Annotated in this window: 105 protein-coding genes, 2 tRNA genes, 2 pseudogenes and 1 riboswitch (1 of these 110 cut by a window edge); of the genes and pseudogenes, 54 read left to right on the top strand and 55 right to left on the bottom strand. The window is 55.3% G+C overall.

Annotated features, from left to right (window positions below; all coding sequences use genetic code 11):
* The first annotated feature begins 26 nt into the window (after nucleotides 1–26).
* The 4 genes from hemL (at nucleotide 27) to ACTVJH_RS01270 (ending at nucleotide 4,452) form a co-directional block, all read left to right on the top strand.
* Nucleotides 27–1,295: a glutamate-1-semialdehyde 2,1-aminomutase gene (gene hemL, locus ACTVJH_RS01285; RefSeq protein ID WP_455986660.1), complete on the top strand. Its 1,269-nt coding sequence runs from the start codon at nucleotides 27–29 to the stop codon at nucleotides 1,293–1,295.
* A 202-nt stretch (nucleotides 1,296–1,497) separates the two neighbouring features.
* Nucleotides 1,498–3,273 (top strand): hypothetical protein, encoded by a 1,776-nt coding sequence (locus tag ACTVJH_RS01280; protein ID WP_455986658.1) that lies wholly within the window; start codon nucleotides 1,498–1,500, stop codon nucleotides 3,271–3,273.
* A 269-nt stretch (nucleotides 3,274–3,542) separates the two neighbouring features.
* On the top strand, nucleotides 3,543–3,737 hold the full coding sequence (locus tag ACTVJH_RS01275) for a hypothetical protein (RefSeq protein ID WP_455986656.1): 195 nt from the start codon (nucleotides 3,543–3,545) through the stop codon (nucleotides 3,735–3,737).
* Between the two features lies 1 nt (nucleotide 3,738).
* On the top strand, nucleotides 3,739–4,452 hold the full coding sequence (locus tag ACTVJH_RS01270; protein ID WP_455986654.1) for a ubiquinone/menaquinone biosynthesis methyltransferase: 714 nt from the start codon (nucleotides 3,739–3,741) through the stop codon (nucleotides 4,450–4,452).
* A gap of 20 nt (nucleotides 4,453–4,472) precedes the next feature.
* On the opposite strand, the gene ACTVJH_RS01265 is transcribed toward ACTVJH_RS01270, so the two are convergent.
* Nucleotides 4,473–4,670: a DUF2065 domain-containing protein gene (locus ACTVJH_RS01265; RefSeq protein ID WP_455986652.1), complete on the bottom strand. Its 198-nt coding sequence runs from the start codon at nucleotides 4,668–4,670 to the stop codon at nucleotides 4,473–4,475.
* 209 nt (nucleotides 4,671–4,879) lie between these two features.
* On the opposite strand from ACTVJH_RS01265, the gene mqnB reads away from it, so the two are divergent.
* The 9 genes and pseudogenes from mqnB to ACTVJH_RS01220 all read left to right on the top strand — a co-directional run bounded on the left by mqnB (nucleotide 4,880) and on the right by ACTVJH_RS01220 (nucleotide 16,262).
* Complete coding sequence (mqnB, locus tag ACTVJH_RS01260) at nucleotides 4,880–5,593, top strand: futalosine hydrolase (RefSeq protein WP_455986651.1); 714 nt, start codon at nucleotides 4,880–4,882, stop codon at nucleotides 5,591–5,593.
* The gene (locus ACTVJH_RS01255; protein WP_455986649.1) at nucleotides 5,590–6,387 is read left to right on the top strand and encodes a 1,4-dihydroxy-6-naphthoate synthase; all 798 of its coding nucleotides are present in this window, start codon (nucleotides 5,590–5,592) and stop codon (nucleotides 6,385–6,387) included. Before mqnB ends, ACTVJH_RS01255 begins: the two co-directional genes overlap by 4 nt.
* A 41-nt stretch (nucleotides 6,388–6,428) precedes the next feature.
* Nucleotides 6,429–7,436: a polyprenyl synthetase family protein gene (locus tag ACTVJH_RS01250; RefSeq protein ID WP_455986647.1), complete on the top strand. Its 1,008-nt coding sequence runs from the start codon at nucleotides 6,429–6,431 to the stop codon at nucleotides 7,434–7,436.
* Nucleotide 7,437: 1 nt separating this feature from the next.
* Nucleotides 7,438–9,915 (top strand): HDOD domain-containing protein, encoded by a 2,478-nt coding sequence (locus tag ACTVJH_RS01245; protein ID WP_455986645.1) that lies wholly within the window; start codon nucleotides 7,438–7,440, stop codon nucleotides 9,913–9,915.
* Nucleotides 9,916–10,144: 229 nt separating this feature from the next.
* Complete coding sequence (locus ACTVJH_RS01240) at nucleotides 10,145–13,141, top strand: AIR synthase-related protein (protein WP_455986643.1); 2,997 nt, start codon at nucleotides 10,145–10,147, stop codon at nucleotides 13,139–13,141.
* 207 nt (nucleotides 13,142–13,348) lie between these two features.
* On the top strand, nucleotides 13,349–14,257 hold the full coding sequence (locus tag ACTVJH_RS01235; protein WP_455986641.1) for a substrate-binding domain-containing protein: 909 nt from the start codon (nucleotides 13,349–13,351) through the stop codon (nucleotides 14,255–14,257).
* Nucleotides 14,258–14,545: 288 nt separating this feature from the next.
* Nucleotides 14,546–15,241 carry an ABC transporter permease gene (locus tag ACTVJH_RS01230; RefSeq protein ID WP_455986639.1) on the top strand — a complete coding sequence of 232 codons (696 nt, stop codon included), beginning with the start codon at nucleotides 14,546–14,548 and terminating at the stop codon, nucleotides 15,239–15,241.
* Nucleotides 15,241–15,603: pseudogene (locus ACTVJH_RS01225) on the top strand (ATP-binding cassette domain-containing protein); the annotation flags it as partial. The gene ACTVJH_RS01230 and the pseudogene ACTVJH_RS01225, both read left to right, overlap by 1 nt.
* A 65-nt stretch (nucleotides 15,604–15,668) precedes the next feature.
* Nucleotides 15,669–16,262 (top strand): hypothetical protein, encoded by a 594-nt coding sequence (locus tag ACTVJH_RS01220; RefSeq protein ID WP_455986670.1) that lies wholly within the window; start codon nucleotides 15,669–15,671, stop codon nucleotides 16,260–16,262.
* Nucleotides 16,263–16,540: 278 nt separating this feature from the next.
* Here ACTVJH_RS01220 and der read toward each other — a convergent pair whose 3' ends face one another.
* A complete protein-coding gene (der, locus tag ACTVJH_RS01215; RefSeq protein WP_455986637.1) occupies nucleotides 16,541–17,866 on the bottom strand; it encodes a ribosome biogenesis GTPase Der in 1,326 nt (441 codons plus the stop codon).
* Between the two features lie 197 nt (nucleotides 17,867–18,063).
* Here der and ACTVJH_RS01210 point away from each other — a divergent pair, with 197 nt between their 5' ends.
* From ACTVJH_RS01210 to ACTVJH_RS01185, 6 genes are all read left to right on the top strand, one after another.
* Nucleotides 18,064–18,528: a hypothetical protein gene (locus ACTVJH_RS01210; RefSeq protein WP_455986635.1), complete on the top strand. Its 465-nt coding sequence runs from the start codon at nucleotides 18,064–18,066 to the stop codon at nucleotides 18,526–18,528.
* Nucleotides 18,529–18,704: 176 nt separating this feature from the next.
* Nucleotides 18,705–18,911 (top strand): hypothetical protein, encoded by a 207-nt coding sequence (locus tag ACTVJH_RS01205; RefSeq protein ID WP_455986633.1) that lies wholly within the window; start codon nucleotides 18,705–18,707, stop codon nucleotides 18,909–18,911.
* Nucleotides 18,912–19,423: 512 nt separating this feature from the next.
* On the top strand, nucleotides 19,424–19,570 hold the full coding sequence (locus tag ACTVJH_RS01200) for a hypothetical protein (RefSeq protein ID WP_455986631.1): 147 nt from the start codon (nucleotides 19,424–19,426) through the stop codon (nucleotides 19,568–19,570).
* Nucleotides 19,571–19,630: 60 nt separating this feature from the next.
* Entirely contained in the window at nucleotides 19,631–20,902 is a 1,272-nt protein-coding gene (gene cytX, locus ACTVJH_RS01195; protein WP_455986629.1) for a putative hydroxymethylpyrimidine transporter CytX, read from the top strand.
* A gap of 36 nt (nucleotides 20,903–20,938) precedes the next feature.
* Entirely contained in the window at nucleotides 20,939–22,870 is a 1,932-nt protein-coding gene (locus tag ACTVJH_RS01190; RefSeq protein ID WP_455986627.1) for an AsmA family protein, read from the top strand.
* On the top strand, nucleotides 22,867–23,799 hold the full coding sequence (locus ACTVJH_RS01185; RefSeq protein ID WP_455986625.1) for a hypothetical protein: 933 nt from the start codon (nucleotides 22,867–22,869) through the stop codon (nucleotides 23,797–23,799). The genes ACTVJH_RS01190 and ACTVJH_RS01185 overlap by 4 nt, the downstream gene beginning before the upstream one ends.
* 200 nt (nucleotides 23,800–23,999) lie before the next feature.
* Here ACTVJH_RS01185 and ACTVJH_RS01180 read toward each other — a convergent pair whose 3' ends face one another.
* Nucleotides 24,000–25,208: a pyridoxal phosphate-dependent aminotransferase gene (locus ACTVJH_RS01180; RefSeq protein ID WP_455986623.1), complete on the bottom strand. Its 1,209-nt coding sequence runs from the start codon at nucleotides 25,206–25,208 to the stop codon at nucleotides 24,000–24,002.
* A 200-nt stretch (nucleotides 25,209–25,408) separates the two neighbouring features.
* A complete protein-coding gene (gene cfa / locus ACTVJH_RS01175; protein ID WP_455986621.1) occupies nucleotides 25,409–26,521 on the bottom strand; it encodes a cyclopropane fatty acyl phospholipid synthase in 1,113 nt (370 codons plus the stop codon).
* Nucleotides 26,522–26,767: 246 nt separating this feature from the next.
* On the opposite strand from cfa, the gene aroL reads away from it, so the two are divergent.
* Nucleotides 26,768–27,406 carry a shikimate kinase AroL gene (gene aroL / locus ACTVJH_RS01170; protein WP_455986619.1) on the top strand — a complete coding sequence of 213 codons (639 nt, stop codon included), beginning with the start codon at nucleotides 26,768–26,770 and terminating at the stop codon, nucleotides 27,404–27,406.
* A gap of 190 nt (nucleotides 27,407–27,596) precedes the next feature.
* Here aroL and ACTVJH_RS01165 read toward each other — a convergent pair whose 3' ends face one another.
* The 3 genes from ACTVJH_RS01165 to pyk form a co-directional block, all read right to left on the bottom strand.
* Complete coding sequence (locus tag ACTVJH_RS01165) at nucleotides 27,597–28,817, bottom strand: MFS transporter (protein WP_455986617.1); 1,221 nt, start codon at nucleotides 28,815–28,817, stop codon at nucleotides 27,597–27,599.
* The gene (locus tag ACTVJH_RS01160; protein ID WP_455986615.1) at nucleotides 28,814–29,344 is read right to left on the bottom strand and encodes a TrmO family methyltransferase domain-containing protein; all 531 of its coding nucleotides are present in this window, start codon (nucleotides 29,342–29,344) and stop codon (nucleotides 28,814–28,816) included. The genes ACTVJH_RS01165 and ACTVJH_RS01160 overlap by 4 nt, the downstream gene beginning before the upstream one ends.
* Before the next feature lie 174 nt (nucleotides 29,345–29,518).
* Nucleotides 29,519–30,940: a pyruvate kinase gene (gene pyk / locus ACTVJH_RS01155; RefSeq protein ID WP_455986613.1), complete on the bottom strand. Its 1,422-nt coding sequence runs from the start codon at nucleotides 30,938–30,940 to the stop codon at nucleotides 29,519–29,521.
* Between the two features lie 414 nt (nucleotides 30,941–31,354).
* Between pyk and ACTVJH_RS01150 the strand changes: the two genes are divergently transcribed.
* A complete protein-coding gene (locus tag ACTVJH_RS01150) occupies nucleotides 31,355–32,476 on the top strand; it encodes a carbonic anhydrase (protein ID WP_455986611.1) in 1,122 nt (373 codons plus the stop codon).
* Between the two features lie 90 nt (nucleotides 32,477–32,566).
* Here the strand turns inward: ACTVJH_RS01150 and ACTVJH_RS01145 are convergent, their stop codons facing one another.
* Nucleotides 32,567–33,406, bottom strand: coding sequence for a glycerophosphodiester phosphodiesterase (locus ACTVJH_RS01145; protein WP_455986609.1), 840 nt, complete (start codon nucleotides 33,404–33,406; stop codon nucleotides 32,567–32,569).
* Between the two features lie 223 nt (nucleotides 33,407–33,629).
* Between ACTVJH_RS01145 and ACTVJH_RS01140 the strand changes: the two genes are divergently transcribed.
* From ACTVJH_RS01140 to ACTVJH_RS01110, 7 genes are all read left to right on the top strand, one after another.
* The gene (locus tag ACTVJH_RS01140) at nucleotides 33,630–34,937 is read left to right on the top strand and encodes a PAS domain-containing protein (RefSeq protein WP_455986607.1); all 1,308 of its coding nucleotides are present in this window, start codon (nucleotides 33,630–33,632) and stop codon (nucleotides 34,935–34,937) included.
* Nucleotides 34,938–35,238: 301 nt separating this feature from the next.
* Nucleotides 35,239–35,958, top strand: coding sequence for a FadR/GntR family transcriptional regulator (locus ACTVJH_RS01135; RefSeq protein WP_455986605.1), 720 nt, complete (start codon nucleotides 35,239–35,241; stop codon nucleotides 35,956–35,958).
* The gene (locus tag ACTVJH_RS01130; RefSeq protein WP_455986603.1) at nucleotides 35,955–36,221 is read left to right on the top strand and encodes a hypothetical protein; all 267 of its coding nucleotides are present in this window, start codon (nucleotides 35,955–35,957) and stop codon (nucleotides 36,219–36,221) included. Before ACTVJH_RS01135 ends, ACTVJH_RS01130 begins: the two co-directional genes overlap by 4 nt.
* A gap of 144 nt (nucleotides 36,222–36,365) precedes the next feature.
* Nucleotides 36,366–37,784: a hypothetical protein gene (locus ACTVJH_RS01125; RefSeq protein WP_455986601.1), complete on the top strand. Its 1,419-nt coding sequence runs from the start codon at nucleotides 36,366–36,368 to the stop codon at nucleotides 37,782–37,784.
* A gap of 22 nt (nucleotides 37,785–37,806) precedes the next feature.
* Nucleotides 37,807–38,964: an MBL fold metallo-hydrolase gene (locus ACTVJH_RS01120; RefSeq protein WP_455986599.1), complete on the top strand. Its 1,158-nt coding sequence runs from the start codon at nucleotides 37,807–37,809 to the stop codon at nucleotides 38,962–38,964.
* Nucleotides 38,965–39,089: 125 nt separating this feature from the next.
* Nucleotides 39,090–40,910 (top strand): CobW family GTP-binding protein, encoded by a 1,821-nt coding sequence (locus ACTVJH_RS01115; RefSeq protein WP_455986597.1) that lies wholly within the window; start codon nucleotides 39,090–39,092, stop codon nucleotides 40,908–40,910.
* Between the two features lie 182 nt (nucleotides 40,911–41,092).
* Nucleotides 41,093–41,668, top strand: a complete 576-nt coding sequence (locus ACTVJH_RS01110) for a flavin reductase family protein (protein WP_455986595.1) — start codon at nucleotides 41,093–41,095, stop codon at nucleotides 41,666–41,668.
* Between the two features lie 324 nt (nucleotides 41,669–41,992).
* Here ACTVJH_RS01110 and ACTVJH_RS01105 read toward each other — a convergent pair whose 3' ends face one another.
* Nucleotides 41,993–42,631, bottom strand: coding sequence for a 4Fe-4S binding protein (locus ACTVJH_RS01105; protein WP_455986593.1), 639 nt, complete (start codon nucleotides 42,629–42,631; stop codon nucleotides 41,993–41,995).
* A 110-nt stretch (nucleotides 42,632–42,741) separates the two neighbouring features.
* Between ACTVJH_RS01105 and ACTVJH_RS01100 the strand changes: the two genes are divergently transcribed.
* Nucleotides 42,742–42,846 (top strand): topoisomerase DNA-binding C4 zinc finger domain-containing protein, encoded by a 105-nt coding sequence (locus ACTVJH_RS01100; protein WP_455986591.1) that lies wholly within the window; start codon nucleotides 42,742–42,744, stop codon nucleotides 42,844–42,846.
* A gap of 96 nt (nucleotides 42,847–42,942) precedes the next feature.
* Here ACTVJH_RS01100 and ACTVJH_RS01095 read toward each other — a convergent pair whose 3' ends face one another.
* Nucleotides 42,943–45,084, bottom strand: coding sequence for a Tex family protein (locus tag ACTVJH_RS01095; RefSeq protein WP_455986589.1), 2,142 nt, complete (start codon nucleotides 45,082–45,084; stop codon nucleotides 42,943–42,945).
* A gap of 192 nt (nucleotides 45,085–45,276) precedes the next feature.
* Here ACTVJH_RS01095 and ACTVJH_RS01090 point away from each other — a divergent pair, with 192 nt between their 5' ends.
* Both ACTVJH_RS01090 and ACTVJH_RS01085 read left to right on the top strand, forming a co-directional pair.
* Nucleotides 45,277–46,002 carry a FadR/GntR family transcriptional regulator gene (locus tag ACTVJH_RS01090; protein ID WP_455986587.1) on the top strand — a complete coding sequence of 242 codons (726 nt, stop codon included), beginning with the start codon at nucleotides 45,277–45,279 and terminating at the stop codon, nucleotides 46,000–46,002.
* Between the two features lie 88 nt (nucleotides 46,003–46,090).
* Nucleotides 46,091–46,888, top strand: a complete 798-nt coding sequence (locus tag ACTVJH_RS01085; protein ID WP_455986585.1) for a sulfite exporter TauE/SafE family protein — start codon at nucleotides 46,091–46,093, stop codon at nucleotides 46,886–46,888.
* A gap of 239 nt (nucleotides 46,889–47,127) precedes the next feature.
* Here ACTVJH_RS01085 and ACTVJH_RS01080 read toward each other — a convergent pair whose 3' ends face one another.
* Nucleotides 47,128–47,310, bottom strand: coding sequence for a ferredoxin (locus tag ACTVJH_RS01080; protein WP_455986583.1), 183 nt, complete (start codon nucleotides 47,308–47,310; stop codon nucleotides 47,128–47,130).
* Nucleotides 47,311–47,541: 231 nt separating this feature from the next.
* On the opposite strand from ACTVJH_RS01080, the gene ACTVJH_RS01075 reads away from it, so the two are divergent.
* The gene (locus ACTVJH_RS01075) at nucleotides 47,542–47,781 is read left to right on the top strand and encodes a hypothetical protein (protein ID WP_455986581.1); all 240 of its coding nucleotides are present in this window, start codon (nucleotides 47,542–47,544) and stop codon (nucleotides 47,779–47,781) included.
* Nucleotides 47,782–47,944: 163 nt separating this feature from the next.
* Here ACTVJH_RS01075 and ACTVJH_RS01070 read toward each other — a convergent pair whose 3' ends face one another.
* From ACTVJH_RS01070 to ACTVJH_RS01015, 12 genes are all read right to left on the bottom strand, one after another.
* The gene (locus ACTVJH_RS01070) at nucleotides 47,945–48,787 is read right to left on the bottom strand and encodes an MBL fold metallo-hydrolase (RefSeq protein WP_455986579.1); all 843 of its coding nucleotides are present in this window, start codon (nucleotides 48,785–48,787) and stop codon (nucleotides 47,945–47,947) included.
* A 232-nt stretch (nucleotides 48,788–49,019) separates the two neighbouring features.
* A complete protein-coding gene (nrdD, locus tag ACTVJH_RS01065) occupies nucleotides 49,020–50,879 on the bottom strand; it encodes an anaerobic ribonucleoside-triphosphate reductase (RefSeq protein WP_455986577.1) in 1,860 nt (619 codons plus the stop codon).
* Entirely contained in the window at nucleotides 50,872–51,564 is a 693-nt protein-coding gene (locus ACTVJH_RS01060) for an anaerobic ribonucleoside-triphosphate reductase activating protein (RefSeq protein WP_455986575.1), read from the bottom strand. The genes nrdD and ACTVJH_RS01060 overlap by 8 nt, the downstream gene beginning before the upstream one ends.
* Nucleotides 51,565–51,636: 72 nt before the next feature.
* The gene (locus ACTVJH_RS01055) at nucleotides 51,637–53,694 is read right to left on the bottom strand and encodes a ribonucleoside triphosphate reductase (RefSeq protein ID WP_455986573.1); all 2,058 of its coding nucleotides are present in this window, start codon (nucleotides 53,692–53,694) and stop codon (nucleotides 51,637–51,639) included.
* Nucleotides 53,695–53,896: 202 nt separating this feature from the next.
* Nucleotides 53,897–54,046: riboswitch (cobalamin riboswitch) on the bottom strand.
* A 380-nt stretch (nucleotides 54,047–54,426) separates the two neighbouring features.
* Nucleotides 54,427–55,659 (bottom strand): menaquinone reductase integral membrane subunit QrcD, encoded by a 1,233-nt coding sequence (gene qrcD / locus ACTVJH_RS01050; protein WP_455986571.1) that lies wholly within the window; start codon nucleotides 55,657–55,659, stop codon nucleotides 54,427–54,429.
* Nucleotides 55,660–55,662: 3 nt separating this feature from the next.
* Complete coding sequence (gene qrcC / locus ACTVJH_RS01045; RefSeq protein WP_455986570.1) at nucleotides 55,663–56,433, bottom strand: menaquinone reductase iron-sulfur cluster-binding subunit QrcC; 771 nt, start codon at nucleotides 56,431–56,433, stop codon at nucleotides 55,663–55,665.
* 18 nt (nucleotides 56,434–56,451) lie between these two features.
* A complete protein-coding gene (gene qrcB / locus ACTVJH_RS01040; protein WP_455986568.1) occupies nucleotides 56,452–58,503 on the bottom strand; it encodes a menaquinone reductase molybdopterin-binding-like subunit QrcB in 2,052 nt (683 codons plus the stop codon).
* Nucleotides 58,504–58,520: 17 nt separating this feature from the next.
* Nucleotides 58,521–59,066 carry a menaquinone reductase multiheme cytochrome c subunit QrcA gene (qrcA, locus tag ACTVJH_RS01035; protein WP_455986566.1) on the bottom strand — a complete coding sequence of 182 codons (546 nt, stop codon included), beginning with the start codon at nucleotides 59,064–59,066 and terminating at the stop codon, nucleotides 58,521–58,523.
* Between the two features lie 210 nt (nucleotides 59,067–59,276).
* Nucleotides 59,277–60,722, bottom strand: coding sequence for a mannose-1-phosphate guanylyltransferase/mannose-6-phosphate isomerase (locus tag ACTVJH_RS01030; protein WP_455986564.1), 1,446 nt, complete (start codon nucleotides 60,720–60,722; stop codon nucleotides 59,277–59,279).
* A 68-nt stretch (nucleotides 60,723–60,790) separates the two neighbouring features.
* Nucleotides 60,791–61,351 (bottom strand): dTDP-4-dehydrorhamnose 3,5-epimerase, encoded by a 561-nt coding sequence (gene rfbC, locus ACTVJH_RS01025; RefSeq protein WP_455986562.1) that lies wholly within the window; start codon nucleotides 61,349–61,351, stop codon nucleotides 60,791–60,793.
* Nucleotides 61,352–61,523: 172 nt separating this feature from the next.
* A tRNA-Ser gene (locus ACTVJH_RS01020) sits at nucleotides 61,524–61,614 on the bottom strand.
* Nucleotides 61,615–61,625: 11 nt separating this feature from the next.
* Nucleotides 61,626–61,719 (bottom strand) — tRNA-Ser (locus ACTVJH_RS01015).
* A 175-nt stretch (nucleotides 61,720–61,894) separates the two neighbouring features.
* Here ACTVJH_RS01015 and ACTVJH_RS01010 point away from each other — a divergent pair.
* From ACTVJH_RS01010 to ACTVJH_RS00995, 4 genes are all read left to right on the top strand, one after another.
* The gene (locus ACTVJH_RS01010) at nucleotides 61,895–63,190 is read left to right on the top strand and encodes a homoserine dehydrogenase (protein WP_455986560.1); all 1,296 of its coding nucleotides are present in this window, start codon (nucleotides 61,895–61,897) and stop codon (nucleotides 63,188–63,190) included.
* A gap of 51 nt (nucleotides 63,191–63,241) precedes the next feature.
* Nucleotides 63,242–64,441, top strand: a complete 1,200-nt coding sequence (locus ACTVJH_RS01005; protein ID WP_455986558.1) for a cofactor-independent phosphoglycerate mutase — start codon at nucleotides 63,242–63,244, stop codon at nucleotides 64,439–64,441.
* Nucleotides 64,442–64,632: 191 nt separating this feature from the next.
* Nucleotides 64,633–65,052 (top strand): acyl-CoA thioesterase, encoded by a 420-nt coding sequence (locus ACTVJH_RS01000; RefSeq protein WP_455986556.1) that lies wholly within the window; start codon nucleotides 64,633–64,635, stop codon nucleotides 65,050–65,052.
* Nucleotides 65,053–65,180: 128 nt separating this feature from the next.
* Nucleotides 65,181–65,969: an amidohydrolase family protein gene (locus ACTVJH_RS00995; RefSeq protein ID WP_455986554.1), complete on the top strand. Its 789-nt coding sequence runs from the start codon at nucleotides 65,181–65,183 to the stop codon at nucleotides 65,967–65,969.
* Between the two features lie 82 nt (nucleotides 65,970–66,051).
* Here ACTVJH_RS00995 and ACTVJH_RS00990 read toward each other — a convergent pair whose 3' ends face one another.
* Nucleotides 66,052–67,002 (bottom strand): precorrin-8X methylmutase, encoded by a 951-nt coding sequence (locus ACTVJH_RS00990; protein ID WP_455986552.1) that lies wholly within the window; start codon nucleotides 67,000–67,002, stop codon nucleotides 66,052–66,054.
* A gap of 443 nt (nucleotides 67,003–67,445) precedes the next feature.
* On the opposite strand from ACTVJH_RS00990, the gene ACTVJH_RS00985 reads away from it, so the two are divergent.
* Complete coding sequence (locus ACTVJH_RS00985) at nucleotides 67,446–68,744, top strand: (Fe-S)-binding protein (RefSeq protein ID WP_455986550.1); 1,299 nt, start codon at nucleotides 67,446–67,448, stop codon at nucleotides 68,742–68,744.
* Between the two features lie 102 nt (nucleotides 68,745–68,846).
* On the opposite strand, the gene ACTVJH_RS00980 is transcribed toward ACTVJH_RS00985, so the two are convergent.
* Nucleotides 68,847–69,092 (bottom strand): hypothetical protein, encoded by a 246-nt coding sequence (locus tag ACTVJH_RS00980; RefSeq protein WP_455986549.1) that lies wholly within the window; start codon nucleotides 69,090–69,092, stop codon nucleotides 68,847–68,849.
* Nucleotides 69,093–69,708: 616 nt separating this feature from the next.
* Between ACTVJH_RS00980 and queA the strand changes: the two genes are divergently transcribed.
* The 6 genes from queA to aroE all read left to right on the top strand — a co-directional run bounded on the left by queA (nucleotide 69,709) and on the right by aroE (nucleotide 74,765).
* Nucleotides 69,709–70,815 carry a tRNA preQ1(34) S-adenosylmethionine ribosyltransferase-isomerase QueA gene (queA, locus tag ACTVJH_RS00975; RefSeq protein WP_455986547.1) on the top strand — a complete coding sequence of 369 codons (1,107 nt, stop codon included), beginning with the start codon at nucleotides 69,709–69,711 and terminating at the stop codon, nucleotides 70,813–70,815.
* 246 nt (nucleotides 70,816–71,061) lie between these two features.
* Nucleotides 71,062–71,304, top strand: coding sequence for a 4Fe-4S binding protein (locus ACTVJH_RS00970; protein ID WP_455986545.1), 243 nt, complete (start codon nucleotides 71,062–71,064; stop codon nucleotides 71,302–71,304).
* Nucleotides 71,301–72,368 carry a 3-methyl-2-oxobutanoate dehydrogenase subunit VorB gene (locus ACTVJH_RS00965; protein ID WP_455986543.1) on the top strand — a complete coding sequence of 356 codons (1,068 nt, stop codon included), beginning with the start codon at nucleotides 71,301–71,303 and terminating at the stop codon, nucleotides 72,366–72,368. Before ACTVJH_RS00970 ends, ACTVJH_RS00965 begins: the two co-directional genes overlap by 4 nt.
* Before the next feature lies 1 nt (nucleotide 72,369).
* Entirely contained in the window at nucleotides 72,370–73,122 is a 753-nt protein-coding gene (locus ACTVJH_RS00960; protein WP_455986541.1) for a thiamine pyrophosphate-dependent enzyme, read from the top strand.
* Nucleotides 73,122–73,682 carry a 2-oxoacid:acceptor oxidoreductase family protein gene (locus tag ACTVJH_RS00955; RefSeq protein ID WP_455986539.1) on the top strand — a complete coding sequence of 187 codons (561 nt, stop codon included), beginning with the start codon at nucleotides 73,122–73,124 and terminating at the stop codon, nucleotides 73,680–73,682. The genes ACTVJH_RS00960 and ACTVJH_RS00955 overlap by 1 nt, the downstream gene beginning before the upstream one ends.
* Before the next feature lie 261 nt (nucleotides 73,683–73,943).
* Nucleotides 73,944–74,765, top strand: a complete 822-nt coding sequence (gene aroE, locus ACTVJH_RS00950; RefSeq protein WP_455986537.1) for a shikimate dehydrogenase — start codon at nucleotides 73,944–73,946, stop codon at nucleotides 74,763–74,765.
* Here aroE and mutM read toward each other — a convergent pair.
* Both mutM and ACTVJH_RS00940 read right to left on the bottom strand, forming a co-directional pair.
* Complete coding sequence (mutM, locus tag ACTVJH_RS00945; RefSeq protein ID WP_455986535.1) at nucleotides 74,757–75,602, bottom strand: bifunctional DNA-formamidopyrimidine glycosylase/DNA-(apurinic or apyrimidinic site) lyase; 846 nt, start codon at nucleotides 75,600–75,602, stop codon at nucleotides 74,757–74,759. The genes aroE and mutM overlap by 9 nt on opposite strands.
* Before the next feature lie 86 nt (nucleotides 75,603–75,688).
* A complete protein-coding gene (locus ACTVJH_RS00940; protein ID WP_455986533.1) occupies nucleotides 75,689–77,224 on the bottom strand; it encodes a LysM peptidoglycan-binding domain-containing protein in 1,536 nt (511 codons plus the stop codon).
* Between the two features lie 385 nt (nucleotides 77,225–77,609).
* On the opposite strand from ACTVJH_RS00940, the gene rlmB reads away from it, so the two are divergent.
* Nucleotides 77,610–78,359 (top strand): 23S rRNA (guanosine(2251)-2'-O)-methyltransferase RlmB, encoded by a 750-nt coding sequence (gene rlmB / locus ACTVJH_RS00935; protein WP_455986531.1) that lies wholly within the window; start codon nucleotides 77,610–77,612, stop codon nucleotides 78,357–78,359.
* 19 nt (nucleotides 78,360–78,378) lie between these two features.
* Here rlmB and fliQ read toward each other — a convergent pair whose 3' ends face one another.
* The 10 genes from fliQ to era all read right to left on the bottom strand — a co-directional run bounded on the left by fliQ (nucleotide 78,379) and on the right by era (nucleotide 85,816).
* Nucleotides 78,379–78,648 (bottom strand): flagellar biosynthesis protein FliQ, encoded by a 270-nt coding sequence (fliQ, locus tag ACTVJH_RS00930; RefSeq protein ID WP_455986529.1) that lies wholly within the window; start codon nucleotides 78,646–78,648, stop codon nucleotides 78,379–78,381.
* Between the two features lie 82 nt (nucleotides 78,649–78,730).
* On the bottom strand, nucleotides 78,731–79,429 hold the full coding sequence (gene fliP, locus ACTVJH_RS00925) for a flagellar type III secretion system pore protein FliP (protein WP_455986527.1): 699 nt from the start codon (nucleotides 79,427–79,429) through the stop codon (nucleotides 78,731–78,733).
* 25 nt (nucleotides 79,430–79,454) lie between these two features.
* A complete protein-coding gene (gene fliO, locus ACTVJH_RS00920) occupies nucleotides 79,455–79,814 on the bottom strand; it encodes a flagellar biosynthetic protein FliO (protein ID WP_455986526.1) in 360 nt (119 codons plus the stop codon).
* Nucleotides 79,807–80,391, bottom strand: coding sequence for a flagellar motor switch protein FliN (fliN, locus tag ACTVJH_RS00915; RefSeq protein WP_455986524.1), 585 nt, complete (start codon nucleotides 80,389–80,391; stop codon nucleotides 79,807–79,809). The genes fliO and fliN overlap by 8 nt, the downstream gene beginning before the upstream one ends.
* A 272-nt stretch (nucleotides 80,392–80,663) precedes the next feature.
* The gene (gene fliM / locus ACTVJH_RS00910; protein WP_455986522.1) at nucleotides 80,664–81,641 is read right to left on the bottom strand and encodes a flagellar motor switch protein FliM; all 978 of its coding nucleotides are present in this window, start codon (nucleotides 81,639–81,641) and stop codon (nucleotides 80,664–80,666) included.
* A 93-nt stretch (nucleotides 81,642–81,734) separates the two neighbouring features.
* On the bottom strand, nucleotides 81,735–82,259 hold the full coding sequence (locus ACTVJH_RS00905; protein WP_455986520.1) for a flagellar basal body-associated FliL family protein: 525 nt from the start codon (nucleotides 82,257–82,259) through the stop codon (nucleotides 81,735–81,737).
* Between the two features lie 81 nt (nucleotides 82,260–82,340).
* Nucleotides 82,341–83,069, bottom strand: coding sequence for an OmpA/MotB family protein (locus tag ACTVJH_RS00900; RefSeq protein ID WP_455986518.1), 729 nt, complete (start codon nucleotides 83,067–83,069; stop codon nucleotides 82,341–82,343).
* 43 nt (nucleotides 83,070–83,112) lie between these two features.
* The gene (locus ACTVJH_RS00895) at nucleotides 83,113–83,955 is read right to left on the bottom strand and encodes an OmpA/MotB family protein (RefSeq protein ID WP_455986516.1); all 843 of its coding nucleotides are present in this window, start codon (nucleotides 83,953–83,955) and stop codon (nucleotides 83,113–83,115) included.
* A gap of 108 nt (nucleotides 83,956–84,063) precedes the next feature.
* Complete coding sequence (locus tag ACTVJH_RS00890; protein ID WP_455986514.1) at nucleotides 84,064–84,819, bottom strand: motility protein A; 756 nt, start codon at nucleotides 84,817–84,819, stop codon at nucleotides 84,064–84,066.
* A 73-nt stretch (nucleotides 84,820–84,892) separates the two neighbouring features.
* A complete protein-coding gene (gene era / locus ACTVJH_RS00885; protein WP_455986512.1) occupies nucleotides 84,893–85,816 on the bottom strand; it encodes a GTPase Era in 924 nt (307 codons plus the stop codon).
* A 149-nt stretch (nucleotides 85,817–85,965) separates the two neighbouring features.
* On the opposite strand from era, the gene topA reads away from it, so the two are divergent.
* Both topA and ACTVJH_RS00875 read left to right on the top strand, forming a co-directional pair.
* Nucleotides 85,966–88,227 carry a type I DNA topoisomerase gene (gene topA, locus ACTVJH_RS00880; protein ID WP_455986668.1) on the top strand — a complete coding sequence of 754 codons (2,262 nt, stop codon included), beginning with the start codon at nucleotides 85,966–85,968 and terminating at the stop codon, nucleotides 88,225–88,227.
* 11 nt (nucleotides 88,228–88,238) lie between these two features.
* Nucleotides 88,239–89,429 (top strand): GAK system CofD-like protein, encoded by a 1,191-nt coding sequence (locus ACTVJH_RS00875; RefSeq protein ID WP_455986510.1) that lies wholly within the window; start codon nucleotides 88,239–88,241, stop codon nucleotides 89,427–89,429.
* Between the two features lie 16 nt (nucleotides 89,430–89,445).
* Here the strand turns inward: ACTVJH_RS00875 and prmC are convergent, their stop codons facing one another.
* The 8 genes from prmC to ACTVJH_RS00835 all read right to left on the bottom strand — a co-directional run bounded on the left by prmC (nucleotide 89,446) and on the right by ACTVJH_RS00835 (nucleotide 94,357).
* Nucleotides 89,446–90,285, bottom strand: coding sequence for a peptide chain release factor N(5)-glutamine methyltransferase (prmC, locus tag ACTVJH_RS00870; protein WP_455986508.1), 840 nt, complete (start codon nucleotides 90,283–90,285; stop codon nucleotides 89,446–89,448).
* A gap of 4 nt (nucleotides 90,286–90,289) precedes the next feature.
* The gene (prfA, locus tag ACTVJH_RS00865; protein ID WP_455986506.1) at nucleotides 90,290–91,360 is read right to left on the bottom strand and encodes a peptide chain release factor 1; all 1,071 of its coding nucleotides are present in this window, start codon (nucleotides 91,358–91,360) and stop codon (nucleotides 90,290–90,292) included.
* A 137-nt stretch (nucleotides 91,361–91,497) separates the two neighbouring features.
* Nucleotides 91,498–91,719, bottom strand: coding sequence for a 50S ribosomal protein L31 (rpmE, locus tag ACTVJH_RS00860; RefSeq protein ID WP_455986504.1), 222 nt, complete (start codon nucleotides 91,717–91,719; stop codon nucleotides 91,498–91,500).
* A gap of 131 nt (nucleotides 91,720–91,850) precedes the next feature.
* Nucleotides 91,851–92,495 carry a redox-sensing transcriptional repressor Rex gene (locus ACTVJH_RS00855; protein WP_455986502.1) on the bottom strand — a complete coding sequence of 215 codons (645 nt, stop codon included), beginning with the start codon at nucleotides 92,493–92,495 and terminating at the stop codon, nucleotides 91,851–91,853.
* A 103-nt stretch (nucleotides 92,496–92,598) separates the two neighbouring features.
* On the bottom strand, nucleotides 92,599–92,922 hold the full coding sequence (gene atpE, locus ACTVJH_RS00850; RefSeq protein ID WP_455986500.1) for an ATP synthase F0 subunit C: 324 nt from the start codon (nucleotides 92,920–92,922) through the stop codon (nucleotides 92,599–92,601).
* A 56-nt stretch (nucleotides 92,923–92,978) separates the two neighbouring features.
* The gene (atpB, locus tag ACTVJH_RS00845) at nucleotides 92,979–93,689 is read right to left on the bottom strand and encodes a F0F1 ATP synthase subunit A (protein WP_455986498.1); all 711 of its coding nucleotides are present in this window, start codon (nucleotides 93,687–93,689) and stop codon (nucleotides 92,979–92,981) included.
* 4 nt (nucleotides 93,690–93,693) lie between these two features.
* Nucleotides 93,694–94,107 carry an ATP synthase subunit I gene (locus ACTVJH_RS00840; RefSeq protein ID WP_455986496.1) on the bottom strand — a complete coding sequence of 138 codons (414 nt, stop codon included), beginning with the start codon at nucleotides 94,105–94,107 and terminating at the stop codon, nucleotides 93,694–93,696.
* Entirely contained in the window at nucleotides 94,091–94,357 is a 267-nt protein-coding gene (locus tag ACTVJH_RS00835; RefSeq protein ID WP_455986494.1) for an AtpZ/AtpI family protein, read from the bottom strand. Before ACTVJH_RS00835 ends, ACTVJH_RS00840 begins: the two co-directional genes overlap by 17 nt.
* A 354-nt stretch (nucleotides 94,358–94,711) precedes the next feature.
* On the opposite strand from ACTVJH_RS00835, the gene ACTVJH_RS00830 reads away from it, so the two are divergent.
* Both ACTVJH_RS00830 and ACTVJH_RS00825 read left to right on the top strand, forming a co-directional pair.
* A complete protein-coding gene (locus ACTVJH_RS00830) occupies nucleotides 94,712–97,195 on the top strand; it encodes a Lon protease family protein (RefSeq protein WP_455986492.1) in 2,484 nt (827 codons plus the stop codon).
* 175 nt (nucleotides 97,196–97,370) lie between these two features.
* Nucleotides 97,371–99,770: a mechanosensitive ion channel domain-containing protein gene (locus ACTVJH_RS00825; protein ID WP_455986490.1), complete on the top strand. Its 2,400-nt coding sequence runs from the start codon at nucleotides 97,371–97,373 to the stop codon at nucleotides 99,768–99,770.
* A gap of 29 nt (nucleotides 99,771–99,799) precedes the next feature.
* On the opposite strand, the gene ACTVJH_RS00820 is transcribed toward ACTVJH_RS00825, so the two are convergent.
* Nucleotides 99,800–100,216, bottom strand: a complete 417-nt coding sequence (locus tag ACTVJH_RS00820) for a LysE/ArgO family amino acid transporter (RefSeq protein ID WP_455986488.1) — start codon at nucleotides 100,214–100,216, stop codon at nucleotides 99,800–99,802.
* Nucleotides 100,217–100,251: 35 nt separating this feature from the next.
* On the opposite strand from ACTVJH_RS00820, the gene ACTVJH_RS00815 reads away from it, so the two are divergent.
* Both ACTVJH_RS00815 and ACTVJH_RS00810 read left to right on the top strand, forming a co-directional pair.
* Nucleotides 100,252–100,539, top strand: a complete 288-nt coding sequence (locus ACTVJH_RS00815; RefSeq protein WP_455986486.1) for a hypothetical protein — start codon at nucleotides 100,252–100,254, stop codon at nucleotides 100,537–100,539.
* Between the two features lie 90 nt (nucleotides 100,540–100,629).
* Nucleotides 100,630–100,863 (top strand): addiction module protein, encoded by a 234-nt coding sequence (locus tag ACTVJH_RS00810; RefSeq protein WP_455986484.1) that lies wholly within the window; start codon nucleotides 100,630–100,632, stop codon nucleotides 100,861–100,863.
* Nucleotides 100,864–101,221: 358 nt separating this feature from the next.
* On the opposite strand, the gene ACTVJH_RS00805 is transcribed toward ACTVJH_RS00810, so the two are convergent.
* The 7 genes from ACTVJH_RS00805 to ACTVJH_RS00775 all read right to left on the bottom strand — a co-directional run bounded on the left by ACTVJH_RS00805 (nucleotide 101,222) and on the right by ACTVJH_RS00775 (nucleotide 108,786).
* Entirely contained in the window at nucleotides 101,222–101,653 is a 432-nt protein-coding gene (locus tag ACTVJH_RS00805) for a response regulator (protein ID WP_455986482.1), read from the bottom strand.
* A 111-nt stretch (nucleotides 101,654–101,764) separates the two neighbouring features.
* Nucleotides 101,765–102,403 carry a sensor histidine kinase gene (locus ACTVJH_RS00800; RefSeq protein ID WP_455986480.1) on the bottom strand — a complete coding sequence of 213 codons (639 nt, stop codon included), beginning with the start codon at nucleotides 102,401–102,403 and terminating at the stop codon, nucleotides 101,765–101,767.
* Nucleotides 102,400–102,786, bottom strand: coding sequence for a response regulator (locus ACTVJH_RS00795; protein WP_455986478.1), 387 nt, complete (start codon nucleotides 102,784–102,786; stop codon nucleotides 102,400–102,402). Before ACTVJH_RS00795 ends, ACTVJH_RS00800 begins: the two co-directional genes overlap by 4 nt.
* A 91-nt stretch (nucleotides 102,787–102,877) precedes the next feature.
* The gene (locus ACTVJH_RS00790) at nucleotides 102,878–104,587 is read right to left on the bottom strand and encodes a sensor histidine kinase (RefSeq protein WP_455986476.1); all 1,710 of its coding nucleotides are present in this window, start codon (nucleotides 104,585–104,587) and stop codon (nucleotides 102,878–102,880) included.
* A gap of 117 nt (nucleotides 104,588–104,704) precedes the next feature.
* Nucleotides 104,705–105,910: a response regulator gene (locus ACTVJH_RS00785; protein ID WP_455986474.1), complete on the bottom strand. Its 1,206-nt coding sequence runs from the start codon at nucleotides 105,908–105,910 to the stop codon at nucleotides 104,705–104,707.
* A 108-nt stretch (nucleotides 105,911–106,018) separates the two neighbouring features.
* The gene (locus tag ACTVJH_RS00780; protein ID WP_455986472.1) at nucleotides 106,019–108,190 is read right to left on the bottom strand and encodes a SulP family inorganic anion transporter; all 2,172 of its coding nucleotides are present in this window, start codon (nucleotides 108,188–108,190) and stop codon (nucleotides 106,019–106,021) included.
* Nucleotides 108,187–108,786: a TetR/AcrR family transcriptional regulator gene (locus tag ACTVJH_RS00775; protein WP_455986470.1), complete on the bottom strand. Its 600-nt coding sequence runs from the start codon at nucleotides 108,784–108,786 to the stop codon at nucleotides 108,187–108,189. The genes ACTVJH_RS00780 and ACTVJH_RS00775 overlap by 4 nt, the downstream gene beginning before the upstream one ends.
* 296 nt (nucleotides 108,787–109,082) lie before the next feature.
* Between ACTVJH_RS00775 and ACTVJH_RS00770 the strand changes: the two genes are divergently transcribed.
* A complete protein-coding gene (locus tag ACTVJH_RS00770) occupies nucleotides 109,083–109,451 on the top strand; it encodes a hypothetical protein (protein ID WP_455986468.1) in 369 nt (122 codons plus the stop codon).
* A gap of 159 nt (nucleotides 109,452–109,610) precedes the next feature.
* Here ACTVJH_RS00770 and ACTVJH_RS00765 read toward each other — a convergent pair whose 3' ends face one another.
* Nucleotides 109,611–109,907: a hypothetical protein gene (locus tag ACTVJH_RS00765; RefSeq protein WP_455986466.1), complete on the bottom strand. Its 297-nt coding sequence runs from the start codon at nucleotides 109,905–109,907 to the stop codon at nucleotides 109,611–109,613.
* Nucleotides 109,908–109,922: 15 nt separating this feature from the next.
* Entirely contained in the window at nucleotides 109,923–111,056 is a 1,134-nt protein-coding gene (locus ACTVJH_RS00760) for an HD domain-containing phosphohydrolase (RefSeq protein ID WP_455986464.1), read from the bottom strand.
* Between the two features lie 243 nt (nucleotides 111,057–111,299).
* Between ACTVJH_RS00760 and ACTVJH_RS00755 the strand changes: the two are divergent.
* The 3 genes and pseudogenes from ACTVJH_RS00755 to ACTVJH_RS00745 form a co-directional block, all read left to right on the top strand.
* Nucleotides 111,300–112,967: pseudogene (locus ACTVJH_RS00755) on the top strand (4Fe-4S dicluster domain-containing protein); the annotation flags it as partial.
* Nucleotides 112,968–113,223: 256 nt separating this feature from the next.
* Nucleotides 113,224–114,072 carry a CoB--CoM heterodisulfide reductase iron-sulfur subunit B family protein gene (locus ACTVJH_RS00750; RefSeq protein WP_455986462.1) on the top strand — a complete coding sequence of 283 codons (849 nt, stop codon included), beginning with the start codon at nucleotides 113,224–113,226 and terminating at the stop codon, nucleotides 114,070–114,072.
* A 178-nt stretch (nucleotides 114,073–114,250) separates the two neighbouring features.
* Nucleotides 114,251–115,343: the beginning of an FAD-dependent oxidoreductase gene (locus ACTVJH_RS00745; protein ID WP_455986460.1), read on the top strand. 1,937 nt of this gene lie beyond the right edge of the window; 1,093 of the gene's 3,030 nt are visible here — the first part of the coding sequence; it begins with the start codon at nucleotides 114,251–114,253; its stop codon lies beyond the right edge, outside the window.

The raw sequence follows: 115,343 nt of genomic DNA, 5'->3' as shown, positions 1-115,343 counted from the left end.
GTACAAAAAATCAAAAAGGAAGTTATATGACCGACTCCAGATCACTCTTCAAGACAGCCCAGGAAATCATCCCCGGTGGGGTCAACAGCCCTGTCAGGGCATGTAAAAGCGTCCAGACCGACCCGCTCTTTGTCACCAGGGGCCAGGGCTCCCACCTGTGGGTCGAGGACGGACAGGAATTCATCGACTATGTCATGTCCTGGGGCCCCCTGCTCCTTGGACATAACCATCCCGCAGTGAACAAGGCCATTCATGCGGCCGTGGACAAGGGTACCAGCTACGGCGCCCCGTGTATGGACGAAATAAACCTGGCCAAAGCTGTGGTGGACGCTGTCCCCGGAGTGGAGATGATTCGGATGGTCAACTCCGGTACCGAAGCGACCATGAGCGCCCTGCGTCTGGCCCGTGGATACACGGGCAGAAACAAGCTCGTGAAATTCCACGGCGGGTATCACGGCCATGCCGACGCCTTCCTGGCCAGTGCCGGTTCCGGGGTGGCCACACAGAGCATCCCGGGAACCCCCGGTGTTCCCGAAGAAGTGGTCAAGCATACCCTGCTTGCCCATTACAACGATCTGGATGCGGTCAAGGAACTTTTTGCCAAATATGGTCACGACATCGCGGCAGTGTTCGTGGAACCGGTGGCCGGAAATATGGGGCTCGTGCCCCCCAACAAGACTTTTCTCCAGGGTCTGCGTGATGTGACCACCGCATATGGAGCGGTTCTGATCTTTGACGAGGTCATCTCGGGATTCCGGGTCTCCTTTGGCGGAGCCCAGGAATATTTCGGGATCACCCCGGACCTGACCTGCCTGGGCAAAATCATTGGCGGCGGTCTTCCCGTAGGAGCCTACGGCGGTAAACGCGAAATCATGAACCGGATCGCGCCCTGCGGTGATGTCTATCAGGCCGGAACCCTTTCCGGAAATCCCCTGGCCATGGCCGCGGGACTCGCCACGGTAAACACCCTGGTCAATCAGGACTACCAGGCTTTGGCTGAAAAAACCCGGACCTTCAGCGAGGAACTCCTGTCCATTTTGCGTTCCAAACAAATTCCGGTCCAGCTCAACCGGATCGCGTCCATGTTCACCCTGTTCTTCACCGAAGAACCGGTAACGGATTTTGCATCGGCCCAAAAAAGCGATCAGAATCTCTTTATCAAATATTATCAGCAAATGCGTAAACAGGGCATCTATCTGGCCCCTTCGGGTTTTGAGTGTTCTTTCACCTCATTCGCCCATAGCGACGAGGATCTGACCAGAACCCTTGAGGCGGCCGACACGGTCACCTTCTAACACCAAGCCGGAACAGAATGCACGTACTCGACGCAATGTCCCGCCGGCAGACGATATCGCCTGCCGGCTTTCGGACTCAAAAGGGTGCTGTCCTACAACGCGCCCTTGCTCGAAAACATGCAGGCAGCATAAAAAACATTGGCTCTCACAGAGGTTTCGGTACAACCCCGCTTTGCCAGGGACCAAACAAACGAGGTATCCCATGGGTGCACATGACAACGAAGAGATTATCGATTTGACCGATGTGATCGAAGAACCGATCTTTTCAGAATCGTCCTCACAGAAGACCAGTAATTTTTCGCCGGAACAGGCTATCGATTCCAGGGATCTCGAGGATGAATTCGAACAATTGCTCCAGGGAGCCGGCAGCTCACAGGACAATGGCAATGGCGGTGAAGTGAATGACGATTTGGACATCGAGTCCCTGTTCGAGGAGATGGAGCAATCACCTTCACCCCAGGAACCCGATGCAGAAGATCCTTTAAACAGGGAAAAAAGAAACCCGCCGGTTCATTTTTCAGAAGATTCAACCATAGAAGACATGTCCGATATTGAGGACATTTTTGCATCCATGGATGATGACACCACGAAGAACCCGTCATCTGCCCCGGATCAGGAACTCGAAGACCTTTTGTCCGAGGAAGAGCCGTTATCGGAATCCGAAACCGAATCCTTCCTGGTCGAGGACGAGTCCTCCGCGCCTGAAGCCGATAGCGAGCAGTCCGTTTCCCACGACCAGGCAGCCTCATCTGCCCCTGAAAGCCCATCTCTGGAAGAGACTTCCGGGATAGAGGCAACACTCTCACCGGATGAAGAAAGCATAGAAGCCTCTTTGCAGGAAACTGAATCTCCGATTGAAGATGCGACGGAAGAAGCTTTACAGGAAACTGAATCTCCGATTGAAGATGAAACGGAAGAGGCCTTGCAGGAAGCGGAATCTCCGGTCGAAGATGAAACGGAAGCGATGTTGCATGAAACCGAATCTCCTGATGAAGATGAAACAAAAGTAGTTCTGCAGGAAGCAGAATCTTCAGCCGAAGAAGTAGAACCTCCTTTTGAATCGTCCCTGGAAACCAGGACGGATGAGCCTGCAGGTGCCCCAGCAACAACTCCTGCAGATCAGACACTGGTGGAAGAACTCCAGGAACGGATCGCTGCCTTGGAGAACCGCCCCCAAAAGCCTGACCAGGAAACCATGTTCGCCATGCTCAGTGCCTTCTTTCAGGACAATGAACACGGGGCAGACATCCTCAACGAACTCACCGAAAGGGTAACCGCCCAGGTTCAGGAAACCGCAAAACAACTGGTGGAAAAAAAGCTCGACGCCTTGGATGTGCCTTCCTCTGAAGAGATAACTGCCATGGTCAAGGAAGAGATCAGCGCCTCGGTGGCGGAGAATCTGCCGGCCCCCGCTGATACCCGGAGCATTGTTCAGGAAATCCGTGAAGATCTCCAAAAAAAGGTCCAGGAAGGTATGGACGCATGGGAGGCCGAACGGATCGCCCTGCGTTCAGATATCGATGCGCTTAGGACAGAACCCTTGGACAAACAGACCGTGATCCGGGAAATCCGGGAGGATCTGGAACAGCGAGTCCAGGAGGGCATGGATGCCTGGGAATCGCAACGCATGGAACTGCAAAAGGAGATCGACCAGCTCAGGTCGGCCCATTCCGGAGAACCGGACAGCGCGGCCATTGTCCGGGCAATCCGCGAAGATCTTCAGCAGCGGGTCCAGGAAGGCATGGACGCATGGGAGGCTCAAAGAATCTCTCTGAATCAGGAGATTAACGAGCTGAAGGACACTATGACCCAGACATCCTCCAGGGAGCAGGCTCGTATCGACAAATGTGCTGCATCCATGGTCACCAGGGAAGATCTCCAGGCTATAAAAGAGGATCTCCAGGCAAACATCTCCAGGGAGATCCCCGGGGTTGCAGCCAAGGTCATCCGGGAAGAAATCGCTGCACTTATGAAGTGATATGTTGTGAAAAATACTCAGCCCGGGATTGTTTTTCAGAAGCAGATGCACGAACCCTTGCATCTGCTTCTGTTTTGTCACAGGGTTATGACTACCGGGCCCTGACCGCCCGAAGAACTCGACGAGCGAAAGGGTCCGTGCTATCCTATTTGGGCCAAAAGGGGGATGGCTCCACGGTTATTTCTCTTTTACCGCCCGGTGCTCGTTTGTTCCGTGTTGGTCAAACCCATTTCCCGGCCGGGCGGTTTTTTTCCCTCATCAAGGATATCATGGACAAAACCGAACAGCAGGCCCTGCAGGTGACCAAGGAAATCATGGTCAAATTCATTGAAGTGGGCAGAATCTCTCCCACCAATTTTCCCGAACATTTCGCCACTATCTACGAAGAAGTATTGCAAACCGTCATCAACAAAAGAGACGACTCCAACACCATACCGCCCCGCTGCGTTGAGCAGGAGAAATAGCGTGAATAGTCGTCCCGGCGACAGAAACCCCATCGCCTCCCTGTTCAATGGCATTGCCCGGTGGTATGATTTTTTGAATCATTTTTTGAGCGCAGGACAGGACGTCTATTGGCGTAAACGGCAGGTCAGAGGATTACGGGTGCCCCAAAAGGGGATGGTCCTGGATCTGGCAGCCGGTACCATGGATGTAAGCCTTGAGATCCTGCGCCGATATCCCGGAGTGAAGATCGTTGCCATGGATGTTTCTTCCTCCATGCTCGTGCATGGCCGGGCCAAAATCCCCGAGCGGCACAACGGCGCAGTCACCACGGTCCTGGGTGACGGTCGGATGATCCCCCTGCCTTCGGCAAGCATGGACAGGGTGACCATATCCTTTGGCATTCGCAATATCACCCCGCGTTTTCAGGCCTATGAGGAAATTCTGCGCATCCTCAAACCAGGCGGGAAGTTGAGTATTCTGGAATTTGGTACCGGCAGGGAGAGAATATGGGGAGGGTTGTATAACTTCTATCTGGACAAGATCCTGCCTTTGCTGGGTCGGATTGTTTCCAGAGACCAGGGAGCTTACCGCTATCTGGCAGAGACCATCAAGAATTTTCCCGATGCCGGGAGCCTGGCCCGGGAACTCCACAAGGCCGGATTCGGGCGGATCATGTACCAGCCTCTGAGTTCCGGGATTGTCTATCTGCACACGGCAGAAAAACCAAAAGCCTGAAAAAATCAAGATGGTGTAGACTAACTGCGGGCAATATAGACAAGAAGGAGTCCGGCCAGAATGGCGGTGATGCCGAGTCGGCGCAGGCCGGAGACAGGACTTCCAGCAAGAAGCTTGAGCACCTTGGGCATCCTTTCAGCCCACAGAAAATAGGGCAGGCCTTCGAGGATGAAGGCCAATCCCAAAGCGCTCAATAATAACGACCAGTCAATGTGCATGCTTTCCCATAGCCGGCGGGCCAAACACTTGTCCAGCAGAAGAACCCGGGGAACTTCCTGACCCGGATCATGCAACCTGCAAAATGACTACCGCCATCATCCGTCGGGGATTCCGTCGCTTTTTCGGCGACCCGGCGTCCGGCCCGCCTGCTGGAAAAAAATATCCGATTCTTTATACACCCCTTTGTATTTCCTGGAGAGAGGCCATCATGCTTGCCCTTATTTTTGCTACAGCCCGGGAATCCCGGGCATGCCTCGGTTCTGCCCATGTCACCATCAAGGAGGGCCAATGGGCAAACATCACCGTCCATGACCGACCATGCCTCCAGGTGATCACAGGCATTGGTCCGATCAACGCAGCCCTTGTCTTCGGCAAACTGCTCGCCACCTTTCCCGACCTGGAAGGTGTTCTCAGCCTGGGAATCGGGGGGAGCTTTGATCTCCAGGAGGTGGATCTGGGGGGATGGGCCGTGGCGTCCCAGGAGATATGGCCGGAGATCGGCATCAAATCCAAGGAATGCGTCCACGTCCAGGCCTTGGGGTTTCCTCAGGGACAAGCCGGAAACGATGCCATCTGGGACAGGGTAACCATCGATTCGGATCATAACGCCACGGCCATGGGGATCAGCATTCCAAAATCCATGGTCAGAGTTCCGTTCATCACTGTTGCCGGGGTCACATCCACAGAAGAAAGAAGACTTTTTCTGCAGACCATTTACCAATGCGGGATCGAAAACATGGAGGGATTTTCCCTCGCCCTGGCCTGCGCCACCCACGAACTGCCTTTTCTCGAAATCCGGACCGTTTCCAACCAGGTTGGTCCCAGGGACAAGGCGACCTGGAGAATCGACAAGGCCTTTGACCGACTCGGCAAGGTCATTCCCGCACTTTTTGCTACCACTATCCCTGAAAAACAGGTATGAACACAAACTCCCTGACCATCGGACTCTCTCCCTGCCCCAACGACACCTTCATCTTCGGTTCCTGGGTCCTGGGGCGGATTCCGGATATTCCCGGCCGGTGTTCCCGATTTTTCTGGCAGGACATCCAGAACCTGAACGAGGCCGCGGACCAGGGGCGGTTTGATATCGTCAAGGTCTCGGCGGTCCAGGCCCTCAGACTCGCGTCCCGGTACACCATTCTTGCCTGCGGGGGCGCTTTCGGCCTTACGCACGGTCCCAAGCTGGTCGCCCTGCCCGGGATTACCCACCCGCGCAGAATCGCGGTTCCGGGCATGCTGACAACCGCAATGTGCCTTCTTCGGGCCGCCATGGGCGAGACGTTCGAACCCGTCCCCATGACCTTTGATCAGGAAATCGATGCCCTGCAGCGCAAGCGTGTGGACGCGGCCCTGCTCATCCACGAAACCGCCCTGGTCTACAGGGACTACGGGCTTGACCTGTTCCTGGATCTCGGGAAATGGTGGCAGACGACCAGCAAAGGCCTTCCCCTCCCGCTCGGCGCGATCATGGTCCGCAAAGATATCGAGTCGCATAGGGGGATCACCCCGGCTGCCGTTGAAAAACAAATCCGGGCCAGCCTGGACCATGCGTATGCCCATCGCCCATCCATCAACCCGTTCATGCGCAGTCTCGCCCAGGAGATGGATCAGACCACCCTGGACGACCATGTCCAGGCATATGTCAATGCATATTCCCGCGACATGGGTCAATCCGGGCGCGCGGCACTGGAGCATCTGCGGACGCTTATTCCCTGAGACACGGCCAGGATCACGCCGCAACGCGGCATGACCGACACGTGTCCATCACCCTGTTACCCGGCGGCACCCATCGATCCATGAATATCCTCAAGGCCTACATGGCCCGGGAATTACCCCGCATCAACCAGACGTTGTACAATATGACCCAGGATCTCGAACCCGAGGTCCTTCCCCTTGTGGAGCATGTCCTCAAGGCCGGCGGCAAACGAATCCGCCCGGTCCTGACCCTTCTCACGGCCAGGGCGCTCGGACATACCGGTGACGATATCTACCCCATGGCCGTGGCCGTGGAGCTTCTGCATTCCGCCTCCCTGCTCCATGACGACATCCTGGACAATGCCGGTCTGCGCCGCGGAGAGAAGGCCGCCCATCTCGTTTTCGGGACGAGCCACGCCATCCTGGGAGGCGACATCCTCTTTGCCCTGGCCAACCGGATCGCCGCGGAATATAACATTCCCGCATTGACCCATTGCCTGGCCGAGGCGATCATGCACACGGCAACGGGTGAGATCAAGGAAATCGCCCTGCTCAGGAATCCGTCCATAACCCGAGCCCAATACCTGGAGATCATCACCGGGAAGACAGCTTATCTGCTCCAGGTGGCCTGTCAATGCGGGGCGATCATGGCCGGGGTGGACAGGGCACGCATGGAAAACGCCTCCTGCTATGGTCTCAATCTGGGCATTGCCTTTCAGATCGTGGATGATGCCCTGGATTATTCCTCGTCAGCCGGCATTTCCGGCAAACCCCTCGGGGGAGATCTCAAGGAGGGCAAGTTCACCCTGCCCCTGGTTTTCTATCTTCAAAAACTTCCCGACGACCGGAAAAAGAGCGTCATGGACAAACTGAAAACCAACGCCATGGACGAAGAGGATATCGCCCGGGTGGTTGCCGATATCCAGACAATGGGGTTGGATCAGAAAACACGAAACGAGGCGAGCCGCTATCTCGAGCAGGCCCGTACCTGTCTTGAAAAGCTGCCTGCCACACCCGAGAGGGACATCCTTTCGGAACTGCTCGATTTCGTACTTCACAGGGACAAATGACATGGCAGATCCCCAGACTCTTCATCGCAGAATTTCGAAATCACTTCGGTTGTGCCAGAAGACCGTCTTCCCACCGGTCATGGGCAAGGTTTTGCATGAGGCCATGCAGCCGGACCCGGATCTCACACGAATCGCCGACATCATCCGCATGGACCCGTCTCTCACAGCCATGGTCCTGGCCCTGGCCAACTCGGCCTACTACAATCTCTCCTCACCCGTTTCCGACATTCAACGGGCAGCGGTCGTCCTTGGGAACAAGGAGCTTGTCAAACTCATCCTCTTTGCCTCTTTTCAAAAAAACTGCACCTCTGCCGGCGTGAACAAGGGAGACCTCGCCCTGATCTGGAACGCCATCATCTGGGGGGCCACAGCCGCCGAACTTCTGGCCGAACGCCTCGACCCCAAACATGTTGCCAAGGCCTATCTCTGCGCGCTGCTCAAGGATCTTTCACGGATCCTTCTTATGACTACAGACGAATATCCCCTTTTAGTAAGCGAATTGACAACTTTTTCTCCCCAACAGGCTGCCCTTGAACAGAATCTCTGGGGAACCACCCATGAACTTCTGACCAAGGAACTCATCGACCAGTGGGCCCTCCCCGATATCTGCACCGAGGGCATCCTTGCCCATCATGACATGGACCATCTGGACCAGTATTCCCCCCTTGTCCAGGCGGTCATTCTGGGAACCAGATGGGCCGAGGTGGAATTCCATCACCAGGGAGATCCCGGCCCGGCCCTGCACTTTTCCACCCTTGCCCGAAGAGTGCTGGGACTTGGTGACGATCAATTTTCCTGTCTCCGCACCCAGGTAACGGAAAAATTCCAGGCGATCTGCGAAGCCCTGGATATTCCGCAACTCCCATCTGAAGAGCGGTTTTTCGAACACTCCATCAAATCCATGCAGGAGTTGTACTTTTTGAGCATGGATATCCGCCACGGCAAAGAAGGAATGGCCTCCGTGGTCAACTCCATCGGGATTCATCTCAAGCTGCATTGGGGCATCGAGCGCTGGGACCTGGCCTTGCGCACCCCTTTTGAGGACAATTGGATCATCTACCATGACCCTCACCGCAACCTCGCATCCAAGGCCGTCAGCCCTGCGGACATCCCCTGGAAACTTCACGGCCCCACCATCGACCTCAAGGATGCCGGCAAAAAAATCGGTTCGCTGCGCCTGGACGGGAAAGACCGCGGCATGGCCAAAGACCGTGACCTGCACCTTTATTTCCGCTTTGTGGGCCAGCATGTTGCCTCCTACCTCGCCAACCAGGCACGTGTGGAGTCCAAGGCTCAAACTCTCGATGCCATCCCCGTGGGCGTGGCCCGCCTGAATGCGGTGGGGACCATTCTCCAGACCAACGCCCATTTCAAGGCCATCAAACCCGGCCTGACCGATCCGAAAGGCAAAAATCTTCTCGACATTCTCACCAGTGAATTTGGCTATCCCAAGGATGCCGAGCTGAACGCCTTTTTTCAGGACACCCAACAAAGCGAATACTCGCGCATCTTCTGTCCCCTCAATGGACCCGACGATGCCTCCGAGACATGCATCTATTTGAGCGTTCATAAAAAACCAGAAGCGAACGAAACAGAACACATTGCCCTTGTCGAGGACATCTCCAAGGTCCGAAGTATCGAGTTCGACATCCTCAGGCAGCGGACCTTTCTGCACAACCTGATTTCATCCATGCAGGACATCGTCATGACCGTGGATCATGACGGAAAGATCACCTATGTCTCCCCCCTGGGCTCCCCGTCATGGCTCGGCAAAAATCTGTTTCACCTCACCAGGCCGGAAAAAACTACGGTCGCCCGCTGGAATCCTTCGTACCTGAAACAATCCGGCACCCCCGTCGAAGTGACAATGGGGACCGGCACCTCGGGCAAGCAAGGGTCCTACGAACTGATCATCTCCGAATTGACCCGGTCTCCCTTGCAATATCTGGTCGTTGGCAGAGATGTGTCCCAGATCCGGCGTTTGGAGAAAAAACTCAAGCACCAGGCGACCTTTGACAGCCTGACCAAGATTTTCAACCGCTACCAATTCGACATCGCCCTGGCCGAAGAGGTCAAGAAATGCACCCGAACAGGGCGTTCCCTGGGAATGATCTTTTTTGACGTGGATAATTTCAAGGGATTCAACGACCAGTACGGCCACCAGGCCGGAGACAAGGTGCTTGCCGGCATCGGATCTATCCTCCGGGCAAGTACCCGTCAGGGCATGGATATCCCCTGCAGATACGGGGGAGATGAATTCGTGGTCCTGGCAACGGAGATCGGCCATGAGCCGCTTTACAACCTGGCATCACGCATCAAGGAACTTTTCGGCAAACATTTTGCCAAGGATCTCTCGCTGAGTATCGGCATCGCCCTTTACAACGAAAACGAATCCCCGGAACTGTTCCTGGCCCGGGCCGACAAGGCCGGCTACACGGCAAAATCCCGTGGCGGCAACCGGATCGTCGTTGCCGAGTGATCTTCGGGGTGCGACAAGGCGTTTTCTCATTGCGCATTGTCTTTTGGTCCTTCAAGCTGAAATGAGATGGAATCTGTTTTCTGCGATCCATTCTCCGTCCTCTAACCCTCAATACCTTACTCAAAAGGTTCTGTTATAACACATGAGAACTTTATAACATATTGAACTTAAATCTTAAAACCTAAAACTTACAACTGCGGCTTGGCCGCATTAGTGGGAGTTTTCTTTCATGCTCACACGCATTGAAATCGGTCTGCTGGACACCATCCGCGACGTTCAGGGTGAAAACATCGCCCGCAAGATTCAGGATGAACTCGGTCTCTTCATCGATCGGGTCCGCATGCTCAAGGTCTATACAGTATCGGGATTGAACAACGATGAAATCCATCGGGTCGTGGAACTCAATGCCCTGCACGATCCTGTTCTGCATCTTCCCTCCCTGACCCCTTTGGCCCGCGATTGTGACTGGATCATCGAGGTGGGCTTCCGGCCCGGGGTCACCGATAATGAAGGAAAGACCGCCAAGGAGAGCCTGGCAACTGTGCTGGGCATGGATGCGGACCGCAGGCGCACCGTGGCCGTGTACACGGCCACCCAATATCTCCTGGAAGGAGATCTCGACCGGGACGCAGTGGAACATATCGCCAGGGATCTTTTGGCCAACGAACTCATCCAGCGCTTCCACATTGCCTCCAAAAGCGAGTGGCAGAAAAATCCGGGATTTCCTGCCCAGGCCGCCCGGGTTACCGGCCAGGCCTCGGACCGGGTGGAAATCATCCCCCTGGCGGATCTTAACGACCAGGGGCTCATGGACCTGAGCCGCTCCAGGACCCTGGCCCTGAGCCTCAAGGAGATGCGCCTTCTCAAGGCCCATTTCACCAAGGTCGAGACCATCGAGGAACGCAAGAAACAGGGGTTGCCTGCCAACCCCACGGACGCAGAACTGGAATGTCTGGCCCAGACATGGTCGGAACACTGTAAGCACAAAATTTTCAATGCGGTCATCGACTACAGGGACACGGAAAAAAACAGTCGCATGACCATCGACAGCCTGTACAAGACCTATGTCCAGGGAAGCACCAAGACCCTTAGGGAACGCATGGGCGCGGATGACTTCTGTCTCTCCGTGTTCAAGGACAATGCCGGGGTGATCAGCTTCGACGACACCACCAACGTGTGCATCAAGGTGGAGACCCACAACAGCCCCTCGGCCCTGGACCCTTACGGCGGGGCCCTCACCGGGATCGTGGGGGTGAACCGCGATCCCATGGGAACGGGCATGGGGGCCAATCTGCTCTGCAATACGGACGTGTTCTGCTTCGCCTCCCCCTTTTACGACAAAGAACTTCCGCCCCGCCTGCTCCATCCCCGACGGGTGCTGGAAGGCGTGCGCGAGGGCGTTGAACATGGGGGCAACAAGTCGGGTATTCCCACGGTCAACGGGGCCATCCTCTTTGACGAACGCTACCTGGGCAAGCCCCTGGTCTTCTGCGGGACCATCGGGACCATGCCCAAGAAGGTCAAGGGTCACCCCAGCGAGAACAAGAAGGCCCTTCCCGGGGACAAGATCGTCATGACCGGGGGACGGATCGGCAAGGACGGAATCCACGGAGCGACCTTTTCCTCGGAAGAGCTGCACGAGGGCTCCCCGGCCACAGCCGTGCAGATCGGCGACCCCATCACCCAGCGCAAGATGTACGATTTTCTGATGCGGGCCAGAGATCTCGGCCTGTACAACGCCATCACGGACAACGGGGCCGGCGGATTGAGCTCTTCCGTGGGAGAAATGGCCCAGGACTGCGGGGGATGCGACATGGACCTCAAACTCGCCCCCATCAAGTACGACGGGCTCGATCCCTGGGAGATTCTCATCTCCGAGGCCCAGGAACGAATGACCCTGGCCGTGCCCCCCGAGACGCTGGAAGCCTTTCTCTTGCTGGCAGGGGAGATGGACGTCGAGGCAACCGTGCTTGGAGAGTTCCAGGATTCCGGGGTCTTTCATGTCCGGTACGGGGATCGGATCGTCTGCCACATGGACATGGACTTCCTGCACGACGGGACGCCGCGCATGGAACTTTCCGCAGTGTGGAAACGTCCTGATCTGCCCGAAACCGTGACCATCGACCCTTCCGCCCTAGGTGACGAGGCAGAATTTCTGGGCCGGATGCTCGCCAGGCCCAATATCTGTTCCAAGGAATACGTCATCCGCCAGTACGATCACGAGGTCCAGGGAGGCAGTGTGATCAAACCCCTGGTGGGTGACGAACTGGACGGACCCGGTGATGCCGGTGTGATCCGCCCGGTGCTGGGATCGAACATGGGTCTGGTCATCAGCAACGGTATCTGCCCCAAATTCAGCGACTTGGACACCTACTGGATGATGGCCAACTGCATCGACGAGGCCATCCGCAATGCCGTGGCCGTGGGTGCGGACATCCGGCACATGGCCGGGGTGGACAATTTCTGCTGGTGCGACCCGGTCCAGTCGGAAAAGACCCCTGACGGAGAGTACAAACTCGCCCAGCTCGTCCGGGCCAACCAGGCCCTGGCCCACTTCTGCATGGGCTACGGCGTGCCCTGCATTTCGGGCAAAGACTCCATGAAAAACGACTACACCGGCGGCACGACCAAGATCTCCATCCCGCCCACAGTGCTCTTCTCGGTCATGGGGGTCATCGAGGACATTGAAAAATGTCAGACTTCGGATTTCAAAACACCTGACGAGCTCATCTACATCCTCGGCCTGACCCGCTCCGAACTGGGAGGCAGTGAATGTTTCTCGGAACTCGGCATCAGGGGCGGCCAGGTCCCCCAGGTCGATCTTATTTCGGCCCGAAAGCGCTATCTGTCCATGTTCCAGGCCATCCAGAAAAGATACATCACCTCCTGTCACGATCTTTCCGACGGAGGACTGGGCGTGGCCGCCGCTGAAATGGCCATAGGCGGACGCATCGGGGCCCAGATCGATCTGGACAGGATCCCCGTCCAGGGAACCTCCCTCTCACCTGTGGAACTTCTGTACAGTGAATCGGCCAGCCGGTTCCTGGTCACGGTCAGACCCGAACACCGGACACGCTTCGAGCGGTGTTTCGCTGGACAGCCCCTGGCCTGGATCGGCCAGACCGTTCCCGGCAGGGAGCTCTCGTTTTTCAAAAACGGAAAATCCCTTTTCACCAACCGGATCGATTTCCTGACCAAAGCCTGGAAATCGACCCTGAACTTCTGATACCATTCTCTCCAGTCAACCCGTGTTCGAACAAAGCCGGAGGCGCCTTTTGCGCCTTCGGCTTTGTTTTCTGCCAGATGTGGCCTTATCGCATTTTTTCTATCCGGTTTCATTTATTGACTCTACAGGCAAAATTCAGGTACGAGGAACTGCATAACTTCAGCCAGCCGGCACATAAAACCGGCATACCACAACGTGGAGGGAACCATGAAACATTGTTTGACCATCGCTGCGGGGCTCGTGCTTTTCTGCGCCCTGACAGCCGGAGCGGCGTATGCGGACGCGGACAAGGTCCTGAGCATGTCCACGACCACCAGCACCCAGGCATCCGGCCTTTTGGACGTACTTCTGCCCGCTCTTGAAAAGGACACGGGCATTCAGGTCAAGGTCATCGCCAAGGGAACCGGGGCGGCCATCAGGGACGGTATGGACGGTAACGTGGACGTGATCTTTGTTCACGCCCTGTCCCGTGAAGAGGCATTTGTTGCTGACGGATACGGGACCAAGCGCTATCCCGTGATGCACAATGACTTCATCATCCTCGGTCCGACCGGCGATCCCGCCGGAATCGCCGGGATGAAGGACGCGGCCGCCGCCCTCAAGGAAATCGCCCTGTCCGGTTCCAAATTCGTGTCCCGGGGCGATGACAGCGGCACTCATACCAAGGAGCAGTCCCTGTGGAAGGCCACCGGACTCAAGCAGGAAAAGGTGCTCAAGCCCATTTTCAAGAAGGGACAGAAGTCCATGATAACCTTCACCCATCCCGAGGGACTGGGTGACTGGTACCTGTCCATCGGCCAGGGCATGGGCAAGTCCCTGACCTATGCCGAGGAAAAGCAGGCCTATCTTCTGGCCGATCGCGGCACCTACCTGAAATACAAGCTCGGCCGCGACCAGGGCCTCGACCTGAAGATCCTGGTCGAAGGTGACCCCCTGCTCTTCAACCCCTATGGGGTCATCCCGGTCAATCCGGCCAAGCATCCCCATGTCAAGGTGGATCTGGCGACCACGTTTGCCGAATGGATCACCTCCTTCAAGGGGCAGGCCCTGATCGCCAACTACCAGCTTCTTGGCGAGCAGCTCTTCTATCCCGACGCCATCCCCGACGCACGCTAAACCAGCACATCAGACAGGCCGGAGTGGAAGGCCCGGCCTGTCTGATGTTTTTTCCGTCAACGGAGGCATTTTGACGCTGATCAGGACACTTCCACGTAACGGCACCGCCCCCATTGCGTGAGGCCTGCAAGCAGCTGTCGTTTTTTTTGAGATTCTCCCCCAAGGAATCTTTGAAAAAGCCATCGCTGCGAACTGTGTACTGCGCACTGTGCCCTGCGTACTTTCTTTTTTTCTTATGCCTCCGTCCCGCTTCCGTCATCGCATCCCCCCCTCTAACCCGGTGTCCGCATGAGTTTCTTTGTTGACAGCCTCTTCTCCGCCCTGACCCTGATGCGGGATCTCGACCCCGAACTGGTTGAAATTGTAGGCCTCTCCCTCAAGGTGAGTCTCTCATCGACCCTTGTGGCCGGGTGCCTGGGCATCCCTTTGGGATTTGCCATCGGCATCAGAGATTTTCCCGGCAAACGGCCCGTGGTCACCCTGCTGAACACCCTGCTCGCCCTGCCGACCGTTGTCATCGCCCTGTTCGTGTACACCTTTATCTCCAGGCGGGGAGTCCTCGGGATGCTCGATCTGTTGTATACGCCCGGGGCCATTGTTATCGGCCAGGTGCTGCTCATCCTTCCGGTGGTGGCCACCTTCACCCTGTCGGCGATCAGCCGGATCGATGCGCGATACCGGCAAACGGCCATGACTTTAGGCGCGACCCGGCTTCAGACCGCCCTGGTCATTCTGCGCGAGGCCCGGTTCGGGATCATGGCTGCGGTAGTGGCCGCCTTTGGCCGGGTCATCTCGGAAATCGGCATCAGCATGATGCTCGGCGGCAACGCCCGCGGATTCACCCGGACCATGACCACAGCCATGGCCCTGGAATACGACAAGGGCGAGTTCATCCTGGCCGTGGCCCTGGGGCTGGTACTCATGTCCATCAGCCTGTTGGTCAACGTCATCCTGAATCTCTTCCAGGGCAGGGGGCAGAATTGATGCTCTATGAAGCGCGCAATCTGCGCAAAATCTACGGTGAACGCACGGTTCTCGACATCGATGAACTCCATATCCGAGAGGGAGAAATCTATGGTCTGCTCGGCCCCAACGGCTCGGGCAAGTCCACCCTGCTCTCCCTGCTCGCCTTTTTAAACTCCCCGACCCACGGCCAACTCCGGTACCGGGACACGATCGTCCGCCCGAACTCCCGAGAGCTTCTCGCCCTGCGCCGGGAGGTCATCCTCGTGGATCAGCATCCCATCCTCTTCAGCACCTCGGTGTTCAAGAACGTGGAATACGGACTTCGGGTCAGAAAGATCCCCTCCAGGGAGCGCAGACGGCGGGTCGAGGAGAGCCTCGATCTTGTGGGCATGCGTTCCTTCATCCATGAACGCGGCCACATCTCTCGGGGGGAGAAACCCAGAGACTGGCCATTGCCAGGGCCTTGGCCTGTTCTCCCAGGGTGCTCCTTTTTGACGAACCCACAGCGAGCGTGGATGTGGAAAACCAGATCGCCATTGAAAATATCATCCACGGGGTGCATGAAGAAAAAAAGATGTCCATCATCCTGTGCACCCACGACATGCTCCAGATCTCCCGACTCGCCCAAAAGACCATCTTCCTCTTTGACGGACGCAAAAGCGCGTTCACCCACGAGAATATCTTCAGCGCCCGGGCCGTCGAACACAACGGAAATCCCGTGGCCTTTCTGGCTGACACAGTCCCTGTCCCCCTGCCCAGAAAGATAGAGGGACCGATCAAGGTGGCCCTCGCCCCCCAGGCCATCAGGCTCTTTCCCCTCCAACCGGGCGAAGCCGCATCCGCCGGCACCCGAGGAACGGTCATGCAGCTGACCCGGGAAGGAAATCACATCCGAGCCCTGGTGGACATGGGCGTGCCCGTGAGTGTTCGCATCGCCCCCGACACATTCAAGAACATGGGCATCTGCGTGGGAGACCGGGTCAGACTGGACTGCCCGTCGCACGGGGTGAGTATCCTGGACCAGAGCACGGGCCGCTGACGCCGCTTGTAAGCCACACACCACAAAAAAGACGACCCGTACGGGTCGTCTTTTTTGTGGTGTGGAGCCATGTGCTGGTGGAGGGAAGATCAGAAAAAAATCAGAGGAAAAAAGTAACAATGGGAAAGGCGCTTTGAAAAAATCAGCATGTTGGGTTCAAGAAGGTTACGACACATTTTGCAGCAGGTTATGCCTTCTCAAATGTATTAACCCCCCTGCATGCTACGCAAATGTATCCCTGAATATCAAACCGTTCGTGCCAATGGTTCGACTAGGGACTATTTTTTCTTGTGACTCCCCCGAAAGACGATCTTAAGGGGCACGATGTCCAGGCGGAAAAATTTGCGCAGCTGATTCTCCAGATATTTGGCATAGCTGGGTTTGACCAGAGCGGGGTCGTTGACAAAGAAGACAAAGGTCGGGGGCACGGATTTGGCCTGGGTCAGATAGTACATTTTGAGCCGTCTCCCCTTGACCATGGGGGGCTGGTGCCGTTCGGTGACCAGCTGGATCAATCGATTCAGTTCACCGGTCCCGATCCGGGCAACACACTGCTTGACCAGTTTTTCGGCCAGGGGAACGACCTTGTTCACCCCCCGTTCCTTGAGGGCGGAAATGTAAATCAAAGGGGCGTGCCCGCAAAAGGCAAGCTCGTCCTTGATGTCCTGCTGCTTCTTTTTGAACTCATACCTGGGAATCAGATCGGTCTTGTTCACGGCAATCATAAAGGGGACCTTTTCCCGGTCCAGGTAGGAAATCAGCCGTTTGTCCTGGGCGGAAAGCTCCTGGGAGCCGTCGAGGACAAACACGACCACATCCGCCCTTCTTGCGGCCTGCAGGGCACGGATCACGCTATAGTGTTCCAGGTCATCCTCGATGCGGGTCCGTCTTCTGATCCCGGCCGTGTCCACGAACACATATCTGGTCCCTTCCCTGACAAAGGAAACATCCACACTGTCCCGCGTGGTTCCTGCCACCGGACTGACAATGAGCCTGTTGGAGCCCACCAGGGCATTGATCAGCGACGACTTGCCCGCATTGGGCCGGCCCAGCATGGCCAACGCCAGACGCGGGAGGGGATCTTCCTCCTCCGGGAGAGCCTCGGGCAACTGCTCCACGATCATTTCCTGCAGGGTCGTCATGCCGAAACCATGGGCAGCGGATACACAGGTCAAAGGGAATCCAAGGGCGTAGAATTCGGCCGACAACCTTTCCTCGTGCTCGGGACCATCGATCTTGTTCACCACTAAAAGGATATCCTTGCCGCTTTGGCGAAGATAGATGCTGACATCCTCGTCCATACCCGTGAGCCCCTCACGGCCATCAACCACGAAAAGGATGAAATCCGAGGCATGGATGGCCTCCCTGGCCTGTTCCAGAATCTCCTCTTCCATTTCCTGCGGGGTATCCAGGACGATCCCCCCTGTATCGACCATGGAGAAGGGTTTCTCCAGATGGGTCACATCGACGAAGAGAGAATCCCGGGTCACCCCGGACCGATCATGGGTGATGGCCTTTTGCTGACGCAAAATCCGGTTGAAAAGCGATGATTTTCCCACATTGGGACGCCCGACAATGGCGACAAGGGGGAGCGATGCGGTCATGAGCGTGTATATCCTTTTGGCTGAAAAAGTCGTTTGTTCGCAAGAACCGGGTCTGGATCAGCTCCCGATTCCTGAACATGTGCCTGCCTGTACAAAGGGGGGTCCGGGCCGTCAACCAGCGCGTGGATGACATCCCCGAAGCTTTAGGGTATCTTTATAAATATACGTTGGAACCAAGCCCCCCAAGGAGAAGGAACATGCCAACCCTGCTGGCGGTCGACATCGGCCTGGGTACCGGATTGCGGGATGGCCGACCTTCTGACTATCCCTTACGTCACCTTCTTTTTCGTAACCAGCGCGTACATTTTTGTCACTGCGCATCCTTGTTTCAGGTCACGGCGGCTATGTCCACACATTACATCATCAGGGAATCACAATTTTCTCTCTTTGGCTCCACAGCCCACAGAAAAATCGGCATCAATCCCAAAGGGGTCAGGGTCGATGTCACCCTGACCGAGGGAGGTCCCGTACAGGTCGGATTCATGGAAGGGACCGGGATTTCCTGGCAATCCGAGATCCACGAGCCGCACCGTGTTCATAGTTTTGACACCACCGGGAACACGGCACACCACCTTGTCGTATCCACCCTCACCCCTTGTGTGGCCCGGGGAACCGTGCTGGTCTGGGGTCTTGTTGATATCCCGGAAAAACACGACGTGTGATCATCTTTGACAACCCTGTTTTCCATCCTTATAGGTCTTTCCTCTGCATTCCGCCTCTGTGAGCACAAAAGTTTTTTCGTTTGGAGCTCAATCCTCAAACACTGTCTTTTATCTAGGCACATTGATTGCAGAACCTTTAAAAAACGCACAAAAAACACCTCCAGCAAGGGAGACGCATGCAAAAAACAATTGAAATTACCATCGAGCCCGGTACCCATCCCCGTAATCTCTCTCCCAAGGATGCCGAAGAATTGGATATGCGCATGAAGGCCTTTGAGATCGCCGTGCGCATGAATCCGGCACTTATCGAAGAATTCGTCAATTTCTCCGAACCCGTTCAGATGGCCTCCCCCAGACATTCCGGACCCTCACGCGAAAGCTGAGGAACATACTGTATATCGGTAGAAAATGCTTTTTCCACGGTGAAGATTGAAACGACCGGCACGCAAGGCCGGTCGTTTCATTTGCAACAACCACCGGTGCATGGACCGACCGGGCATCAATCAGGTGAACCCGTCTTTTCCTCCCAGGCCTTCCCCCTCAAGGCATATTTGTTCTCATGCAACTACCTGAAACATGATGGCCGACCTGACCCGCTCCCCCTTCTTTCTCCTGGCGTTTTTCCATTGAACCCGTTACCCGTTGGACATCTGCCCATTACCGGCAGAACCCAATCTGCACCTATTCACCTCGCACTGCCTGCCCCCTTGTTTTCGACCATACGCATGCCTTGACTCTGTCTTGATCCGGCTATAAGGGTAGGTCACGCGCTCTGCTCACCGCCTTCCGGGACGAAGACGCCGGATGCGCCGTCTGTACCATGCAACCCCGACCATGGCCGAACAACAAGGTATCATTTTCGTGAACCATTGCCGCACATAGGGAGGAACTGTTTATGGATGCCCTCATCATCATAGCCATTGCCGTTCTCGTTGTCATAGTAGGGTTCTATTTTCTGGGCGTGGGCAAACCCAAACAAACCCCTCAACGGTCGAACAAAAACAGCGGCGCCTATTCCAAGCGTTCCCGGCGCAAAGGCTAGCTTTTTTTCTCCAACCTGGTCGTCCACACGGCGCGACCGGACCAACCAGCTGACAGGATTATGGACATCACGACTCTGCCCGTTACCCGGCGTACCCTTGGGGGTGTGGATTATTTTTTGCTTTGGGCCGGTGTGGCCGTCTCCCTGGCCGAGATCTGGGCCGGAGGCTTTCTGGCGCCCATGGGACTCTGGGCGGGGCTGGCCGCCATTGTACTCGGCCACCTCATCGGGAATACCCTCATGGCCGGATGCGGTATGCTCGGGTCGGATCACGGGGTCATGGCCATGACCTCCCTGCGCCCGTCCTTTGGCATCCGAGGCTCTGTTCTGCCGGCCGTCCTGAACATCATTCAGCTCGTAGGCTGGGCCGCCATCATGCTCATCATCAGCGGTCATGCCGGCGCCATGCTCGCCACATTCGCCCCGGTCCCATCGTCAGAGCGCTTCTGGATCGTGCTCATCGGTCTGGGAACCCTGTTCTGGGCCCTGTTCACGGAAAAACCCGTCTGGAAGACCCTGCAGAATACCGCGGTAATCGGTCTGCTCATTGTGGTCTGTCTGATGAGTGTTGTCTCGTTCAAGGAAATCGGCGTGGCCGCAGCCGTGGACAGACCCGTGACCATGAGATTCATGACCGGCCTGGACCTGGTCATTGCCATGCCCATTTCCTTCATGCCCCTGGTGGCCGACTATGCCCGGTTCGCCAAAAGTACGAAAACTTCCTTTTGGAACACCTGGTGGGGCTATTTTCTGGTCTCCTCATGGATGTACGTTCTCGGACTCGTGGCCACCCTGATTACCGGGGAGACGGATCCGGGCATGCTCATCCTGCGAACCATGGGTTCCCTGGGACTGGCCGTTCCGGCCCTGATCCTGGTCGTCTTTTCCACCATCACCTCGGATTTTGCCAACCTCTATTCGTCCACCTGCTCGGCCCTGAACATTTCGGAACGGATCAAACCCAAGACCGTCATCTGGATTTCCGGAATCCTCTCCATCCTGGTTGCCCTAATCTTTCCCATGGCCAAATACGAAGCATTCCTTTTGTTCATCGGGGCCATGTTCGTTCCAGTGCTCGGCATTGTCATGACCGACTATTTTTTGATCAGAAAACGAACCATGGAGATCGATGAGCTCGACCGACATAAGGGATCTTACTGGTATTTCAAAGGGGTCAACCGGGCCGCCATCCTCTCCTGGATAGCGGGATTCGGGGTCTTTCAGGGTCTGGCCGCCATGCAATCCCCTTTGGGATCGTCCCTGCCGTCCATCCTTGCAGCCGGGATCGTCTATTACCTGTGCATGTTCCGCAGCACGAGGTATCAGGTCTGATTTGCCTTTTCCCCGGCCTGGCCCTACGCTTACCTTATGCGCTGGTTCCTGAAACTTTTCCTGGGAATAGTCGCCGTCTTTGTTCTGACCGCGACCATCCTGATGCTTATCATCGAGCCCGATGATCTCAAGCCGACGATTCGCTCAGTTGTCCGTGCCCGCACCGGCCTGGCCGTGACCATGGACGAGCCCTTGAAGCTCTCCGTTCTGCCCCGGCCCGAACTGGTCATGAACCAGATTCAACTCACCGATCCCCTCCACCCTGACAAACAGGTGGTTCTCACCGCCCAGCAGTGCACGGTCCAGGTATCCTTCTGGCCGTTTTGCGCTGGCGGCTATGAACTCGGCGAGGTCGCACTCCAGGGGCTGAACATGGATATGGGCAGCCTCGCCCAGGCCATCCGCACCCGGGCAAACGCCTTTGACTCCCCCGGCCAAACGCCCCTTCAAACGGTCCTCTCGCCCCTGGCCCGTGCCGATTCCGGTCTATTGCCACCTGGCATCGTCCGAATTGAGAGACTGCGCGTACAAAACGCCACCATCACCGGTCTGCCGACCCTGAAGGATACCTCCTCTGCCCCGGTGCGCATCGCTTCCCTGGCCATCGACGACCTGGGGCGGCATACACCGGCGGCCATGCAGCTTGTTGCATCCACCGGGCAACTCGATGTGGACCTGAATGGGACATTACGCCTGTCAGGGGATCTAAAAACCCTGCTCATGGACAGGGTTGCGGCCCGGGTGAAGGCCAGGGATCTTCCGTTGAGCACCCACCCTGTAAGCGCCCGTATAAGCGGCACCTTTCTTCTCGAACCCCACAACAAGCGCATCGTGTTGCAGAGCATCCGCGCCGAGCTTCCCGGGATCGAACTTTTGACCTCATCCACCCTCACCTGGGATCAGCCGTCATGGGAAGGAGGATTGATCCTAAACGCCCGTCTTCCCCAGGCCCTGCAATCCCTGGGAAGGGATCACAACAAAGTGGAACATTACCGGAATCGTGTTGATGTGAAGGCCCACTACTCCCTGCATCCGGACACCCTTGTATTCCGGGATGTGCATGCCCTCATTGACGGTCAGACCGTCCGCGCAGAGGGCACAATCCACGATTTTTCCCGACCCCGGATCACGTTCAAGGCCTTTGGCGACCGTCTGGACCTGACCAGGTATCTGCGCCCCTCCGCACTGACTGAACTCCCGGCCTGGCTCAAGACGTCCCGAATTCGCGGCAATGTTTCAGTCAACCGGCTGGAGCTGGGTGGATGGACGGCAGTGAATGTGAACACCCTGATCCGCGCCAACCAGGGCATCCTGCGCATCTATCCTCTCAAGGGAGAGATTGCCGAAGGAGACATGAAGGCCAACATCCGGGTCGACATGAATTCACCAACACCGAAAACCACGCTCCGGGCGGATGTAACCAACATGCAGGTACACGGACTCACAGAAACACCCCCCCCGAGCACCGTTCTGCTCGGCTCCATGAACATTTTCATGGATCTGACCTGGCAGGGGGTTCCGTGGTATCCTGATCCCGAAACCCTGAGCGGCAAGGCAACCCTGAATGCACGTAACGGAACCCTGGTCGGATTCCAACTGCCACGCGACAATCCTGCATCCTCTCTGACCAGGCGATTTTCTCCCCGGGAAAAAATCCTTCCCTTTTTGGCCTTGTCCACCGGGCTTCAACTGACAAAGGGAGTTGCAAGGACCCGAAACCTCACACTTCAAACCCGGACAAAAACCATTACAGGAACCGGCAGCTATGACCTCAAAGATGACATTCTCTCCGGTATCCTGACCGTGAACGGTTCCGCATCCTCCCCCAGGACCATGGAGGTAGAAGGGACGTTGCACCGACCACACATTCGCGACCGCTTTGACAACCAGTCCCATTCAGCACCCCCTTCGGGCGTCACTTCATCTCCGGACCCATCCGGATCACCACCACCAAACGACCTGCCATGAAGCTATCCATCCTGGGCACCGAATCGCTGGGAGTCCGCGGACTCTCCTGCCTGATCGAGACCGGAAACAGACGTATTCTCATCGATCCGGGAATCGCCCTTGGCTACATGCGGCACGGACTTCTCCCCCATCCCTTCCAGGTGGCCCTCGGGGCCAGGATCAGACAAACAATCATCGAGCATCTTCATACGGCCACAGACGTGGTCTTCTCCCATTTTCACGGCGACCACATCCCCCTGCGCCGGGCCAATCCCTTCCAGCTTTCCCTCGACACCGTGGCCGGCGATCTGGCCCGGGTCAGGATCCACGCCCCGGGAAGAAACAACCTGCCGGGAACCATGCTCCAACGCCGTTTGGACCTGGAAGACAGTGTGGGTCACGAAATCCCGAATGCTTCCGGCCTGGGGGCAGGCCCTTTGCGCTTTTCCATGCCCGTCCCCCATGGGCCGAGAGAGGGCAAACAGGGACGTGTGATGATGACAAGGGTTCAGGAAGGATCCAGCATCTTTGTCCACGCATCCGACATCCAGCTTCTGGACCGTGAACCCATTGAAATCATCCGCTCCTGGCGTCCGAACATCGTCATGGCCTCGGGTCCACCCCTCTACCTCGACCGTCTCACCCCGGATCAGGAAACCGCAGCCTGGAACAATGCCCTCGCCCTGGCCGAGAACGCGGACACCCTCATCCTGGACCACCACCTGCTCAGATGCGACCGGGGTATCGATTGGCTGAAGCGTCTCACCGAAAAAACACAAGGCCGAGTCATGAGTGCGGCAGCGTTCATGCAAGTGGATCCCTGTTTCCTGGAAGCCTGGCGAGGGACATTGTACAAGGAGATGCCCGTTCCCGAGGGATGGCACGATGCCTACGCTGCCGGGGATACCGATACCCGGAAATTCAGACGGTGGAGACATTTTTCCCCATAGATATTCTGGTCGATGGCTGGATTTTTTTTGTCATCTCCTCTCTGGCTTCTATCCTCAAAACCAGGCCCCCGTACCCGCCCGGTTCACTGCCCCTTGACTCCATGGCAACCCCATAATCCAAAAAACAAAAACGGCCCGCACATGCATTGTATCATGTGCGGGCCGTTTTTGGCTGAACCCGTGGTGGTTTGCCTGCCGATCTACCCTTCCAGATACCCCTTGAGCCTGCCCATGCCCTTTTCAATCCGGTCAACATCGATACCGGAATAGGCGAAACGGACATATTTTCTGGTCTCTCCGGGCAAGGGCCGGCCGAAGTGGGCGCGGGTGCACATGGACACCCCGGTGGCCTCCAGGATGTCGTCGGCAAAACACTGGTAATCGTCAATCCCTTTGGCTGCCATGGCCTCGGTCACGTCCGGGAAGAGATAGAAGGTCACCTGGGGGCGGTAGCAGGAAACGCCCTGGATGTCGTTTAAAAGATCCACACACACGTCGCGACGCTTTTTCAGGGTTTCGAGGATGTTGCGCACTCCGGTCTGATCCCCGGTCAACCCTTCCAGGGCCCCGTACTGGATGAAATGGTTGGAACAGGACTCGTCATTTACGTTCAGGGTACCTATAATATTGATAATCTCCCTGGGGCCGATGGCAGCACCCAGTCTCCACCCGGTCATGGCGAACCGCTTGGAAAAGGTGTACAAAATCACGCTGCGCTGGGTCATGCCCGGCTGGCTGATCAGGGATCTGGATTCCCCTTCGTAGCGGACATCGAAATAGGCCTCGTCGATGAGAACCATGAGATCATGTTTCACGGCCAGCTCGGCCAGACGTCTGTGTTCTTCAAGACCGCATTCCGCGCCCGTGGGATTATGCAGGTCATTGACAATGAGCAGCCGCGTCCTGTCGGTGATGGATGCCTCCAGGCCGGCGAGATCCAGGGCGAAATTTTCCGTGCCCGGAATAAACCCGTACGGTTTGGCCACACCACCGTGAAACTCGATCATGGATTCATAGATGGGAAAACCGGGGTTGGGATACAGGACCTCGTCCCCGGGATTCATGAGTGCCAGAAGGAACTTGCCGATGACCGGCTTGCCCCCGGGCTGGATGGCCACGTTCTCCATGCCGTATTCGGTTCCATGGGTTCGGTTGATATCGTTGGCCAGTGCCTCCCGGAGCTGGGGGATGCCGAAGCTCGGATTGTATCCGGTCTTGCCCTCGTGCATGGCCTTGCAGGCCGCTTCCATGACATTTTCCGGGGTAGGCAGATTCATGTCCCCGAGGTGAAAGGGAAAGACCTCCTTGCCTCTGGCCGCATGGGCCGCTGCCCTGGCGGCCACGGAAAAGGCGGTTTCCGTACCCAATTGCTCGACCCGATGGGCGAATCTGATTGTTGATGGCATCATTTCCTGTGGGGTATAGGGCTGGTATTATATGTTCGGATGTTGAAAAAAAAAAAAACGCATCCCGAGTCCAAATGAAACGTACGTCTGACAATGTACAAGGTCAACCGTTCCCCAAAAATGAAAAAACAGGCATGCCGCGCATAAACACCGCAATCCGGTTTTTGACAGAGACCAGGCCCCATGAAAGAGCCGACAGTCGTCTACCGGCAGACAGGTTGACGGCGTCCCTGCTTGGTCATGACAATCTGCCAGACCTGGATATCTCTGACCCGGAAGGCCCCGGCACAGGAAAGAAGGTAATATTCCCACATCCGTTTGAAGGCCTGACCATAGGTCGGACGCAGACTCTCCCACCTGGCCGTGAACCGTTTGTGCCATGCCATGAGCGTGGGATCATAATAGGGACCGATGTTATGCCAGTCCTCCACAACAAAGAGCCCTTCCGCAGCCCGGGCGATCTGATCGATGGACGGGAGCATGCCGTTGGGAAAGATGTAGGTGGTGATCCAGGGATCACAGCGGACATTGGGGGCGTTTCCTCCGATGGTGTGCAGGAGAAATATCCCCTGCTCATCAAGAAGCGAAGCAGTCTTGCGCATGAAAGTCTGATAATTTTTTGATCCAACGTGTTCGAACATGCCCACGGAAACGATCTTGTCGAATCTGCCCTCCACGTCCCGGTAGTCCTTTTTGACAATGGTAACGGGAAGGGATTTGCACAATGACCGGGCGTAATCGATCTGATTGTCGGAGATGTTCACCCCTGTAACATGGCATCCGTATGTTTCAGCCATGTATTTGGCCAGACCTCCCCAGCCGCAGCCGATATCGAGGACCCGGTCACCTGGCCTAAGTTCGAGCTTGTTGCAGATGAGATCCATCTTGGCGCGCTGGGCCGTGTCCAGGTCATCCGTATCCTTGAAAAAGGCACAGCTGTACTGAAGGTAGGGATCGAGAAAGGTGGCAAACAAATCATTGCCCAGGTTGTAATGAACCTTGGCCACCTTGGTGGCCCGGATTTTGGTCTGTTTGTTCAGCAGATAGGTGGGCAGGGCCTTGAGAAAGAGTTTGATATTGGCGGTCAAACGATCCCTGACCCCGGCTGCAAGAACCCGGGAAATAAAGGCATCCACCCGGGGACAATCCCACCATCCCTCCACATAGGCCTCGCCAAGACCCAGATTGTGTTCACAAAGGACCCTGTTGTAGAGCCGGTCATCATAGACCCTGATGTCCCAGGGATCATTTCCCCCGGGAGTGATCCCTGCCTGTTTCAACATGCTTTCCACGAGATTCCTGGCCGCTTTTTGCATGACTGCACCTCCTTGTCGCGCATGACCTGCGCAGACCTCGTTCCTCCTTGTGGTCAAAAAACGTGTCCATAATCATCCTTGCACCCATTTATCCCTGATTATACAAGGACCGGGTTGTGACAGGACCTTGAAAATAGGGGGAGCGTAAGCCTGAAAAAAAATATTGTAAAGCAGTGGAAGGCATTTTCCTGTCGCAAGGAGATGATCCTGTTTTTTTCCAATGAATCTGACACACACGGAGACTCTATGAAATCTTTTATCTGCAAAAAAATTGATGTTGAAAATCCCGATGAAACCATGACCTTTGGCAAAACCGAACACGTTGTCTTTGATCTGGCAACCTCAAACGTTTTTTTTGTCGGCCTGCGGGGAAGCGGCAAGACGACCCTGGCAAAGCAGGTTGCCGAAACATTGGACGCGCCCTTTGCGGATACGGACAGGCTCGTGGAAGAAAAGGCAGGAAAGAACATCCGGGAAATCGTGGAAGAAGAGGGATGGGAGGGCTTCAGAAAGCGGGAATCAGCAGTTCTTGAAAAAATATGCTCGAAAAGGGGGCAGATCGTGGCCACCGGAGGCGGGATCGTGCTCTCGCCGGCCAACCGCGATCTTCTCCATCAAAACGGAACCAGCTTCTATCTCATGGGCAACCCCCCGCTTCTGGCCCGGCGGATCGAACAGGATAGCGGTTCCACAACCCAGCGCCCGCCCTTTGGGGACAACCCCCTGCAGGACGAAATGAGCGAACTGCTCTGGGAACGCGAACCCCTGTACATGATGGTCGCTGCCCACACCCTGCAGGCGGAACGATCCATCGAAGAGTTGACCGAGGACGTGCTCACCGCCCTCTGGCCGGAAAAAAAGGAATATGATGGAGAGGACAGATGATGCAGCAGGCAGTAGCAGGTAGTGGGCAGTACACAGTGCGCAGTGCGCAGAAAAGGCGACAACTCAATTGACAATTACCGAAACCGTTCCCTTGAAACCCCCAAACAAACACGCGATTACCCGTCCGTGCCCGTCAGTGCATGTCCGTGTCCGTCCGTGTGCATCCGTGTCCGTCCGTGTGTCTGTCGAGTCATCTGTCTCCTGTCTCCTGTCTCCCGTCTCCGTTACTCCCGTCTCCATTCTCTCTTCTCTCCGGCAGGGCCCGTATACATGGCAGACTGAGCAGCGAAATCACGGCGCACCCGGAAAGGGTGGCGGCAAACCCGAACCGATCCACACCCCAGCCGACCAAAAGCAGGATCAGGGAGGTGATCCCGAAGTTGAGCCCCATGTACAATCCGTTGGCCGCACCCCGGTTTTTTCCGGCATGATCCTGAACGATTGCCAAAAGAACCGGTGAGCAGGCAAAAACAAAGATCCCGATGCTCACGAGACAGGGAATCACCGTCCATCCGCTGGCGTGGACAAACATGAGCAGCGAGGCCGGACCAAGAACCATGCCGACATAGAGCACCTTCTTGCGGCCGATGTGATCGCTGATCGACCCGCCCGCAAACGATCCTGCCGTGCCCACCAATTCGAACAGGGCCAGGGCCATGCCGCCCATGAGCAGGCTGTGCCCCTTGCCCATGACCATATAGGTGGGCAGAAATCCGGCCAGGGTGCCGGTCAGAAAACCCCGTGCCGCCAGCAGCCCGGCCATGGGCAGCATGACGAACCGCAGTTCCTTCCAGGTGGCTGCAACCGAAACCTTGTGGTCGTGCTCCTGGACAACAGGGGAGACATCACGGATCTGGCGGTACAAAAGAACAGAGGCGAGAATTCCAAAGATCGCTATGCCCCAGACCCCTTCGAATCCGAGTATGGATACGGCTCCGGCCGCAACCATCGGACCGACAGTCCTGCCGAGCTCCCCGGCAACCATCCACACGCTCATGCCCCGGCCGATCCTGTCTCCGGAGAATCGGGCCACGAACACAGGACCGAGCACATGATACATGGAGGCGCTCACCCCGGCCACCAGGAGCATGAGACAGAGGATCGGATAGCTCGTGGCCAGCCCCAGGCTCGACATGAGTACGGCCGTGACCGCCGGAGCGCCGGCAAAGACAATCCGCAGATCCCTGCGATCGGCCAGAATGCCCAGAAAGGGATTGATCAGGGAACTTGACCTGAAGAACACGGTCAAAAGACCCGCCAGGGTCATGGAGATGGAGGACCGGGCAATGATCAGGGGAAGAAACGGGGCCAGAAAACTGGAATAGACGTCATGAACAAAATGCCCTCCGGCAATGGTCAGGACACGCCGGGAGGAGGGGGCTTCGGTCTGCACGGGACTCTTTTTGCTCATTCGTCGTCCCTCAGGGGTTTCTTCGGGGTTCTGCGCAGACTCTCCATGCTGGCCTTGATGTCCAGGATCGGGGTGCCGTCGATGGCGTCCAATCCCCTGACATGAATGACGTTATTTTCCCGGGCGAGGACCTCTACCTCGGTGATGGCGATCCCGTTGGGCCGATTGGGGGTCCGCGCGGCAAAGGGACCGACCTCTTTGCCGTCCCACCGGCGGGGAAACGTGGTCACCAGCGGACCCGGATCATGGGTGTACCAGACCACGGTCAAATGGGATTCCTCCTCGACCCTGTTCATGAACCGGACCATTCCGGGAGACAGAACGAGTCGGGAGACCCCTTTTTTATCCAGCCCGAAGGTTCCCTTTTTGCGTTGTTCGTTTTCCACCACACCGATGGGATAAAAACGCAGCCCTTTTGTCGTGCCGAACAGGCATTCATGGCAGATGACCTGTCCGTCCACTGTCTTGCAATCTTTTTGCGGACATGATCGCCCGCATTGACAACACCGTCTCTCTTCCGGTTCCATGGATACTTCCTTGTCGCTATATGATTCGCGCAACAACGCGGACCTTTCCGAAGAGAGGTCCGCGTTGTGTATGCAACACCTGCCGGGGACACCACGTCTCAAACCGGACACAACGGGTGGGCCGGCCATAAAACAAGTCGGTCCTGAGCACCTCGACCCGGGTTGGAGTCCGATTTACTTCACATACACCTTGATTTCGTTGGTCTGGATCTTTTTCTGACCAGGGGTGGCCTCGCCCGAGGTGATGACCAGTTTGTCCCCGCGTTTCAAATGGGGCGCGGTCTCGATGAATCGCTCGGCCCGCTGGACATGGGCCTTGATGGAGGTATCCACGAGATGGGGGCGCACTCCCCAGAAAAAATTCATCCCCCGCATCACCGAGGGATCAGAGGTCAAGGCATCGATATCCTGCACCGGACGGCGGCTCGAAAGATACCGTGCCGTACCCCCGGTGGTCGAATGGCTGACAATGGATGCCGCATCGGTATTGTCCGCCAGGAGACAGGCCGCATAGGCCAGATACTTGGGCGGATTCTTTTCCGGCTTGGGCGCATAAGGGCCCTTGATCCGCTCCAGATAATAGGGCTCGCATTCGGCCGCGATATCCTGGATGATGTTCACCGCATCCACCGGGTAGGATCCGATGGCGGTCTCCTCGGAGAGCATGACGCAATCCGCCCCGTCCATGATGGCATTGCCCACGTCAGTCGCCTCGGCCCGGGTGGGGATGGGATTTTTGACCATGGAAAGAAGCATCTGCGTGGCCACGATGGATGCCTTCTGAGCATGACGACAGGCCCGGATGATCTTGTTCTGGATAACCGGCAGGGCAGCCAAAGGACATTCAAGGCCCAGATCCCCCCGGGCGACCATGATCACATCGGCCAGTCCCACAATGGATTCGAGGTTGTCGATGGCGTTTTTGCGTTCCAATTTGGCGACCACCGGAATCCAGGTCCCATGACGGGCAATGAGTGACTTGGCGTCCACGATATCGGCCTTGGTCTGGACAAAGGAGACTGCCACGGCGTCCAATCCGATCTCCAATCCCTCGTCCAGATCCTTGCGGTCCTTGTCGGTAATGGCGGAGATGGCGTGTTCCTTGCCCGGAAAACAGATCCCCTTGTTCGAGGTAAGAAGCCCGCCGTTGTGGGCTTCAAGGAGAAAACATTTATCTCTTTCGATCACCCGGGTAATGGTAAAGGTGAGCAGTCCGTCACTCAAGGAAACCGGCATCCCCACATCAAGTCCGTGGAGCAGTTCGGGAAAATTCAGCGGCAAAAACGGATATTCTTGGGCCTTGTCCCTGAACTCGGAGAGACCCAGACAGACAATCCCCTTCTTGTGAATTTCCAGAGGACTTCCCGGGATTTCGCCGATCCGGATCTTGGGACCGCACAGATCCCCCATGGCGGTCAGAGGAATGTCCAATTCGTTTTCAATCTCCCGGATCATCTTTACCGTGGGCGCAAACGACGCGGCATCGGCATGGGAAAAATTGAGTCTGAAAATTCTGACCCCGCCCTGAACCATGGACTTCATGGTCGCATACTTCGAGGAGGCAGGGCCCAGTGTGGCAACTATCTTCGTTTTCATGATCAACTCCCTGGAGTATCATTGTGTTTGTGACACATCGTTACCGGATAGTCCCGAGATGGTCCATGGGGTAGGCTCTATCCCGAATAAAAAATATTGTTTTTTATCGAATACCGATTGAAATCATCCTCGATGGAGGCTCAAGCTGTTTCAAATTGAAATCCTTGCAGACTGCTCTGTTTTCTTTCATAAAAAAGTCTCGTGGAGATGACAATTCGATGCTCGTTCCATGAATTATCACAGATCCGTTTGAAATACCTTATCTTCAAAAAAACAGGTAGATACTCTACACCCTGCCGGGCTTGAGCAAAAAGACTTGCCTCTGTCTTTGCGAATGGATAATGCTCAAAACTGCATGCGTCTCTCAACTATGATCCAATATTGACCCGACCATACAACCAAAAGGAGATGACTATGAAACCACTGACTACAACCCTGGGTATCGTGACCGTTCTTTTATTCTTGAGCACCACCTTATGGGCAGCGACCACCCCGGCCAAGCGCATGTTCACTCCCGACGAATCCGTGACGCAGCTCAAGGCCGGAAACGATCGCTTTGCCACCGGCCATGCCGTGCATCCCAACCAGGATCGCCAACGGCGCGACTTGACCACTTCCAAGGGACAACATCCTTTCGCCACGGTCATTGCATGCTCCGATTCCCGGGTTCCCGTGGAGATTCTCTTTGACCAGGGAGTGGGAGATCTCTTTGTCATCAAGGTGGCCGGAAATGTTCTCGACGTCGATGAGATCGGATCCGTGGAGTACGGAGTCGACCACCTGGAAACGCCGCTCATGCTCGTACTGGGTCATACCCATTGCGGTGCCGTGACCGCGGTCGTCCATGGCGAACCAGTACACGGATCCATTCCCCAGCTGGTGGACAACATCATTCCGGCCGTCAACAAGACCAAAAAAGAAAACCCGCAACTCACAGGCGACGCCCTGGTGACGGCCGCAGTGATCAACAATGTCTGGCAGGGAATCAATGATCTGCTTATGAACAGCGCCGCCACGCGGTCCCGTATCAATGCAGGCACCCTGCGGGTCGAAGGGGCTCTCTACGATATCGGCACCGGAAAAATCGTCTGGCTGGGCACCCATCCCGATCAGGCAGCCATTCTGGCCGCTGCAGGGCCTGCAACGGGGTCCCATGGTGTGGAGAAAACCTCGCAGGAGAGCGCACAACCTGCCCAACAACCTGCCCCTGTCCAGGAGAGCGCAACCCCTGCCCAGACAGAAATTGAAAAACAGGTCACCACGGAAAAAGCCGTCCGGGCAGAAGAAGATCACGCCGTGGCAGCAGATACAGAGCAAGCCGGGCAGACAGAACCCGAAGAGGCTGAAACAACCATCCAGGAAACCACCAACCAGCAGGAAGCATTGGACACGGTCGAACGGCAGGCCCAGGAAGTGGAGGCCCAGGCCACACCCGAGCATGTTGATGAAGCCGGCGACAACGGACTGTGGTTCATTTTCTTTTTGCTGGTGCTCATCCTGATCGGCGTGGCCATGAAATCCCGGAAAAACCAGTAGGACAATGGGTTTTCACTCTATCTCATAGACAAAGGGAGGACCTGAAAAAGTCCTCCCTTTGTCTATAAAATCGCATGATTCTGGCACCAATCACCGCACCGGCCCGACCAATTGGGGAAAATCCGTGATCAGTCCGCTCACCCCCTGAAGCACCAGTAAACGCATCTCGCGAGGATCGTTGACCGTGTAAACGTTCACATAGATTCCCGCATCCAGGATCCGCCGAAGATCTTCGGGCTTGAGGATCTCCTTGTCAGGATGCCAGGCCTGAACCCCCAATTCCATGAGGGTTTCAAGAATATCTTTGGGCCCCATATTGTCCGCCTCCATCAGGGCGGCCAGGGGCAGGGCGGGCTGAAGCCTTTTGACCTGGCGCAGATAATCGAAACAAAACGAGGAGATGAGCGTCTGTTCCACAAGATCGAATCCCTCGATCATCTCCACGGCCCGTTGCACAACGATGCCATGACCAGGCGTGCCTTCGAGGCCCTTGATCTCGACATTGATCCGAAACCCGTGATCCCGGGTGAACCGAAGCCCCTCTTCAAGGGTTGGCAGGGTGGTTCCCCGGAATGCTTCTGCCTGCACACAAGAGACAGTTCCCGCATCTATCTGCCCGAAGGGATCCTCGGTCGCAAAAAAAGAACCAAAATCAAGGGACCTGAGTTCCTCAAGGGTGAAATCCGCCACACGCCAGGGTTTGCGAAAGGCAAACTCCGTCCGGCTGGCCACGTCGGTCACCCTCCCCAGGGTTGCATCGTGGGTGATGACCAGATGGCCGTCACGGCTCATCTGAACATCCATTTCCCAGGCATAGGCATCCGCTTCCCGAGCCTTTTCTGCAGCAGCCAGTGTGTTTTCAGGGGCCAGGGAACGAGCGCCCCGGTGGGCGATGGCCAAAACCGAACCCTGATACGCATCAAAAAACATGGTCTCTCCGTGAATGGTTTCTTACGAACAATCTCGCATACGCAGGCCCTCCTAATCCCTTGTCCAGGCAAGGGCAAGACACGGTTACGCAATGTTAACGGACATAGATTGACGACATCCCTTCACAGCGGTATTCTTTAAGATAGAGCATGACCTGACAGTGTTAACATATGGATACTTCCGAACATTTCGGATCGTCCCCACCCATGACCCTTTTCTTGTGATGAACGAAAACGACCCGCACAATCTTGTTGCCGGCCTGGCCACGGCTGACATGTCCGTCGAAGACCTCCTGAGCTTTGTCAACGACTTCCCGGCTCTGCTCTGGAGGATCGAGATCGCCAAGTCCCGGATCGAATTTTTGAACAACAACTATATTGTTTCCCAGGGATTGGACGGCAAGTTGCTGCTTAAAAACATCCGCTACCGGCAGGAGGTGGTTCTGTCCGAGGACGAATACCTGATCAACGCATTCATGGAGGCGGTCAAACAGGGCAAGACTGCGGCCACGGTTTTCAGGGTCCGTGCCGAGGATCATCGAACCATCTGGCTCAAGCTGACCGGGGCGACCAATTCGTGGGACCCGCGCTACTATTACGGATTTTTGCTCAACATCAGCGACACGGTGGAGATGATCAAAAGTATCGTGGACAAGGATATCAATCTGCAGCTTCTCGTGGACGATATCGACAACCCGACCCTGCTTCTGGACTTCGAAACCCGCTGCGTGCTGCACGCCAACACGACCGTGTGCGATCTCTTCAGATCAGGCAAGGAGGATCTGGAAAAGCTCACTTTCGACGATCTTTACAGGGAATCCATGCGCACAGCCGTATCGACCATGCTCGATCAGATCCCCCTGGACAGAAGGTGGTCGGGAAAACTCGATTTCTATCAGCATGGAAAACGCAGAATCTTTACCGCAGAGACCATTGTTCGCTATCTGGTCTACGGCAACCGTTCCCTCTTGCGCATTTCCTTTATCAATCCCCAGGTCACGACCCCACCGAAGCCACATCCAACACTTCCCCGGGATAGATCCCTGCGCGATGAACTGGCCCGCTGCCTGGAGCAGCCGCCACGAGACATCGCCACCATTCTGGAGACAGTCCTCTTCTCTCCCCTTGTTGCCGGGCGATTCGACGCAGTCATGTTTTCCGATGTGCATGTCAAAAAAAACAAGGTCTATGTCTATGCGGCCGGCACCCCCTCTCTCGATATCGAAAACGGGGCCAAGTTTGCCTACAAGGGAACCATTGCCGAGGACATCAACCATTTCAGCCTCGACCACCTGACCGTGGATGACACCCAGGAAAGCATCAAGCCCATTGACTGGGCCCTGTTCGTTCCCCAGGGCATCCGGTCCTACTTTGCCCGCCCTTTTCACAGCCGCAAGGCCCTGCGCACCGTTCTCATTCTTTGCTCACGAACCCCGGGAGCCTTCACAGGTTCCACAACCGAAGACTTTGACGATCTCTTCACCCCCCTGAACGAGGCCATCAAGTCCTGGCGAAGGTCCCTGAGAGACTGATTCCGGCCCTAAAACATGCCCGCCATCGTCCTTTCCTCCCCTGCTTTTTCTTCCCGACTTGCGCTTTAGGTTTCGATCCTTGAACCCATGGAGCCAAAGGTCCCCAAATCTTTAACTCCCCTTTCCGTTCCTTCATCAACATGCTAAAAAGTCCATTTTGGTTCTACCAAAAATCAATTTGGATCGACAATTTTATTCAATTGGTACAATTTTATACGTGGCATCGCTTTTTTGTTGCATCAAGATAATATCTACAGATATTGGTTTACCAAAACAGAGAAACAAACATTCAAGGTGATTCGTGGAAAGTCGTGCAGAACTTCTCAAGGAGCTCGAGATAGTGGTTCTCGAAAACAATCTCAAAACCGGGGATCGGTTGCCCGCCGAGCGGAACCTGGCCGACAGAATGCACATCAGTCGCAACACCCTCAGGGGACTTCTTCGATCTCTTGAAGCCCAGGGACTGGTGACCATCAAACCGGGAAGCGGAACCTATCTGCGAACCCGGCTGGCCGGAACCCTCTCCGGACAATCCACGAGCCCCCATCAGGTCGTGGCCGAACAATTGGAGGCCATGTTCATCTTTCTGCCGATCATCGTGAAAAAAGGCATGCAGTCCATCACCCCGGCGCAGATCAAGGAACTCCAGATCTGCAATATCACCCTCAGCCAGGGCATGTACGCCCACAATCACGAACGGGTTTGGGCGGAGATCACCCGTTTCTTCCGGATCATCACCATGGCCACCTCCAATTCCTTCCTGGTCAGACAGGTCGAACAGATGCTGCACATCGACTCCATACTGACCGATCATTTTTTCGATACGGATCGCAGGATCAGGGATGACGTCTTTGCCGGCCATGTAAATATTCTTCAGGCATTGCGCGACAAAAACGAGGCGAACATCATCCGCATCACCCAGGAACATATCCTGAATATCTGCAGAATCATGGAAAACAGAGAAGACTTTTCCGTGTGGAATCGGATCTCTTCGACCCTGTGTCCCAAGGGGCTCTCATGAAAGGACACGATGCCGGCAGACGGGCCTTCTTTCGCACTGGGCTGAAAAAAACACTGCAGGGACTGCACGGAGTGCTCGAGGCATCACTGCCAGACGAAGAACACGAGGCCGCTTCAAATGCCGGACCGAGCATTCTTGCAGATCTTTCGCCGGAACTTCTGGCCATGGAAGCGGATCGGCTGGGACTCGATCCCGAAGACAAGGAATCCATTGCCAGGGCCCTTCAGACACAGATGCAGACTGCAGCAGGGGAAAAGGGGTAGGAGAACAGAGGAAAGAACCAACTGAAAAAAGACGTCGAAAGACTCTTTATACCCATGAAGGATGGACGGGATGTAACGTTTGGCCGCGGCACATCCCGTCCAAGGTAGCCAGACCACAAACCCCAACCCGTTCAAGGAGGATTTATGGAGAGGTATGGCGAAAATTATCTTGAGGAAAGAAAACTTGTCAAGCGATGGGCCGGTCCCGTGCCCGCGCTGGTCAGCCTGTTGCTGACACTGGCGGTTTTCTACGCAACCTGGTGGATCTTTCAGGATCCCAGGGGGCTCATGCGCATGTACACCCCGTATGTCGGCTACATGTATTGCCGATGGTGGCTGATCATGCTCATCTGGATGGTATACATCTTCGGCTACTGGCCGTTCAAACGGCAGTGGCTGAACACAACCCACCCGCTTATCAAGGGAGCGGTACTCACGGCCGTCTCAGTGGTTATCATGGTCGTGCTGATCAAAGGCTTTTTCGAAGGCATTTTAGGCAATTACGGCCTGGCCTATTTCAATCCGGAACAATTGGAAAAACTTGACGGGGTGACCAGTTTCTTTGCCGTGGAGTATGCCTCCCTGGCCATCCTCATGTTCGCGGCCATTGCCTCCTGGCTTTCACCAGCCTGGGTCGTGGCCATGGAAAACGCGCCCTGGCAGGGTCTCAAACAACCGGCCAAGGGATTTTCCATCCTCATTGCAACCTTTTTTCTATCCACCATCGTCTATTTCGTGACCATGCATTCGCATATGGGTATTCTCTACCACCCATGGCAGTATTTCACGTCCATTGCTCCCCCTTACTGGCAGGACTTCGCCAATACCGTGTCCGGGAACTTCCATATCTCCTGGATCATGTGTTGTACCGTGGTCGTCTGGCTGGTGGAAACCATCTGGGAGCGCTACCCCTTCAACCTGATCAAAAGCGACTGGACCCGTCGGCTGACCGCGTTTTTCGGAATCATCGCCATCGCCCTGTGCATGCACTTCTTTTTGTACTTCGCCCAGGAACTGACCTGGGGTGAAGCCATCCGCGGCACCCGTCGGGATTTCGCTCCTGACTGGCGCTGGCTGCACGTCGGCGAGATGGCCATCTTCTTCCTGGTCCCAGCCCTGTTCCTGACCTTCTATTGCAACAACTGGCCGAAAAAATTCAGCATGCCGGTAAACGTATTCATCAGAACGGCCATCTGCCTTGCCGGTTCGGTTGCCCTGTACATCATCTATTACCGGACTTCCCATCTCTTTCTGGGAACCCAGAAGGGATTCTCCCATCCCCAGCAGTTTCCCATGATCCCCATGATCTGGCTGATCAATATCTGGCTGGTTCACCACTGGTTCATGGACAATTGGCCGGGCTGGAAAATGGTCCCAAAAACCGAAACAGAGATCGCGGCCGACCACAAGGCCCATCAGGAACAGATCGATGCGGTCCGGTTTACGCCCCGGTTCGGCGTTGGTCTGGGTACCGGAGTTGTCTGCGGCATTCTGTTCTATTTTGTGACCATCTGGGGCCTTCCGGCTATTTATGAGGTCCTGAACATCATTCCGACCAAATAACCGCAACAATAGAGGAGCAACTATGTCTAACGATATGAAGCGACGCGATTTCCTCAAGGGAGCGGCGACCGGTGTGGGAGTCGGTGTCCTTGGGGTCATGGGATTGTATTCCTATTCCCCCCTGCGCAAGAAGCATTTTGCCAAGACCAAACGTAAACTCCAGGATATCGGGGTCTGCAAATCCGTCAAGGTGACCAATATCTCGGAAACCAGCTGGTTCAACAACGGCGATCTTGTTGGGGACATCAAGGGCGCTGGCGGCCTTCTGGTCAACCAGTATGACTACAACTGGCCTCCCTTTGGAAACGGCAAGGGGCTGGGTAAAGGGAGTTACGAAAAAGGAATCGCCAAGATCAAACACCTTCTGCCCGACCGGGTGGACGAGGCATGGGAAATCGCCCAGGCCAATGCCGTGCATCCGGAAAACGCAGGGGGCTATGCGGCCCTGCTTGAAGTGGAAGAAATGGACGGGAACAAGCGTAAATTTCTTCTGGACACCGGCTGGTCCTATAGCTGGACCCACGAGTGTTTCAAGCGCGAGGGCATCGACAAGATGCTGGCCAACAAGGAAATTGAGGCCTTATTCATCTCCCATGAGCATTTTGACCACTATTGGGGGCTTCCGGTCACCCTGAAATACGATCCGGAGATAACCATCTATATTCCCGAGGGATTTTATCCCGAGGGTCTGCAATACCTCAAGGACGCCGGGCACAAGGGCAAGGTGATCGAGGTCAAAAACGGCCTGCGCAAACACATCCCGGGAATGGCCAGTTACGTCTTCCCGGTACCGATCATCTGCCGGGTTTACGGGGAACAGTCTTTGTACTTCAACGTCAAGGACAAGGGTCTCGTCTCGGTGACCGGATGCTGCCACCAAGGGATCATCCAGTTTGCCGACACCGCGTACAAGGAGATCGCCTACGAGAACGATCAGCTTTACGGGATCTACGGCGGACTGCACATCTCGCCATTTGAGGACTGGGATCCCAAGTACGACGATCTGGTCATCTCCTTGGGAGATTACGGTTTCCAACGCATCGGCTGCAACCATTGCACCGGGGTGCTCTGCGCCAAGAAGTTCATCAACGCCGGGTATCCGGTCATCAAGGGCACGGCCCGCTTCCGTTCCCAGGACAAGGCCTATCTGGGCAACGGAGATACCATCACCTTCGGATAGCCCATCCTCCCTCCCCAGGCCGGGGGCTTTCGAATCTGAAAGCCCCCGGCCGAAAAGGGGATCTCCGAATCCCTGCAACATGCTCTTTCATGCCCGCTTGCTTTCCCCCAGCCAGGAGAGACTGCATGATGGCCAAACTCCATCATCTCATACCACCGAGTGCCTGCAACGACGTTGACCACGGCGCGGCCGAACTGCTGCGCGCTGTGATGGTCCGTTCCAATTTCAATCCGACCACCCGGCACGAGCTCGGGTGGCGCGGTGTCCAGGAAATCGTATCCCCTGATCTTTCCCGCCTGGCCCTGACCGCGAAGATCACCGGCACGCCCGGGGTCTACGGGATCAATCTGGAGAAAAAGGGAGACCTGGGCGCCCTGTTTGCGATCTGCTATTTCCCGGACCCCGAGGAATCCCTGGTGGAATCCTTTTCCGTACAGGCCGGGCTTTTAGCCTTTCAAGACGACTTCCTCGACCGGGTCCGCCGATTTTCCCTGGACCCGGAGATGAAGGAACTCTTCACCATCGGACAGGTACACATCCGGATCGACCCCGCATCCCTCGCCCGGACACTCTGTCTCACCGCCCAGCAGACCATGCGGACCATCGCCCAGGACGGGATAGCCACAAATAAGGGGCCTGATGCGCAATGGATCGTCAAGCCGGGACAGGCCGACCAGGATCTGCCGGGCTTTGAAACCGCCATGCCCTTTTTCAGGGTATTGGCGAGCTCCTTTGCCTTCACCCAAAAAGCACGGCCGGATTTTCTGAACGAACACTCCATGGCCGGGTTCGAAATCATCTATGACCGGGATACAAACGTGGTGGAAAAACCCTTCCGGGATGGCCGGGAGATCCATCTGACACTGGGATTCGACACCAGCGGGACCTCCTTCGTGCAACCGGACACGCAGATCCCCTGCAGGGTGACATGGCATCACCCCGACCCCCTTCCCGAGGAATATGCACACGAACCCTGGTGGGAAGCCGGCGACCGGGACACCTCCGCAACCATTCGCAACAGGGACTCTCGCACCTCAAAACCCCGATTGATCATTCTGACCGGATTTCTGGGCTCGGGAAAAACCAGTTTTTTGGACCGGTTCATCGAAGACCAGACCAATGCCAATTGTTTTGTGGCCGTGGTCCAGAACGAGATCGGAGAAAAGGGACTGGACGGAAAAATTCTCGGCAACAACTACGCGGTCACCGAGATGGACGAGGGATGTGTCTGCTGCACCCTGGCCGGGAATCTCAGGGCGGCGGTCCAGGGCATTCTGGACCGGTTCGATCCGGATTTCATTGTCCTGGAAACCACCGGGCTGGCCAATCCCGCGAACCTGCTCCAGGAAGTGGACGATCTGGAGGACATCCTCGAATTCGGATCGATCACCACGGTGGTGGATGCCGCCGGAGCCCTGACCCAGCTGAACGAGTTCGAGGTGGCCCGGAGTCAGATCCGCCTGGCCGATACCATCCTGCTCAACAAATGCGACCTGATCAACGACGAGGATCTCTCCAGACTCGAATCCCGGATCACCTCGCTCAATCCCACGGCCTGCGTGCACAGGACCACCCACGGAAACATCCGGGCCACCCGACTGTACGGGATCAACCTCCATGAAATGGCCCCCAGGCTGGACACCAGACACCTTCTTCCCGACCTCACGGTGACCCATCTCGCCGACCATATCGGAACCCGGCTGCTGACCTGTTCCGCCCCGTTTTCCACCCAGGCCCTACTGGAGACATTCAAGAGCATCCAGCCCTCCCTGCTGCGGGCCAAAGGGGTCATCGAACTAAAAGACGAGCCCGGCCCGGTCGTCTTTCAATACTCTCCCGGCGTCTACTCCATTGAACCGGCCCCAGAAAATATCGGCCCGGATCGCTTTCTGGTCTTCATCGGCCAGAATATTCAAGATGTGGATCTCTCCTCTCTGGCAACCTGAAGACTCCACCTGCTCCCTTGTTTGCTTTTCTTCATCACCCGCACGGATCGTTATACATACCTGAAACGGTCCGTGCGGGTGATCAATCAGTCACTCTGAGACACCTCAAAATGTTTTTTCCTTGAAAATTCCTCTGGTCCGCAATAGGCTTGATGTTCACATCAAGCCTGAAGGAGAATCGCATGAAAACATCTCTCGGCCCCAAGATACTGGCCCAGCCCACCCCGGTCTGGGTTATCGGCAGTTATGACCAGGACGGCAGACCCAACGCAATGACCGCAGCCTGGTGCGGGGTATGCTGCTCCAATCCCCCCTGCCTGGCTGTATCCATCCAGCCCCAGCGACACAGCTTTGCCGGAATCATGGAACGCAAGGCGTTCACCGTTAATATCGGCTCCTGTGAGCAGGCCGGGATTATCGATTATTTCGGTATGGCTTCGGGAAAAACAGAGGATAAATTTCAAAAGACAGGGATGACCCCTGTCAAGGGAGAGATGGTCGATGCACCCTATATCGATGAATTTCCCTTGATCATTGAATGCGCGGTGGTGGCAGTTCACGATCTCGGAGCACACACCCAGTTCGTGGGCGAAATCAAGGACATCAAGGCCGAACCCGAGGTGATCAATGCCAAGGATGTGCCGGACATTACCCAGGTCAATCCCTTTGTCTTCAATCCGGGAACCAGGGCCTATCATCGGATCGGCGACTTTTTGGGACAGGGATTCAACCTGGGAAAGGGCTTTCTGAAATCCTGACCCTGGGCTGTGAAGCAAATCCATGCCTCGTTTTATAAACGTCAACAGAGTGGATTATGAACCCGTACCTCATTTCCTCCATCCTCGGAGCCCTCAGGGGGCTTAAACGAACCTGCCCGAAATGCGGTCACAGCCAGATCGTACCTGTGGACAAAAAAAATCAACCAGTGCGCTGCGCACATTGTGGAGCGGATATACCGCCCAAAAAAGAAACGTCAGATCAATAACCATCTGAAATTTCAGTTTCAGACAAAAAAAACTGAAGACCCAAGGGCCTTCAGTTTTTTTGTCTGCTCATTGCGAGAACCAGATACGTTTGCATGTTCAGATGACAAACCCGTCTCGTTGCAGCATGCCCTCTCCGATCTTCTCCACGATCGTCCCCACATTCCGGCCATGGGCATAGTTGTCCATGGTGAAGCGCAAGACATTGACCAATACCCCCAAAGCCTCTTTCCGGGAAAAGACACCCGGCAATTCCTGACCCAATCGCGGGCGTCTTCCCAATTTTCCCCCGACAACAACGCGGAATCCGCAGGACAGGGGCACGAGTGCGGACTGTTCGCAGACCCGGATGCACTTGCCGCAGCCAAGACACAGATCCCCGGCGATACGAACCGCGTCCCCGTCAGGTGAAATGGCCTGATCCGGACAACTGCGCACACATTTACCGCATCCGATGCACAATTCGGAAATGACAACCGGATACTCGGCCGCAATGAATCCGATATCCACGATGTGCGGCCGGGAGCACCCATTGGCGCAGGCTGCGATACTCGCCCGAAACCGATGATGATGGCCGATCCTGCCTTTGACATTTTTCCGCAGGAATTCAGGCCAGCCGGAGGTTTCGATGGTCCGGGTCACGTCGTCGGCAAAACCGCGGGAAAGTTCCAGGCCGTTGGGGCAGCCATCGGGTTCGCTGCCGCGACAGGCAATGACGTCATAGGTGGGTTGGGGCATAATGGGTACCTTGGGTTGGGGATGACAGTATTGACCGGGTTGACATTGTTGACGCTGGGGCGTGGATTGAGGCGAGGGACAAGCACAGGCCGCCATCCCCGGATTGCCCCTTGTGCGGCAAGCCTATGCGCCCAAGAACCTCGGCAAGGGGACCTTTCTGGGGATGTTCGGCATACCCCGACTGCAAGGGAAGCCGGCCGATTGACGAGAAATGACCTTGTTGACCTGATTGACCGGGTTGACGACAAGCCCTCCGCCGTCAATCGTGTCAACAAAGTCAATCCGGTCACCCCACAAAACCGTCAACCAGGTCACCCCGCCGCCTTCATCGACAAAGAAATTCTTTTCCTGGCAACATCCACGTCAAGCACCATCACCTCTACCTGTTGCCCCACCTTCACAATCTCTGAGGGGTCCTTCACGTACCGGTCGGCCAGTTGGCTTATGTGCACCAGGCCGTCCTGGTGGACGCCCACGTCCACGAAGGCGCCGAACCGGGTCACGTTGGTGACGATGCCCGGAAGGCGCATGCCCGGCTCCAGATCCTGGATCGTGGCGACATGATCGGCAAAGGCAAAGGGCCTGAAGCCAGCCCGGGGATCGCGGCCGGGCTTTGTAAGCTCGTCCATGATATCCCGCAGAGTGGGCAGTCCCACCATCTCAGAGACATAGTTCTCGATGCGGACCTTTTTCTGCAGGCCGGGATTGTCCATGAGATCTCGGACCGTGCAGCCCAGATCCCCGGCTATTTTTTCCACAATCACATAACTCTCCGGATGCACGGCCGACCCGTCCAGAGGGTGTCTGCCCCCGCGGATACGCAGAAATCCGGCGGCCTGTTCAAAGGCCTTGGGTCCGAGCCTCGCGACCTTCAAAAGCTCTTTGCGGGTCGTGAACGGACCGTGTTCCTCGCGATGAGCCACGATATTTCCCGCCAGGGTGGGGCCGAGACCTGAAACATAGGTCAACAAATCCCTGCTGGCCGTGTTCACCTCCACCCCCACCTGATTGACGCAGGAAACCACCACCTCCTCCAGACTCTTTTTGAGTTCTGCCTGATCCACGTCATGCTGATACTGGCCGACCCCGATGGCCTTGGGATCGATCTTGACCAGTTCGGCCAGAGGGTCCATGAGCCTGCGTCCGATGGACACGGCCCCCCGCACCGTGACGTCATGATGGGGAAATTCCTCCCGGGCAACTTCCGAGGCCGAATAGACCGAGGCCCCGGACTCATTGACCAGAACAACGTCCACATCATCCCCCAGGTGCAGGGAACGGACAAAGGACTCGGTCTCCCGGCCGGCCGTGCCGTTGCCGATGGCCACGGCCTGAATCCGGTATCTGGCGCAGAGAACCCTGACCCGCTCGGCGGCCTGGACCCGCTGCGTTTCCCCAAGGGTGGGAAAGATGGTTTCATAGTGGACGAGCCCACCCTGCTCATCCAGACAGACCAGTTTGGCCCCTGTCCTGAATCCCGGATCGAGCCCCATAACCCGCTTCTGTCCCAGGGGCGGGGCCATGAGAAGTTCCCGGAGATTTTCCGCAAAAACCGAGATGGCCTCACGGTCAGCCCGTTTCTTGAGCTCTCCGCGCAGCTCGGTCTCCATGGAGGGGGCGAGCAGACGTTTGTAGGCATCCCGCCCAGCCGATTCCATCGCTTCGGCCGACGGGGTGCGGTTTTTCACCACATGGGAGACGACCATCTGCATGGCTTGGGCCTCGTCCGGCAGGACATGCACATTGAGGATGGTTTCCCGCTCCCCCCGGAACATGGCCAGCAGCCGATGGCTCGGGGCCTTTGACGCCTTTTCCGACCACTCGAAATAATCCTTGAATTTGATCCCGTCCGTTTCTTTGCCCTTTTTGACCTGGGAGACACACACGGCATGTCCGGCGAAAAAGATACGCATCCGTCCGCGCAATTGTCTGTCCTCGCTGATTTCCTCGGCCAGGATATACCCAGCCCCTTCCAGGGCCTGGGAAATGTCCGCAACCCCCTTTTCAGGGTTCACAAAGGGTCGTGCCAGATCCTCCACATTTCCGGGTTCCTGCCGGGCGAGCAGGACGGCCAGAGGGGCGAGACCCTTTTCGCGAGCCATGGTCGCCTTGGTTCGCCGCTTGGGCCGGTACGGAAGATAGATGTCCTCGAGCACGCTCAGGGTCTCGGCGTGAGCGATCTTTTTCTGCAGCGCATCGGTCAGCAGATCCCGCTCCCTGAGGGAGCCGAGAACGGCTTCCCGTCGCTGATCAAGCTGGGTCAGGCGTTCCAGTCCATCTCTGATCCCGCTGATGGCCACCTCGTCCAGGGACCCGGTCATTTCCTTGCGGTACCGGGCAATGAACGGAACCGTGGCCCCCTGGTCCAGCAATGCGGCGACCTTGGCGATCCGGTCTTTGTCGACGCCCATCTCCCGGGCCAGGATCAAAAATCTCTCTTCCACCTTCACCATCCTTTACCGATCGTGTCTGTTTTCATGGCAGATGCCGCTCTGCCGCCTGCGAGGATCACTGCGCCCGTACGCACAGCGGTGCGACCCATGATCCGCCGCGTCTTTTTCTCCCTGGCCCGGCCGGACGTCAACCAAAAGCCCGGTGAAAAAATCATTGACACCCTCTGTACAAACCCAATATTGGTCCAACCAATGAGCCAAAAAAATACCTGCCCGTGCCCGGAATTCCTGGCCGGCCCACCAAAAAAGCTGCACACCGAGATCATCGAACGGATCAGAGAATTGATCCGGGAGAAGGAACTCGGTCCGGGATCTCGCCTGCCTGCGGAACGCACCCTGGCCCGATCTCTCGGGGTTTCGCGCAATTCCGTGCGCGAGGCCATCAGGCAGCTCGAAGAGGGGGGCATTCTTGAAAGCCGCCGGGGAGCCGGAACCTATGTGGCCACCAACGACACGACCATCCTCGCCCGGGCCCTGACCAGAGAGATGGAACGAAAAATGACCAGGATTCACGAGATCTTTGAAATCCGGGCGCTTCTGGAACCGCAGATCGCCGGACTGGCTGCCGCGAAAATCGCTCCTGATCAGGTCGCACGGTTGCGGGATATTGTTGCCAAACAACAACCAGCCGTGGGAAACATCAAAAAATTCACCGCCCTGGATACCCGTTTCCATGATCTGCTCGTACAGGCGGCGGGCAACGAGGTCCTGGAGCAGGTCATGCGCACCCTGCGCACCATCCTCAGGGAGAGCCGCTGTGCGCCGCTGATGACGACCACGCGCCAGCTGGCGTCCATCAAGGGGCATACCGCCATTGTCGATGCCCTTGAATCCGGAAACGTCCGGGAGACGGTCGCGGCCATGGGCGAACATATCCAGGAGATCGAGTACCCTCACCGATCCGTGACCAGCCCCTAACACTTGTTTAGAGGATGCCGACAAAATTCCGGGCGATCGCCCTGTTTACAGCAACCTTTCAAGCAACGCTTCAACCCAAGGAACTTCCATGCTCACCCCCCTTGTCATGTATCTGCTCACCGGCGCCTTTGCCGGTTTTCTGGCCGGTCTTCTGGGGATCGGAGGCGGGTTGGTCATCGTGCCCATCCTCACCTTCATGTTCGCCAGCCAGGGGCTGCCCCACGAACATATCCTCCATCTGGCCCTGGGTACTTCTTTGGCCAGCATATTGTTCACCTCCCTATCGAGCCTCAGAGCCCACCACAAACGAGGGGCCGTGATCTGGCCCGTAGTCCTGCGAATCACCCCGGGAATCATAGGGGGAACCCTTTTCGGAACCTGGATCGCGGCCCAGCTTTCAACCGGTTTCTTAAAAATCTTTTTTGCCTGTTTCCTGTACTATGTGGGAGCCCAGATGCTTTTGGGCATCAAGCCCAAGCCCAACAGGAACCTCCCGCAAACGGCAGGAATGACCGCTGCAGGCGGAATCATCGGAATCTTTTCCAGTCTGGTGGGTATCGGCGGAGGGACCCTTTCCGTTCCCTTTCTGACCTGGTGCAACATCACCATGCACAAGGCCATCGGCACCTCTGCGGCCATCGGATTCCCCATAGCCATTGCCGGGGCAACCGGATACCTGCTCAACGGGCTTATGGTTGAGGGGCTGCCTGACTCCTGCCTTGGCTTCATCCATCTGACCGCCTTGGGTACCATTGTCCTGGCCAGCGTGGCCATAGCGCCCCTTGGCGCCAGAACAGCGCATAGCCTGCCCGTGCTCAAACTCAAAAAATGCTTTGCCCTGCTCCTTTTTATTTTGGCCACAAGAATGGTCTGGAGCCTGTTTTAGGTCTCCTCGCGATCGGTGAACCGATCTTCCCGGAGCGGATGGATATCGGGTATCTCCAACCCTGTATCCGATTTTTCAATGAAGTCTTCAAAAATCTGCATCGTTTCGTGAGTCAGCTTTCTGCATCACGACCTGTATGTAACGCCATACACTGTTCCCCAGTGTACATGAATCACAAGAGGGTCAAAAACCTTAAGGCTTTTGACCCTCTTTCTTGTACACCTTCATGACACAGATCGTTATTCCTTGGAGATGGCCTCTACCGGACAACTGTCTATGGCTTCATCCACACACTCCAATGTGGAATCGGGATCAATGACCGTCGCCTTTTCGCCCGCATCATCCATTTTGAAAACCTCGGGGCACAGTTCAACACAGGTTTCACAGCCCAGACATTCATCGACATCGATAACAATAGCCATGATAATACCTCCATATATGTTTGATTTCTTCACCCCATATAACGTTCTCGTGTGTTTGGCAATTGCCCGAGAACATTTTCTTTCAGTACCCCGGAGTTGTATAAACCACGCGCCCTCCGACCAGTGGCGCCCTCCAGCGAACCCTTTTTTCTTGATTTTTCAATCAATCGTACATTAGGCATTCCCCTCGACACGTTTCTTTCAACGCTACAATCCACGGAGGAATCAGCCATGGCCTCTTTTCTTGAGATCACGGACCACAGCACCACCTTTCGGATCGCCAAAAACCCCGATGGAACCATCCAGCTCCACTGCCAGGGTACCATTTCCTGTATCGAGACCTTTCCCGACGGGCAGGCACTCGCTGCTTTTTGTCAGGCGCATGGCATCGACCTGAACACGATTTTCAGCAAATTGACGGCGTGGGACAAACCCCTTGCCGCCCAATTTGCCAAGGGAATCTATCGCTAGGCCCTTGCCAGAAATCTTCGGCTGATTATTGATAAATTATGACGAGGGTACTCGTGTTTCCGGCCTGAAGGAAAAACGAACATATAAGAGTTGAAAGAGTCCGCACGTCGGGCTGACACGTTGACAAACGAGTGTTTCTCCCCACCGGATCACGGTACCCTGGTCATTCCAGGGACCACTCCATATCCTGGGCAACGGCAAAACAATTCAGGGAACTACCCTTGTCCGCAAGCATCTTCCGACACGCATCAACAATGCGGTCGATTTCGGCATCGGTTCGTTCCTGATTGTGGTGAAACAGTCCCAGACGCTTCGCACCGGCGTCTTCGGCCAATCGCAAGGCATCCACATATCGGGAATGTCCCCAGGTCCTGGTCAGACGGTACTCTTCACGGGTATACTCGCCATCATGCACGAGAAGGTCCGCATCCCGACAAAAATCAACGAAATCCTCATAGGATGAACCCTGCTCATAGGTTTCGTCCAATTCGTTATCGGTCAAAAAGACAAAGGATCTGCCATTCTCCGTGATCCTGAATCCGAGCCCCTGGTTGGGGTGATTAAGAGGAATCGTCTCGATATGCAGACCGCCCAGCTGAAGTGTGGTTTCCTGGCAAGGGATCACTGCGATTGTCGCGCTGATATCACGGGCAGGTACGGGGAAATGGGGCGGGGCCATGACATGGAAGAGCTTTTCCTGCACGTTCCCCTGGATACCGGGCCATCCGTAAAGGGTTATTTTGGTCGAAGGTTTGTACAAGGGTCTGAAAAAAGGAAATCCCAGAACATGATCCCAGTGAAAATGGGTCATGATCAGGGAATATTCACTGATTCCTTCCTGCATGAGCTGCATGCCCAAACGTCGCATCCCGGTACCGCAATCGATAATCAGACAGCCTCCAGACTGATCTCTGACCTCGATACACGGAGAATCCCCCCCGTAACGTTCAAAATTCTTCCCGGAAACAGGGATGGACCCCCTGGCCCCCCAACACCGAATCAGCATGCGCCCCTCGTCTGCCTGAGATCTGTACTGCCTATCCAGAGCATCCTACCGCCTAGCATGACATGGACACCTACCTGTTTTTTCCATTGGTATCCAGTCCATTTTTTCCCTTTCCGCGTATCCCCAAAAAACATCCGGCCAAGACCTTATGCAGATCGTATGCAGAGCTCTTGAGGCAATGCAATATGCCGGGCGCAAGGCAAAATTGTGCGGCTTGAAATTTTCTTGTTTGTTATGACAGTCTTTCCTGAGCAACCTGCTCATGAACTCGCATGAGACAAATATCCGGGTATTTGGAAACCTTTTCAAAAATAAGGGGGAGATCCGTGGCCGCGGCACGGCCGCACAAATCGATATCAAGCGCTGAACACCCTGGAAAACGGGTTGCAAGTTTCGCCTGATGTTTGATTTCTGCGTCCAGAGAAAGACCATGACCATGGGGTAGATTCACGCCGTTGGTATAGTGGGGGCTGCCATTGTTGGAAAAAGCGATCTCCGCATACAATTCCTCATCGATCCCGGCCAAGCGACGACACGCCGTGTTGTTCACCAGAGTGGTCACGGTATGGGGTGAGTTGGTCTCGCGGGAAAATTGTGTGGATATCGCTCTCAAACGATCAAGGACCTTGAGCATGAGTGCGGTCCCCTCCCGGGTCGCGATGCCCGTCCCAAGAAGATTCATGCACGCCTCGTGACCTCCGACCAGACTCAGCATACTGTAATGGTCCTGCAACCCGTTTTTGAGATAATGACTCGAATAGGGGAACATCCCGCTGTCCATGTAGTCGACAATAAATTTTCTTTTAAACTCCAGGGCCTGTTTCGCGTACTCTGCGTATTCTCCGATCAGGTCAAGAAAATCCGACTCCCGGCCGGCCAGATATGCAAGCTTGGGAAGGTTGAGGGAAACAACGCCGATCGCCCCGGCCAACTCATCGCTCCCATGCTGCAATCCGCCAACAGGGGCAGAGGAGGCCTCTTCCTTGTAGCTTTTCTTTTTCTCTGCATTGCGCATCCGCAGGTAGGGACAACGTCCTCTCCCGGCAAGACGAACAATTCTTTCTCCCAACTCGCTGTTCCAGGAAAAATCGGGATCTAGATCATAGCACAGAACCGGCGATCCAAAAGGTTGATTCAGATAATCCCCCCGGGCAATCACCTCGCAAACGGCCTTGTTAAGCATTTCGGCTTCCGGGATGAATTCTCCGTAGGTTCGGCCCGGACTCTCCTCGGGCACGCCGACACGGTCTTGTTCCAGCCATGCGGGCATTGTCCCGTCAAGTCCGAGTGAACAGATCGGAATCCGTTCACTCCCCCGGGAAAAAGAGTTGAGCGCAAAAATAAAATTACCCATCAAACGAAGGGCCTGGGTATAATCAAGACCATCTCGACGGACAAAGGGGGCCAATATCGTGTCCACATGACAAAAAGACTGGGCCCCGGCCCATTCACCCTGCATGGCCCCCAAAAAAGAAATCATCTGACCAAGGGCTGTATCCAGGTGATCGGCAGGACCATAGGCGGTCACCCCCTTGAAGCCAAACCCTTCGCGAAGCAGAGCCCGCAGGTCCCAATCGGCACAATACCCGGCCATGCCGAAGGAGAGATCGTGGATATGCAGGTAACCGTTTTCATGGGCCATACGGATCTCTTCGGGGTATTGTTCCAGGGCATATCGCTTTTGCACCGATCCGGAAAGATGCCGGGACAGACCTCGAAAAGAGTGGGGCCTGGCCCTGTTCTTTCCGGTAGTTTCACCGTTTTTCACATAGGTATCAATGGTATCCCTGACATCGAGAAATGCCTGATCCTGGCTTCTGATTCCCCGTCTTTTTTCCCGATACAGGATATACTTCCTGGCCACGGAATAGAGCCTGGCCTCCATGAGCACCTGCTCGACCATGTCCTGAACATCCTCTTGTTCGGGAATGGAAACCTCCTTGAGGTGCGCCTCCACACTGGCGGCCAGGCGATTGGCCAGCAAAGGATCCCTGATCCCGCTGGCACTCAGGGACTTGAAGATGGCCCTGGCTATTCGATCCACCGACCAGGTTTCCAGACGCCCATCTCGTTTCTGGATTTTTTCAGGCATGATCATATCCTGGTGAAAAATCATTTTTGGCGATGACATTTGGCATGACCAGGGATTTGTCTTGGGAGCAATCCGTCTCGGGCGGCTCGATGTATTGTTGCAAGATGAGCTCAAACCCTTCGGGTAGATAGGATTGGGTCAGGACAAGATCGCTTTCTGAAAGTCCGGGAACCCGGGTGCAGCGAAAATAAAATCTGTCGGGATGACGCGTTGCCAGGGCAAAGATGGCCTCCAGATTCGCGCGAGCCGCGCCGGGGTCCACTCTGCTCCCGGTCAGGGCCGGATATTTGGCCCATGGCCCCTTGACGTCGACAGCAAAACAATCCACCAGTCCCTGCTCAAGAAACCCACTCACCAAATCGGGTCGCATACCGTTGGAATCGAGCTTTATGGGCAGACCGAGCTGCTTGAGATCCCTGAAGACCGTTTCGATCCCCGAAACGATCGAGGCCTCCCCACCGGTGACAACGATCCCGTCCAGCCAGGTCCGCCTCTTGAGCAGATCGTGCATGGTCTCTTCGTAAGAGAGAGCCGGCAGGCTGTGGGGGTGCCATGCAATAGCCCCATTGTGACACGTTGGGCAGCGCAGATTGCACCCCCCGAAAAAAAGTACCGAGCAGACATGTTCCGGCCAGTCGCACAGACTGACCGGAGTGATCCCCCGCAACCATTCCCAACCGTTCATGCCCCATCTCCTTGTTGCAACATCTCCCTATGCCATCCGGTGTCCCGAAACATTCCGGGACACCGCTACCCATCAAGCGATCTTGTAGGTCACCCGATCCCGGTATTCCGCGGCCTTGCCCTTGTTGAACTTGGTCACGGGCCGATAAAAACCGGTCACCCGGGTATAGACCTCGCAGTCCCTGCCGCATTCGGGACAGGAGAAATGTTCTCCGGAGATATACCCATGCTCCTGACAGATGCTGAAGGTCGGGGTGATGGAAACATACGGGATCTTTGTCTTGCTCATGGCCCGAACAATCAGTTTTTTCAGTGCCTCGAGATCCCTGACGTTTTCCCCAAGATAACAGTGAAAAACCGTCCCTCCGGTGTACAGGGTCTGCAGGCAGTTCTGATGCTCCAGGGCCTCGAAGACATCCGGGGTCGCATCCACCGGCAGATTGGTGCTGTTGGTGTAATAGGGATCCTCTCCTCCGGAAACAATGATCCGATCCCCATAGGTACTCCGGTCGATCTTGGCCAGTCGATAGCAGGTTCCCTCGGCAGGGGTGGCTTCAAGATTGTACAGATTGCCGGTTTCTTCCTGAAAATGGGTCATCAGATCACGCAGATGATCCAGAGCCCGCTCCATGAGTTCCCTGCCTTGGACGGTCTCGATTCCTTTCCCGATCAGATTCAGACAGGCCTCATGGCCACCGACCAGTCCAATGGTTGAAAAATGGTTCTTGAATCCCTGTTTCAGATACCGCTGGGTAAAGGGGTAGAATCCACGGTCCAGAAATGATGAAATGGTCTTGCGCTTGAGCTCCAGGGCCTCTCTCGCCAACTCGGCGTGTTCCGTGATCAGATCCAGAAATTCCTCCTCGCTCCGCGACAAAAAGGCATACTTGGGCAGGTTCAGGGTGACCACACCAATGGAGCCGGTCATGTCCCCGGAACCGAACAGACCACCAGTCTTCTTGCGCAGCTCGCGCAGGTCCATCTGCAGCCGGCAGCACATGGACCTGACGTCCTCGGGGGAGAGGTCTGAATTGATGAAATTCTGGAAATAGGGGGCTCCGTACTTGGCGGTGACCTGAAGAAGCAGCGCACCGACTTCGCTCTCCCAGGGAAAATCCGGAGTCACGTTATAGGTGGGTATGGGATAGGAAAAGATTTTTCCGTAGGAATCCCCTTCGAGCATGACCTCCAAAAAGGCCTTGTTAAAAAGATCCTGACCCTTCTGGAACTCTTTATACGTCTTACTCTCATGATATTTGCCGCCGATGACCACAGGCTCCTCGGCCATGGATTTGGGACAATGCAGGTCCATGGTGAAATTGGTGAACGGACTCTGTCCCCCCCAGCGAGAGGTGGTGTTCAGATTGAAGATGAACTTCTGCATCTCCTGCTTGACCTGCTCGTAGGAAAGTCCGTCCAGTTCGATGTACGGAGCGAGCAGGGTGTCGATATTGTTGAAGGCCTGGGCCCCGGCCCATTCGTTTTGAAGCGTACCCAGGAAATTGACCATCTGCATGAGGGCGGAATCAAGATGTTTGGGCGGCTTGCTGGAACAAAATCCCGGGGCGTTGAACCCTTCGAGCAACAGATCCTTGAGACTCCACCCGGCGCAATACCCGGCCAGGCCAAAGGAAAGATCATGGATGTGGAAATAGCCATTGCGGTGGGCCTGGCGAATGTGCTCGGGAAAGGCCTCCAGGGCATACCGGGCCTGGACCGACCCCGAGGTGTGCAGGATAAGCCCCTGGAATGAATGGCTGACATTGGAATTTTCCTTGGACCGCCAGTCGAATTCCTGGACATACCCGTCAATGGTATCACGCACGAAATCCGCCTCAGCCTCCCTGGCCCGCCTGCGACTGTCCCGATACAGGATGTACGCCTTGACCACCCGGGGGAGGTTCTGCTGGACCAGAACCTGCTCGACCCGGTCCTGGACATCCTCGATATGGGGGCAATCATCTCCCTCGAGCAATTGCTCCACCCTCTTGGTCAATCGTTTGGCCAAAAGGATGTCATTGATTTTCTGGGACTGGAGGGCCTTGTGAATGGCGGTTTGAATCTTGGCTGCATTCCATTCTGCAATGGATCCGTCACGTTTGATGATATGCTTGGTATGAATTCCTGGCACGATGATTCCTCTTGAAGGGTTGTTCCACAACCACCCGGAACACGACACGCAAAAAGACACTGATTTCCGACAATTCAAGGAAGTACAGGCGTGCCTCGGCACAATCGAAGACGGGTGATCTGGAAAGAATGGTTCAGGGAAGGGGGTCTCCCTGATCGACACATGATTGGATTTCTCGAGCCGGGTTCCGGATGCGGAACCGGTCATGGAGATGCTTCAAGCCGGGCGTCTGACTCGCACCAGCCGTCCTCGGTCATCAGAGGGGCTAGAGCTCACAGTGGCGGAACCGTTCCGGAATTTCACCGGATTGCCGACAAAGCCCTGCCGGGCGGCCTGAAGAAGTGGTGACAAAGTCTGATTTTTTATCTTCGTGATCAGGTTTTGGCAATGATAAAATTGGTATTTGAGAACCCAAACGTTCAACTGCCTGAATCGGGTCGATCGGTTGGAGGAACCAATCATCAAAACCACACCGTGTGGTCCCAAGCGATGCCATCAACAGTTTTCCACAACCAACCAACAGGTTTCCTCTGGATAACGCGATATATCGACCTATATCCTCTTCCTGCCGCCTGGCCTCTGCGTCCGAACACACAGGATCTTTCTTTGTCTATGAATCGCTGGGCCTATTTTTCATCTGCACCACGATGTCAGGGCCCGGGTCCGTTTCAAACCAACAAGGCCGCCAAATGGCGGCCTTGTTGGTGATACAGAGAGTCCCGAAGAAAAGATCTAGGAGTTGAGCTGCTTTTCCTTGGGAAAGATAGGCAGATACCTGTAGGACAGACTCAGGAGCAGCGCTCCATAGGCCAGGATCATGAGGGTAGTGGACCATTCCGCCCAGTTGGGGAAATAGACCTGCCAGTCATCAAAGGGCATCACCGGGTGGGCCATGGTCTGGACGGTCTGGACAAAACGATTGATCACAATGCCCGTGCAATTGAGCAGAGCGGCCAGATACATCAGACCATGGATCTTACGGATGCCCGGAACCACGAGCATGATTGCCGGAACCACACCGCAGACGAAAAGCTCGGACCACAAGAGCCATTGCCCGTAGGCGGAACCGAAGAACATCTCCTCAAAGGTCAGTCCGGCCTTGGGCAGCACTCCAGTGGCCCAGGCCCAGGTGTCCAGAATCTTCCAGAAGATATAGAAGGACAGCAACAGCCCTGAGATTTTGGCCATGAGTTCCTTGGTCGCGTCATCCACCAGTCTCTTGCCGGACATGAGTTCCACGAGCTTGTTCACCAGCAGGGTGAAGGAAGGACCCGAGGCGATGGCCGAGGCGATGAACAGGAAAAATGTCCAGGGCCAGATGAAGAATCCTTCGCGAAAGGCATAGGGACGTCCGAAAAGCACGCCGTACATCCCGCCCAGGGAACCCTGGTGGAAGAAGGACAAAAAGGTGCCGATGCCGGCAAAGAGCGGCATGTACACATGGAAGTTATGAGCCAGATGGTGCAGGAACCTGTTTTTGTTCAGGACCCGGTTTTCCAGGATCAGGGGAACGTACTCGATGATCAGTACGGTACAATAACAGGTGATGCAGAAGATAACTTCCGTGAGCATGGAATGGACGTTGGGATGCCAGTATCCGAACCAGGCCCGAAGCGGCTGCCCGATATCCAGGACCAGGATCATCATCGCGCCGGAATAGCACAAAAAGCCGACGATGACCGTCAGGTTGATAATGTTCTTGAGCTGGTCGATGCGCAGGATATAGCGCAAAAAGCCGGTAAAAAAGGCTCCCGCGCCCAAGGCAATGACCGCCAGGTCAAAGGTGATCCACAAACCGAATCCAAAATAATTGTCCAGCCCGGTCGTACCGAGTCCCTGAGAGAGGATGACAAAGGCACCGTACAGTCCCCATCCAAGGAAGATCCCGACAAATGCCAACCAGAGCAGAAACTTGCCAACTGAACACCGTTGTACCCCTTCGGGTATCAAAGCTTCATCAATCATTGCCTACGCTCCCTTGGTCTTTTCGGTTTTGAGGTAGTTGTCACCCTGACGGCGGACCCACTCCCTTTTGGAATAGTAGTAGACCTGCGGGTCGGTGCCCAAGCGTTCCAGGAGTCTGAAGGCGTACTTTTTTTCATGGGACATCTTGTAGACCGTGTGCTCGGGATTGTTCAGATCGCCGAAATGCATGGCTCCGTTAGGGCAGGCTGCGACACACGCCGGGATGAAATCGTTTTCCTCGAGATGGAGAGGATCACGACCCTCCGCCCTGGCACGCTCCTTGGCCTCGGCATACTTGTGGTGACAAAAGGTACACTTCTCAGCCACACCCCGGGGACGAACAGAAACGTTCGGGGTCAGGGTCTTTTCCATTCCCTCCGGCCAGATGGGATCAAACCAGTTAAAATACCGGGCGTGGTAGGGGCAGGCTGCCATGCAGTATCGGCAACCGATACAGCGCGGATAGATCTGGCTGACAATACCGCCTTCCTCATTCTTGTCGACGGCCGTGACCGGGCAGACTGTCAGACATGAGGGGTTGCCGCACTGCATGCACGGACGGGGCAGATAGGCCACGTCATGATCGGGATAGGGTTTTTCATTGGTCAATTCGTACACAAGCATCCAGGAAAGCGTGCGCAGCTTGTTGGATGAATCAGTGGTTGGGGCGATGTTGTTCTCGGCCTCGCAGGAAACCATACAGGCTCCACAGCCCGTACACTTGTCCAGGTCAATGACCATGCCCCAGCGGATTTTCGATTTACTATGCTCCATTATGGACTACCTCTCTCCTTAGGCCCTGGTGATTTGTACCTGGGGATTACCGAACACGGACATACCGATCCCGGGTTCAGGCTTTATTTCCATCAGCTTGTACACATTGTCGCCCTTGTTCTCGGCAAACTCATCCCAGGCCGTATGGCCGAATCCGAGGGGCATGGCAACGACGCCGGGCATGAGCGATTCGGACAGGGAAACAACGGCCTTGCAGGAACCCGATCCACTGCTGACCGTCACGGTCTGTCCATTCTGGACGCCGATTTGGCCCGCTGTAGCGCTGTTCATCTGAACGCAAAGGACATTCTTCTTGAGCTCCGTGTCCCTGATAGTGAGAACGCCAAAAGGCGTTGTGGGCATACCTGCGGTCCCCAGATGCAACCTGGCCAGCGGAGTGAGCACGAGGTCTTTGGCATCCCGCGGGATACCCAGAGCCCGGAATCCCTCATTCCACAAGGTCAGGCCATAGTTGCTCATGGACGTTTCAGCCACCCATGCGGTGCCTCCGGAAAGAGCGCGCCAGTTGGCACCCAGGGCAGCGGCCTTGGCCTTGGCAGCATCCTTGAAGGATTTCACGCCCAGATCGATATCCACAGCCTTGGCCAGATCACACAGCATATCGGCAGCCGGCCGGGTATCGAAAACGGGTTCGATAATGGGAGAAGAAACCGTATAGTTTGCCTGGCCAGACCCATAGGGGGTGTAGACATCATCCAGGGTCTCGAGAAAATAGGAGGCAGGCAGTACAAGATCGGACAAGGCGGCTGTCTCATCCATAAAGCTCGTCACGGTGACCACGAAACCGCTCTTTTCCAGTGCCTGTACAGCCATATCAGGTTGCGGAAGCGAGTAGGCAGGATTGGCATCCACGACCAGGGTCACCTTGGCAGCCTTGGCATTGCCCTTGGCTACCGACTGCACATAGCCGGCGAGATCGCGGGAAAGCAGTTCGTCCCGGGCCGGGGCACTGGCAACGACCTGGGGGGCAAAGGGGATATCCTTGACCCCGCCTCTGACGTTGACTCTGCCAAGAATCATGTTCAGAGCCAATCCGGCTGCCACGCCCAGGGCATTGGTGCCCTGACCCATTGCTGAACCGGTGAGAACCAAAGGACGTCTGGCCCGCATGAGGTCTTTTGCCAAACGCTCCATGGTTTCCTCGGAGACGCCCGTGGCCTTGGCAATGCGGGAAGGAGAATTGGTGTTGGTTACAAAGTCCTTGAATGCTGCGTAGCCGGGCATACCCATGCCCATGCCCGCCTTGAGCAGATAGGCTGCCACGCCCAGGGCGACAAGCGGCTCCTGGCCGGGCCTGCAGGCAATCCAGGTCTTGGCTGGAATGGCGGTTCCCGGTTTCTGAGCCGCGCCGACATAGGTGAACACGGCATCGTTCTCGGCCATGGCCTTGCCGTTGCGGACAACGGTTCCCCAGGATTCGTTGATGTCTCCGCCCAGGCTGACTACGAAATCGGCATTTTCCAGATCGTAGCCAGGGGTTCCCTGGCCGCCGAGCATCTTCCAGGCCTTGACAGCCGGACCGGTTTCACCGGGCATGAGAAAACACTTGTCCGAACCCAGAGCGGCCAGCAGGCCGGACAGAATCTCCGTGGTCGTTCCTGTCTCATCACCGGTGATGGCACAAATATCACTGCCGGCGCTCTTGACCGTGTGGGCCAGGAGTTTTTCGGCTTCATCCCAGGAAATTTGTTCAAATCCGTTTCCGGATTTCTTCATCGGAGCCTGAACCCGTGAAGGGCTATACAGCATCTGCACGCTGGCTGCGCCCATGGGATCGATACCCCCCTTGCTCAGGGGATGATCCGGATTGCCTCTGGCGGTAAAGGGCCGTCCTGCAGCCGTTTCTACCAGAATGCCATAGGCATCGGCACCGAATTTACAGGCAACGGGCTTGTTCACCCGCTCACCATACTGCAATTTGGGGATCCACGGCCAGTTCTGGCTCCAAATGGAAACGTCATCCAAAAGTTTCCATACCACAGGGGTGCAGAGAATCCCGCCTGTGCCGCCAGCCAAAAACGCTATAAAACTTCTGCGATCAAGTCCCATAGTTCACTATCCTTTTTTTATTTATGGCACACATAGCAGGCATTACTGGCGCCGTTCTCGGCATGACAGCGCTCACATTCCCACATCTTCATCGTCTGTTTGCTGTACCCGGTGAGCCTGTTCTCGTAATACGTCGGCGGCGTGTCCACTTCAGACATGTCCATGTGACAATCCATACAATCCAGATTTTCATGGGCCATATGTGAAAAGTACACATTGTCGGGCTGTTTCTGATAGACGAGCCAGGGAACTTCCTTGTCTTCGGCCACATATTTTTCAACAAATTCAATCTCTGCGGGATCCTCGGTCATGGCCTCTACATGACATCCTGCGCACTGCTCAGTCGTCGGCAAACCCGCATAGGAACCATCCTCCCGAAAATAATGACACTCGTCACATCCCATGCCCGCATCCATGATATGCACGCTGTGACTGAACCTGATCGGCTGTGTCTTCTCGGAAAAAACCAATTTGGGGTAGCCCCACCACCCCAACGCCACTGCCGCCACAAATCCTGCTAAAAGGGGCAGCATGATGCAGCTTTTTTTTCTCCGCACGTTCATTACCTCCATACCCGATTTCGCATCCTTTCCGTCGAAGCCCAGGATACTGATTTGAAAAAAAACATCCACCATTTGCCCGGCTAAAATTCGGGCACACGTTATAGAACACCCCGTTCGGGTGTCAAGCGCAAATGAAAAAATTCACGAACTCAGCGGGTTGCATCACGGGGTTCCCCGGTGAATCACAGACCCCGCAAGGTCATCCCGGAGTCATTTCAGGGCCTCGCCCTTGTCCTTGATCCTTCCATAGACGTCGTCAAAGCGAACAATGTCGTCCTCTTCCAGGTACGGTCCGGTCTGGATCTCGATAATCTCGACAGGGACCCGGCCGGGATTGGCCAGGCGGTGCGTAGCTGTCTTGGGAATGTCGATGGACTGATTTTCCGTGAGCAAGTACTCGGTATCATTGACCTCGGTCTGGGCCGTGCCCGAAACCACCACCCAATGCTCACTGCGATGGTGATGCATCTGTTTGCTCAACTTGGCCCCGGGCAGGACTTCAAGACGTTTGATCTTGTAATAGGGCCCTTCCTCGAGGATGGTATAGCTCCCCCAGGGGCGGTACACGGTCAGATGGGCTTCAACGAGATAGCTCTCTTCCTTTTTGAGCATCTCCACGACATTCTTGACCTTTTGAACCTCATGCTTGTCACAGACCAGGGTAGCGTCACGGGTCTGGACCACGACCATATTGTCCAGGCCAACTGCAGCCAGCTTGCCGCCCGAGGAATAGAGAAGACTCTCCCTGCAGTTCAGAGAAAGCACATTGCCGCTGACAACGCACCCGTTTTCATCCTTTTCACCCATCCGGTGCAGTGCCTCCCAATTACCCAGATCGTCCCACCCAAAATCCGCGGGTACCACTGCAATACGCTTGGCCTGCTCCATGATCCCGTAATCAACGGATTCTTCCGGGATGGATACATATCCCTCTTCAAGCGACCGTTCACGGCGGTTCTCCCACCAGGCGAACAGTTCGGGCTGGAATTCCTGTACAGCCTCTAAAAACGGGCCGGCACCGAACATGAACATCCCGCTGTTCCAGGAATACGTCCCACTGGCCAAAAATTCTTCGGCCCGCTTGCGGTCCGGCTTCTCCACGAATCGCTTCACGGCAAATCCACCGGGTTCGAGCGGTTTGCCCTGTTCAATATACCCGTATCCGGTCTCGGCCTTGTCCGGGGTGACGCCAAAGGTCACAAAATAATCCTGCTCGGCCAGTTTCTTGCCCAGGGCAAGGGCCTCCTGCCACCGAACCTCGTCCTTGATCTGGTGATCCGAGGGAAACACGGCCACAACGGCATCTTCATTCTGGCTCATGATGCGCTCCATGCCCAGGATGATGGCCGGCAGGGTGTTCCGCTTCAATGGTTCGCTCAGAACCTGTTTTTCCAGGGCAGGACTGATCTTCTTGAGCTGAGAGCGGACCTCAAAGACATGCTCCTCGTTGGTCACCACCCAGATCCGCCTGGGGTCGAGCACATGCATAACCCGGGAAACAGTCTGTTGCAGCAGGGACTCGGTCCCGTTGAGGGGCAAAAGCTGTTTGGGAAGCAGGGTTCGCGAAAGGGGCCAGAGTCGTGTTCCAGAACCGCCGGCCAGAATCAGGGCGTGGCAGGAATCCCAAAAACCATTGCCTTCGGATGCGTCGCTCATGGTCATACACCTCGTTTGCCGTTGGGGTTGCATGTAGTGTTCACGCGATGTCGTGAGGTCTCCGTGCTTCAGACAGGCGTATAGACAAAAGGAGAATCAAAATCCTTCAACAGAGGCAATCGAATATCCTTTTCAGAAAGAATTGGATCTTCAACCGGCCAGGGAATATCGATATCCGGATCATCCCAGCGCAGACCGCCGTCATGCTCAGGGGCATAGAACCCATCGACCTTGTACTGGAATTCCGTCATGGGGGCCAGGGTGACATAGCCGTGGGCGAATCCCTTGGGAATGAGCATCTGTCTGAAATTTATCCCGGAAAGTTCCTCACCGTACCATTGCCCATAGGTGGGCGATCCCCTGCGGAGATCCACGACCACATCATAGACGGCACCGCGGGTCACACGAACCAGCTTGGCCTGGGCCGCAGGAGGAACCTGGAAATGCAATCCCCGAAGCACCCCGACCTGTTCGGATCTGGCATGGTTGTCCTGGACAAAATCATAGTAAATACCATGGGAAATAAAATCCCGCTGATTGTATGTTTCTGCGAAAAAACCCCGATGGTCCTGAAACACCTCGGGTTGAATGAGCCACAATCCCGGGAAGCGGGTCGGTATGATTTCCATGTTTTCACCACAACGCCTATGAGAAAGGACCTTGCCACGATCAAGGCCCGCGAATCAGCCAACGCCTTGTACCTGTAAACAAAAACAGATGACGAAACAAGAAAAACAAAGGGGATGAAAAAAGAAAATCCCGCCCATTTCTGGTGCGGGATGTATATTTACAGGTATGATATGGCGGAGGGCTAGGGATTCGAACCCCAGATACCCGTGAAGGTATGCCGGTTTTCAAGACCGGTGCAATCAACCAACTCTGCCAGCCCTCCGGTCAAAAAAATGGCGGAGAGGGAGGGATTTGAACCCTCGATAGAGGTTTTGCCCCTATACACGCTTAGCAGGCGCGCGCCTTCAGCCAGCTCGGCCACCTCTCCTTACGAACGGAAGGGAGTACCTATCCAAATCACCCTGCATCGTCAATACTCTTTCAGCGGTTTTTTCCCTGTGCATGATTTCTGGATAAGCGGAGATTTTTTTGCTACCCACGTTTTTTTCGACCGATATTTGTCACACCCTGTCGCAACAGCCTTGAACAACGAGGAACCCATCTTGAATCGACCATATATCAACCTGGCAGTCGCCGGCTTCGGAACCGTGGGCACGGGCCTGGCCAAGGCGATCCGGGAAAACCTGGACTGGATAGGACGCCGGCTGGGCAAGACACTGCGCATTCATACTGTTCTTGTCAGGGATATCCATAAAAAACGTCATTTTATCCCGGACCCTGAGACCATTTTCACGGACGATCCCGAGACGTTTCTGGCCACTTCGGATATCGATATCGTGGTGGAACTCATCGGAGGGACCGGTCTCGCCTTTGAGATCATTTCCCGATCCCTGTCCCAAGGGCGTTCTGTGGTCACGGCCAACAAGGCACTGCTTGCCGAACGCGGCGGAGAACTCTTCGCCCTGGCCGCCGAGAACAACGCCGGACTCTATTACGAGGCCAGTGTTGCCGGGGGCATTCCCATTGTTCAGACCCTCAAGGAAAGTCTGGCCGGGAACAAAATAAAGAATCTGCTGGGCATCCTCAACGGCACGGCCAATTATATCCTCTCGGAGATGACCGCCAAGGGGCTTGATTTCCAGACCGCCCTGTCCATGGCCCAGGCCAAGGGATATGCCGAGGCCGACCCGACCTTTGACCTCGAGGGGATCGACGCGGCCCACAAACTGACCCTGCTCATCCGCCTGGCTTACGGACAGGACTTCCCCTTTATCGACCTCGCGGTAACCGGCATTTCCCATGTCGAGGCCCAGGATATCGCCCTTGGCGGGGAATTCGGCTACAAACTCAAGCTGTTGGCCCAGGTTTCCGACTCCGCAGGCAAGCTCCAGGCCGGGGTCTTCCCGGCATTCATTTCCAAGAACCACATGCTCGCCAAGGTTGAGGGACCCTTTAATTCCATCCTCCTCGAGGGCAACGTGGTCGGACCGATCATGCTCTACGGCCAGGGTGCGGGTGATCTGCCCACGGGGAGCGCGGTTCTGGCTGATGTCATGGCCCTGTCCAAAAAGCCGAATCCTCCCAACAACACGGGGTTCCCCGAGCCGATCCTTCCTTTGGCAGAAATCCTCGACCCGATGCTCTCCCTCTCCGGACATTACTTCCGGTTCACGGTTCAGGACCGGCCGGGGGTGCTTTCGGCCATCTCGGGAATCATGGGCAACAACGCCATCAGTATCGCCCAGGCGGTCCAGAAACCAACCGCCGACCCGGGCCAAGGGGTCTCCATCGTCTTCCTGAGCCACAAGGCGCTGCTCAGGGATGTTCAAAAGGCGATTACGGAAATCGATGGATGTGATTTCATCATGGCCCCCACCGTGCATTACAGAATCGTTTGATCCTCGATCATTCGCGCTTCATCCCTTTTACCAAATACCACCGAGCCTGCCATGAAACAGATACTCTTTCTCGTTGCCGACGGCATGGGTGACTGGCCCCTGGAATTATTGGGCAACAAGACGCCCCTCCAGGCTGCCCATACCCCGAACATGGATATGCTGGCCAAGACAGGATGCATGGGCACCTGCCAGACCGTTCCCCACGGCATGCAGCCGGGGTCGGACGTGGCCAACATGGCCCTGCTCGGTTACGCCCCTGAAACATATCATACCGGTCGAGGGCCCATCGAGGCCGCAGCCCAGGGTCTTGAGCTCGATCCGGATGACCTCGTCTGGCGGCTCAATCTGGTCACGCTCTCGGGATTCGATGACCAATCGGACATGCTCGACTATTCAGCAGGACATATCAATAATAAGGTGGCCCGGGAGATCGTCGAGCATCTCCAGGAAAAACTGGGGGACGAAACCTTTACCTTTTATCCAGGCATCCAGTACAGGCATCTTCTGGTCCAGAAAAAGGGAAAGCGAGCTCCGGAAGCCGGGTTGGTCATCAATCCCCCCCACGACATCACGGACCAGCCCATTGCGCCGGACATGACAACCTTTGCATCGAGTCCTCGGCTCATGGATCTTTTGACCCAGGCCCGCGATCTCGTGCGTCCCTGGTCGGACAGGTGTGCCGCCAATGCTATCTGGCCATGGGGACAGGGAACCCCGTTACTCCTGCCCGATTTCGAAACGACCTTCGGGCCCAGAGGGGGAATCATCTCGGCTGTGGACCTGGTCAAGGGACTCGGCCGGGCCGCCAACATGACTGTCATGGACATTCCCGGAGCCACGGGATTTCTGGACACCAACTACCAGGGCAAGGTGGACGCGGCTCGCGCCTACCTGGACCAGGGCGATTACGTCTATCTTCATGTGGAGGCCCCGGATGAATGCGGTCACATGGGCGATCCCGGCAAAAAGATTCAGGCCATCGAAGATTTCGACGCCAAAATCCTTGCCCCCCTCCTGGATTCCCATGGAGACCGGGACATTCTCTGGGTCGTGACCTGCGATCATTTCACGCCCATTGTCCGCAAAACCCACACCACGGACCCGGTTCCTTTCCTGATTCGAGCGAAAGGTCTCGAGCCCAATCACGATGCCGGCCGCTTTGATGAAAACGTAGCCGCCCAAACCGATCTGAACCTTGACTCTGGTTCGGCTCTCATGCGCATGGTTCTTGAACGGGCCGGATGGAAGTAATATTCCTGGCTGCGTCCCAACGCCTCTGCATGAAAAAAACACATTGACTCGCGCAGCGAAAAGACAAAAAAACGTACCGTTCAGGCAGCGGGCATGGTCGACGCATTCTCGCCACCTGGTTGCTCTGAAAAATGCCTCTTTCTATGCCGCTGCGCTCCGTGCGAAGATATTTTTTACCCTGTGTGACTACCATGAAACCATCGACCACCTTCTCCACTCCCGACACCTGGCTCGACCATCGCGTCTCCTATGGTGAGACCGACGCCATGGGGGTTGTCTATTACGCCAACTACCTGCATTGGTTTGAAATGTCCCGCAGTCTGTACATCCGTGAACGAGGTATGAGCTATCGGGTCATTGAGGAAAAGGGTATCTTTCTGCCCGTGCGTGAAGCCTCCTGCCGCTATTTTTTACCGGCCCACTTTGACGAATGTGTTCGAGTGCATACGGCCATAAGCGGCTGGACCCGGGCCACCCTGACCTTTATCTATGAAGTCACTGATGAGGACAGATCACGCGTTCTGACAACTGGTTCGACCCAGCATGCCGTTGTCGATCCCCAAGGCAAACCCCGCAGGGTTCCGGACTGGCTCAAGGAATTGTGCACCTGATCCAGGACGCGCACAGCTCTTCGAGATTTCCCCTGTTGTCTCCAGACACATGCCTGTACCGCCGCCCGTGTGCGGCACAATCCTACGAACCTCCGGGAACCTGATTCCCGGATTTTTTTGGTGCCATCATGTCCATAGATATCCACACCCATGCATTCCATCCCAAGATAGCGGACAAGGTCCTGGCCCAGCTTAAGGACCATTACCACATATCTCCAACCGGAACAGGCACGGTGGAAGATCTTCTCCCCCGCCTGAAAAAAGCAGGCATCGACCGTGCGGTCGTGCATTCGGCAGCCACCAAGCCCGACCAGGTCATCCCGGCCAATAACTGGGCCATTTTTATGCAGGAAAACTATCCGGAATTGTTCTCCTTTGGGACCATCCATCCCGCATACACAGATTGGGAAAAGGAGCTGGACCGATTGGAAAACAAGGGGATCAGGGGACTCAAAATACATCCGGATTTCCAGGGATTTTCCATGACGGACAAACGCCTTGCACCTATCTACGAAACCATTGGCACCAGGTTCGTGATCATGCTCCATGTCGGGGACAGAAAACCGCCCGAGGAAAATGCCTCCAGCCCCCAGAAAGTGGCCGAGCTCATTGACAACTTTCCCTCTCTCACGGTGATCGCGGCCCATTTCGGGGGCTACCATCACTGGGAGTACGTCTGCGATCACCTGGCCGGCAAAAACGTCTTTATGGATACCTCGAGCTCCCTGTTCACCATCCCCCAGGACCTGCTGGAGGCGATCTTCAGCACCCACCCCCGGGAACGGATTTTTTTTGGAAGCGACTACCCCCTGTTTGATCCGTCGGAGGAGATGGCGTTGCTGGCAAGACGCCTGCACCTCAAGGATTCAGAGATCCAGGATCTGCTGACCAATGGAGAGTCCCTGCTGGACCGATAGCCGACATCCTGTCAGCATAAAAAAAGCCGCCCCGGGAATTCCCAAAGCGGCTTTTTTACTGCGGTCCCGCAGGATTGAAACATCAGATCCCCGTTTTACTCCAGTGGGATGCGGTGTATTCCAGCGCCTGAATCATGGCCAGGACACAGGAGATCCCGCCACCCGTACCCGCATTGGAAATGAATGCGAGATCACGCTGCCTGGAAAGACGTGCCTTGGACAGAGGTGCGCCTGCAAATCCCGGGGGCAGGGCAATGACGAGACGCGGATTCAGGCCGTCCCGCATCAGGTCCAGAACAAGATCGAGGCATGCGGAACTGGAACCCAGGGCAATGATCCCTTGTGACATGTGCTCCTTGAGAAACGATCTGCCCTGATGAGCGGATCCAGGGATGCACACGGCCGGACGTCCCATGGATTCCACTCCAGCCCTCAGGGCCGGGGAATCACATAAAACGGGCAGGCTGGAGGCCGTGGCCTCGGCATAGACGCGATCGACCGGACCGCTCATCCGAAGGTCCGCAGCCAGGGCGAGATCACCGGTGGCAAGGGCCAGGGCTTTGAAAAAAGGGAATCGGTCGTCAGACAGACCTGTAGTTGCAAAATGGCCGGCAACGATCTCGTCATCGCGGGAAGCATCGGGTTCAACCGCGGCCTCGCTCCGGACATCTCCCTGCAACCGGGTGACCACGATGGCCTCCAGCAGGGGCTCGTCCTCCATGGTCTCCAGAAGATCGAAGCGGACTCGGGGAAAGGCCTCTTGAAGCTTCTGAACAACCTCGGGGAGTTCGTCGGCAATGTGTTTTCCACTCAAAAGAAAATACGGGAAGATGATAATCCGGGAAACATTCTCCGCCACGAGCTGCGCAGCCTGTTCATCAAGTGTCGGCTGGCCGCACGAAAAGCAGGCCGGAACGACCCGGGCTGGCCAAAGTCGGCGGCCTATTCTGTCTACAAGGGCGAAAAATCCCTGTGAAGCCGCCTGACGCCGGGTTCCGTGTCCCAAAATGATCACCGCGCAGGAAGTATGCATATACAAACCTTGTTTCACGTTTTTTTGAATGCACAATTCCTGCACGGGTTTTTATCTGTCCGTCAAGGATGAAAACCTCGATTTCGCACAATATTTTTTTTCGTAACATTGCCGTTTATTCACTTCCTTGGCAGTGGGCATCGCTTCGCGATTCATTTTTATTTATAATAAGTACTGGAAATTATCTTCAAATTTCTCTATAGCAATCCCAGTTTCGTTAATGTCGTGGAAACTCGAGAATTTCCTGCTCGCGTATTGCGATTTCTCCCTTTCCGTGGCATTGTCGCGCAGAAATTGAGCATGTAATGGAATCTAGAAGCATTGAGACGTTCCTTCTCAAAACCTGTTTTAATCCTTCCAGATTCTTACAATGGTTAACGTCAAGAAGATTCGTTCCCGACGAATTGCCATGTGTCTAACAATTATTTCCTAAGGAGGAGAATATGGCAGACGCAGCAGTCAAAGTTGGGACAGAACCCAAGACCACCTTTATGGACAAGGTGAAAGAGATCGTTCCCGAAGGTGGGAATCTGAATCTCTGTCTCACCTGCGGGGCCTGTTCCGCTGGATGTCCTGCTACCGGTCTTGAGGGGATGGACCCGAGAAAGTTCTTGCGAATGGCTGCCCTGGGACTGGATGAGGAAGTGACCTCAACCCCTTGGGTTTGGATGTGTACACAATGCATGCGGTGTGTCCACGCCTGTCCTATGAACATCAACATCCCGCAGCTCGTTTTTTATGCCCGCCAGTCCTGGCCCCGCGAGGAGCGCCCCACGGGTATCCTGGGATCCTGCGACCTTGCATTGAAAACAGAAGGCAACAGCGCCATGGGCGCCAACTCTGAAGACTTCAAATTCGTTGTCGAGGACGTCCTCGAAGAAGTCCGTGAGGGTCAGCCTCAGTTCAAGGATATGGAGGCACCCATCGACAAGCAGGGAGCCTATTTCTTCTTCAACCAGAACTCGCGCGAACCCGTAACCGAACCCGAAGAGATGATCCCCTCCTGGAAAATCTTTCACACGGTCGGTGCCGATTGGACCTATGGTTCCAAGGGTTGGGGCGGTGAAAACTATTGTATGTTCCTGGCCGATGACGATGCCTGGGAACAGATCGTCAGAAACAAGGTTAAAGCCTGCGAGGACCTGGGATGCAAGGTGTTCCTCAACACCGAGTGAGGCCATGAATTTTATGCACTCCGGGCCGGAATGCAGAAATATGGTATCACCCCCAAGTTCGAGTTCAAATCCATCATTGAATACTACGCCAGATGGATCAGGGAAGGCAAACTTCCTGTCAATTCCGATTGGAATAAAGACCTCAAGATCAAATTCACCTGTCAGGACCCGTGTCAGCTGGTCCGTAAATCCTTGGGCGACCCCATTGCCGAGGAACTCAGATTTGTTGTCAAATCCGTGGTTGGTGAAGAAAACTTCGTCGACATGTACCCCAACAAGTCCAACAACTTCTGTTGCGGCGGCGGCGGCGGTACCCAGCAGACTGACTACAAGGAACAGCGGGCCAAATTCGGCAAGGTCAAAACCGACCAGATCCTGGCCACAGGCGCCGATTATTGCATCGCCCCCTGTCATAACTGTCACTCCCAGATTCACTTCCTGAACGAGTACTTTGAAGGCGGTTGGTATACTGTCCATCTGTGGACCCTGATCTGCCTGTCTCTGGGCATTCTTGGTCCCGAGGAAAGAGAGTACCTTGGTCCCAAATTGAAGAACGTCGGATTGTAATCTTCAGGAACCACGTTGCTGAATCCAAAAAGACCTGCCCGGTTTCCCGAGCAGGTCTTTTTTCAGTCTTCGGCTTCATTGAAAACGAATTGTTATTGGTACTCAACTCTTTCCATGTTCATGGGTGTGCGCATGGGTATGGGTATGTTCGTGAGTGTGGTCATGTTCATGCTCGTGGGAATGCGCATGGACATGGTCGGCATGAAACACGGTTTCACCGGTCTCGGGATCGTGATGATGATCGGCGTGCTCGTGATCATGGTCATGCTCGTGATCGTGATAATGTTCCTTGATGAACTTGGCATATTTGGACGGCTTGCGATGGCCGCATCCGCAATTCTTGCACATGGACTCCTCCGTGGTTATCGCTTGTACGCCCCTGAGAGATCATCCCCCCTGCTGCAAGGAGGGCTCGATTTCCCTAGTCCGGATTCCAGACAAGGGGCAAGGACATTTCCGTAAACACTTTTTCGCTCAACTTCTTTCGTACTCCTGTCAAGGGCAAAAAAGCAAGCCCCGTGGCCCGATTATCAGGCTCAATCAAATATTACCCAAATACCTGAAATGACACGGCTTATTTCTTGCTTTGGCCCCCTGCCTGCCTGCCTGACCGAGCCAGGAGTCGTTTACCAAGCCGCCTTTTGGAATCGCGCCGGGGCGTTCTAGCGCTTATTGAGAGATGCAATGGCGTGATGATGTACGGTAGACGAGGGTATTTCGAGCCGACCCAAACGGGGTCAGCCAACCCTGAGAGCCGTTCAGCCTGATCCGATTATTTTTCCGGGCATTCCAGGCTTGCCACCCGAGCGGTTCGTGCATAGTGACACTCTTCCCTTGGACGACTGTGGTGTTTTCTCTTTCGTCATCAACAACCCAACACGCGGAAAATGAGTCGATGCCGCCGCTGCTCGCAGACACTCCCCCCTTGCACAGGACAACTCTTTTTCACCCCGATCAAAAAACCATGCCTGAACAACCAGTTACAAACACCATCCCTGCGGACTTCGATCTCGCCTCCTATGAATACCAGATCGACGAATCCCGTATCGCCCAGAGCCCATCCCGCAACCGAGAGGGTTCCAGGCTCCTTGTACTGGACCGGAAAACTTCCGGGCAAACGGCTACCGTGTTCGGCTCCCTTGCCGATCATCTCCCGGAGAATGCCCTCCTCGTGGCCAACAACACCAAAGTCCTTCCGGCCAGATTGCTGGGGCACAAGGAATCCGGGGGCAAGGCGGAGTTTCTTCTCCTCACCCCCCTTGTACTGATCCGGGGAACAGCAACCAGCTCGGGCTGGACCCGGGCAGAGGTCCAGGGGTTACTCCGGGCCTCCAAATCACCCAAGCCCGGGAGCAGAGTCATCTTCAGCGAGGATCTCTTTCTGGAAGTGGTCACCCGTGGAGCATTCGGCCAGGCAACGGTCATGCTCCACTGGCGGGGTGATCTGACCAATCATTTTCTGACCGGCGGACACATGCCCCTGCCCCCGTACATTCGCCGAGAAGACCAGGAAGAGGACCGGGAACGCTACCAGACTGTCTTTGCCAACGAAGACAAACTCGGCTCCGTTGCCGCACCCACGGCAGGACTGCACTTCACCCCGGAGGTGCGCCAAAGCCTGGCCGATAAAGGTATCTCCTGGGAAGAGATCACCCTCTATGTTGGCTACGGGACCTTCAGCCCCTTGCGTTGCCCGGACATCCGCGACCACTCCATGCACGCAGAGTATATCGAGATTTCCTCAGAAACCGCAGCAGCCATTGCCCTGGCCAAATCCCAGAAACGTCCCATCGTGGCCCTGGGAACGACAACGGTTCGGACCCTGGAATCCATGCATGCCCTCACCGGCGGGATCAATCCCTTCTCCGGGTGGACGAATCTGTTTATCACCCCCGGATATCAATTCAACGTGATTGACCATTTAATCACAAACTTTCACTTGCCCGGCTCATCTCTTATCGTACTGGTCTCCGCCCTTGCAGGCAGAGAAAGGATCAAAAAGGCCTATTCCTTTGCCCTTGATCACGACTTCCGTTTTTTTTCCTACGGCGATGCCATGTTGATCCTGTAATCCGGTCTTCTGCCCGCTCACCGATTCCTTCTTGGTGGCTGTCTGATGCCGGATGTATATATGTCCCTGAAAACAGTAGGGTCTGATGGTCTTGATGCCTCAACGCCATTGACTTACGAACGTGTCACCCGTGACCCGGCAACACCGCGAGTCCAACACCATCACGTCCCGCGTTTTCTTCCGGCGCTGACTCAAAACCACGTTGTTTCCTTGTACACGCAACCCAAACCACCAACGAGGATTGTTATGTCCAGAATCGTGATCCAGGAAGATCGGTGCAAAGGGTGCCTGCTCTGTACCCAGGTCTGTCCCACAGAAATCATTGTCCAGTCGAATCGCTTCAACCAGCAGGGTTACAAGGTTGCCGAGGTTCCCGAGGACAAGATGGACCTTTGTAAAGGGTGTGCCTTCTGTGCCGAGATCTGTCCCGATTATGCCATCACTGTGTTTCGGACCAAAACCTCTCCCGAAAAAGGAGATGCGTCATGACCCAGCAGACACCAAAACGTATTTTTGTCAAAGGTAACGAGGCCATAGCCAGGGGCGCATTGGCAGCCGGGTGCAGATGCTATTTCGGTTACCCGATCACCCCTCAAAACGATATCCCGGAATTCATGTCCAAGGCCATTCGCGATGCAGGGGGCCAGTTCGTCCAGGCCGAAAGCGAGATCGCAGCGGCGAACATGGTCCTTGGGGCCACGGCCTGCGGGATCAGGGCGATGACATCCTCGTCCAGCCCGGGCATCTCCCTCAAGCAGGAGGCCATTTCCTATATGGCCGGAAGCGAACTCCCCGGGGTGATCGTGGACATGGTCCGTGGCGGACCAGGACTCGGGGATATCGGACCCTCCCAGGGCGATTATTTCCAGGCCACCCGCGGCGGCGGTCACGGTGATTATCGTCTGCTCGTCCTTGCTCCGGCCTCGGCTCAAGAGGCCTACGACCTGACCATCAAGGCCTTTGATCTGGCCTTCAAATACCGCAATCCGGTCATGGTCCTGGGTGATGCCATCCTGGGTCAGATGAAGGAACCCATTGTCCCCTGGACTCCGGACAACCTGAATCCGGACGAAGCCGCCGACTGGCGGTTGGACGGGGCTGTTGATCGAGCTCCGCGCCTCTTGAAGTCCCTGTTTCTCCAGGAAGGCGAGCTGGCGGCTCAAAACATCAAGCTCCAGAAAAAGTACAAGGCCATGGAGGCTGAGATCGATTGCGAAACCTTCCTTGTGGAAGATGCCGAACTCGTGGTCGTGGCCTTTGGTTCTATCGGACGCATCGCCAAGTCGACCATTCGCAAGCTTCGCTCCATGGGTAAAAAAGTCGGTCTGGTCCGTCCGATCACGGTATTTCCCTATCCCTCCGAGGTACTCAGGGAACTGGCTGTTCAGGGCAAGAAATTTCTGACCATCGAGCACAACATGGGTCAGATGGTCGAGGATGTCCGGCTGGCCATCCGCACAGTCGCTGATTCAAAGTTCTACGGCTGTCTTCCCGGCAACCTGCCCACGCCCGACGATTTTGAAGAACCCATTCTCAAGGCACTGGAGGGATAACATGGAAGAACAACTCGTTTACTCACGGCCTGATGTCGTTGTGGACCGGGCCACCCATTATTGTCCCGGGTGCCATCACGGAACCATCCACAAATTGGTGGCCGAAGCCCTGATCGACCTGGGCGTGGTGGACAAGACCATCTGCATCGGTTCCATTGGATGCTCGGTGTTTATCTACAACTATCTGAATCTGGACACGGTGGAGGCCCCCCATGGAAGGGCACCGGCCGTGGCCACAGGGGTCAAGCGGGCCCGGCCCGACAACTTTGTCTTCTCCTACCAGGGTGACGGCGATCTGGCCTCCATCGGCATGGCTGAAATCATGCATTGCGCCAACCGGGGCGAAAATGTCTCCGTGGTTTTCGTGAACAACACGGTCTACGGCATGACCGGTGGCCAGATGGCCCCCACCACGCTTCTTGGGCAGCGGGCCACCACCTGCCCGTCGGGTCGGTGCGAAGAACTCGAGGGATTACCCATCAACATGGCCGAAATCATCGGCGGCCTCGGGGCAACCGCCTATTCCGCGCGGGTGGCCGTAGACACGATCAAACACCTCAAGACCGCCAAAAAGGCCCTGCGTAAGGCATTTTCCTGTCAGGTCGAGAAAAAGGGATTCGGATTTGTGGAATTTCTGGCCGCATGTCCGACCAACTGGAAGATGTCTCCTGTTCAGGCCAACGAGCGCATCTCCAAGGAGATGATCCCCTATTTCCCGCTTGGAACCTTCAAAGATATGACAGGGGAGGAATAATGAGCATATACAACGATGTGGTGATCGCAGGATTCGGCGGCCAGGGCGTCATGCTCATCGGCAACCTTCTGGCCTATTCGGCCATGGAGGCCGGTCTCAACGTCACCTATATGCCGGTCTATGGTCCGGAAATGCGTGGTGGAACGGCCAATTGCGCAGTGGTCATTTCCGATGATGACATCGGCTCCCCGATTATCCACAGCCCCCTCAGTCTGATCATCATGAACCGTCCCTCCCTGGACAAATTCCAGCCCAGGATGCAGGATAACGGGATCATGGTCCTAAACACCTCGCTGGTGGACGCGGAACTGGCTGATACCGGCAGGATCAGGGCCTATGGCGTTCCCTGTAACGACATCGCGGACAAACTCGGCAACACCCGCATGGCCAACATGGTCGCGGCCGGAGCCTATGCCCAGGCCACGGGTGTGCTCACTGTGGAGCAGATCCAGGGCTGTCTGGAAAAGGTCATCTCTCCCCATTACGCCCATCTCATTCCCAAGAACAGCGAGGCCATTGCCGCGGGCGCGGCCCATGTGGCCGAGCACGGGACATTGTAAAACTAGAAAACGCCGGTTCCTGAAGGAACCGGCGTTTTTTGATTGGAAATTCCGTTACGATGCAGACAGGATGGAGATTGCGGGGGTGCAATCGTTGCATAAAAGAATGTTTTCCCTCGCCTCCCGGGGCTCGGTCAAACGGGCACGGCACGCCGTGCCCCTACGGGGGCAGGGAACATGCGGGTCGTCAATTTCTTAAATCTCTTAACTCTCTAAAATCTTTTAAATTTCTTCATTTTCACATCAGCAAGGATCGTCCCCATGCACATATACGGCATCCTGGGTCACCCGGTGGGCCACAGCCTGAGTCCGACCATCCATAATTGGGGGTTTACCGCCAGGGGATTGGCCAAGACCTACCATTTCTTCGACATCGCCCCTGACAGCCTGGACACCTTCATGACCTGCGTGCGGACCCTGCCCATCCACGGGCTGAGCGTGACCATTCCCCACAAGGAAGCCGTCATCCCGTTCATGGACTCTCTGACGGACACGGCCCGGGCCATCGGGGCAGTGAACACCGTTGTCAGAACCCGAAACGATCGACTCCTCGGGGACAATACCGATGTGACCGGATTCCTGGCCCCCCTCAAAGAGCAGTCCATCCATGCAAAAAGAGCTTTGGTTCTTGGCGGAGGCGGGGCATCCCGGGCCGTGCTGCACGGTCTGAGACAGCTTGGTACACCTGCCCACGTTTCCTGCCGGAACGCCACGGCAGGGGCCATCCTCGCCCGGGAGACGGGAGCTACCTTTGTTCCCTGGGACAGCCGCTCCAGGATACGTCCGGACCTGCTGATCAACACCACCCCCCTGGGCATGCACGGCAGGTTGCAGGACGACTCTCCCTGGCCGTTTCCCTTTACAGGCTGTCGAACCTGCTACGATCTGGTCTACACCCCGCACATGACGCGGCTGTTGACTCAGGCCCGAGCCGAGGGCGTGGGGGTCATTTCAGGATTGAACATGTTCGTGCATCAGGCTGCCGCTCAATTCAGGCTATGGACAGGCCAGCCCCTTCCCATTCCCGAGGCGACCGCTCTGGTGGCCTCCCGGCTTTTCTCCCAGACACAATCATCACGCTGATTCCCGAATTGTTCCGAAACATTTTTGACAGGACGGACACAAGGTCGAGGTTCGTCCGGCGACCTTCAGGGAAACGAGGGTCTTTCCACACCGGGGACAGGGCAATCCCCTGCGGCCGTACACGGATAAACGGACCTGGAACAACCCGTGCTCCCCATGCGCGTCACGATAATCCCGAATGGAACTTCCCCCCGCGGCAATGGCCTCCACAAGAACCCCTTTGAGCGCCTCAAGCAGGGTTTCAACCTGGGCGTCGGCCAAACCATTGGACCGGGAACAGGGATGAATTCCAGCCCGAAACAGGGTCTCGTCGGCGTAGATATTCCCGATCCCGGCAATCCGCTGCTGATCCAGGAGCACGGCCTTGATCCGGGCACGGGTGGCATGGATAATTTTTTCAAATGCCTCAAAATCCAGGCTCAGCGGTTCGGGGCCAAGATTTTGGTAAAATGGCCATTGGGCCAGTTCCCGGGCGGTGAATACTCCCGCATACCCGAATTTTCGCTGATCATTGAACACGATCCGATCACCATCAAGAAGATGAAGAACAAGATGGTCGTGTCTGGTCAGAGAGAATGTCCGGGGAACAATCCAGACCCGGCCGGTCATCTTGAGATGAAAGACCACGAACAGCCCGTCACTCAGGGTGAAGATGAGCAGTTTTCCCCTTCTGTGGACCTGATGGATGGTCTTGCCGGCAAGGCGTTTCGCCCAAGATCCTGGTGTACCCCCGAGAACGATGCCCGGATACCGGAGATCAACCTTGTCAACGACCCGGCCCGTGACCAGACAGGCCAGACCTTTGGCGATGGTTTCGACTTCAGGCAATTCCGGCATGCGTTGCTCCGTCATATGCGTCATGATGCGTAAAAAAGGCGAACCTTGCGGCCCGCCTCGTATCGCTACTCACACCAACTCCCTGCTCATTGGTCCACATAGACCTTGATCCGATCACCGGGACGCAGGATGGATCGTTTGGTCAGATTGTTCCAGGCATACAGGTCATTGGTTGTCACTCCGAACCTGCGGGCGATCCTCCAGAGGTTGTCTCCCTTGCGGACATGATACCGAACCAATTGTCTGAATTCCTTATCCGCGTTCTTTCGTGCCAGCTTGGTTGAGGAACCCGAAGCATCAGGGATGTAGAGTTTCTGCCCTATACGCAAATGTCGTCCCGACCGAAGACCATTGGCCTGAAGCAGGGTTTGGGAAGACGTGCCGAATCGCTTGGCGATTGCCCACAGGGTATCCCCTTTTTTGACCAGGTAATTGGACCGTTTTTTTGCAAGGACCTGGGTATTGGAAAGGGTCGAAGCCGTGACCACCCTGTCGCCCTTACCGGGAATCATGAGTTGCTGACCGGGTCTGAGTAAGTTCTTATGGTAGCCGTTGACCTTTTTGAGCACATTGATGGGAACGCCAGAAAACCGGGAAATCCGCCACCAGGAATCCCCCTTGCGGACCCGGTAGTTCTGATATCCGGCATAGGGCCGTGCATCTGGAGAGCCCAGATATTCCTGGGCCAGGGCGAGCTTTTCCTGGGGCAGATACACGTCACAGGTCTTGCCTGGAGGCGAAACCTGCCGTCGGAAGGCCGGATTGAGTTTGCGAAATTCTTTCCAGGAAAGGCCGGCATGCGAGGCCAGGGCCAAAAGATCGGTTCCCCCATTGACGTTCAACCGTGTCCCCTTCAGATTGGCATCCCAGTCGATGGGCTCGAACCCGAGTTCCTCCAGATTCTGGACGATCTTGAGAATGGCGATGAACTTGGGAACATAATTGCGGGTTTCGGGTTTCAGATATCGGCGGGTCTTGGCCAGATCGAAAAAATTGTCACACCCCGTCTTGCGCAAGGCCCGGCCGATGGTACCTTCCCCGGCATTGTAGGCGGCCAGGGCCAGATACCAGTCATCGAAATCATTATGCAGCTTCCTGAGATACTCGATGGCCGCCTGGGTAGCCAGAAAGGGGTTACGCCGTTCATCCAGCCACCAATCAACCTGCAGGCCGAAATGACGTCCCGTAGCGGGCATGAACTGCCACATCCCGGCCGCCCCGGCCCAGGAATAGGCCCAGGGATTGAAGCCACTCTCGGCAAAGGGAAGAAATATGAGATCCAGGGGAAGCCCCTGCTTCTTGAATTCGTCTCGCAGATACGGCAAATAGGGTTCCGCCCGTTTGAGCCATCGGGCAAATGTTTTTCTGTGCTTGTGGGTATAGTAATGGAAATAACGCTGAACACCCTCGCTGTCTCTGAGATCGAGATCAAAATGGATGTTCGGCTCGGTATTCAGAGCCGTCTCCTCCTGAGGGGTCAACGGCGTTGCCCCCTCCACGGCCGGAGGGACGATCCCTTCTTCGATCGGCTCGACCAGGGCAGATTCTTCTTCATCGGGAAGAACCGTCTGCTCCATGAGGTTTGGATCATCAAGAATGGCCGACTCTGAATCCAAGACCATATTTGGGGAACTTGTCCGGGAGGTCGCGTTGTCCGTCTGTATCCCTGCCTGACCGCTTGCTGCAGGGTTCAGGCTGCGCGTTCCCTTTTGGCTGGGAGCACACGCGGTACAGATCATCACCAACACGACATAAATAACAAAACGATTATACACGAAAACCTCGGGAAAAAAGGATCTGCTTGATATGATCACATATACGCCAGCACCCGTTTCCCGGTCAGGGATAACGAGATTGCCAACCGCTAGCGTAAAGCTTTCCAAATTGCAATACTTCTTATACCTGCCCGAGTAGGAGTCGCTCGCATGCCAAAACAACGTTTTATAGAGTAGAGAACGCAGCTTTTTTGCACTGCAATCGCCGCCTGTCATACGGCAAGGAACCCCCATGGACCAAGAGACTTTGAATCATCTGATCATAGGAAGAAAACCTGTACTTGAATTATTGCAGACAGCGCCTGAAAAGATAGAGACGGTTTATTTGTTGAATCGCCCAGGGCGTGATCTGCATGAGATCATCGAACAATGCCGTGCCTGCCAGATCAAATTCAAAAGGCTGCCAGCGGATAAACTGCACCACATCTTCCAGGGCAATCATCAGGGTGTCATCGCCCGAATCATGACCAAGGGCTTTTGTCCGCTGGATGAATTGATCTCCGAGGCCACGAGCGGGTCCCTGCCTCTTGTCCTGGCCCTCGATCAGGTCCAGGACCCGGGCAATCTCGGCACACTCTCACGCACATTGTTCGCCTTTGGCGGAGGCGGGATCATTCTGCCCAAAAACAGATCAGCCTTTCCAGGACCGGCGGCCTCCAGGGCCTCTGCAGGGGCCTTGGAAAAAACAATGATATCTCAGGTGACCAATATGGCCAGGGCGCTTGAAACCTGTGCCCGGGAAGGCCTGTCAATTTATGGAGCCGGCATGGGAGAACAAACAGCAAACATCTTTACCGCAGACCTGCATCTGCCTGCGGTGCTGGTCCTCGGCAACGAGGAAAAGGGGATTCGGCGGGGGGTGCTCAAGCGGTGCGACCACATTCTGACTATCCCGATGGCAGGAAGATTTGATTCACTGAACGTGGCTCAGGCAGGGGCGGTGATAATAGGACAGTTTCTGCGCACCCTGCACACGGTCTGAAAGAGGATCGGGAAAAAAGCTATTTGATATACTGGGGAAAATTGAGAAAAAGGTCTCGGGTATAATTGATCATCTTGTCCATGATCCAGGGAAAGGCCACAAGAAGGGCGATAAATACCGCCAGAATCTTCGGCACAAAGGTCAGGGTCATCTCCTGAATCTGGGTAGCCGCCTGAATGACGCTGACAATAACACCCACAACGAGTCCGACCCCCAGCATAGGCAGGGCGACAGACAGGGTTATCTCAATGGCCTGACGGGCAAAACCGACGACGAAGTCCGGGGTCATACTAGCATCTCTCCTTAGGGACACAATCCATGTCCTTGCTGTGTTCATTTAGCCGAGCTGTTTGTTGCATGACGGATTCCCGTCACATAAAACTGTTGACCAATGAGCCCATGAGCAGATTCCACCCGTCGACCATGACGAAAAGCAGAATCTTGAAGGGCAGGGAAACCATTACCGGTGGGAGCATCATCATACCCATGGATAACAGAACGCTGGCCACGACCATATCCAGAATGAGAAAGGGAACATACAGAAGAAAACCGATCTGAAATCCCGTTTTGAGCTCACTGATGATATAGGCCGGCACCAACAGCCTGGTTTTTACATCGTCCTTGGTGTTGGGCCGTTCCAACCCTGAAATGGAATAGAAAATGGAAAGATCCTTTTCCCGGGTATGCTTGAACAAAAAGGTACGCAATGGTTGCTCGGCCTGTGCAATGGCCTCCTTATATCCAATCTCTTCATTCAGATACGGCTGCAGGGCATTTTCGTTGATCTGGGAGCCCACCGGGGTCATGATGGCCACGGTCATGAAAATGGCCAGTCCGGCCAGGACCTGGTTGGGAGGCATCTGCTGGGTTCCCATGGCCTGACGCAGAAAATGGAAGACAATGATGATCCGAGTGAAGGAGGTCATGGTCAGAACAATGCCCGGCGCCATGGTCAGAACCGTGAAAAGGGCCAGAATCTCGAGAAGGACGGAGACCTTTTCAGGCGAAGTCTGATCCCCGGAAAGGGTCAGGGAGAGGGTTGGCATGGCAGGATCGGCCGCCCATGCCATGGTGGGAAAAAGGATCAGGAAAAGGCTAGCCAGAACCAGAAGATTCGTTCTTGCCGGCTGTCTTGTCCAAAAGTTCTTTAAAGGTGGGATGTTCATCCGCGGTCATCTCCGTGACTAGATTAATCTGGGTGTCAGTAACACCGATCACGAGAATCTTATTCAAGAAGCGGACCACGACAAGATTTTTCTTGGGACCCAAGCCTATCTGGCTGATTATTTTCAACTCATTACCACCGCCCACACGCAGTCCGGCCCTGGGTCCGTAGCGCTTCAACAGATGAAGGACCAGGAAAACAAGGGCCAGGATGACAAAGAGCCAGCCCATCATCTGCAGAAAATCCCCCATGGAGGAGGTCGGTGCGGTATACGTGGTAGCGTTAGGCAAGTTGTTTCACCCGTTCGATAGGGCTGATGATATCGGTCAAGCGAACCCCGAATTTTTCGTTGATGACCACGGCTTCCCCTCGGGCCACGAGTTTCCCGTTGACCAGGATTTCCAGAGGTTCCCCCGCCAATTTGTTCAGCTCGATGACCGACCCCTGGCCAAGCTGTAACAACTCGTTGATCAAAAGCTGGGTGCTGCCAAGCTGGGCACTGACACTCAGGGGAATATCCAGAATAAAATCGAGATCACGTTTGGTTTTCTCTCCCTGATTGACCTTGGCATCCGCTGTCAAATTTTTGTACTCGTAGTCCCGTCCCTGACGAGCCTCCACACCCTGGGCCTGCTCCTGTTTGAGCTTGTCGTGCTCGTCCTGGGCCAGGGCTGCGGCCCATTCATCGGCCAGGTCGTCCCCGCCCCCTTTTGCATCCCCGGTTGTCTCATCCTCTTTCAAGGCGTCAGCCCATTCGGCAGCCAGGGCTTCATCGTCCTGTGCCTTGCCGCCTTCTTCGCTGCCGTCCTCTTCGAGGGCCTTGGCCCATTCTTCGGCCAATTGATCCTGATTGTCCTGATCTGTCATATTCTCTCCTCGGGCGAAAATTCTCCCTACACAGGGCCGCGCCTTTTCGACTCAGCCAAAGGATGTGCCCTTTTATGCGATATCTTCTTTTTTTTCTGTTAAGCCAAACAGATGCGGGCCTGTAGTAAAAAGATTTTTTTTGCTCCCTGCAACGCGCATTCGCACGCACAATATATTAGTATATTACTCGTGAAAGTCTGCCATAAAAAACAAGAAAATTTTATAATCGCTTGAACTTAAAACTTAAAACCTAAAACTGCGGCTTGGCCGCATTAGAAATGGGTCTCTTCTTCCTTGAAAATCTGAAAGGCCTTGTTTCCCTTGACCACTCCGGGTCGCCCATAAAACTTGAGCACTCCCTGAACCTCGGCCCTGAGCATGTCATCCTCATCAGCATCCAGGAGAATGATGTCCCCCACATCCAGGTTGAGCAGCTGCCGCCCGCTCAATTCACAATTGCCCAAGGTGACATCCATGCTCACCGGGGTCTCCATGAGACGGTCCCTGAACCTGGAAATCCAGGCATGATCGACCTCGAGTCGTTCCGACTGGAAGGCCGCATACAGCTTGGAGCGAATCGGTTCTATGGTCGCATAGGGCAAAGCGAGCAGCATTGAGCCGATGGAGTTTTCCAGCTCCACCTCAAACGAGATGACCACAACCACATCGCTTGGAGGAACAATGGACGCGAATTGAGGATTGATCTCGGACCGAACCAGTTCGATGTTTACCTCATGGACCGGTCTCCAGGCATCTTCCAGGTTGTTGAGCAATACCCTGACAACCGTGTCGATGATCCGCTGTTCGATGGGGGTAAAATCCCGACCCTCGACCTTGGGCTGGGAACCCGCACCCCCGAAGAAATTCTCCACCAGGGCAAAGACCAATCGGGTATCCACGATAAGAATGGCGTTCCCCCGCAACGGCTCTATCTTGAAGATATTGATGCTCGTGGGAACCGGCAGGGAACGCATGAAGTCCCCGAACTTGGACATATCAAAGGATACAGGGTTGACATCGACCCGCTTGCGTACGGAATTGGCCAGGGAATTGGATGACAACCGGGAAAACCTGTCATTGATGATCTCCAAAACCGGCATCCGCCCACGAATGATCCGGTCCTGATTGGCAAGATCAAAGGCAACGATATCCCCTTCATCCGCGGAAATGTCATCTTCAACTTCAATTTCGCCGCCTGACAGCCCTCTGAGCAGGGCATCTACTTCATCCTGATTGAGAATCTTGTTCATACTGGTCTCGTGGGCCTTTTGACAAAACAACTTCAAGGGCCGCGGGTTTCAATCTTTCCGGTAGTGAACTCAAAAAAAAGGGGGACACATCTTCTACTGAATAATGAATTCTGTGAAATATACATTGGAGATGGTTCCGCTTCCCACAATCTGAACCAACCGGGACAGAATCTCGTTCTTCAGGGCGATCTTATCCTCCATGGATGAAAGATCCTCATAACTCTTGCTTGAAAGCAGCAGAAGCAAGGCATCCTTGATCCGGGGCATGGCTTTTTCCGTTTCCTCGAGGGCAGTCTCGTCCCTGACCTCTATCTCCAGCGACATCTTGAGATACCGGCGACCCAGGGGGTCGGAAAGATTGACCACAAAAGAGGGCATGGAAAACATCTGACTTCTCGAATTTTTCGTATCCTCACCCACGCCCTCGTCCTGGGAACCCGCATTTTCTCCAGGGGCCACAGCATCTTGCAGGTCGCCCTTGCCTGTAAAAAAATGCTGGTAAGCAAAAAATCCACCCGCCCCTAATACAGCCAAAAGAATGAGCAAAATCAGCCACTTCAAAAGACTTTTCTTGGACTTTGCAGGCTTTTCAACTTCATTGTTCCTGGTCTCTGGCACGTTGTTGTCCTTGTTTTATTGTCTCGATAGCAAAATGATAGAGAAGGTAGCGCATGCAGCACGCTCTTTGCACGGCCGTTCCTACAGATAGGTGAACGAATCTGCCTTGACCAAAATTTCAATCCTTCGATTTTTGGCCCTTCCTTCAGGCGTTGCATTATCTGCAATAGGAAAATGCGGACCGTATCCGGACACGGAAAATCGTTGGTTCGGCATACCCATGCCCCGAAGAGAACGCAAGACCGACATGGCTCGAAGGGCTGCAATCTCGTAATTGTCCATGCGTCTGCCCGGGATCGAGTCGGTATATCCGGCGATGTTGACCGAAGCGGTGATAGCCATCAAGAACCGTCCGATCTCCCGGACGAGCTGTTCCCCCGCAGGAGTGAGCGTCGTCTGACCCAAAGGGAATAAGATCTCGTCCGTCAACACCAGCGCCACTCCTTCCGGACGCTTGAGCACCAGGAGATTCTTTTCCAGGGTGCTTCGGGATATTTCCGGGGGCAGCACCTCGTTGGGAAAGAGAAGGTCCCTGATTCGGTTGGGCTTGTTGATGGCCTCGAGAGGATCTTCCAGCAGCTTGCGCAGAATTTCATACCGTGTCTCTATCTTGCTCGCCCCGGGTTCGGTCATCTGACTCACATTCTGCTTGAAAAACGAGGCCACTTCCATGATCACCGTCGTGTCCATGGAGGACATGGACAAAAGAAGCACGAAAAAGGTCAAAAGCAGGGTCATGAGATCCGAAAAGGTGATCAGCCACCCGTCCTTGGGTGGTCCTGCGCTCATCTTGGTTTTCTTTCTGGCCATGGTGTCCGTCGTATGTGTACGAAAGGGCTCATTTCCCCTTCATTCACTGGGGCTTGGTTCCATTCAAATCGAAAATGAAATCTCGGTAGTGGAATGTATCTTCATCGAGATGCCCACCCTTTTCGGTCTGTCGGGCCATTTGATGGCTCCAGTCTGCCCCGCGTCTGTCCAGAATGAACTCGACACGCCGGTTGGCGGCACGTCCCTCTGGCGTGGTATTGGCGGCCCGCGGCCTGAAGCGTCCAAACCCCTCCATGCGCAGATTTTCAGCGGGAACGCCTCCCTGTACAAGAAGGCGGTACACACTCAAAACCCGTTGCAGCGATAGATCCCAGGAGGGATCGATTCCATCATCATCCTGACCAACGACATATGTCTCACCCTTGGCAAGCTCGGATCGCAAAGGGCCCGTATGCCCGGTGATCAGGAGAGGAAATCCGACCTTGGTCAAAACCGGCAAAAGGCGTTCAATGATCCGTATCCCGCGAGGCAACAAGGTTGCCTTTCCCGGAGGGAACATCACCTCGGAATCAATGGAAAAAACCTGGATGAAGCGATTGGACTGGAAATCGAAATCTTCCCCCTGCTCTTCCCAGATGAGATCACGCAGCGGCTCCAGATCTTCTTCGGCCAGATCCTCCATCGCACCGGGTTCTTTGACAAAAGAACCAGGTTTCGTTGTCAACGGCTGAAAGCTGCCATCGACAGGCCCAAAGGATCCCATGATCGAACCCAGAGATAATTTGGTCTTGCGCTCATCCATGAGTGAGGCCAGGCTGAGTAACAGCACGAAAAAGGTCAAAAGCAGGGTCATCAGATCCGAAAAGGTGACCAGCCATGCCGGCGACCCTTTATCATCCTGATTTTTTTTCTGTTTCCTGCCCATGGGTATCCGCTAGTTGGTATGTCTTCTCTGCAGTCGGTGGCGATGGCATGCCGGGACCTTTCGTTGCAGGCCTGTCTGCGTTCCAGCCATTGCCCGCCCGTTCCATCCTCAATCACTGACCTTGCGATTTTTGGGAGGCAGATAACTATTGAGCTTCTCTTCGATCACCCGGGGATTCTCCCCCTTGGAGATGGAAAGCACCCCTTCAAGAATCATTTCGCGAATCAGAACCTCTTCCTTGCTCCGGGTACGCAACTTTCCGGCAAGGGGATTGAAGACCAGGTTGGCGAGGATCGCCCCGTAAAACGTGGTGATCAGTGCAACGGCCATGGAGGGACCAATGGTGCTTGGATCGCTCATGGTCTGAAGCATGAGAATGAGCCCAATAACCGTGCCGATCATCCCCAATGCCGGGGCAAAGGCGCCCATTACCGCGACCACCTCGGCACCGCTCCCGTGTCGCTCTTCGAGATAGGCAATTTCCGTTTCAAGAATATCGCGAATGAGCTCCGGTTCCAGTCCGTCAACCGTCAGCTGCAATCCCTTTTTCAGATACTCGTCATCGATTTCCTTGATCAGGGGCTCAAGTGAAAGAATCCCTTCCCGGCGTGCCCGTTTGGCGTAATCCATGAATTTATCGATAATTTCTGCCGGAGATTCCAGTTTACTGAAGATCGTGTTCTTGATGACGCCCATCACCCCAAGAACATGCCCCAGCGGATAATTGACCAGGGTCGCGCCGATGGTCCCCCCGACCACGATGAGCAGGGAGGGGACATTGAAAAAAAGAAGGATACTTTTGCCGATGGCACCCAAAACAAGGCCAAAGGCCAACAAAATGCCTATGATTGTTGCCAGATCCATGAACCGCTCTACGTGTTAAATTTTTGACATCTCCGCAACGTCGATTTGCAAAAGTCGATCCAAAACGCCTTTACTATCCCAATCCCAATCCTGTCAGAAATTGGCGGTCCTCGTTCCACCGGGACTTCACCTTGACCCACAGCTCCAAAAATATTTTGGACCCCACGAGCTCCACGATCTCCGGACGGGCCATGGAGCCGATCTTTTTCAAGGTTTTCCCCCCCTTGCCGATGATCATGCCCTTGTAACCGGGTTTGGACACATAGATGGTCGCAGTGATCTCGAGCAACCCGGAACCAGGATCCTCATTCCATGCATCGATGTCCACGGCAAGGTTGTAGGGCAACTCCTCCTGCATGGTCAGAAATAATTTCTCCCGGATGATCTCCGTGACCATGAACCGCAGCGGAAGGGTGGAGAGCTGATCCCTGTCGTAGAGTGGCGGACCGTATGGCAGGGTGGCTATGACCATGTCCATCAAACGATCCACATTGGTTCCCCGGGCTGCGGAAATGGGAAAAACATCCGTATCCGGCCACTGCTTCTGGCATCTGGCCAGCAGGGGAAAAAGTCGCTCCCGGGAACTGACCTTGTCGATCTTGTTCAGGGCGATGCACAGAGGAAGGCTGGATTTGGCCAGGTTCCGCCCCACCGAGGCGAGATCCTTTTCCCAGAGCTCGGGACGCGACGCATACCGGTGTCCATCGAGCATAAGGATAACCATATCCGCCCCATACAACGCCTTCCAGGCCGCATCGACCATGCACCGGTTCAGGCGCAATCGACTCTGATGAATGCCCGGGGTATCCAGAAAAACCACCTGGGCGTCATCCCGGGTATGGATGCCGCTAATCTGATTTCTCGTAGTCTGCGGCTTGGGACTGACAATAGCCACTTTCTCACCGATAATGGTGTTCAGCAGGGTTGATTTTCCTGCATTGGGGGGACCGATCAGGGCGACAAGGCCGGATTTGAACGGTCTGTTCGATTCTTCCATCTGATTGATATCCTTGAGTTGTGACCCCACGGCTGAGGGAGTTTTTCTGAGCCGAAGGCTCCTTGTATCTGCGCCCGGGGGGAGAAGCAAATGGCCATTTGGAATTTTTCCTTGCCCTCACGCTGGTCCATAGCTATACGCGCCCCATTATGGGTAAAGATCTAATTATAGTCGAGTCACCGGCAAAGGTGAAGACAATCAAAAAGTTTCTGGGCCAAGGTTACTCCGTGGAGGCATCTGTCGGACATATCCGAGATTTGCCGACCAATGTCCTCGGGGTGGACGAAGAAAACGATTTTGCTCCTGATTATCAGGTCATTCCAAGCAAAAAAAAGGTGGTCAGTGCCCTTCGGGCCGCTGCCAAAAAGGCCGAGACCGTGTACCTCGCCCCGGACCCGGATCGCGAAGGAGAGGCCATTGCCTGGCACATCGCCGAGGTGATCAAGAAGCAGAACAGCAATCTCAAGCGGATCAGCTTCAACGAGATCACCCCCCGGGCCGTCAAACAGGCCCTGGCCCATTCCACCGAATTGAACAGACATCTTTTCGACTCTCAGCAGGCCCGACGTATACTCGATCGTATCGTGGGGTACAAGATATCTCCTCTGCTCTGGAAAAAGGTCAAGCGGGGAATCTCGGCTGGTCGTGTGCAGTCCGTGGCCCTGCGGTTGATCGTGGAACGGGAAAAAGAGCGTCAGGCGTTTGAGCCTGAAGAGTTCTGGGTTTTTTCCGTTCTTCTGAACGGACCGACTCCTCCACCCTTTGAGTGTCAACTCTTCAAGGTCGATGGAGACTCTCCGAGAATCGGGTCCGCCGATCAGGCCCAGGCCCTTGCAGAGGACCTGGACGGCAAAGATTTTCTTGTCGACAAGGTGGTTGAAAAGGAACGCAAGCGACAGCCGCGTCCTCCCTTCATCACCTCGACCCTGCAGCAGGAGGCGAGCAACCGTCTGGGTTTTTCAGCCAAACGGACCATGATGGTCGCCCAGAAACTCTACGAAGGGGTCGAGCTCGGCGATCGGGGAACCACGGCTCTGATCACTTACATGCGTACTGATTCCGTGCGCATATCCGATGAGGCCCGAAAAACGGCGGAATCATGGATCAAAAAAACCCTTGGACCGGAATATTACCCTGACAAGCCGAGGTTTTTCAAAACCAAGGGAGGGGCCCAGGATGCCCATGAGGCCATCCGTCCGGTCGACCCCCTGCTCACGCCCCAGGATGTCGCCCCCTTTGTCTCCAAAGAGCAGGCCCATCTCTACCGTCTGGTCTGGGAACGGTTCATGGCATCTCAAATGGCTCCGGCCAGATTCTGGGACACAACGGTTACCGTCAAGGCCGGAACAACCCTTTGGCGAACCAAGGGTGAACGTCTTATTTTTCCCGGGTTTCTCGAGGTGATGCACAAACCTTCCGGCGGCAGTTTAGAAAGCAAGAATATCGAACTGCCCCGCCTGGAAGAGGGCATGCAACTCGAACTTTCCAGGCTGAACAAGGAGCAAAAATTCACCCAGCCACCGGCCCGATTCTCTGAGGCCTCACTGGTCCGCAATCTGGAAAAATTGGGAATCGGTCGCCCCTCGACATATGCGACCATCATCTCAACCCTCAAGGACCGGGAGTATGTGGCCACCAGTGAGGGTCATTTCGTTCCCACGGATCTTGGCACGGTTGTCAGCAACCTCCTTGTCGCCCACTTCAATCAGCTCATGGATGTTGATTTCACCGCCCACATGGAGGAAGATCTGGATAAGGTGGCCGAGGGGGATCGCGATTGGGTGGCACTGCTCAAGGATTTTGCCCGCGACTTCTATCCCACCCTGGAAAAGGCGGCCACCGAGATGGCTGCCATCAAGACAGGCCTTGAAACCGATCTTCCCTGTCCCAAATGCAACAGCCCCCTGGTCATCAAATTCGGCAAGAACGGTCCCTTTCTGGCCTGTTCCGCCTACCCGGCCTGCAAGTTCACCAGCAACTATTCCCGGGATGAAAAGGGAGTGATCCACATCGAGCAGGACCAGGATGCCGGGAAAATAATGGGAACCTGTCCCCAATGCGGGGGAGACCTCATCCTCAAAAAGGCCCGAACCGGAAGCCGATTCATCGCGTGCAGCAAGTATCCCGACTGCCGGTACACCCAATCCCTTTCAACGGATGTTCCCTGCCCCCGGGAGGGATGCGACGGCGAGCTGGTGGAAAAAAGCTCTCGCAGGGGCAAGGTCTTTTATGCATGCAATCGATATCCCCAGTGTGACTACGCGGTCTGGGACTGGCCGGTGGCGGAGGCATGTCCGGATTGCGGATCCAAAATACTCGTGCGTAAGACGACCAAGACACGCGGGGCGCACCTGGCCTGTCCGGAAAAGGGATGCAAGTACTGGCGAAGCCTTGATGACGATCAGGAGTGAGCTTTTCTCCCATGCAGGTGATACTCAAACGACAACGCACTCTTCCCGACCCCATCGTCCTGGAACGGCACGCCCGATGCCCGGACCTGGGTCCGAAGATTCTTTTTTTTTCAGGGGGCAGTGCGCTCAAGGACCTTTGCCGTGAGCTGATCACCTATACCCACCATTCCATCCACATCATTACCCCCTTTGATTCCGGAGGCAGTTCAGCGATCCTGCGCAAGGAATTCGACATGCCGGCCATCGGCGATCTCAGAAGCCGTCTCATGGCTCTTGCCGACCGAACGGTTCGGGGTAATCCGGAAATCAGATCGCTTTTTTCCTACCGCTTGCCGGTCACACATTCCCAGGGCGCCCTGGAGCGTGAGCTTCAGGAAATGATCCTTGGAGATCATCCGCTGTGCAGGGTCGTTCCCCGACCCATGCGCACCATCATTCGGCGCTACCTGCGTCGTTTCTACGACAATATGGACCGCTTTTTCGATCTGCGCGGGGCCAATGTGGGAAATCTTGTTCTTACCGGAGGATTTCTGGCCAATGACCGGGATCTGGAATCCATCCTGTTCATCGTCTCCAAGCTGATCAGGGTCAGGGGATATGTCACTGCGGTTGTTCCTGACAATCTCCACATCGGAGCCCGGCTTCAAGACGGCTCGACCATTCTCGGTCAGCATGCCGTGACCGGAAAGGAAACTCCCCCCATCACATCGCCCGTCAAAGAAATCTTCCTTTGTGATTCCCTGGACGCTCCCCAACACGTTTCCTGCTCACTCTCCGGGCAGATAGCAGAGCTGATCCAAACCGCAGACCTGATCTGCTTTCCCATGGGCAGTTTCTACACCAGCCTGATAGCCAATGTACTGCCGTGTGGTGTTGGTAGAGCCGTCCAGGCTGCGACCTGCCCCAAGGTGTATATCCCCAGCCTCGGGCACGATCCCGAGACCATTGGCATGACCTTGACCGATCAGGTGGCCACCCTGATCAACTATCTGCGGCGAGATGACCCGGATTCAATCCTCCCGACCGATGTCCTCGATTTCGTTCTCGTGGATCGCACCAAGGGGAACTATCCGGGCGGTGTTGACGAGAAAACCCTCACGAAAATGGGGCTGGACGTCCTTGACGTCAACCTGTTTGAGACACTCCCCGGCCAGACGGTTGATCCCGGTCACCTGGCCGCTGCGCTTGTTTCACTGACTTGACCCGACCTCTGCTCCGTCACAGGCGGGCATGGACAAACCGGTCCCTTTCACCAAGATCCTTGACAATCTGACATGCGGACCAGTTTGCAAAGAGCTTTTCGGCGGGTTCACCCTGCATCCAGCCTATCTCCGCCCACAAGACCCCTCCGGGCATGAGCACCCTGCGCGCCTCGATTTCGATGGATCGAAGACAATCAAGCCCATCTCTTCCCCCCACAAGCGCCCGCTGCGGCTCGAACCCTGCCACGTCCGGACTGAGCTCAGCGTATTCTCTTTCAGTGACATAGGGGGGATTGGAGACCACTAAATCCAGGCAGGAAGCGGTAAATGGGGTCAAAAAATCGGCCTGAACCATCAGCAATCGGCCTGCAACGCCATGGATACAACCATTGGACCGGGCTAGTTCCAGGGCCCCGGATTCAATGTCCACCGCCACGCATCGGGCCCGGGGAAAAAGATGGGCCAGAGTCACGGCCAGAATGCCGCTTCCGGTTCCCAGATCGGCAAATGTCAGGGAATCCGTTGTGGCGAACTCCCTACAGACGTGGTCGACCAGCTCTTCGGTCTCGGGACGGGGAATAAGTACCCGACTGTCGACCTGAAAATCGAGGCCGTAAAATTCCTTGCTTCCTACAAGATAGGCCACAGGCTCGTGTGTGGCGCGTCGTTCGAGCAGGTCGTTGAATGCCTGGCAGACCCCGGGCGGGACGGATCTTGAGGGATCAAGCATGAGATCCAAACGAGAAACGCCCAGAGCCTTGGCAAGAAGGATCTGGGCCGAGAGTCGGGGGGAGTCGACGGCGTGTGTGGCAAGCAGCCTTTCGGCCTGCGAAAGGATTTCCAGAACAGTGGGCATGCTGCTAGGCCGGAATGTCCTGTTGCATGGCCTGACTTTGGTGATGCTGGATCAGGGGATCGAGCACATCGTCCAGGTTTCCCTGCATGACATGTTCGAGATTGTAGAGGGTCAGATTGATCCGGTGATCTGTCACCCTGCCTTGGGGGAAATTATAGGTCCGGATACGTTCGGAACGGTCACCACTGCCGACCTGGGATCGGCGCTGGGCATTGTATTCACTTTGCTGCGCCTCCTGGGCCTTTTGAAACAATCGCGCCCTGAGTACGGTCATGGCCTTGGCCTTGTTCTTGAGCTGGGATTTCTGATCCTGGCAGGTGACAACAAGGCCTGTGGGGATATGGGTGATCCGGATAGCGGAATCCGTGGTATTGACACACTGCCCGCCTGGCCCTGAAGCCCGATAGACATCGATGCGCAGGTCTTCCTGGCGAATGTTCACCTCTACGTCCTCGGCCTCGGGAAGCACTGCAACTGTCACTGCGGATGTATGGACACGTCCCTGGGATTCCGTTGCAGGAACCCGCTGAACACGATGCGCTCCAGACTCGAATTTAAGGCGGCTGTAAACCTGCTTCCCGGTGATCGAGGCAACCACTTCCTTGAAGCCGCCGGAACCGGTTTCATTGGAATCCATGAGCTCAACCTTCCAGCCCTTGATTTCGGCGTATCGATTGTACATTCGGAAAAGATCCGCCGCGAACAAAGCAGCTTCCTCGCCTCCGGTTCCTGCCCGGATTTCGAGAATGATGTTTTTGGAGTCCAGCGGATCCTTGGGGGTAAGAAGCACTTGGAGTTTATTCTCCAATTCGCTCTTTTTATCCTCAAGTTCCTCGCGCTCCAGGCTGGCCAGTTCTCTGATCTCAGGATCGGAATCCTTGAGCATCGTTTTGTTCTCAACCGTCTGCTCAAGGATGGTTTTGTACGCATCGAACACAGCAACGATCCCGGAAAGATCCGCATGCCGCTTGGTCAGTTTGGCGTAGCGTTCCTTGTCGTTGAATATCTCGGGGGAACTGAGCTCGCGCTCAATTTCCCTGAATTTTCGTTCTATGTCTTCGAGCTTACCGATCATCTAACATCCTGCATCCAATCCGGAAACCGAGTCCAGGGGCCCCGGCTTGGCCAGGACCCCTGGACTCGGCCAAGCGGGTACGTTTCATAAGGGGCTCATCGTCACAGCAAAAAGCCCGTTTAGAAAAGAATAAAATGCTACTTCTCGTCCTTGTTGACGAACTTTGCGTATTTTTTCCGAAAGCGATCGATACGTCCGGCAGTGTCCACAAACCGATGTTCACCCGTAAAAAAGGGATGACAATGGGAACAGATTTCAACCTCAATGGTTTCACCTGCTGTTGACTGCGTGTCGAACTCAAAACCGCAATGACAACGAACCTTTGTATTATACGTCTTGGGATGGATTTTTTCTTTCATGTCTACCTCCGTTATTCTAGGAAACGGGGTTACTAGCCTATAGAACCGGGAATGACAAGCAAAAAAACAGTGCAGCAAAAAAAAGGAGTGTGGGGCGCGGATGCAGGGATGGAAAAGTCGCGGACAAACGGCTAGTAAAGCCCTTTGGAAAGATTGAGAGAAATATTGAAGGCTACGGAAAAAAGATGATGGATAAAATCGACATATTCCACCGCAACATGGTCAGGAACCTCGATGCGCACGGGAGCGAAATTGACAATCCCCTTGACCCCGGCCTCCACAAGATAATTGGCGGCCCGCTGGGCCCGTTTGGGAGGGGTGGTGATGAGGCCGATCTCCACATCGAGTTCCTGGGCCAACTCCTGCAGCCGCTTGGAGCTGTACACTTCCAGACCGGCTACTTCTTCCCCGATCTTGAACGGATCACAGTCAAAGGCCCCTACGAGCATGAATCCGCGTTTGCGCAGAATCTTGTGCCGCAACAGGGCCCGTCCCAGATTGCCGACCCCGACAAGGGCCACGTTCCAGACCCGATCAATCCCCAGAGACTGCTTGATGGCTGTAAGCAGGTCCTGGACATAATAGCCAACGCCGCGGACGCCAAACTCGCCGAAGTAAGCGAGATCTTTGCGGATTTGCGAAGGATTGACCCCGCAAGCCCGTGCCAGCCCCTCAGACGAGATGACCTTTTCCCCTTCCTGGCTCAAGGTTTCCAGAATCTGAACATAGGAGGCCAAGCGCTGAATCGTAGCTCGTGGAATGCGTGTACTCTTCACTGGACCGTACCCATAAACCCGCGTGTTTCGTGAAATTTTGAACAATCGTCAAGACATGAAAGGGAGGCTTGCACGCCTCCCTTTCGAAACCTACTGATCTGAACTAGCCGATAAAAGGATTGGCGAAAAGCAGGATCAGATTAACAACCAGAGCGTAAATGGCCAGAGATTCGATCATGGCCAGACCAACGAGCATGGTGACGGTGATCTTACCGGAAGCTTCGGGGTTGCGAGCGGTACCTTCACAAGCAGCCTTGAGTCCGAGGCCCTGACCGATACCACAACCGGCAGCGGCGATAGCCATACCAATAGCAGTGGCCAGAGAGGTCATGGAGATGACGGCAGGAGCGACATCAGCGGCAAAAGCAACGCCAGCAACAGCAACCATAGCAATTGTGCTCAGAACAACCATAAAACCTTTACGCATGATACTTTCCTCCAAACAATGTTATATAATTGTGGTCGAACGACCATTTCCCCGAATTAGTGGGCCTCTGAAAAAGCGCCCTGCAGATAGACCAGGCTGAGCATGAAGAAGACAAATGCCTGGATGCAGTCAGCCAAAAGAAAGAGAAAACACATGGGCAGGGTGGAGACCACCGGAGCCAGGATGAACAGCAGGGCCAAAACGATATCCTCACCCCGGATGTTACCAAAAAGCCTGAGGGTCAAGGAAAGGGGGCGTGCAAAGTGACTGATGACCTCGATGGGGAACATCAAAGGCGCCAACCACCAGAAGGGACCCATGAAATGCTTGATATATTTGAACCCATGCAGCTTGAAGCCCCAAAAATTGTAATACAGGAAGACGAACACGGCCATGGCCGCATTGGTGTTCACGTTGGCCGTGGGAGCATCACCACCGGGGAGCATACCGGCAATGTTGCAGCAAAGGATGAAAATGAACAGGGTACAGAGAACGGGAAATACCTTGCGACCATTCTCGCCCATATTGGACACGACAAAATCCTCCAGGGAACCGATCAGAAATTCAAAAAAATTCTGAAAACCAGCCGGTACCAGTGAGATTTTCCTGCTGGCCAACCAGCCGACAATAAAAAGACCGGCCATGATCGTCCACGCATACAGGACGTTGTTGGGAATCAACAAGTGCCCATGCGCATCCACGAGAAAAGGTGCAACAAGTTTAACCGCTTCTTCCACGAGAAAGATCGGATGCAGATCAGCTGCCATCGTCCTACGCCTCCTTCAATTTTTGCCCTACGAAATATTTCGCGCCATACATCAAAATATTCACCAACACCAGTGACAGGCCCGCCAACAAAGCCACCACCGAGGACCCACACCAGACGATAAGCACATACAATGCTACACCGGTCAAGCCAAGGCGGGTATAAAAGCCGAACAACAACAGAACCACCGACCCCTGACGAAGAAAAATCAATCCCTGGATCACCTTGGCCAGAGCATAGAAATTCAGCGTCCCGATCAACCCGCCGGCCACCAGGTCCAAAGGCCAGACTGCAAAGAAACCAACGGGAAGGAGAAGAAGCAAGGCCAGTGCCAGAACGATCTGGTTACGAACGAGCCAGCGGACCTCTTCGTTCACGAAACCATGCCTATACAGGTAGCGATCAATGACTGCCATCATGCCTGCCCCTGCCTTCATCCTGGTCCTGAAGCTTCTTGACTTCCATGTACACATTCTTGAACCCAGCTGCGATACCAAAAATCAAAAAGAAGAGAAGCCCCCACGGCTTGGTCCCAAGCCATTTGTCCAGGAAATATCCCATGGCCAAACCAACAAAGGTACAGGTCACGAGATGAATCCCGACGATACTCATATTGGCAAGGATCTCGAATTGCTTCCTATCTTTTCTATTCTTCTTTTGAAAGAACATGGGTATCACTCAAAGGGTTCCGGAAACGACAGGTTCGCGCCAAGAGATCGCGCAAACATTCACAAGATGCGCAGAGCTACCACAGAGACATGAGCCAAGTCAACGCATGAATTGTGCTTTTATCCATTTTTTTCATTCCTCCCTTCAGGGTGGAAAAAACAGATTCATGCATGATATGAGCATGTTGAAGCATTAGCAGGCCATAAGCTCGAACTTGCCTCCTGGGAAGGCAACCCTTATAAGCCCACCAACCCGCATGGCCCTTTTGACGCGGACGCCTCAACGACGGGTCTTATTTCTCTGAAACGACGTCCTGTCAAGCAATCATCAAAAACCTCATCCACTGGATACAGCATGTCGAAACGATCCTACCGTCTCAAAGCCAGCCAACTCGCAACCCGCCAGAACCCGCGCAAGATTCCTGCTCGCGCCAATGGACCCGAGTGGCTGCGTCCCTTCCAGCCCCGGGCGCTGCAGGCTCTTGAGCTGGGTCTCAATGTCAGCACCTTTGAATATAACATCTATCTGGCGGGTGAACCGGGGCTGGGACGGAGCTACCTGGTGAAAAAATTCCTCTCCCCCCGGGCGGCAGAGCAATCCACCCCTGTGGATTGGGTATATACCTTCAATTTCAAAGACCAGGACCGTCCGAGGGCCATTGCCCTGGCTCCCGGCCAGGGACGAGCCCTCAAGCAGGGGCTTGCCAAGGCCCTCAAAGAGATCCGGCACGACCTTCCCGCACGCTACGAGCACGAATCCTATGTCATGCGGCACGATGACCTCATCAATGCCTACAACTTCAAAAGGGACAATCTGCTCGAAACCATGGAAACACGGGCCAATGCTCGGGGATTCAGCCTCAACGCCGATGAGGACGGCTCGCTTTCGCTCTATCCCCTTGTGGAAGGCAAGGTCCTCTCCCCCGAGGAATACGAACGGCTGGACCACACCCTGCGCCAGAGCCTCAAAAAACAGAGTTCGGCGATCATGGATGAAGTCATCGACCTTTCCAGACGGATAAACAAGGAAGAGCAGGACTTCAGGGAAAAAGAACAGGATCTGGAACAGGAAGTCGCCCGATCCGTGGCCACGAATGCCCTGGCCGGACTTGCCGAAGCATTTGCCTCCAACCGGGAGGTCACGGCCTATCTTGAGGCCCTGACCAAGGATATTGAGGAAAACCTGGAAAAATTCAAGGAAAAGGAAAAAACCGGTGTTCTCGAACCGGGCCAGGACTTTCCACAGGGTATGGAAAACTTTTTCCAACGATACGATATCAACCTCTTTGTCGACAATGGCGACCAGAAAGGTGCGCCCATCGTTGTGGAGACCAACCCCGGATTCTTCAATCTCCTTGGATGCATTGAACGGGAAACCGAATGGGGAACCTATTACACGGACTACAGCCTGATCAAGGCAGGATCCATCCACCGGGCCAACGGGGGCTATCTGATCCTGTACATCAACGACCTTCTGGCCCATCCCGTGGCCTGGGAAGGCCTCCTGCGCTGTCTGCGCTCGGCCCGGCTCTGGGTGGAAGATCCCACCGATCACTATGATCTCGTCCGGACCAAGACCATCGAGCCTGAACCCATCCCCATGGATCTGAAAATCATTCTCATCGGCGACGACGAGATGTACGACATCCTCCTGGAACAGGAAGAACGATTCCGAAAATACTTCAAGATAAAGGCCCACATCCAGGAGACAGTGTCCAGGTCGGCCGAGACGGTAACCGCCTATGTGCGGGCTCTGCGCCACATTGTTTCGGAGAACGGGCTGCACCCCTTTACCAGGGAGGCCCTGGCCCGGCTGGTGGATCACTCCTCTCGCCTTGCCCAGGACCAGGAACGCCTGTCCTTGTTTTTTTCAAGAATGCGAGAGGTCATGATCGAGGCCGATGCCCTACGAAAGATGCGCTCCGAGACCAGGGTGGACGTGGCCCTGGTCAATGAGGCGCTCAAGGCAGGTGAATACCGGCTCAATCTTTACGAGGAGGAGTTTCTGCACGAATATGATCGAACCGTGATCAAGGTTCGAACCCAGGGCGAGGCGGTCGGACGGGCCAATGGGTTGTCCGTGAGTCAAATAGGGGATTATGTTCTGGGACTTCCCCATGAGATCTCCTGCACCGTGGGCGTAGGCCACGGGGGTATCCTCGATCTGGAGCGGGAGGCTGAGTTGGGCGGGCCGATCCACACCAAAGGGATGATGATCCTGAAAAGCTATCTTCTGGAACTTTTTGCCAAGGACAAACCCCTGGTGTTGACCGGAAGCCTGTGCTTCGAGCAGAGTTACGCCCATGTGGACGGGGATTCGGCCTCTGGCGCCGAACTCACGGCCCTGCTTTCATCCCTGGCCGACATCCCTATCAAACTCAACCTGGCCTTCACCGGTGCCATCAGTCAATCCGGTGCCATCCTGGCCGTGGGCGAGGTGACCCGCAAAATCGAAGGCTTTTTCAATGTCTGCAAACGCCGCGGTCTGACCGGAGACCAGGGGGTCCTCATTCCCTGGGACAATACATCCCAGCTCATGCTCAGTGATGAAGTCGTCGAGGCAGTGGAACAGAACATGTTCCATGTCTATGCGGTCAAAACCATTGAAGAGGCCATGGAGATCCTGACCGGCATGAAACCCGGACGAAGACTCAAGAGCGGGGGGTTTTCCAAAAACTCCATTTATGAGGCCGTTGACGAAAGATTGGCCGAGCTGGCAGAGTTGGCTGATATGAATGGAACCCGAAAACGCCGTCGCAAACGCAAACCCACACCCCGGAACCAGGAGAACGTGCCGGACCATCCCGACGATCCCGCGCCCATTCAGGTTCGCGAATAATCCCGCACCGCGGCATGTCACCGCGGATTGCGGTTTCTTGATTTTCCATGATACGAGGGGGGTCATTCGGTCACAATCCGGGTACTCCTGTTTCGTCCGGCGTAAGCGCATCCCGGACAGATGCCCCAGACGCCTTGTCGGGCGTGTTTCCTACTCACCCATTCCCATCATTGTCATGACCACTCGAATCCTTCACGGTTTTTGCCATCGCTTACGGATGGCCGTCATCCTGCCTCTCTGCCTGTTCGCCGCGTTGACGGTTGCAGAATCCGGCCCGGCCCAGGATACCACCCCGGCGATCTCTCCCGCCGAGGAGGCCAGGATCTCCACCTATTTTGACGCGACCCTTGCTGAGATTCAGGAATTTATCGATTCACGCGAGGCAATCGCGGCCCGGGTCCAAAATGTACTGGAAACCCTGGGTGCCACCAGCAAAACTCTCAGACAACAACTCCGCCAGCTCGAAGGTATGGCCCGAATCGTTCAGGGCAGACCGTATGAGACACGCGGGGTTCTGCAAGACCTGCGTAATCTGAGCGCCGAAATTGAGGCCAGCATGGGACCGGCCGAACAGCTGCTCAAGGAGCTCGAAAAGCGTCAGGAAAAGATCACATTACTCGCTGCCGAGGCCAGTCAGCCCTGGACCAGAGAGCTGCCCCCGGCACTCCGGGACACGCTGGAGGGGCTCAGACGCGCCCTGAGCCAGAGCGAGCAGGCGATCAAGGCGCACCAGAAGGCATTGAACCGGGCCCTGGGTACAATCACCGATCTCGATGGACGGGCCCGAGAGGCCATTGAATCCATGGAAAAGGCGCTTCCCGGCTCCTGGAAGCGGCTGCTTTTCTCTCCCCAACAGACCCTGCTCGCTCCCGAAATCTGGAAGACGAGCCTGTTCGATCTGGGCAAATGGTTCACGGAGTTTCCCGCCTTTCTGCGCATCCAGCTCCCGGCCTCCAGCGCCGAGTGGACCGACTGGATCGGGAAGGTGATCATCTATTGGCTGCTCCTTCTGGGAGGGATCTATTTCTCGCTCCGAAAAATAGGTCTCTGGCAACGGATGGCCAAGGCTCAACAAACAGGGCAGATTCGATCTCCCCTGGTGTGGGTTTCTCTGTCCCTGGCCCTGCTGGGTGCCTTCTTTACCTCGGGATACCGCCAGACCACCCTGCAGCTGAGCCTGATCTATCTCGCCCTGTTCTATGGAATCATGCGCACGGCCTGGATCGGACGGGTCCTCGAAGAGGCCGGAAACCGGATTCCGGCCTTGCGGCCCGGATTTTTCCTGTTTGCAGGGGCCACCCTTGTGCAGCTCCTGGATATGCCCCAGCTCTTTTCCACCCTGACCTGGCTGGGAGTGCTGGGCGGGTCCATGATCGTGGCACGCCGACTCCATGCCCCCTTTATGCTCGAAAAGGCCATCCTCAGGCTGACCCCCTTTGTCTGTGCGCTCTTCTTCATTCTCGCCTTTTTCGGACTCTTGCAGCTTTCGCTGATCCTTAGTCAGGTGTGGGCGTTGTCCTGCCTTTTTCTGCAGCTGGTCATCGTTGCCACCAGCTGGCTTCGGGCCGCTGTCGAACGCCTGCCCGCAACCCTGGGCATGACCATTATCAAGGGACTCGTGATCGGCTTTGGCTCCCCGCTCATCTGGATTCTCGGCCTTTCCATCGTCCTGGGCTGGTTGACCATCCATCTGGGGAGCGATTTCGTCTTTCAGCGTATTTCGAGCATGAACCTGAGCTGGGGCGACTATTCCCTGAATTTTTTCCGTTTTGCAGTGATCATCGTTGTGTTCTATCTGACCCACGCCTTTGTGAACATCTGGGGATCCATCCTGGACCAGAGATACTTCCGATGGTCCAAGATCGACCCCGGGATCATCACCTCCCTGCGCACCACCGGGGGATACGCCATCTGGATCGTCAGCGGCATCATCGCCGTGAACATCATGGGCATCAGGCTGACCTCCCTCGCGGTCATCGCCGGGGGTCTCTCCGTGGGGATCGGTTTCGGCCTCCAGAATCTGATCAACAACTTCATCAGCGGGCTGATCCTGCTTTTCGGACGGACCATCCAGGCCGACGACGTCATCCAGCTCGACCAGACCTGGGGCACCGTACGCAAGATCAACATCCGGAACACCGAGATCCAAACCTTTGACAATTCGATCATCTTTGTCCCCAACTCCGAACTCATTTCCGGGCGGCTGACCAACTGGACCCACCGCGGCGACAACCGGCTGCGCAGGGATCTGCTGGTCGGCGTGGCCTATGGATCGGATATCGAGCGGGTCAAGACGACCCTGATGGACGTGGCCAGGTCGCACCCCCACGTGCTGGCCGACCCCGCGCCCACGGTTCTCTTCACCGCCTTTGGAGCCAGTTCCCTGGACTTCATTCTTCGCGTCTGGGTCGATCACATCGACTTTTCCCTGTCGACCCTCTCGGATCTGCATGAAGGAGTGAACACCGCCTTTGCCGAGGCGGGCATCGAGATCTCCTTTCCCCAGATGGACCTCCATGTTCGGGATTCAGTGCCTTTTAGTGTCGCATCACACGAAGACGGCACGTCTTCGTGAACCCGTCTCTGCTTATGGAGAGGTAGTGGCTACGGCAGGGACACGGAAGGGGCCAGCTGGCGGGTGATCATGGTTGCGGCGATTCCCCACATGGTCAGGCAGACGAACCCGTCGAGAAAACGCCATGTCAGGGGCTTCCTGAACAGGGGGGCCAGAAACTGGCCGCCAACGCTCAGGCTGAAAAACCAGAGAAGAGAGGCCGTCATCGCTCCCACCCCGAAAATATATCTGCCCGTCCCTGCAAACTGGGTGCTGATCCCCCCCAGAAAGAGCATGGTGTCCAGATAGACATGGGGATTGAGCAGGGTTACGGTCAAGGTGGTCGCCACGGCCCCCTTCAGGGTCAGACGGCCGGCCCCGGCCATATCCAGCTGCCCGCCGCGCAGGGCTGACCGCAAGGCGCGCCACCCGCACCAAATCAGAAAAAGGCTCCCCAGCCAAGCCATCCAGCTGATGAGCTCGGCCCGGGCTTCATACCAGCATGTTAAGCCATCTCTTTTCGGACTTTTCCCATTCCTTCCCAGCCCACTATATTCCGTCTTCGGAACAATTCGTCCGGGTCATCACCCAGGGCCACGGATACGGACTCATCCCGGACCTGCAACTCGAGGGGCTGCCTGACAGCGACCGACGCGAAGAATGCGCTCCGGGCCATGCACTGCCCATTGCGCTCTTCTGGCACACCTGGACCCGGCAATCGGAACTCCTGGCAAGGTTCACTGACGTTCTGGTACAGGGAGGGATACAGGCTCTTTCGCACTCGGAGTGAATGCGCAAAGAAAAACTCAAGGCTTTCCCTGTTGACTTTCACGTATCCGCGAGAGATTGATGAGTCATAAGAAGTAATCAAGGAGGGATCATGCAAACCATATCTACAACCAACATGACCATCGAAGAAAAAATTTTCGCGATGGAACAGCTTTGGGATGAGTTGTGCCGGACTCCCGATGCGGTCTCCTCACCCACATGGCATATGGACCTTCTGCAAATGCGGCAGCAAAAAATTGATAAGGGACTGGCTGAGTTCCGCGATTGGGACGAGGTCAAAAAACGGCTTCAGCAGGTATCGCATGAAAATAAGGCTCCTCGCTGAAGCTGAACAGGATCTGTGGGAAGGATTCCGATTCTACCAGGGTCAGCAAGAGGGACTTGGTCGTTATTTTTTGGATTCTCTCACATCAGACATTGACTCATTGGCATTTTTTGCGGGGATACACGAAACAGTGGCAGGATTTCACCGAGCCCTTTCCCGTCGGTTCCCTTTTGCCATCTACTACACAGTCAATGGGAATATTGTAACCGTCAAAGCCATCCTTGATTGTCGAAAAAAACCCGCATGGATACGTACTAAACTATCCGAGTACTGACACGAAGAACATCGTTCATCTTGCATAAAAAAAAGCCGTCATGCGACGGCTTTTTGTATGCAAATCTGTTGGCGAAAAACTTGATCACCACCCCTTGGCTTCCAGGATCTTGTTGATCTTTTCCTCGCTCTTTTTCTGGACAATGACCATCTTCTTTTCCTTGGCCGCGGCGATCTTCTCGGTCAACGCCTTGAGATCAGCTGGTTTCTCCAGAAAATCCGTGGCTCCGATCTTCATGGCCTCGATCCCTTTCTCAACGGTTGCGTGACCCGTGAGCAGGATGATCTGGGCCTCGGGATGGCTCGCCTTGATCCCCTTCAAGGTCTCCAACCCGTCGATATCCGGAAGCTGGAGATCAAGAACAATGGCATCGTAGGAATCCGCATCCACCATTTCAAGGGCCTGCTGACCGGTGGTTGCCGTGGCCACGTCTATGCCACGCACCTGCATCCGTTCAGCCAGGGCACTCAAAAAATCCTTTTCATCATCGACCAGCAAGACCTTTTCCTTAGACATAGTCTCTCCTTTTTTCATCATCCCCGGCCATGTTTTGGCCTTGAACCGTATATTCAAACAAGCCCTTCGCTCTCCTGACAGGGATACGCCCGGACAGCACACCCCGTTGTTTCAAACGTCCTGAAAACGCACCCGCGTCTGATCCGCCCCGGTCTCCACAACCGCGCCAACAGCTGCGGCCAGAGACTGGACTGTTTGCGAAGTATGCTCCAAACCGGGTTTGATTGCAATAACAGGTCCCTGATCGGTCCGGGCCGTCTGCAGGACAATGGTCTCCCCGGAGGAAACAGCGGCAAAAACCCTTTGAAGGCATTCCACCAGCAGATGGGTGACAAGAAAGGGCTGTGCCGTGGTGACAACGGAATCGTGCGCATCACAGGCCAGCACGACCCCGCGATTCGCGGCGAACCGTTTGCACAATTCCACGACATAGGCACACATCTCCCCGAGATCGATCTGCTCCTCCACCTTGTCCGGGCTGTGGGCGAACCGGTTCAATCGTTTGATGATGGAATCCATGCGCTGAACCTGGGCGCCGATAGTGGTGTTGATCCGCTCGATCCGCTCCGGTGGCAGCTCCCGGCCCTGTTTTTGGAGCATGAGCAGATCTTCGTGCAGACCGTTCTGTTCATTGATCACGGCTAGACAGTTCTTGATCTCATGGGAAATGCTGGCGCACATCCTGCCGAAAAAGGCAAGCCCGGCCTTCTGGCCAAACGCCTGGTGTGAATCGTCCTTGGTGGTGGTCATAGCAGATTATCTCCCTGATCCTGCTTCTTCCCGGCCATGGCCTCCTCGAGCTTTTCGACCAATGCCTCCAGCTTCAAGGGTTTTATGAGGTAGAAACAGGCGCCGCGTTCGCATCCATGCCGGAAATCCGATTCAGAACCATGGCCGGTCAGAAATATAAACCGCAATTCCGGATCCTTTTTCTTGAGTATGCCCATCAATTCCAACCCGCTGATGCGGGGCATCTTCACATCCAGCACCGCGACATCGTAATGCTTGTCCTGCACGAGTTCGATGGCCTTTTTCGCTGAGGTGGCCCAGTCGGCACGAATCCCCCGAAAGCCCAGACGCTCGGCCAAGGTGCTCACCAATTCCTCTTCATCGTCAACTAACAGTATATTCACGTTCTCACCCCATAAGGACCCGGATCAGCCGGGTCCATTCCCGATATTGAAAGTACAGTTTGATTCTCTGTCACCTCGGATCATCTCGGATCTACCGCTTGATGGGTAACTCTATGGTAAAGGTCGTGCCCTTGCCGAGTTCACTCTGCACGTGGATAGTGCCTCCGAGCTTCTCAACCAGGCCGTAGGTGATGGAAAGTCCGAGGCCCGTGCCGCCCTGTTTGGTCTTGGTGGAGAAGAAGGGCTCGAAGATCCGCTTCATGTTCTGCGGGCTGATGCCCTTGCCGTTGTCCGCTATCATCACAGCCACCCGATTTTCATCGACTCTTCCCAGCTCGATATTGATACACCCGCCATCGTCCACAGCGGCAAAGGCGTTGTTGATGATATTCAAAAAAACCTGCTGGAGCTGTCCCCGGTCGCTCTGGATCTCAGGCAGATCCTCCTCGGCGTGCAGCCCGATGTGAATATCCCGGTATTCGGCCTCCTTCTTCAGAAATCCGAGTACCTCATCCATAAGCTTGGTCATGTCGAGGGCTTCCACCCGCACGTCAATATGCCGGGCGAACCCAAGCAGCCTGTGGGTAATCGTGCTGCACCGCTCAACGGACTGAAGAACGGAATCAATCAGACCAAGCAGCCGGGGGTCTGCCTTGTATTCCTTGGAATAGGTCAGCAGATCCTTGATCAACCCGCTCTTCTCATTGATGATCGCCAGGGGATTGTTGATCTCGTGGGCCACGCCCGCGGCCAACCGGCCGATGGAGGCCATCTTCCCGGTGTGCTCGATACGGCGCATGGCAGCGGCCCGGGTCTTGTCCGCCATATAGATCCGATTGACCAGAAAGGTGACTACCCAGATGATGAGAAAAAAGATGGCCACCGCGGATACCGTGAGGATGACGAGCACCTCGCTGCGCAATTTGCCCAATCCATCGGCCGCACCCCCCTGCTCACGCAGAAGCATGAAGATAAAGGGTGTGTTCGGGATATAGGCATATCCCGTAACCCAGTCCGCTGTTTGAATGATTTTTGTATTCGTCGAATACGTGGGGACCTCCACGCCGCTTGATTCCAGGACATTCCCGAGGGTTCGCGAAGGGGTCTGGAGGATACCCTTGCGGTTGATGATAAAGGCATCCCAACCGGTACGAATATCCAGATATTCCACCAGCTCGTAAAATTCAGCCGTGTCAATGGTCGCCCTGAGGATAAAGAAGGATCCATCGTCCTGTTGATGTTTGACCGCAATAATGAAATGGGGGACATCCCGAAATCCCATGAAGACATCACTGATATAGATTCCCCGGACAATGACCTCGCTGAACCAGCTCTGATCCTTGTAGTTCCTGTCCTCCAGGGGGTAGGGGCCTACATAGGCCCGCTGTCTGCCCTGTATATCGATCACTCCGAGATCGATAAATCCGCCAAAGGCCGTTTTCAGATGCCCGAAAACCTGGGAGAGGTGACGCTTGTCCGTCAATTCTTCAAAAGAATTGTCCTCGACCAGAAAATTCAGGGCTGATCGCCGTTCCTCGAGGAAGAAGGAGACACTCCGCTTGACATTGGAGATAAGCCGTGACGCCGGATAGACCATCTCCGAATAGATGGTCTTCTGGTATTGGTTGAGGTTCATGACCGTCAGCAAAAGCAGGGGCAGGATGGCAACAATCGTCATGCTGATGATGACCCACCACCAGACCCGCCGGTAGCTGAAAACGCTCTGGGCCTCTTTTATGGGATCAGTCTCCCTCCAGAAGGGAGGAAGCAGTCTGTTGATGAATTCGGGTAATTGTATCATGATCTGCCGCTCTCCATCCGGGATAAAGGTCTCTCCCACACGAGTTGCATTGATGTGCTCCCGCCACCCGGACATCCGCCAACGGACAGGATGGCCGGGAGCATATCGAAGTCGTTTCTAGCCCTGCGCGTATTTGGCTTTGGCCGCCTTGAGGGTCTCGGCCAGCTTGTCGATATTCACGGGTTTCTCCAGGTAGGCAAAGGCCCCCATCTCCATGCATTTGGCCCGGTCCGCATCCGAACCATGGCCGGTGAGGATGATGACCTCCACCTTGGAATGTTCCTTCTTGATCCTGCGCAGCACCTCGTAGCCGTCCACACCGGGCATGCGCAGATCCAGAACCATGACCTCGGGTTCCTCATCCTGAACGAACTCCAAGGCCTCTTTTCCGTCATAGACCACATGCGAACCCATGTCCCGCATGAGCATACGCTCGGACAGGGTTTCCACGAATTCCCTTTCGTCATCGACCAGCAGGACCTTGGCCGGGGTTTCAAAATCATAGCGCCGGTAGACATCGTTGCGATAAAAATTCGCACCGACCTTGGTATACACGGCCGAGACCCCTTCAACCTCCGAAGCGATCTGCTTGAGCTCGTCTTCGAGGCGGGCAAGCATGATCACGTTTTTCTCAATGACAATGGTCACCTCGCCCTGATCGGCAGTAACCGTCATGCTGTGACCGGCCTTGGCCAGGGCGAGCTCGACCTTGGCAGCCAAAACAAAATCGGTGACCGCCTGACGGCTCTTGTCCGTGACTCTGACAATCTCGTTTTTGGCCGATTTGACGATAATATCCACACATTCCGAGCGTTCTTTCTTGTCTGTTGGGATGATGATGTCATACAGGGAGGCATCCCAGGGATCCTTGTGAAAGAGATGATCCGTCCAGAAGGAACAGCTTTCGTCGTATTTGAGAATGGCCTTTTGGGCATCCTTCTCGCTCATTCCCGCAGCCTGGGCCGCCTCGAGCCGGGCCTTGCGATCGGCAATGAGGCAGATCTTGAGTACATGGGAGATGGATTCAGGGATCAAATGTCCCAGGAATCCGTAATAAATCACATTATCTCGGGCCAGATCGCTAGCCATGACCGACTTGAGATAGGCCACGCAACGCGCCTTTTCATGGGTGAATTTATCAAAGGCCGAAGGCTTTTCATAGACGGCCCGGGTGATCTTGTTTTCAGCAATATTGAAACGTTCGCTCGCCTTCACGATCAGATCCTGATCGTGGACTATTTCATAGCCAAGGGCCTGGGCCGCTTGTGTGCAGATCTCCTTGGAATGGACAAAATTGCCGTGGAATATCGTTATCGAAGACATGAATATTCTCCCTTTGGTAGAATAGGGTTGCAAAATCTTGCGAAAAAGGAATGATCGGGCATGAAAACCATCCCTCCCGGTCTGTGTCGAATGCTACGATTTGCTGCATCAGGCTGGCTGGTTGACCCCCGTTGAGCCTTTCTTGGGCATGTAGCGCACCAGAGGACATTCGCAGACATCTTCACCCTGAGGATGCACAGAGATGTACAGAGCTTTGATGGCTCCTTCAAGGGTTGGATAGAAATTTTCTTCGCCGATCTTTTCCAGAAGATGGGTTCGCCTCATGACATCGAGAACCCGCTCCTTGACGCCGGAAAAGGAGATACCCCTGCCGGTACTTCGGATGCGCTCCACCAGAAGGGAGAGGGCCTCTTCGCCCGAGGCGTCCATCTCATTGATTCCGCTGGCCGAAATATGGATGTGCTTCAAATCCGGCATGGTGCGCATGATCTCGGTAACCCGATCCTCCAGATAGCTGGCATTGGCAAAGAACAGGGGACCATCGAACCGGATGGTGGCGATGTACTTGCATTCATCGAGCACGGAAGTGTCTATGCACTGCAGGGAAGCATCCTTGCCCATGGCCAGTTTGGCCACCTTGGGACGCATGCTCTTGTACAGAAAGACCCCGAGGGAAAGGGTCACGCCGATCATGATGCCCTTGTCCAGGTGCGGGGCAAAGGCCAGGGTGCAAAAAAAGGTAAAAATGGAGATGGCCCCATCATACCACTGGGCCTTCCAGGCATGGATAAAACCCGAGACGTTGACCAGCCCGATAACCGCCATCATGATGACCGCAGCCAAAACGGCCTGGGGCAGATGATAGAGGAGCGGGGTGAAGAAGAGCAGGGCGATGACAACGGTCAAACTGGTGACCACGCTGGAAAAACCGGTCACGGCTCCGGCCTGGAGATTGACGGCTGAACGGGAAAACGACCCTGAAGCCGGATAGCTCTTACCGAATGCGCCGATGATATTGGCCAATCCCTGACCAATGAGTTCCTGATTCGGATCGAGGCGTTGTCCTGTCTTTGCAGCCATGGCCTTGGCAATGGAGATGGCCTCCATGAAACCGAGCAGTGAAATGATCGCCGCAAAAGGAAGCAGGGTCAGAATGGAACCAAGTGAAAAGGAGGGAATACTGATGGTCGGCAAACCGCTGGGAACGAGGCCCACAACGGCTCCGCCACCTGTAAACAACAGATTGTTCTCGGCAAGCTGGGCATTGCCGACCTTGATCCTCCAGGTCCGCCCGTCTCCCTCGACTCCCCCGGGAAGCTGGTTCTCGGGATAGAAGATCAAACCGCCACCGGCCTGCTCGACCCCGGCGAGAAGCTGGCTGCGGATCTTCTCGCGAAAAATGTGGGCCCTGGACTTGGCCATCTCGATCTTGGAACCCACAACGTCGATATCGTGCTGCTTGTCCAGATACTCGATGGAGCGAACCCCGCTCTCCTGCTTGATCGCGTTCAATTGGCTGGTCAGCTGGGCCCGCTCTTCCCCGTACCGGGCATTGTCACCAACGGCCTGATTGAAGGAGGCGATATCGCTGCGGATTTCCGGAGCCATGATGCTGTCCACACCCCCCTTGTAATTGTGCTCAAATCCGAGTGCCCATGCGAGCAGCGTGGTCACGACCACGGCCACCAGTACGTTGGGGATTCTGGGGTTGATCTTCTTCAACCCGTACATGATCCCAAAGGCCAGAACCGCCATGGCCAGTGTGGGCCAATGCGTGTAATGAACGGCTGCCTTGCAGACCCGCCAGATGGTTTCGTAATGGTGGGGTGCCTTGTCCACATACACACCAAAGAGTTTGGAAAACTGAGACGTCCCGATGATGATCGCCGCGGCATTGGTAAACCCGTTGACAACGGGATGGGAGAGAAAATTGACCACCAATCCCAGTCGGAGCACGCCCAGCAGAAGTTGAAACAGCCCGACACTCAGGGCCAAAAGGATGGCATAGGCGATAAACGCCTCGCTCCCGGCCGTTGCCAGGGGTTCCAGGGAAGCCGCTGTCATCAAAGAGACAACGGCCACGGGTCCGGTTGCCAGCTGCCGACTCGATCCAAACAGGGCCGCAATCATGGGGGGAAGAAAGGATGCATACAAACCATAATATGCCGGAAGCCCGGCAAGCTGGGCATAGGCCATGGACTGGGGTATAAGCACCAAAGCCACCGTCAAGCCGGCGACCATATCCAGCTTGAACTTGCCCATGGTATATCCTTTGAACCAGTCCATAAAAGGAAATATCTTGGATACTACAGCAATCATACCAGCACCTCGTCACAACCGTTGGTTAGAATTTTCTTGCACGCCTGCATAATATCAAAATACAGGGAATGCACAGGAAAAATGTTCTCCACATCAAATCGCAACAAACCGTTGAGCATCCCGAAAATGATGACCGCAGTCTTGGATGCGGAAACATTGGCAATCGACCCATCCTCGATGCCAATGACAATCCCCTCGCTCATTGCGTTTAAGAAACAATTGTAAATGCTTTCCATTGTCGTTCGACAGGCATTGTTTACAGAAGCCAGTTCATAGGAATGACTCCTAAAAAGCAATGACAGCTCATTTGCCCACTCTTCGGACAAGTAGAAATACACGTTGATGACAGCTTCGACCATTTCCAGGCCGGACTCAAAATGTTTGTTGTTGATCTGTTCATCCACCTCATTGATAATAAGTCCCTTGGCTCTGTTCAACGTACAAAGAAATACGTCCTCCTTGTTTTTGAAATGATGAAAAATCGTTCCCTCAGCAGCCCCGGAATGCTTGGAGATTGCTGAAATTGAAGTATTTTTGAATCCATTGGTGGCAAACAACCGGGTGGCTGTTTCCAGGATGGTTTGTTTCAGTGACATGTGATCTCCTTAAAATCCCGAGTGAGCGCTCGGTCGGTTTTTTCTTGTGCAAAAAAGGACAAACCTGTCAAGTTTTTTTTACCCCTTTGATCCTGAAGCACACAAAATGTACGGGGAGATCAGGAAAGTGGTTTGCAAAAAATCAAAAAACCTTCTAAAAAAGATCAAAAAGATAAACCTATTGAAGGAGGAAAAACCTCGTTCATGGTTTTTTGACCGACTCTTGACAAGATCCTTACATCGGCACACAGAGCAAGTCGGGTTGTTGATTTCCCGATCACACACACGAGGAATGTATGTCCCCAGAACGGATCAGCCCGATCAAGGCCATCCGCAAGACATGTCTTCTTTGCCAGGGTGGTAGCAGAAAATTCGTTGCCCAGTGTCCTGACGAAGCATGCCCCCTGTACCCCTTTCGTCTCGGCACCCGGGCGGCAAAACCACGGGCCAAGCTGCTCAAGGCGATCAGAAAGTTCTGCCTGCGCTGTGCAGGTTCGGCAAAGGCAGCGGATACTTGTACGGCCCATAAACAGATGGACGGCCTGGAACCATGTTGGCTTTATCCGTATCGCAAAGGCAAGATGCCCGCAAAAAAGAAGGCGGCCCGAAAATCCAGGCCGCATAGCCGGAGAAAGCCCGAACGGGAACTCGCTCTACCGTTTTGAGTATGTCTGCATAAAGATGCAAGGCGCCCCGCGATACCGACTTTTTTCCTGTCTGTTTCATCCAGTCACAAAAAAACCCCGATCCCGGGGCTTTTTTGTGACTGGATATTTTTCCGCACTCATGTGAAGGGCACAATGGCCTTGTCGGAGAGAAAGGTGCTACTTGTTGGGACATTTGGAAATATATTCGGCCAGTGAGGCGGCGTTCAACCCTTTGGACCGCGCCCGGCACCAGCGGACAAATGCCCGCGTATTTACATCCACCTTGCACGTTCTGATCCCGGCCCGATGGATGGAGGCGATATTCTCCCCGGCCTTTCTGCGCCACTGGGCATAGCTCTCTTCCCGGCAGAGCGATCCGTTGGCTGCCGTTACCATGGCCTTCCATTGCCCCCTGGAAAACCAGGGAACCCTGACAACGAGATCATCAAGGGTGGCGGGGGCATCTGTCTGCATCGAACACATGTTAAGCTACGAATCCTCGTTGATGAGCGGTGGATAAAGGTATATAAAGCGATCTTCAAGCGCATAGGTCTCAGACAATATCTTCAGGCGGAACAGGGTCGCCGGACTGACCACATGGCCTTTGGCAATGAGCAGATGGCCGCCGCCTTTGACGGTCAGATCCTCGGCAAAAATCCAGCCCACCTCCAGATCCTGGAGCCGGAGCGCCCGCTTTCCCTTTTTGCGGGACGAGGTCACCATCTGGCAGAAACGTTCCAGCACCTCGGGGTGGTAGAGTTCAACATTCTTGCGCATGAAATCCACCGCGTCCGTCGTGAGCATGTCCTGCTGCTTGAGCTTGTCAAAATCCAGGCAGATCCTGAGCATATACGCCCCAAGGGGAATATCCAGGCCCTCCAGATAATCCTCCTTCTGCAGCCGGATCATCTCGATAATTTTTTCAAATCGGGGGATGTCGGAAAGAAGCCAGGCGGCCGCCTCGGGATGCTTCTCAATGGCCACAGCCTCTTCCGGGGCCATCTCCCTGTCACCTATCCGCACACCGGGGCCCAGGGAGGTGACCGAGACCCATCCGATCTGGGAAAGCAGGGCCGCCAGTTCGTACTGCCAGACCCCGGGCAGGCCGAAGGACCTGGCCAGGGAGATCATCTGCCCCCTGATCCGCTCACCCCGGCCAAAGGCACAGGGGTTGACCAGGGAGAGGATGTTGGAAAGAACCCGAATGGTCCCCTGCAGGGTTCCCCTGAGAACCTCCTTTTCCGTCTGAACGGACCGGTACTGGACCAATCCATCTTTCAGACTGGCGATCAGAGTTTCCTTGGAACAAGGTTTGTTCAAAAATCGAAAAATCCCCGCACGGTTCACGGCATCGATAGCCGCCTCAAGATCCCCTTGGCCGGTCAAAAGCATGCGCACGCTCTCGCTGGAAAATTTTCTGACCTGTTCCAAGAAGTCGACCCCGCTGGCACCGGGCATTTTCAGGTCCGAGACAACAACCGCGTAGGGCCCGTCACTCTTGATCTTCATGATTCCTTCGACAGGGCCTTCCGCAGTATCCACGGTAAAATCCGGTTTCAGGGCCAGCCGGATGCCCTGCAAAACCTTGGGGTCATCATCGACAAAGAGAATTTTTTCTTTCATGCTCCCACCTGGATCGTTCAGGTAAACCAACAATACACGAAGACTACTTCATGAGATTCAGTACGTCTTTTGCATAATAATAGCAAGGCATACCAACAAGTTGGCCCATATCGGCCTGCTCCACAGTCCAAACATCGTGATGGATTGACCGTGTACGGAATGTGAAAATTTTCTTTTTCTAGACGCTTTGCACCTTGCCCTCTATCCCAAAATGGCTTCATTTTAGCAGAGGAGCTCTCTTACATGACGCTGGCCACACTTTCCTGGATCGCTTTTACCCTGTTCATCGCGGGCCTTGGCTTCATTGTTTCCCGCTGGTTCATCCCTTCCTTCATGGGAATCCCTTCCCCGTACGGTACCGGAACACGGATAGCCGCTGTCCTCAAGGGGTGCGCATGCTCCCTCATCCCGCCCAGGCTGTTTATTCTGATAAAGACCCTTGTCGCCGACATCATCCTGCTTCGTCCTCTCTTCTCGGTCGACAAAATCCGCTGGGCCACCCATCAGCTCATTTTTTTCGGATTTGTCCTGCTGATCCTGTTTCACGCGTTGGCCTCCCTTGTCACAATCTCACTCTTTCCCGAGTATCAGTCCACCCTGAACCCCTTTTTCATCGGCCGGGAAATTCTGGGAATCCTGGTTCTGACGGGGGTGATCATGGCGGTCTACCGGCGGTTCATCCGCAAAAAACCGCTAGCCGCTTCCAATGGCCACGACATTTTCGCCCTGGTACTTGTAGCCGCAATCATTGTCTCGGGAATCGCCCTCGAGGGGATGAAGATGACCTCGGAGCAGGTCTTCATGAATATGGTCGAAGAGTATGCCGCCATTGATACCGAAGATGACACAACTGAACTCGAGGCCCTCAAGGCCTATTGGGCACACGACTTTGCACTGGTTCCCCATGCGCCCGTCTCCATGTCCGAAGAGGCCACGAACCAGGGTAAAAATATCCACGACGAGTATTGCGCCTTTTGCCATGATGCCAATACCTCCGCCTTTGCCGGATACGCCACGGCCAGACTTCTGACGCCGATCGCCCCGGGACTGGACCGCATGGGCATGGTTGCCGTGCTCTGGTATCTTCATGTTCTTTTATGTCTTTTTGGCCTGGCAACACTTCCGTTCACCAAATTCCTGCATATACTGACCACTCCCGTGAGTCTGATGGCCAAGGCGATCATGGGACCCAAGAGCCATCCAGCGGCCGTGGCGGTCCGCCAGGCTATGGGACCTTCTGCTTGCACCCATTGCGGGATCTGCAGTGAGCATTGTTCGGCCATGGTGGCCGCCCGGGTTCTTGACAATCCCCTGATTCTTCCCGGGGAAAAGATGCAGTACATCAAGGGACTTTCCCCGTACGCCTCCCCTTCGCCCCGCAAACAGCAGCAGCTCACTGAGGGCATTTTCGTCTGCACCAGTTGTGAACGCTGCTTGACGGTCTGTCCCTCGGGAATCGACATGGCCACCCTCTGGATGAACATGCGAAAACACCTGCTCAAACAAGGGGAAACGCCGCTTTCGCTTCTCTCCCCCCTGACCTATGCACCGGCCCTGCAGGGAGACCTGGCATTAAAACAATCCATGCGGACAGGGGGCTTGCAAGGGCTCGAACGGGTCCGGGACAATTTCGACCAGCTCACAGATCCCGAAACCCCGCTCCTTCTTCAGGAACATGAAGATCCTGACGCGGCCAGACTGTCCCGGAACAAGACCTTTTCCTATTGTTTCGTCTGTCAAAGCTGCACCACGGTCTGTCCGGTGGTCGCATCCTACGAACATCCCCAGAAAGAGCTGGGCATGCTCCCGCATCAGATCATGTGTTCCCTGGGCCTCGGGCTCACGGAGATGTGCTCCAAATCGGCCATGATCTGGAAATGCACCACCTGCTATCAATGTCAGGAGCATTGTCCCCAGGATGTCCGCATCGTGGATCTCTTCTACCGCCTCAAACACGCGGCTGTCAGAAATACCGATGCGGACCGGAAACCGGAACGAATCAAGATGGATTAAGCTCAAGGTCCGCTTCTTGTGCGGACAGCAACACATCTCTGATAGTGACCATAACCGATCGAACCGCCCCGTTCACGCCGCATGACCTCCCGGGGCGTAACCCTCTGCGTACTGTGCTCTCAAACGCTCTGCGCATTTTTCAGGACTTTCAGCCATGAACAACTACGCACTCTTCCTCGGATGCCAGATCCCTGCCCGGGTCCAGGGCTATGAACGTTCGGCCCGCACGGTCTTGAGCAGACTCGAACTTCCCATCCTCGACATCCCCGAGTTCACCTGCTGCGGCTATCCGCTCCGCAATCTGAATCGAATCGCCTTTCTGGCCTCAGCCGCCAGGAATCTGGCCCTGGCCGAGGCCAGGGGGCATGATCTTCTCACATTGTGTATGTGCTGTTTCGGGACCTTGAAAAAGGCCGAACAATTTATGGAGGAGGATCCCGAACTCAAAAGCAGGGTCAATGCGGTCCTGGCCGAGGAGGGCCTCACCTATCGGGGCACGACCCGCATCCGCCATCTGTTCAGCGTCCTCTATCAGGAGGTGGGGCTGGAAAAGATAGAGCAGGCCGCAACGTCCTCTCTGGGGAAAACCAAACTGGCCATCCATTACGGGTGTCATGCCCTGCGACCGAGCGACATCACCCTTTTTGACGATGCCGTTGCCCCTTCCCTGCTTGAAGATCTGGCCCGGGCCGTCGGGGGATCGCCTCTTGCGTGGGATACCAAATACGACTGCTGCGGCGCGCCGCTGCTCGGCATCGACAATGAACTCTCCTTTGGTCTGGCCCGCAGAAAACTGGTCATGGCCGAAGAACACGGCGCCGAATACCTGTGCACAGGGTGTCCCTACTGCCATCTTCAGTTCAGCAATGTGCCCCCGAGTAAGGAAACAGGTGGGCTCAAGCCCATCCTTCTGACCCAGATCATGGGCCTGGCCATGGGGGCCACCCCCAAAGAACTCGGCCTCCCCCCGGGATTCACTCTGACCCCGAAAAACACACGATGAACACATTTTCCTGACTTTCAACCTCTCTCTAACTTTCTCAAATTTCTCAACTCTCTAAATTTCTCAAATTTCTTAAATTTCTTAAATTTCTTAAATCTCTTAAATCTCTTAAATTTCTTAAATTTCTTAAATCTCTAAAATTTCTCAAATCTCTTTTCGCAACCCGGAGTTTTTTCCCATGGCAGACAAAATAATCGGCGCGGCTATGGTCGTCGGTGGCGGAATCACCGGCATGCAGGCCTCCCTGGATCTCGCGGATGCCGGATATTATGTGTATCTGGTGGAGCGATCCAGTTCCATTGGCGGGATGATGTCCCAATTGGACAAGACCTTCCCGACCAATGACTGCGCCATGTGAATCATCTCCCCCAAGCTGGTCGAGGTCGGCCGGCACATCAACATCGAGCTTCTGACCCTCTCGGAGATCACCGCGGTCGAGGGCAAAGAGGGCGATTTCACGGTCAGCGTGCTCCGCCACCCGAGATACGTGGACATGGACAAGTGCATCGCCTGCGGGCTGTGCGCGGAAAGGTGTCCCAAAAAGGTCCCGGACGAATACGACGGCGGGTTGTCCAAGCGCAAGGCCATCTATCTCAAGTACGCCCAGGCCGTTCCCCTGAAATACGCCATCGATGACACCCAATGCCTCTATCTGACCAAGGGGAAATGCGGACTCTGCGCCAAGGTCTGCCCCCAGGAGGCCATCGACTACACCCAGACCGCCACAACCGAGCAGTTCCGGGTGGGCGCGGTGGTCCTGGCCGAAGGCTGTTCATCCTTTGATCCCTCCAAGTTGGATATCTACGGATATACCCGCTCCCCGAACATCGTCACCAACATGGAGTTCGAGCGCATCCTCTCGGCGTCCGGCCCCACGGACGGCCATCTGGTCCGGCCCTCGGACAAGGTGGCGCCCAAAAAGATCGCCTGGATCCAATGCGTGGGCTCCAGGGACCGGCACAAGGGGGCCAACGGCTATTGTTCAGCGGTCTGCTGCACGGCGGCCATCAAGGAGGCCATGCTCGCCAAGGAACATTGCAGCGATTTTCTGGACACGGCCATCTTCTATCTGGACATCCGGGCCAACGGAAAGAATTTCGAGCAGTATTTCAACCGGGCCAAGGACGATGCAGGAGTGCGGTTCATCAAGTCCAAGATCTCGGAGATCTCCCCGCTGGATGCAAACGGTCGCCATGCCATCCGCTATGTGGACGAGGCCGGGGAGATCGCCGAGGAACATTTCGATATCGTGGTCCTCTCGGTGGGGCTCA

The sequence above is a fragment of the Desulfoplanes sp. PS50 genome (genome assembly GCF_053851535.1).
This window is presented reverse-complemented; position numbering and strand designations above follow the sequence as displayed.

Coding starts and splice junctions, on each gene's coding strand:
- hemL (WP_455986660.1), top strand. CDS start 27: ATGACCGACTCCAGATCACTCTTCAAGACAGCCCAGGAAATCATCCCC.
- ACTVJH_RS01280 (WP_455986658.1), top strand. CDS start 1,498: ATGGGTGCACATGACAACGAAGAGATTATCGATTTGACCGATGTGATC.
- ACTVJH_RS01275 (WP_455986656.1), top strand. CDS start 3,543: ATGGACAAAACCGAACAGCAGGCCCTGCAGGTGACCAAGGAAATCATG.
- ACTVJH_RS01265 (WP_455986652.1), bottom strand. CDS start 4,670: ATGCACATTGACTGGTCGTTATTATTGAGCGCTTTGGGATTGGCCTTC.
- mqnB (WP_455986651.1), top strand. CDS start 4,880: ATGCTTGCCCTTATTTTTGCTACAGCCCGGGAATCCCGGGCATGCCTC.
- ACTVJH_RS01255 (WP_455986649.1), top strand. CDS start 5,590: ATGAACACAAACTCCCTGACCATCGGACTCTCTCCCTGCCCCAACGAC.
- ACTVJH_RS01245 (WP_455986645.1), top strand. CDS start 7,438: ATGGCAGATCCCCAGACTCTTCATCGCAGAATTTCGAAATCACTTCGG.
- ACTVJH_RS01240 (WP_455986643.1), top strand. CDS start 10,145: ATGCTCACACGCATTGAAATCGGTCTGCTGGACACCATCCGCGACGTT.
- ACTVJH_RS01235 (WP_455986641.1), top strand. CDS start 13,349: ATGAAACATTGTTTGACCATCGCTGCGGGGCTCGTGCTTTTCTGCGCC.
- ACTVJH_RS01230 (WP_455986639.1), top strand. CDS start 14,546: ATGAGTTTCTTTGTTGACAGCCTCTTCTCCGCCCTGACCCTGATGCGG.
- der (WP_455986637.1), bottom strand. CDS start 17,866: ATGACCGCATCGCTCCCCCTTGTCGCCATTGTCGGGCGTCCCAATGTG.
- ACTVJH_RS01210 (WP_455986635.1), top strand. CDS start 18,064: ATGCCAACCCTGCTGGCGGTCGACATCGGCCTGGGTACCGGATTGCGG.
- ACTVJH_RS01205 (WP_455986633.1), top strand. CDS start 18,705: ATGCAAAAAACAATTGAAATTACCATCGAGCCCGGTACCCATCCCCGT.
- ACTVJH_RS01200 (WP_455986631.1), top strand. CDS start 19,424: ATGGATGCCCTCATCATCATAGCCATTGCCGTTCTCGTTGTCATAGTA.
- cytX (WP_455986629.1), top strand. CDS start 19,631: ATGGACATCACGACTCTGCCCGTTACCCGGCGTACCCTTGGGGGTGTG.
- ACTVJH_RS01190 (WP_455986627.1), top strand. CDS start 20,939: ATGCGCTGGTTCCTGAAACTTTTCCTGGGAATAGTCGCCGTCTTTGTT.
- ACTVJH_RS01185 (WP_455986625.1), top strand. CDS start 22,867: ATGAAGCTATCCATCCTGGGCACCGAATCGCTGGGAGTCCGCGGACTC.
- ACTVJH_RS01180 (WP_455986623.1), bottom strand. CDS start 25,208: ATGATGCCATCAACAATCAGATTCGCCCATCGGGTCGAGCAATTGGGT.
- cfa (WP_455986621.1), bottom strand. CDS start 26,521: ATGCAAAAAGCGGCCAGGAATCTCGTGGAAAGCATGTTGAAACAGGCA.
- aroL (WP_455986619.1), top strand. CDS start 26,768: ATGAAATCTTTTATCTGCAAAAAAATTGATGTTGAAAATCCCGATGAA.
- ACTVJH_RS01165 (WP_455986617.1), bottom strand. CDS start 28,817: ATGAGCAAAAAGAGTCCCGTGCAGACCGAAGCCCCCTCCTCCCGGCGT.
- ACTVJH_RS01160 (WP_455986615.1), bottom strand. CDS start 29,344: ATGGAACCGGAAGAGAGACGGTGTTGTCAATGCGGGCGATCATGTCCG.
- pyk (WP_455986613.1), bottom strand. CDS start 30,940: ATGAAAACGAAGATAGTTGCCACACTGGGCCCTGCCTCCTCGAAGTAT.
- ACTVJH_RS01150 (WP_455986611.1), top strand. CDS start 31,355: ATGAAACCACTGACTACAACCCTGGGTATCGTGACCGTTCTTTTATTC.
- ACTVJH_RS01145 (WP_455986609.1), bottom strand. CDS start 33,406: ATGTTTTTTGATGCGTATCAGGGTTCGGTTTTGGCCATCGCCCACCGG.
- ACTVJH_RS01140 (WP_455986607.1), top strand. CDS start 33,630: ATGAACGAAAACGACCCGCACAATCTTGTTGCCGGCCTGGCCACGGCT.
- ACTVJH_RS01130 (WP_455986603.1), top strand. CDS start 35,955: ATGAAAGGACACGATGCCGGCAGACGGGCCTTCTTTCGCACTGGGCTG.
- ACTVJH_RS01125 (WP_455986601.1), top strand. CDS start 36,366: ATGGAGAGGTATGGCGAAAATTATCTTGAGGAAAGAAAACTTGTCAAG.
- ACTVJH_RS01120 (WP_455986599.1), top strand. CDS start 37,807: ATGTCTAACGATATGAAGCGACGCGATTTCCTCAAGGGAGCGGCGACC.
- ACTVJH_RS01115 (WP_455986597.1), top strand. CDS start 39,090: ATGATGGCCAAACTCCATCATCTCATACCACCGAGTGCCTGCAACGAC.
- ACTVJH_RS01110 (WP_455986595.1), top strand. CDS start 41,093: ATGAAAACATCTCTCGGCCCCAAGATACTGGCCCAGCCCACCCCGGTC.
- ACTVJH_RS01105 (WP_455986593.1), bottom strand. CDS start 42,631: ATGCCCCAACCCACCTATGACGTCATTGCCTGTCGCGGCAGCGAACCC.
- ACTVJH_RS01095 (WP_455986589.1), bottom strand. CDS start 45,084: ATGGTGAAGGTGGAAGAGAGATTTTTGATCCTGGCCCGGGAGATGGGC.
- ACTVJH_RS01090 (WP_455986587.1), top strand. CDS start 45,277: ATGAGCCAAAAAAATACCTGCCCGTGCCCGGAATTCCTGGCCGGCCCA.
- ACTVJH_RS01085 (WP_455986585.1), top strand. CDS start 46,091: ATGCTCACCCCCCTTGTCATGTATCTGCTCACCGGCGCCTTTGCCGGT.
- ACTVJH_RS01080 (WP_455986583.1), bottom strand. CDS start 47,310: ATGGCTATTGTTATCGATGTCGATGAATGTCTGGGCTGTGAAACCTGT.
- ACTVJH_RS01075 (WP_455986581.1), top strand. CDS start 47,542: ATGGCCTCTTTTCTTGAGATCACGGACCACAGCACCACCTTTCGGATC.
- ACTVJH_RS01070 (WP_455986579.1), bottom strand. CDS start 48,787: ATGCTGATTCGGTGTTGGGGGGCCAGGGGGTCCATCCCTGTTTCCGGG.
- nrdD (WP_455986577.1), bottom strand. CDS start 50,879: ATGCCTGAAAAAATCCAGAAACGAGATGGGCGTCTGGAAACCTGGTCG.
- ACTVJH_RS01060 (WP_455986575.1), bottom strand. CDS start 51,564: ATGAACGGTTGGGAATGGTTGCGGGGGATCACTCCGGTCAGTCTGTGC.
- qrcD (WP_455986571.1), bottom strand. CDS start 55,659: ATGATTGATGAAGCTTTGATACCCGAAGGGGTACAACGGTGTTCAGTT.
- qrcC (WP_455986570.1), bottom strand. CDS start 56,433: ATGGAGCATAGTAAATCGAAAATCCGCTGGGGCATGGTCATTGACCTG.
- qrcB (WP_455986568.1), bottom strand. CDS start 58,503: ATGGGACTTGATCGCAGAAGTTTTATAGCGTTTTTGGCTGGCGGCACA.
- qrcA (WP_455986566.1), bottom strand. CDS start 59,066: ATGAACGTGCGGAGAAAAAAAAGCTGCATCATGCTGCCCCTTTTAGCA.
- ACTVJH_RS01030 (WP_455986564.1), bottom strand. CDS start 60,722: ATGAGCGACGCATCCGAAGGCAATGGTTTTTGGGATTCCTGCCACGCC.
- rfbC (WP_455986562.1), bottom strand. CDS start 61,351: ATGGAAATCATACCGACCCGCTTCCCGGGATTGTGGCTCATTCAACCC.
- ACTVJH_RS01005 (WP_455986558.1), top strand. CDS start 63,242: ATGAAACAGATACTCTTTCTCGTTGCCGACGGCATGGGTGACTGGCCC.
- ACTVJH_RS01000 (WP_455986556.1), top strand. CDS start 64,633: ATGAAACCATCGACCACCTTCTCCACTCCCGACACCTGGCTCGACCAT.
- ACTVJH_RS00995 (WP_455986554.1), top strand. CDS start 65,181: ATGTCCATAGATATCCACACCCATGCATTCCATCCCAAGATAGCGGAC.
- ACTVJH_RS00990 (WP_455986552.1), bottom strand. CDS start 67,002: ATGCATACTTCCTGCGCGGTGATCATTTTGGGACACGGAACCCGGCGT.
- ACTVJH_RS00980 (WP_455986549.1), bottom strand. CDS start 69,092: ATGTGCAAGAATTGCGGATGCGGCCATCGCAAGCCGTCCAAATATGCC.
- queA (WP_455986547.1), top strand. CDS start 69,709: ATGCCTGAACAACCAGTTACAAACACCATCCCTGCGGACTTCGATCTC.
- ACTVJH_RS00970 (WP_455986545.1), top strand. CDS start 71,062: ATGTCCAGAATCGTGATCCAGGAAGATCGGTGCAAAGGGTGCCTGCTC.
- ACTVJH_RS00965 (WP_455986543.1), top strand. CDS start 71,301: ATGACCCAGCAGACACCAAAACGTATTTTTGTCAAAGGTAACGAGGCC.
- ACTVJH_RS00960 (WP_455986541.1), top strand. CDS start 72,370: ATGGAAGAACAACTCGTTTACTCACGGCCTGATGTCGTTGTGGACCGG.
- ACTVJH_RS00955 (WP_455986539.1), top strand. CDS start 73,122: ATGAGCATATACAACGATGTGGTGATCGCAGGATTCGGCGGCCAGGGC.
- aroE (WP_455986537.1), top strand. CDS start 73,944: ATGCACATATACGGCATCCTGGGTCACCCGGTGGGCCACAGCCTGAGT.
- mutM (WP_455986535.1), bottom strand. CDS start 75,602: ATGCCGGAATTGCCTGAAGTCGAAACCATCGCCAAAGGTCTGGCCTGT.
- ACTVJH_RS00940 (WP_455986533.1), bottom strand. CDS start 77,224: ATGGTCTTGGATTCAGAGTCGGCCATTCTTGATGATCCAAACCTCATG.
- rlmB (WP_455986531.1), top strand. CDS start 77,610: ATGGACCAAGAGACTTTGAATCATCTGATCATAGGAAGAAAACCTGTA.
- fliQ (WP_455986529.1), bottom strand. CDS start 78,648: ATGACCCCGGACTTCGTCGTCGGTTTTGCCCGTCAGGCCATTGAGATA.
- fliP (WP_455986527.1), bottom strand. CDS start 79,429: ATGGCATGGGCGGCCGATCCTGCCATGCCAACCCTCTCCCTGACCCTT.
- fliN (WP_455986524.1), bottom strand. CDS start 80,391: ATGACAGATCAGGACAATCAGGATCAATTGGCCGAAGAATGGGCCAAG.
- fliM (WP_455986522.1), bottom strand. CDS start 81,641: ATGAACAAGATTCTCAATCAGGATGAAGTAGATGCCCTGCTCAGAGGG.
- ACTVJH_RS00900 (WP_455986518.1), bottom strand. CDS start 83,069: ATGGCCAGAAAGAAAACCAAGATGAGCGCAGGACCACCCAAGGACGGG.
- ACTVJH_RS00895 (WP_455986516.1), bottom strand. CDS start 83,955: ATGGGCAGGAAACAGAAAAAAAATCAGGATGATAAAGGGTCGCCGGCA.
- ACTVJH_RS00890 (WP_455986514.1), bottom strand. CDS start 84,819: ATGGATCTGGCAACAATCATAGGCATTTTGTTGGCCTTTGGCCTTGTT.
- era (WP_455986512.1), bottom strand. CDS start 85,816: ATGGAAGAATCGAACAGACCGTTCAAATCCGGCCTTGTCGCCCTGATC.
- topA (WP_455986668.1), top strand. CDS start 85,966: ATGGGTAAAGATCTAATTATAGTCGAGTCACCGGCAAAGGTGAAGACA.
- ACTVJH_RS00875 (WP_455986510.1), top strand. CDS start 88,239: ATGCAGGTGATACTCAAACGACAACGCACTCTTCCCGACCCCATCGTC.
- prmC (WP_455986508.1), bottom strand. CDS start 90,285: ATGCCCACTGTTCTGGAAATCCTTTCGCAGGCCGAAAGGCTGCTTGCC.
- prfA (WP_455986506.1), bottom strand. CDS start 91,360: ATGATCGGTAAGCTCGAAGACATAGAACGAAAATTCAGGGAAATTGAG.
- rpmE (WP_455986504.1), bottom strand. CDS start 91,719: ATGAAAGAAAAAATCCATCCCAAGACGTATAATACAAAGGTTCGTTGT.
- atpE (WP_455986500.1), bottom strand. CDS start 92,922: ATGCGTAAAGGTTTTATGGTTGTTCTGAGCACAATTGCTATGGTTGCT.
- atpB (WP_455986498.1), bottom strand. CDS start 93,689: ATGGCAGCTGATCTGCATCCGATCTTTCTCGTGGAAGAAGCGGTTAAA.
- ACTVJH_RS00840 (WP_455986496.1), bottom strand. CDS start 94,107: ATGATGGCAGTCATTGATCGCTACCTGTATAGGCATGGTTTCGTGAAC.
- ACTVJH_RS00835 (WP_455986494.1), bottom strand. CDS start 94,357: ATGTTCTTTCAAAAGAAGAATAGAAAAGATAGGAAGCAATTCGAGATC.
- ACTVJH_RS00830 (WP_455986492.1), top strand. CDS start 94,712: ATGTCGAAACGATCCTACCGTCTCAAAGCCAGCCAACTCGCAACCCGC.
- ACTVJH_RS00825 (WP_455986490.1), top strand. CDS start 97,371: ATGACCACTCGAATCCTTCACGGTTTTTGCCATCGCTTACGGATGGCC.
- ACTVJH_RS00820 (WP_455986488.1), bottom strand. CDS start 100,216: ATGGCTTGGCTGGGGAGCCTTTTTCTGATTTGGTGCGGGTGGCGCGCC.
- ACTVJH_RS00815 (WP_455986486.1), top strand. CDS start 100,252: ATGTTAAGCCATCTCTTTTCGGACTTTTCCCATTCCTTCCCAGCCCAC.
- ACTVJH_RS00810 (WP_455986484.1), top strand. CDS start 100,630: ATGCAAACCATATCTACAACCAACATGACCATCGAAGAAAAAATTTTC.
- ACTVJH_RS00805 (WP_455986482.1), bottom strand. CDS start 101,653: ATGTCTAAGGAAAAGGTCTTGCTGGTCGATGATGAAAAGGATTTTTTG.
- ACTVJH_RS00800 (WP_455986480.1), bottom strand. CDS start 102,403: ATGACCACCACCAAGGACGATTCACACCAGGCGTTTGGCCAGAAGGCC.
- ACTVJH_RS00790 (WP_455986476.1), bottom strand. CDS start 104,587: ATGATACAATTACCCGAATTCATCAACAGACTGCTTCCTCCCTTCTGG.
- ACTVJH_RS00785 (WP_455986474.1), bottom strand. CDS start 105,910: ATGTCTTCGATAACGATATTCCACGGCAATTTTGTCCATTCCAAGGAG.
- ACTVJH_RS00780 (WP_455986472.1), bottom strand. CDS start 108,190: ATGATTGCTGTAGTATCCAAGATATTTCCTTTTATGGACTGGTTCAAA.
- ACTVJH_RS00775 (WP_455986470.1), bottom strand. CDS start 108,786: ATGTCACTGAAACAAACCATCCTGGAAACAGCCACCCGGTTGTTTGCC.
- ACTVJH_RS00770 (WP_455986468.1), top strand. CDS start 109,083: ATGTCCCCAGAACGGATCAGCCCGATCAAGGCCATCCGCAAGACATGT.
- ACTVJH_RS00765 (WP_455986466.1), bottom strand. CDS start 109,907: ATGCAGACAGATGCCCCCGCCACCCTTGATGATCTCGTTGTCAGGGTT.
- ACTVJH_RS00760 (WP_455986464.1), bottom strand. CDS start 111,056: ATGAAAGAAAAAATTCTCTTTGTCGATGATGACCCCAAGGTTTTGCAG.
- ACTVJH_RS00750 (WP_455986462.1), top strand. CDS start 113,224: ATGAACAACTACGCACTCTTCCTCGGATGCCAGATCCCTGCCCGGGTC.